Raw genomic sequence first — 115,343 nt, forward strand, 5'->3', positions numbered from 1 at the left:
TTGAGCTAGAAACCCTTTGGCAGGCATAATAATGCTGAATGCACGGATATATCTAGTTTACCATTTATGCAATTGAAATGTGGAACAGCTTATCATTGCCAGCACCACCTAATAATCTGTCATTTCCTTGTTCACCAAATAAACGGTCATTTCCGCCATCGCCTTGCAGGGTATCGTTACCGAAACCACCAAACAAATCATCATTGTAAGCAGTTCCTATAACGTTGTTATCTACAACTGCACTGTTGAAAATAAAATCACTCGCTTGTAATTGGCTTTTGCTAATGCCATTAAGTTTCAATCGATAATAATAATCGCCATCTAACACTCGATATCTGACGCTAATGATGACGTTACCATCGGTATCATTAGTCGTCAGCAATAACAGATTATTGAAGTCACTGATGCCTAGAGTTCTCAAATCTATTTTGTCTTGTCCTTTTTGAAAATCTGTGACGATATCTTGCTCTTTGGCACCGATAGAATTATTAAAGTACTCGAAGACAAATTCATCATTCCCGGCACCACCATACAAGGTATCATTGCCAGCACCACCTAATAATCTGTCATTTCCTTGTTCACCAAATAAACGGTCATTTCCGCCATCGCCTTGCAGGGTATCGTTACCGAAACCACCAAACAAATCATCATTGTAAGCAGTTCCTATAACGTTGTTATCTACAACTGCACTGTTGAAAATAAAATCACTCGCTTGTAATTGGCTTTTGCTAATGCCATTAAGTTTCAATCGATAATAATAATCGCCATCTAACACTCGATATCTGACGCTAATGATGACGTTACCATCGGTATCATTAGTCGTCAGCAATAACAGATTATTGAAGTCACTGATGCCTAGAGTTCTCAAATCTATTTTGTCTTGTCCTTTTTGAAAATCTGTGACGATATCTTGCTCTTTGGCACCGATAGAATTATTAAAGTACTCGAAGACAAATTCATCATTCCCGGCACCACCATACAAGGTATCATTGCCAGCACCACCTAATAATCTGTCATTTCCTTGTTCACCAAATAAACGGTCATTTCCGCCATCGCCTTGCAGGGTATCGTTACCGAAACCACCAAACAAATCATCATTGTAAGCAGTTCCTATAACGTTGTTATCTACAACTGCACTGTTGAAAATAAAATCACTCGCTTGTAATTGGCTTTTGCTAATGCCATTAAGTTTCAATCGATAATAATAATCGCCATCTAACACTCGATATCTGACGCTAATGATGACGTTACCATCGGTATCATTAGTCGTCAGCAATAACAGATTATTGAAGTCACTGATGCCTAGAGTTCTCAAATCTATTTTGTCTTGTCCTTTTTGAAAATCTGTGACGATATCTTGCTCTTTGGCACCGATAGAATTATTAAAGTACTCGAAGACAAATTCATCATTCCCGGCACCACCATACAAGGTATCATTTCCAGCACCACCTAATAATCTGTCATTTCCACCTTGACCAGAAAGGCTATCATTACCATTTAAGCCTTCAATCGTATCATTTCCAGAAGTGCCGACTAAATTATCGTTATTGTTTGTTCCTTGAATAGCCATCGTTTTACTAGCCTTTTTTGGGTTTAAGACATGCAGATATACTTTAGCATATTATGTAATACGTATTACATGATTTTTTTAGCTCAATATTTAGTATTGAATATTAATTATTATGTTGTTCTCTGGTTTTGAAATTTTGACAAGGACTCTTATAGATTGAATATCGAAATATGGTTTTTTTTGAAAAAGACCACAACAAAAGACGGGATTAAACTTCATTCGTTAAACCCATAAAAATATCAAGCGATCGCTTGCTACTAAATTGATACTGCTACTGAATTGATAGTATAATAATCGTAGTAATTAACTAGATTAAGTATACAGATAATAAAGCGATAAAACTTCATTTAAGTAATTATTTAATACCTGATAGTTTTCGGTAATTGACTAAGGTTTAACCAAATATCATATTACGGATATTAAACTTGTCGTTTTCAAAAGGGAATCGCCCACACTTGTGACTCAGGTGTGGGCGATTCATTCTACAAAGAATTAGCTAAACCACAGCCGATACTTGCTGCTTAAAGAAAGCTTGCAAAACTCTCTCTGCTATTTGATGGCTAGTTAAACCTAGTTCTGTTTTAGATTCATTGGGTTCTGCATGATCTACCAATACATCTGGTACACCAAATCGCTTGACAGGAACCAGAATATCTGCATCTAGTAAAGCTTCAGCGATCGCACTACCAAACCCACCCATCACGCAGCCTTCTTCTAAGGTGACAACCCGGCCGATTTTCTTAGCTAAAGGCAAAATCAACTCGGTATCCAAAGGCTTAACGAAACGGGCATTAATTACAGTTGCTTCAATGCCATGTTCACCGAGAATTTCAGCGGCTTGCATTCCTGGATAGACCATTGTGCCATAAGCAACGATTAACACATCATCACCTGTACGCAGAATTTCACCTTTGCCAATTTCCAAAGGTTCCCAACCTTCCTCCATCAGGGGAACACCATAGCCATTACCACGAGGATAGCGCATTGCAATTGGGCCACTGGTATGGTTAACGCCAGTTACTACCATGCTTTGCAGTTCTGCTTCGTCTTTGGGGGCCATGATTACGATGTTGGGAATGCAACGTAGATAGGCAATGTCATACATACCTTGGTGGGTGGGACCATCCGATCCTACGATTCCTGCCCGATCCAAGCAGAAGAATACTGGCAGGTTTTGGATGCAGACATCATGAATTATCTGGTCGTAGGCGCGTTGCAGGAAGGTGGAATAAATAGCTGCAACGGGGCGCATACCTTCGGTTGCAAGTCCTGCTGCTAGAGTAATCGCGTGTTGTTCCGCAATACCGACATCAATATATTGATTCGGCAGTTTTGCCTGAAGTTTATCTAAGCCTGTCCCCGTTGCCATTGCCGCAGTAATGCCGACGATTTTCGGGTTTTGTTCGGCAAGTTTCACCAAAGTGTGAGAAAAGACTTTGGCATAAGCCGGGGGTTTGGGTTTACTAGAAGGAATGGCTTTGCCAGTTGCTACGTTGAAGGGGCTTTGGGCGTGGTAGCCAACTTGATCTAGTTCGGCAATTTCATAGCCTTTGCCTTTTACTGTTGCGACATGTACCAAAACTGGCCCTGGTATCTGATGTGCCTGTTGGAAGGTGGTAATCAATTCTTCGAGATTATGTCCATCCACTGGCCCAATGTAGGTAAAGCCGAGTTCTTCAAAAACTGCACCTACCTTGGGAACAGCCAAACGTTTCATACCTTCTTTGATGCGTCCGAGTTCGGGAGACAGGGATTCACCCACAAATGGAATTTGCTTAAACTGTTCTTCAAGATTATCTTTAATAAATTGCACCGGTTGGCTAAGGCGCATTTTGTTGAGATAGCGGGGAATCGCGCCGACGTTGCGAGATATGGACATGTCGTTATCGTTGAGAACAACTAACAGGTTAGTTTTCGGCATGTGTCCGGCATGGTTGATGGCTTCTAAAGCCATACCGCCAGTTAGTGCCCCATCGCCAATCACCGCAACAGCTTTAAATTTTTCCCCTTTCAAGTCTCGCGCTAAAGCCATGCCCAATGCTGCGGAAATACTTGTAGAAGCATGTCCAGCCCCAAAGTGGTCAAACTTGTTTTCACCGCGTTTGAGATAACCTGCAACTCCGTCCTTTTGTCTAAGGGTGTGGAAGCGATCGTAACGTCCGGTAAGCAGTTTGTGGGGATAAGCTTGGTGTCCTACATCCCAAATCACTTTATCCCGATCTAAGTCTAGTGTCTGATAAAGTCCTAGTGTCAATTCGACAACACCCAACCCTGGCCCCAAGTGTCCACCATTAACTGCTACTGTTTGGAGATGCTTATCTCGAATCTGACGGGCAATCTGTTGTAGTTGGCGAACAGATAAACCGTGCAACTGATTAGGATGGGTGATTTCGCTCAGATGCATATTATAAGGTTTTCCTCTCTAAACTTCGAGTTTCGGTATTTTGATTTTCCCACGGTCGGGTTATCCACAGAATCAAACTCTTACATTGTTACTAAGTTGTAGTGGAAAGTATAACTTCGTAATTAATAATGGTGAAAAATTTGTTAACCATTAACAATTCGTCAAATTAGATTGCAATCAGTTAAAGTTATAACACATTTGTCAATGAGTAATGCTACTTAAGATTCGTTTGTAAACCGTATAGAAAAACAAGTTTTTCAGAAGTAATTTGCGGAAGTTCCCTACGAGGATTACTCAATTTCACCTTTTTAAGTTAGTAAAAAAGAAAGTTAAATATTTTATTTCTAACTATATATCTAGCATATTTGCTGGTAAATATTTAACTATTGTTTCTTCTGTTCTGCGTTGACAGGATGCTAATTTTATCAGCGATCGCTAGTTTAGCTAGGCGCAATAAATGTGTATATAAAAGCACTTAATTGGTTTAGGAAAATCCAGTATTACCAGTAACCTAATATTTTTCTGAATCATTCGTGAAAAACAAGATCCCCGACTTCTTCAAGAAATCGGGGATCTACGAGTTGCTGCTATATCTATTCTTTATTTACCAAAAGCATCTTTAATGTTTTCGACGGTGCGTTCAACAGCATTTTTTGTTTTATCTACTGCTTCTTTAGTCCGAGATGCATCTTCATTTGCTCTTCTTTGAATTGTAGCTGCATCTTGCTTGGCTTTGCGTTCAGCAAAACTACCATTATCTGTTGCTTGGTCAACTTTACTGGCATTGCTCTTGGCAGCTTGCTTAACTTTGTCTGCCGTATCATCAATGAAATTTTTGGTTCGTCCAGCATCTCTACTGGCTTTTTCTTGAGCGCGATCGCTTGCGTCTGAGGATGCAATCAAGGTTGCAGCAGGATCGGCCATTGCTGAGGTGTTCGAGAAAAATGCACCTTGCCAAACAAAAGCGATCGCTAACATCCCAAGCAATGTTGTAGCCATCCAGCGTTTTACTGTGGAAAGCTGTTTTGTAACATAATTTAGTTTCATACAAGACAATCTCATGTGATTTAGTATAGTAAATTTACTTTATTTAGCTTATTTGCCATATCGATCCCTAGATAGAAATTCTGGCGTCAATAGTTATGAAACGAATTCACTATTTTGATAGATTGAATTTTGAGTAAAAATTATTTCTTGGTAATCAAGGGTCGAAGTAAACAGGTTACAAATTTTGGATATGGGCGATCGCCCTTGAGTTAATTAACTTGCGATCGCTTCCAGTGGGTTGTTACGCTATCGCAACTGACTTTTTACGGTTGGGACGCTTGCGTTCTGATTTTTTCTTCAGTCCGACTGCTTGGGCTTGATCGCTATCTGAGCCATATTGGCCGCGAATCACTTCTTTCATGGCTAATACAGCATTGTGAAATTCCCATTCTGCTAATCGCGCCGCGTCAGCAGCAGCACGGTATAAAGTTAGTTTTTCAGTTTCGGCTTGTTGCTGCACCAGCATCGTCTGATAAGCTTGCTGTAAGTTTGCTACAGAGGCATCAGTACGGTTGGTGTTGTATGTGCTAATGGTTTGTAAGCCGTGCAATGAGTTTATATCTTGACTAATCGATTGAGAAGGCAGACGGCGGGTTTGATCTTGGGCGGGCATATAGGCATACTGATATAGGTCATACATTTAATGTGCCCATTAGAACAAAAAAACTAACGATAAAGTGAGATTTTTAGATTGAACAAGGTTAAAAAAAGTGTGAATTAATTTTTGCATGTCAAAACAATGGCATTGTCAGCCGAAACAATGGCATTGTCAGCCGAAACAATGGCATTGTCAGTCGAAACAATGGCATTGTCAGCCGAAACAATGGCATTGTCAGCCGAAACAATGGCATTGCAGAACGTTGCATTAGATAGCGTGGCGATCGCAATTACGTCTAAGAGGTTTGCAGTAAGTTTTGAGAATCATTAAAACAACCTGAGTTCGACTGCTCATTGCATGTCCACCCAAAAGACCTCTCCCTGGTTTTACTACGCAAAACCTGTCCCTCTCCGACTCAGAGAGGGACAGACTTGAACTTTAGTTCAAGGCAAGGAGAGGTCTGTCAAACTCACGTCACGTTAATTCATAGCGAATTAACTTTGGCAAAACTCTGCGTACCTACCCTGCGGGAACGCGAAGCGCCTATGCGTTTACCTCTGTGTTCCTCTGCGTTTAAAAAAGTTACGAACTTATGCAAAGTTGTACTCAAAAAGCATCACGCTGACATCAATTGCTGGATGCGCTGTGGTTCCTCTCCCAGCCAATCTGGATTTTGGGCAGTGCTGTCAAAGATTGATGAGGTTTTGAACGGCTCAAACTCGCCGCGTGATGCCGCTTCTGCCGTTTTTGCTAAGAGCGATCGCACTTGCTCGTCATTCATAGGCTGGAATGTCCGCACTGCTTCAAAAGCTTGCTCTAGAATTTCCATACTGTCAATTCCGGTAATCACAACCGATGTCGGCAGATTCAAAGCATAGTGTAAACACTCAATTGGCGTTACAGTCTTTGACCGTAAAAGAATACCGTTTGCCAAGCTTTTCATCCCCAAAACGCCGATGTTTTGTTTCACAAGTTCTGGTACGACTAGCTTTGCAAAGCTTCGGTAGTGGGCATCCATCACATTTAGCGGCATCTGCACTGTATCAAATTTAAACCCGTGAGCAGCTGCAACTTCTAGCGTATGTAGATGAATATGGGGATCTTTGTGCCCAGTGAAGCCGATGTATCGGAGTTTTCCAGCTTTTCGCGCCTCAATGAAGGCAGCATTCGCCCCTTCTTCGTCAAAAATTCGATGGGGATCTTCGTATCGAATCATTTCGTGATGCTGAACCAGATCGATGCAATCAACTTGCAAGCGTTTCAGTGATTCGTCTAGCTGTTTTGCAGCTTCTTTTTTAGAACGACCATCGATTTTCGTCATCAGAAACACTTTATCTCGGTAGCGATCGCGCAGCGCTTTTCCCATACGAATTTCGCTGACTCCACCGTTGTAATCCCAACTGTTATCCATAAAGGTAATGCCGCGATCGATGGCTGTTCTCACAATACGGATAGCCAATTGCTCATCAACGTGCTTCAAAGCGATGTGCCAACCGCCCAATCCGATCGCGGAAACTTTCTCTCCTGTGCTGCCGAGTACTCGATATTGCATTTCTGAATTTGACGTAGTTCCTGACATGTGTTCTCCAAGTCTTTCAGCTATTACTCAAGTACATATAGCCACCTGCTAATTCAAACACAAGGCAAAGTTGACAATATCTTGCTGTAGATACACTTTTCAACGCGATCAGGAAAAGACTCAAGAAGCCAAAATACCGATGGCAATTTAAGATATGTGAGGTAAAGAATTGAGATAATTGTAGAGACGGCGATTCATCGCGTCTTTTGCCTGCGATTCATCGCGTCTCTTGTCTTAAGCGAACAGTATTAAGGGCACAGCAATGCTGTGCCCCTACAACATATTTGGTTCAAATAAATGAAAACTGTTGTCAAACATCAACAATTATTTACCGCTATAGAAAAAGGCAATTTCTTTTTCTTTTAGGGGTGCGAAATCAGCATCTACAAGTAATTGGTCGAGTTCTGCTTGGGGAATGTGCTTTGCACCAATTCGCACAATGCGCGATCGCATCGTATTAGATACACCACTGCGCTGTCTATTGCCTTCTAGCGCCATAACTTTACCATAAAGTTCTAACTTGGCAGGCGGAATGGGAGAACCATCAAAATCAATTCCCTGTGCGATCGCTTCATCAATCGCATCAGCCCCAGTAGTAGTTTGATTCCCTGAGTTAGTTTCGGTAGGCATGGTGATTTTCTCTTCTTAGCTATGGGTAGATTTTACCAGCCTTGCTGACACCAAAGCCGCCAAAGGTTAACTAATCACGAGCTTGTCGCGTCACCACACCACCAACAAACGCCCCTAAGATAGTGCCTGTCCAAAGTCCTGTTGTGCTACCTTGCCACATTGCCCCTGGCGTCATCCAAGCATTGCACATCTCCTTTAAACCCCAAGGTTGGTTTTGGCACTTTTGGCTATGCAGCATCATAGTAATTTGCCCACTGGTGTAAGCACCAAAAAAACCTGATGACAAAGCTAAAAAAGTGCAAATTAAAATTCTATTTTTAGTCATTAGTCATTAGTCATTAGTCATTAGTCATTAGTCATTAACTGGTTCCCACCCTCCAGGCTGGGAACCCATTCTGAGAGGCTCCGCCTCCTCTTTCTTGACCAGAGGCTCTGCCTCTGGGAATACATTCCCAGCCTGGAGGCTGGGAACGAGGCTAATGCCCAATGCCCAATTCCCAATCAACCCGTATTTCTCATCCCAGCAGCAATGCCATTAATAGTTAACAATGCTCCTCGCAGTAACTCGCCTTTGCTATAACGAGAATGAATTACTCCAGAAGTAGCAGTTGTATTTAGTGACTGCCGTAGACGCTTGAGTAGTGAAACTTGGATAAATCCCAAAGGTACAATTGTGCCATTGCGTAACTGTACAGATCGTTGCAGTACAGGATCGCCATCTAACAGGCGATTGTGATCGGTGATTTTTAACACCAAATCCCTTGTTAGATAGAACTCACTGGCAATTTGGTCAAAAACCTTGGCAAAACGAAGTTTATCTTCTGGCTTGGACAATTCCTGGACGTAGTGATGTGCCATTTGCATATCTACTTTTGCCAAAGTCATCTCAGCTTTAGAAATCACCATCTTGAAAAAAGGCCACTTAACGTAAAAGTAGCGCAGTAATTTCAAGTGTTCTTCTGGTTCTTCGTTCAAGAATTCTTGTAAAGCTGTGCCAACGCCATACCAGGAAGGCAGTAAAAAGCGGGTTTGTGTCCAGCTAAATACCCAAGGAATCGCTCGCAGACTGCTTAAATCTTTCTTACCAGATGGACGACGTGCGGGACGAGAGCTAATTTGCAGCTGGCTAATTTCTTCAATTGGGGTTACTTGGTGGAAGAAGTCAACAAAATCAGGTTGTTCGTAGATTAGGGCACGATAATGTTGACGCGATCGCGCTGCTAATTCTTCCATAATCTCATTCCAGGGTTCAATATCATCAAACCCTGTCCGCAGCAGGCTAGCTTGAATCACCGCAGTGGTGATGGTTTCCATGTGGTATAGTGCCAAATCCAACAAGGAGTATTTGGAAGCCAAAACTTCTCCTTGTTCGGTAATCTTGATTCGCCCATTGATACTATGACCTGGTTGAGCCAAAATCGCTTCGTAAGCAGGGCCACCACCACGTCCCACAGAACCGCCGCGTCCGTGGAAAATCCGCAAATTTATATCGTAGTTTTCTGCTATTTGTTGCAGTGATTTTTGAGCTTTATGAATTTCCCAGTTGCTACTTAAAAAACCAGAGTCTTTGTTGCTGTCAGAATACCCCAGCATTACTTCTTGTAAATTAGGGGTGAGGGGGGAGGAAAGGGCAGGGGAAGTAGGGGAAGCAGGGGGGGATAAGTTTTCATCCACAACATTCTCTGCTTTTGTTTGTTCGTAGCCGCCGGCTAACAAAGCACGATATAAGGGGAGTTCAAACAGGTTTCGCATGACGCTTCGGGAGCGTTGTAAGTCTTCTACTGTCTCAAATAGAGGAACTACTTGAATGGTTCCCACAGCTATGGCGGGGTCAAAAAGTCTGGCTTCTTTGGCTAAAAGCAATACTTCCAGCACATCGCTTACGTCGCGGCACATGCTGATAATGTAAGTTTGGCAGATATTTAGACCAAATTCTTGTTGGAGCGATCGCACGACGCGAAAGGTTTCAATGACATCGTTGGTTTTCTCAGAAAATGGCAATTCTGCCGGAATTAATGGCCGACGGGTTTGCAATTCTCCTGTCAGCCAAGCGACTCTCTGCTCCTCAGATAGGTCGTTGTAAGGTTGGGGTAATAGTTGTAAATATTCCAGTATCTCATTGAGCGCATCGGCGTGGCGCGATGATTCTTGACGAATATCTAGCTGTGTCAAGTTAAAGCCAAAAATTTCTACCTGACAGATGAGATTTTCTAATTCTCGACAACTTAAACCTGTTTCTGTCAAGTTGCGCTGAATCATCCGCAGTTCTGCTAAAAAATCGTTTCCCGAACGATACAAGGGACTATCTTGATTTGTTGGCGTTTCCCGATTGTACAAAGCTAGATTGCGATCGCGAGTATTTTCTAGTCGCTTCAGTACATAAGCCAGTTTCAGCCGATAAGGTTCTTGTCGATAACGTAGCGCCAGTGCGTCGTAGACTTCACTCAACTGGGATTGATCCGCTTCTAAAGATTCCAGCAAGTCTGGTAAGACATCACTCCAGTGCATCGACACACTCAACAACTCAATCAGATTTTTCACTGACTGAATATATCTCCCTAGCACCATTTTGCGCTGATAGCAAGCTGTCTGCCAGGTAATTTCGGGTGTAACTGATGGGTTCCCATCTCTATCTGAGCCTACCCAGGAACCGAAAGAGCAAAAGTTTTTACTCGGTGGTTCTAGCCAAGGAAAGGTATTAGATAGGGTGTGTTTGAAACGTTTATAAAGTTGGGGAATGCCATCAAATAAAACTTCTTGGAAGTAGTGTAGGGCATAATCTACTTCATCTAGCACCGTGGGTTTAAACTGGTGAAGTTCGTCTGTGCGCCACCAGAGGCGAATTTCTTCGAGCAATTGTTCCCGAACATCTGCTGCTTCCCAAGGATATGCTCCTGGTGTAGTCCCAGAATGGTTTTCTAAGGCATCCAATTTTTGCAAAAGTTGTACCACTTGTCGCTGCTTATCCCGGATGGTATGACGAACAATTTCCGTCGGGTGCGCTGTGAAAACTAAGCGGACATCCAGATGGGCAATTAGACGTTGAATTTGCTGGGGTGGTACATTCAGTTTGAATAAATAGGGAAATAAGGCAGCAAAAGTACCTTTGGGTTTGACTTGCGCCTTTTCTAGATAACTCTTTCTCAGTAACTCTGCTGCTAGTCCCTTGCTAACAGGCGCATCATCTTCTCTTTGATTAGAGGAATAGTTGACATTGGCTGCTGTTTCCGGCTCTGTTTCCTCGCTTTCTGCCTCATAGCGACTCAATTGCTGCCGTTGTTCGTATTCCTGCTCTATGATGTTAATCAGCTGAAAATATAGAGCGAAAGCACGAGCCGCGCGAATTGCTTCGTTGATATTTAGTTGTTCAATTAATTTGACGGCTGAGGATGCTTGGTCATTTGTTGCTTGTCCTTCTGGGGAACATAAATCGCGCAACTGCCGCAACAAATCTACCATATTTTGACCACATTCTTGCCGGAGAACTGACTCCCACAATTCTTCCACTACCTGGAGACGATGGCGCAAAAATAATTCCGACACCGGGTATATATCCGCAGTTTGAGACGAAGAGTATAAAAGGGAACCCATATTCTCTATTCTTGTAAAGCTAATTAGTGTTTACGGTTCTAGGTTTTGCACTTAATGCTCAATGGGTTGTTCCTGAGCAAATAATTATTTGGTGTATATCTTCTCATCTTGATTGATTTCGTGTTCATCTGGGAAATCTAGGTTGGGTAGGCGATCGCCTCGAAATAATTCTTCACTGGCTTCCCCTATGGCTTCTAGTGCTTTTACTGTAGTTTTGCCGGTAATCAGCAGCAGTAATATAGACGCTGTACCAATTTGTAAAAGGAACGACGGGGGAATGGCAAATAAATCCAGATTGGATGCGGGTTTAGGTGAAGACTGTTGGTTGGCAGGAGGCATTGCTAATTCTGGGTTATGGGAATTATTGTAGAGACGCGATTAATCGCGTCTGTCAGGAGTCTGTACAAGGAGTTAAGGTAATTCCAACGATCAAGCGATGGAGTTGAAATGGGATAAGCTTGTTGTCTGTTTCGCCCATCAAGGGTTTACGCAAATCCGGCTTTAAAGGACAAGTCATCAGCCAGTCATATAAAATTATTCTGACCTCTAACTGCTAACTTTTGAATTTTGACTCCCTATTAGTAAAATAAACGCAAAACTCAACATTAGTCAGACTTACAACCCGTACAAGACTATCTTGGCCGATTTTATGAGTTACGAAGGTAACAAAATTGTTAAAAAAAAACGTCAGAGTGTGATAAACCTATGGTTCTAGTTTACAAGTGCAGGCACTATCCCCCAACAATCGCTGACTGTAAAGTTAACTGAGCATGAAAACAGTATTACCAGATCGCCAGCAGTCCTTAGCGCAATGGGTAAGCCAGGCAACAGGAATCAACACTTTCGGGGTGAAAGTCCGGTTGCGGGGAAATGACCTTCATATTCTTTGTGAAGGTACTGAATGTCCTCAGCGTTGGCGTACTTTGTCTGACTTGCTGCAAGCATTACAGCAAACAAATTTAGATATCCTCACAAGTAGCGAACAAACCTCAATATATCAAGTATTTGTCTATGGCCGCAGAAAAGGGGAACAGCGCCCCTCGTGGTGCCATCGAGTTCACTTGAATCAGATAGATAAGCATTTGGATGAGGTGCAGCAAGCGCTACTAGCAGACTCAGAAAAATCCAAACAATCGGGCGGGGCGCTAATTGTCTCTAACGAAAGTTTGGCACGCCAAGGCAACCCAGAGGCGATCGCTCGATATCTTAGCGAAACTCTGAGTACGTTAGGTGTATCAGTACAGGCAAAGATTAAGCCATATCAGCCCAAGAATTCTCAGCCAGCAGAAAATCGCCTGTGGATCTTTTGCCAGTCGAGCTATAGCCCTGATGCATCGTTGCTTGCTGAACCAATAGCACAAAAGCTGCGTTATCTCAAGCTTTCCGGCTACCAAGATGCCATAATTGTTTCTCAGGTGAGCGGCGAAACTGCCCCTGATTGGCTGCTGCGGATAGATTTGACCCCACCAGAGGTAATGCTCAAAGAGTGGGCGCGTTGGGGAGATGTCCAAGCGATCGCTCGATTATTAACTGAGGTACTATCAGGGTTAAAAGTTGCTGTCCAAGTTTCTTTAAAAGAATCAACGCTACATATCTTTTGTATCCCAGCTTTTGATCTCTTAGGAACTGCCCCTATTCCAGACAAGGCAGTGTGTTTAGAGGCAATTTTACCGCAACTAGAAGCGATCGCACCTCAAGGCATTCTCGCCGCCACAGTCTACGGACAAAAAGCAGGCGACATGCAGCCGACTTGGATTGATTGGCTAACTTTACCCGCAGCAAATAATCCCATCTTTGCCACATCACCACTAGATTTAGCCAATACTGGCGATGAACCTGCGATCGTATTTTTACTGGAGCGTTTACTTAATCCTGATTTGGATTGGCGGCTATTAACAGGTGGAACTCGCGTACTTCTACTGAACAAAAATGATTTATTACACATCATGTGTGATGCTCCTGTTTGTCCAGTGCGACAACAAGTAGCAAGTAAAATTACGCAGTTTATCCGCCAGTTAAAAATTCCCGGTATCATGGGAGTACGTGTCTACGGTCGCCGGGCTGGAAATAAAGAACCTTTTTGGCATTATGGCGTCGATCTTGAACATCGCCAACGTTTAGTACCAGAGGCAACCCCAGAATTTGCTGCTACTTCTCAATACATTAATGATTTAGTAACCTCTGAGACTAGTGAGCCAATTTTGCGCCCCGAATTAACCACAGAAGAAGTTCAAAGTTTAGTAACCGAAGTAGCGCGAGATTGGCTGACAACGGCGAGGGCAACAGCAAAAAAATTCCTGTTGAACAGCCAGCTATTTACCGAAAGTAACCAATCAGCAGAACATAACCCTGATGTTCAAGGAATTAAGATTGCTCTAGTTTGGGGAACACTGGGATTATTGCTCACCCTCCAAACTGATTGGGTACTGGGTCAAATTATTGCACGTACTATACCAAGTTCGTCAAAAGTCGCTAGCGTCTCCCTCCCATCATCTTCTGAACGCCAAGCATCTTTGACATCTGGGAAAAATCAGAGTGAGAAAACAACATTTTTTACCAGCACTTCCAAAACGAAATCTCCTCCAAATCAGAGTTCTGTATTTAACGCTTCGGAATTTACCCAAAGCGATGATACTCCGAAAAATAATTTGGCAGCCGCACCACTGAAGGAAAAAGCTACCGCAACAGCTATTCTTTTAGCAGCGCGATCGCAACTGCCAAGTTTCAACGTCAGACAATTAGACGAGCAACTAGCACTGTATAAACAGCGTCTAGCTAGAACTGGTACTCCGCCAGACGTGTTGATTATTGGCTCCTCCCGCGCCCTCAGAGGAGTAGATCCCGCAGCACTTTCTAAAGCTTTAGCAACTCAAGGCTATCCAAATCTTGATGTATTTAACTTTGGAATCAACGGTGCTACTGCACAAGTTGTAGACTTTGTGATTCGCCACGTACTGGAACCATCAGAACTACCCAAAATAATTATTTGGGCAGATGGCGCTCGTGCTTTCAACGGCGGACGCGAGGATATTACCTTTAAATCGCTTGCTGCATCAGCTGGTTATAAACAAGCATTCCAAAAAACAGCAAACCCTGTAAATAGCAATGATTTGCCAGAAAATATAGTAAATTCAGGAGAAAAAAAGACAACCGAAGAAAAACCGGAGATCAGTACTTATGAAGCTGTCAATCAGTCCTTAAATCAGGCTCTAGCGTCTGTTTCTGCTAGTTATAAAAATCGTGACCAAATAAAAGGTTTACTGCAAAAACAATTCCTCGTATTTGGTCATAATCAGACAGTTACATCAGAAAAACAGCTAACAGACGGGACTTCAGATGAAAGCATTTCTCAGCAAGCAGTTGACTTTGATGGCTTTCTACCCTTGTCTATTCGCTTTAATCCCGCGAGATACTATCAAAAACATTCTAGAGTTCCTGGAAATTATGACAACGACTATAAATCTTTCCAGGTAGAAGGACAGCAAGATACTGCTTTTCAAGAAGTGCTTCAGTTTACCCAGGCTCAGAAAATTTCCTTAGTGTTTGTTAATATGCCTCTGACGGCAGATTATTTAGATCCAGTGCGTAGACAATATGAGCAACAATTTCAACAATATATGTTGCGTTTGGCTACTAATCCCAACTTTATTTATCGTGATTTGAGCCAACAGTGGCCAAAAGCAAATGACTACTTTTCTGATCCTAGTCACCTCAACCGCTTTGGCGCATACGAAGTCTCGAAAAAGTTGGCTAACGATCCGATGATTCCTTGGCCAGTGAAGTAGGGGATTGGGGATTGGGGATTGGGGACTGGGGACTGGGGAGAATAATCTACAATACCCAATGACTAATGACTAATGACTAATGACTAATGACTAAAAAATGAACTTTATATCAATTTTCTATGGGCTGTTCTTGTTGAGTGTATTAGGAATTTACTGGTCTTTAGCACAACAGAAATTTCGATTATGGACGTTGCTAATTGCCAGTTTAGTTTTCTATGCATCTTTGCACATCCAATACATACCATTGCTCTTAGCTTTGACCTTTATTAATTTCCGTGTGGGACTGGAAATTGGTAAAAACACATCACCAGGAAAACATTCTCTTGACTGGCAAATCTCTAACGAAGAGTGGCAATTTGCTCAAGTTGATTGGAATCGTCGCCGTCTAAAAGTTTTGTGGGTGGGTATAACTCTAAATGTTTTACTGTTATTAGCTTTTAAGTATTTAACCCCCTTATTCAAGTTTGTCTTTAATATACAAACCAACTCACCAGATAGCTCTTTTAAATTGATTGCACCCTTGGGAATTTCATTTTTCACCTTTGAATGCATTGCCTATTTAATAGATGTCTATCGCGGTGCGCCTGCCACTGATAATTTTCTCAAATTTGCTACATACAAATTATTCTTCGCTAAACTGATTTCAGGCCCAATTACGCGTTACCACAACTTAGCAAATCAATTCAATACACTAGATTTACCCAGTGCTGATAGAGTAGCTGAGGCGTTATGGTTGATTGCTAGGGGCGCAGTCAAAAAGGGAATTTTTGCAGACCATTTGGGAATTTTCGTCGATTTATGTTTTGGTAATTTGCAACGGGCGGGTAGTACCGATCTTTGGTTAGCGACATTCGCCTACGGCTTGCAATTATATCTAGATTTCAACGGTTACGTAGATATTGCCCGTGGGAGTGCTTTGCTTTTCGGCTTGGTTCTACCAGAAAATTTCGATTTTCCCTATTTCAGCACCAATATCTCAGAATTTTGGCGGCGCTGGCATATCACTTTAGGAGATTGGCTGCGTAACTATGTCTACTTTCCTTTAGGTGGTTCCCGTAAAGGTTTAGTCCGTACCTGCTGGAATTTATTTCTTGTAATGCTAATTGCTGGTATCTGGCACGGTGCTGCTTTGGGTTATGTTGTTTGGGGCATATTCCACGGATTAGCCTTGGTGGTTCATCGACTTACAGATTCTATAAGCGATCGCCTTGAAAATCTAGAACAATTCTGGCAAAATCCTCTGGGTATCTTTGTCGCTTGGTTATTAACCCAACTGATGGTTTTTACCTCTTGGATTTGGTTCCGTCTACCTAATCTCCAAGACTCTTCTTTAGTAATTCGGCATCTTTGGGGTTATCCGGCTGACGCCCAATTTGCGGAAAAGGTCTATGTGGAAGCCCTAAATATGAGCCAATCCCAACTCACTTGGGTACTTCTAGCTTTAGCTGCCCTGATGGCTGTAGTCTATACCTTCAACCGAATGCTGAAGTTAGAGTTTAACTGGCCCCTTAAACTTGTATTCGTTCCTCTATGTTTCTACGCTGTTTGGTTATTAGCTCCTGAAGGCAGTTTGCCCTACATCTACTTTGATTTTTAACTGAAACATCAGAGAATATAGAGCTTATTATTTCGTTACAAATCGACAAGACTTAAAATGTTTCTCATCAGCTAATTGTAAAGAAGTGTAAAGGTAAATAAATAGGCGATCGCATCCTCGAAAGTGATAGCTAGTTAGGTGTTGAAATGCCTTAAAAAGCCTCAATCCATTACTTATTTAATAGTAGAAAAACTTTACAGTTCGACTAGCTTGTTAAAGAATATTAAGTCACAGATTGCATCCAAGTAAATTCATGTAGACTATATTTCAACAGGCGAAATTTATTTCGTTTGTTCCATATTTAACTAACCCATAGCACTTATAAAACAATGACCACAACCTTACAACGGCGCTCTGGCGCTAGCGTATGGGATCGCTTCTGCGAGTGGATCACCAGCACCGAAAACCGTATATACATCGGTTGGTTCGGTGTTTTGATGATTCCTACCCTGCTAGCTGCAACCACCTGCTTCGTAATTGCTTTCATCGCTGCTCCTCCTGTGGACATTGATGGTATCCGCGAACCAGTTGCAGGTTCTTTGATCTACGGAAACAACATCATCTCTGGTGCAGTTGTTCCTTCTTCAAACGCTATCGGCTTGCACTTCTACCCAATCTGGGAAGCAGCTTCCTTAGATGAGTGGTTGTACAACGGCGGCCCTTACCAATTGGTAGTTTTCCACTTCTTGATCGGTTGCGCTGCCTACCTTGGTCGCCAGTGGGAACTTTCTTACCGCTTGGGTATGCGTCCTTGGATTTGCGTAGCTTACAGCGCACCTTTGGCTTCCGCTACCGCAGTATTCTTGATCTACCCAATTGGTCAAGGTTCTTTCTCTGATGGTATGCCTTTGGGTATCTCTGGAACCTTCAACTTCATGATTGTGTTCCAAGCAGAACATAACATCTTGATGCACCCCTTCCACATGTTAGGTGTGGCTGGTGTATTCGGCGGTTCATTGTTCTCTGCGATGCACGGTTCTCTAGTAACTTCTTCCTTGGTGCGTGAAACCACCGAAACCGAATCACTAAACTACGGTTACAAGTTCGGTCAAGAAGAAGAAACCTACAACATCGTTGCGGCACACGGCTACTTCGGTCGTTTGATCTTCCAATACGCTTCCTTCAATAACAGCCGTCAATTGCACTTCTTCCTCGCAGCTTGGCCTGTAGTCGGTATCTGGTTCACCGCTTTGGGTATCAGCACGATGGCGTTCAACCTGAACGGTTTCAACTTCAACCAATCAATCATTGACTCCCAAGGTCGCGTCATTAGTACCTGGGCAGATGTAATCAACCGCGCTAACTTGGGTATGGAAGTAATGCACGAGCGTAACGCTCACAACTTCCCCCTAGACTTAGCTGCTGGTGAAGTTACTCCTGTAGCAATGACTGCTCCTGCTATCAACGGTTAATACTGAAGTTTAGCTAAATAAGAAGCGCCCCCCATTTCTGGAGGGCGCTTTTTAATTGAAGAAGCATTCAGCTAAAACTCTTTTAACCTCGTTTCCAGTATCAGACTGGAAATGCAACTCAAAAGCGGCTCTGCCGCCAGCAAGGGAGGCGGAGCCTCTAAGATGGCATTCCCAGTCTCCGACTGGGAACGAGATAACGAGATAATATCTAACACCAATGGCAAGATGCCCACCCCACAATAAATAGTTGGATATTTTTTGATTTAGAAGTCCCTTACTTCCCGTATGTATCGCTCTGCGTCAACAAAATAACTTTTAAAATAAAATATCCAGACAATATCAAAACAAGTTATAACTATAAAAAACGAGATAATCTTATTACTCTTGCAAGAAGAACCAATAACGCCACCAAAAGAAATAATTTTTAATCCCTCTTATACCCAGCAGAATGGAGCCGCATATTTAGGTGATAGCCTTAAACTTATTAAATTCATTGACGATAATAGTATCAATTTAATTATTACATCACCGCCATTTGCTCTTACACGAAAAAAAGAATACGGTAACGAAAGTGCGGAAAAATATATTGAGTGGTTCTTACCTTTTGCATCGGAATTTAAAAGAGTGCTGGCAGATAATGGCTCATTCGTACTAGATTTAGGTGGTGCTTACTTACCTGGTAATCCAGTTCGGAGTATTTACCAATACGAACTTTTGGTTAGATTATGTAAGGAAGTAGGTTTCTTTCTTGCTCAAGAATTTTACCACTATAATCCGTCGCGACTGCCAACCCCTGCTGAGTGGGTGACAATCAGACGGATTCGTGTGAAAGATTCTGTAAATACAGTTTGGTGGTTGTCTAAAACACCAAATCCTAAAGCAGATAATAGAAAAGTTTTAAAGCCTTATAGCCAAAGTATGAAACAGTTACTCAAAAATGGCTATAAAGCAAAAATACGTCCTAGTGGACATGATATTTCTGATAAATTTCAAAAGGATAACCAGGGTGCAATTCCACCAAATTTACTAGAAATTGCTAATACTGAATCTAATAGTGCCTATTTACGACGCTGCAAAACAGCAGAAATTAGACCCCATCCAGCACGTTTTCCTCAAGGGTTCGCCGAGTTTTTCATCAAATTCTTAACTGATGAAGGTGATATAGTATTAGATCCATTTGCAGGTTCTAATACAACTGGCTTTGTTTCTGAGAATCTACAACGCCGCTGGATATCTTTTGAAATTAATGAAAATTACGTAATGGGAAGTCGTTATCGATTTGGCCAATAACTAAATTAAGTGAAGAGTCAAGAGTCAGAAGTTAAAATTTATAAATTATAACTTGTAACTTATAACTCATAACTACTTACTTAAATTTCTCCATTTACCTGCATTTGATGAACTTGATCTGCTAACTCTTGACGACCTTGATCATCTAGTTTGTCAATAGCTAACATCCCCATGAGAATAACTTCTTTCAGGGTCAAACGTGTAGAATGTGCCTGTTTTTGCACAATCTCTTTAATAATGGGACTAACACCAATCGCTGTACTAGCTCTAGCCACGTAAAAAAAGGGAGACACTAATGATTCAGCCTAAATCTTAGCACTTCTAATGAGGTTATTCTCTAGAGTTAAAACTTAATTTAAATGTGTTTCAACTCATACTTCAATGAGTAAACATAAATTTCAAATGAAGTATATAGGAATCCGATTTGATTACGGAATTTATTTGTGTAGGGAGGGAACGGGTAACAGAGAGGAAGGGAATAGACGTGTACTGAGTTTTTTCAAAAATCAAATATGAGTCTTATAGTAAGTTATCAAAATCTCAGTATGGCAAACTTAATACTTGCCCATTGACGACACACCATCGTATGATATAAATATTATCGATGGTTACACTTACACCTATTACTCTTTAGATAACTGATGCATTTGAACTGCTCAATTTCACATAACAAAGTGAAAAGTATGGTAATTTAATTAAAAGCAAAAACCTCTCTCCTGAGATGCTCACAAGTCAATCACTAATCGCCGAGTTTGGCAACACTTAATTTGTGACAACTGAGTGTAAAAAGTGTAGACTAACTAAATCAGTGCTTTCAGTAGAAATATCTCACAAATAATACTTCTATACTACTGATAAAACCCTACTTTAAAGAGATCGTAAATTGTCAAATATAATCTCGTGAATACGCTTTACAGAACTATACAGTGTAAATAAGAATAGTAGATTAACCGAAGTAAAATTTTCCTGAATACAGACAACGAATGCTGTGATATGGAAAAGCAGTGAGTAGAGGAGAGAGAAAGCGATGAGGGACCCTTATCTGTTGGCAGCAGGCTTGTTAACAGGATTAGCAATACCAGCATCGGCTCTTCCACATCTGTCCATTGTTCTGCCAGAAAATTCTAGATTCCTGTGGGATTTAAAACAGGGCTGGCAGGCAATAGTCAGTACAAAAATTATCAAGAATGTTGATCTCTCCTTACCAGAACTGAGCGGCCAAGCGTTCCAACCCTTAAAAAGTTCGCAGCTATCAGAAGGTGAGAAAAGCATCCCTAGCGTACCAGAATTCGGCAGTCCGGGATTACCAACCCCAACAGAGTCATCACTTAACCCCAGCACCCAAGCAACTACCCTCTTATTGACATCTGGGAATCAACTTTACTACCAAAGATTGGCGGCTCTGAAAACAGGTCAGATTTATACACGCGTAGATAGTGATAATTTACAATCATTGTGGGAGTCGATCAAGAAACGTCAACTAACTTATGACGACTGGAAAAGTTTACTAGCTTTAGAAGCGAGAGCGATCGCTCAAGGTCAAGGTGCAAATCATCTAAGTATCTTAGTTGGTGATTCTTTGAGCATGTGGTTTCCGAGAGAAAAACTACCTGCTGGTAAATTGTGGCTGAATCAAGGCATATCTGGAGATACCTCTAGTGGCGTTTTAAAAAGATTGGGGGCATTTTCGGCAACACGACCCGATGTGATTTACATCATGGCTGGGATTAACGACTTACGAAAAGGTGCTAGTGATGAAACAATTTTGCGTAATTACCGCCGGATTGTCAGGCGTTTACGACAGACTCACCCCCAAGCTCAAATTATTGTCCAATCAATTTTACCTACTCGTCTACCAAAAATTCCCAATAGCCGCATTCGTCACATCAACATCCAATTAACCGTGATTGCCAAACAAGAAGGCGCTAATTATCTAAATATTTATAGCTGGTTTACAGATATGGAAGGCAATTTGCGCCCAGAGTTGACCACAGATGGGTTGCACTTGTCTCAAGAGGGATATGACGTGTGGCGAACAGCACTAAAGCAGATAGAATACAAGCTGACTCAGCGTGAGAATTGAGCGATCGCTTTGCCGACATTGGAGCGATATCTACGACGGGCTGCGCCTACGCAATTTTTAAATTTATGGAAGTTACTGATACCGATACCATCAAAATACGTTCTGTAATTGAATACCAATTGGCAGCTTTTAAAAAAGATGACGCTCAAGGCGCTTTTACCTTCGCTAGTCCGGCAATTCAGGCGCAATTCGGAACCGCAGAACATTTTATGCTTATGGTAAAAACAAGCTATCCAGCAGTATACCGTCCTCGTTCTGTCTTTTTTGAGAAAATAACAACCATCCAGGGAAACATAACTCAACCAGTGCTGCTACTTGCTCCTGATGGAGTTCCCTTAAGGGCTTTATATTTTATGGAAAAACAGCCCAATAATATCTGGAGGATTAGCGGTTGCTTTCTAGTTTCTCTAGAAGGTAAATAAACTCTATCTGTATACAACCAAAATATTATTTAACGCCCAAGGCTTCCCGATTTAAAACCTGATTCAACTTACCGCTACGATAACCTTCTAAATCTAAGGTTACATAGGTAAACCCAAAATCTTGAAATGCTGAAACTAATGTTTGTAAATCGTTAGTTGACACAAACTCTTTAATTTGTTCTGGTGGTAATTCAATACGTGCTGTATCTCCTTCCGATCGCACGCGCAAATTCTGCCAACCTAGTTTTCGTAGATAAATTTCTCCTCTACCGACTCGTTGCAACTTAGCCACAGTAATCTCTTCACCGTAAGGAAAGCGGGAACTCAGACAAGGTTGAGCAGGTTTATCCCACCAAGGTAAACCGAGTTGTTGCGAAAGTTGGCGGACTTCTATTTTAGTGACACCCACTTCTGCTAAAGGCGATCGCGCCCCTCTTTCCTTAGCCGCCTGAATTCCTGGACGATAATCATGCAAATCATCGGCATTTACCCCATCCACGACATAAGGATAACCCAACTCTAAAGCTAAAGGTTTGAGTGTGTCGTGCAACTCACTTTTGCAAAAATAACAGCGATTAACTGGGTTAGAAGTGTAATTGGGATTTTCCATCTCGTGAGTCTGGACGATTTTATGAGGAATCCCAATCGTTGCAGCTTGAATTTTCGCGTCTTCCAACTCTTCTGGTAATAGTGAAGGAGAAACAGCCGTGACAGCCAAAGCGCGATCGCCCAAGACATCATAGGCAATTTTGGCAACCAAAGTGCTATCAACGCCCCCAGAGTAGGCAATCAACGCCTGCTCCATTTCTGTAAATAAGGCTCTTAATTGCTCAAATTTTTCTGTTAGCATCATTTCCCAATCCTGCCAAAACCCTATAGCACCTAACAATTTCTATTGTAGTCATTAGTTATGGGGCATTGAAAAGAAACAGAGGGGCGGGGTGCGGGGGGCGGAGGGGAAAATTCTTCTACCTGCTCCCTGCTCCCTCGCTGCTCCCTCACTCCCCATCAAGCGAAGTTGGTGCTTTACTGTACTTGGCTACCAGACTGGCTAAAAGTGGTAAATCAATCGGTTTAGAAATATAGTCATTTACTCCAGCAGCTAGACAAGTTTCGCGATCGCCTTTCATGGCCATTGCTGTTTGAACAATTACCGGAATCGTCCGATATTGCTCATGTTCTCGCAATTGTTGTACTAAGCTCAGACCATTTCCATCTGTTAGACAAACATCCATTAAAATCACTGCTGGTTCTAACACAGTTAGAGTTTTCCACATCTCGCCAGCATTCTTAACCCAAGTCACTTGATATCCCAATTTACGTAGGTAAATTTGCATTAAATCAGCATTTGGTAAATCATTTTCTACCAGCAAAATCTCTACAGAGGAACTAGGTGTGAAATGCAGAGGAAATGAAGAAAATTTTGCTCCCTCATCCACTTCATCTCCCTCATCTCCCCCCACTCCTATTTCTTGTTTAAAGGGAAGTACCAGGGTAAAACGGGAGCCGCGATTTACTTCAGATTCCACTTTCACAGAACCACCGTGAATTTGGGCAAGTTTCTGAGTCACTGCTAAACCCAAACCAGTACCTTCAACACCACCTGCTACAACCTTAGCAATTTGGAAATAGGGTTCAAATAGTTGAACTTGGTCTTCTTGGGAAATGCCACTGCCTGTATCCCAAACTGTAAAATGCACAAATACACCTTTGGCAGTAACCCGTAAGCCAACACTTCCTTCACTGGTAAACTTTAGAGCGTTGAAGATTAAATTCAACAGCATTTGCTTGAGTCGTAATGGATCGGCTACTAAGGTTTTAATATCGGGTTCAAGTTCTAAGCACAGTTTCAAACCCTTATTAGCGGCTTTCTCTTTCACTAGTGCCAAAACATTGCTACACAGCAGTGGCACATCTATTATTTCCCACTGTACTTCTAGCTGATTTGCTTCAATTTTAGAGAGATCCAAAATATCATTAATCAGAGCTAGCAAGTGCTTGCCGCTAGACTGAATGATATTTAAATACTCTTGCTGGCGTTCTCTAGTTGGTTCGTACCCTGGTGCTAAAAGCAGGTGGGTAAACCCAATAATAGAACTAAGCGGTGTGCGAATTTCGTGGCTGGTATTGGCCAAAAACTGATTTTTGAGTTGATTAGTACGCTCCAATTCTTGATTAGAGTTACTTAACTGTTGATACCGTTGCGACCAAGACAGGATATGTCTCAACTGTACCAACGCTGTAGTACAATACCTAGCACACCTTGCCATCAATTGCGATCTGAGTTGAGCTTGTGATTTGATCAGCGATTCACGATCAGAGCTTAGGGAAGCTGTGGCGATAATCAGCCAGCCTATGACGTTACCAGAATCATCAGCTAACCGCCAAGCGCTCTGTGGTTGTTGATGCTCAAGCTGTTGCAAATCTTCAAGTTTTATGACTTCTTGCAATCTCAACAGCAGCTTTTTTTCTGCTGTCAGCACTTCTACAAATAAAGGTTGTGAGTTTGGGGATGGAGAATGAGAAGCATAGCAAACTGTGGCAACGGTTTCTTGTGGTTGAAACAACGCGATGCCTACGGCACAATCTGTAAGTGCCAAATTACTGCTGTGAACAGCACTGTTAATTTCGTTAACCACAGCTTGGAAAATTTCTGCTTGTGCGGCTCCTGCCTGTGGGACAGTGTTACAAGCAGAAAGTAGGCAATCATTAAGGCGACTTTGCAACTGGTTTAAGCTGCTCTCCAGCCACAGCTGTGCGCGAAGTTGCTCAATTGTTGTCAAAAGTTTTGGCGTTGCATCTATCAGTGAGTTCTGGTCTGGTAAGCTTGAGTACTGCTGCATGGTCAACTAGACCGCTGAACAAATTTAGCTTTGCATAAAAATCCGAATAGGATTTTATGCATATTAGCCGAGAATTCTTTTTTATTTATAAACCATAACTTATGTTGTTATAAACCATAGCTTATGATGCCGAATTTAGCAGCTAGACAAAAAAATTATTTTATGAACCATTAACCTAAAATTTTTTAAAAGCAACTTGAGACTTATGGATACACAATTCGCCCAACTAATGGTTAATGGGATTGCGGTGGGGAGCATTATTGCGCTAGCCGCAGTCGGACTGACTCTTACTTATGGAATTTTACGACTATCAAATTTTGCTCACGGTGACTTTCTCACTTTAGGAGCCTATCTCACCTGGCTGATAAACTCCATTGGAGTCAATATTTGGCTGTCGATGATTTTGGCAGCAGTGGGAACAGTCGCAGCAATGCTGTTATCAGAAAAGTTACTGTGGTCAAGGATGCGCGCTATCCGTGCTACTTCCACGACGCTTATTATTATTTCTATCGGACTTGCCTTATTTCTTCGCAATGGGATTATTTTGATTTGGGGTGGCAAGAACCAAAATTATGATTTACCTGTGACGCCAGCTTTAGATATTTTGGGTTTAAAGGTACCGCAAAATCAATTATTGGTATTGGGGTTGGCGGTGCTAGCAATCTTGGCGCTACATTACCTGCTGCAAAATACCAAAATTGGTAAAGCGATGCGAGCAGTTGCCGACGATCTGGACTTAGCCAGGGTTTCAGGTATTAATGTTGACCGAGTAATTTTTTGGACTTGGGTAATTGCTGGCACTCTAACGTCATTGGGTGGAAGTATGTATGGGTTAATTACAGCCGTGCGTCCAAATATGGGATGGTTCTTGATATTACCATTGTTTGCCTCAGTAATACTTGGCGGCATTGGCAATCCCTACGGTGCGATCGCAGCAGCTTTTATCATTGGCATCGTCCAGGAAATCAGCACTCCTTGGCTGGGTTCACAGTACAAACAGGGCGTAGCCCTGTTGATCATGATTTTGGTGCTACTCATTCGCCCCAAAGGTTTATTCAAAGGAACGATCTGAGCAGCACCATTCCACTTCTAATTACTCAATAATGTGGAAATAGTAGGCTGCTACCAGGAAATTGATAGCTAATAAGAACAGCGCCCAGCCTGTGCGAAAGGCATAGGGAGGTTTAGCTCCACTGTCGGCAACTGGGGAAATCTTAGTTTTAGCAGTCATAATTCAATTCTCCTAATGTCAGGACTTTTTAAGAAATACCAAACTGGCGTACCAAATACTCAAATTCTTTAAGAATATTTGTGTGAAGTTGGGAATTGGGCACAACAGTTCCGAGTTCTGAGTAAAGAAGTGAGATTTCCCACTCAGCACTCAGCACTACTACTTCCCCACTCCCTCCTCTCCAGCATGATAGGAACTGCGAACCAGAGGCCCAGAACGAACATGGTTGAATCCCATTTCCCATGCTAATCTGCCAAGCTGATCGAATTCCTCTGGAGTCCAATATTTTTGCACTGGCAAATGTTCTAGGGAAGGACGCATATACTGACCGATAGTCAAGCGATCGCACCCGACAGCCCTTAAATCAGCCATTGCTTCAACGACTTCATCAAGTGTTTCTCCGTGTCCCAGCATTAAACCTGATTTGGTGGGAATGGTCGAATCGATTTCTTTGACCATAGCTAGTACTGAGAGCGAGCGATCGTATTTGGCTCCCCGGCGCACTGGCCCTGTTAACCGCCGCACTGTTTCAATATTGTGATTGAAACAAGCTGGTTTGGCTTTCACAATCATCTCTATCCGCTGGCGTTGACCTGATTCCCCAACACCAGCACCACCCCAAAAATCTGGGGTCAGCACTTCAATTTGAGTCTCTGGGTTGAATTGGCGGATAGTCGCGATCGTCTTCACAAAATGCCCTGCACCCTGATCGGGCAAGTCATCACGGGCTACAGAAGTCAGCACCACATAACGCAATCCCAAAAGCTGCACCGCCTGGGCTACCTTTTCGGGTTCCTCTAAATCAAGAGGCATTGGTGCATGACCTTTATCTACTTGACAGAAAGCACAAGAGCGTGTGCAAGTAGGCCCCATTAGCAAGAAAGTTGCAGTTTTTTGGGCGTAGCACTCTCCACGGTTAGGGCAGCGTCCTTCTTCACAAATCGTGTGAATTTGGCGCTGCTTAATAATGCGTTGTACGGTAGAGATTTCACTGGCTTTGCCAATCGAGCGACGTAACCAGCTAGGCATTGCCGTAATTTCAGACTTTAGTTCGGCTTGTTGTGACGAAATCATAGACATCCAAGCAAGATGCGGATATAGATGTAGTGGTCTATCGGTTAAATATCACCATGACACAAATTGAAAAGAGCGCGAGCAAAAGTTTTGCAAAATACCTCTCACAATGTCATTTATACCGAAATATACTATCCCCCAATTGCTAGAAATTTTGTATATAGTGGGAGGATTCTCAAGGACAATCGGCAAAACCGCTATTTACACTTATAGTTTCTGTTAGAGCAAACAGTCGTGGCAAGCAACAAGATTTTAGTTATCGATGACACTACAGTTGTCAGGGTGAAAGTACGAGAAATGTTGCCTCCGGGCAATTTTGAGGTACTGGAAGCAAAAGACGGTGTGGAAGGACTAAATTTCATCCTTCAGGAAAAACTCAGCCTAATTATGTTGGATTTCCTGTTACCTAAAATGAGTGGCTGGGAGGTTTTTCAGAAAGTTCAAGCCGATCCGGAGTTAAGGAAAATTCCTTTGGTGATCATGTCTGGTCGCAAGGAAGAGGTGACTGAAAAAATCACAGAACCCTTTGAATACTTTGAATTTCTGGGTAAGCCTTTTGATCAGAAGCAACTAATTAGCGCAATTAAGTTAGCTATGACCAAGGCGAAACAGCCACGCCCAGAACTAGTCGCAGTGGGAGCAGTAGCGGCCGTTAAAAATAGCACAGTTGCAACCTCTAATGTTGCAACTGCTACAGTAGCAGCCCCTACTGTCGCCAATGTTGCAGTCGCAACTCCTAGCGTCGCCAATACTGTGATGCCTACGGCGGCAAGCAACGCAACCCCTAGTGCTGGAGGAGTCTCCGACGTAGAAATTAATGCGTTGAACGAGAAAATTGTCAAAATGCAGGCAGAAATTGATGGTTTGAAAAAACAGCTAACTCAGGTTGTGACTTTTATTAAACAAAAAATCAAGTAGTATTTGCGCTCGTTATTATTATCGCAGCCAAAAATACACCGTCTCTAATAACGAGTGTCCGATTCAAAGCGGGTAAAAATAGTTAGTTCAAAAATACTTATGTTGATAAGTCATAATTATCCAGTGAGATACAGTTTAACCTCACCCCGATAAAGCTATGCTTTATCTCCCCTTTGCTCACAGAGAGGGATTAGGGTGAGATTTTTATATGTATTTAACTAGATGAGGAAAGGCTATAGTTCAAGATTCAAATATTTAGTAAAAAATTATATTTCCTAATATAAATTAAACAAAAAAATCCTATTTCATGATGAGGATAGTCTTGGCACGGGAATAATAAGCCATAGACACAATAATTATGAGCATAGTCTGCAATGTTAGTACTATTAGATACATTATATTCCTTCCCTGGCTATCGGATTACCGAGCAAATCTACTCAGGCAGTAAAACCCTAGTTTATCGGGGCATCAGAGAAGAAGATAAAAAATCAGTCGTTCTCAAATTGATGCGGAATGAATATCCTACCTTTGCAGAAATCGCTCAGTTCCGAAATCAATATATCATCACCAAAAATCTTGATATTCCTGGCATAGTCAAAACCTATAGCTTAGAAAACTACCGTAACAGCTATGTCTTAGTGATGGAAGATTTTGGTGGCATTCCCCTCCAAGACTGGCGACTGGAGGACAAGGGGAAGAAGGAAAACTGGCTTTCTCTCAACGAGTTTTTTCCCATTGCGATTAAAATTACTTCTACCCTTGAAAGACTGCATCGCGATCGCATTATTCACAAAGACATCAAGCCTGCCAACATCCTCATCAACCCTACCACAGATGAAATAAAACTCATCGACTTTAGTATTGCCACCCTCCTACCAAGAGAAGTTCAATTTCTCACCAATACCAATATCTTAGAAGGTACTCTGGCTTACATTTCTCCAGAACAAACCGGCAGGATGAACCGAGGTATCGACTACCGTACTGATTTTTATTCCCTTGGTATCACCTTCTTTCAACTCCTCACCGGACAGTTACCCTTTACCAGCAAAGATCCGACGGAGTTAGTTTACTCTCACATTGCCAAACAACCACTAAAAGCTAGTCGGATTAACTCTAATATTCCGTCAATTTTGTCTGACATCATCAGCAAGCTGATGGCAAAAAATGCCGAAGACCGCTATCAGAGTGCTTTGGGGTTAAAGCATGACTTAGAGGTGTGCCAAAGCCAGTGGCAAGAAACCGGAAATATTGCACCCTTTGAACTAGGCGTGAGAGATATCTCAGACCGTTTCGTAATCCCCGAAAAACTCTACGGTCGCCAAAGTGAAGTTGAAACCCTACTCACAGCTTTTAAGCGCGTAACAGCTGGGGCAACAGAAATGATATTAGTCGCAGGTTTCTCTGGCATTGGCAAAACTGCTGTGGTCAATGAAGTCCATAAACCTATTGTGCGGCAGCGTAGTTACTTCATCAAAGGAAAATTTGACCAGTTTCAACGCGATATTCCCTTATCAGGATTGGTGCAAGCTTTTCGGGACTTAATCGGGCAACTGCTCTCAGAAAGTGATGCCCAAATTCAACAATGGAAAGCCAAAATTCTGCGGGAATTGGGTACACAAACTCAGGTGATTATTGATGTAATTCCTGAACTTGAACAGATTATTGGCAAGCAGCCTCCAGTTAGAGAACTCTCTAGCAGTGCTACCCAAAATCGATTCAATTTATTGTTTCAAAAATTCATCCAAATCTTCACAATGAAAGAACGCCCTCTAGTTATCTTTCTCGATGACTTGCAATGGGCAGATACAGCCTCTCTAAAATTAATCCAGTTATTAATGTGTGAAAGTACGTTATCTTCTCTATCAGAAGAGACAGAACAATTGGATGAAAATCAGGGTGATTTATTGTTAATTGGTTCCTATCGAGATAACGAAGTTTCCAAGGTACATCCACTTTATTTAACACTACAGGAGATTGAAAAAGCAACAGTAAATATTAATACGATCACCCTAGCACCTTTAAATCAGGGTGATTTAAATCATCTCATTGCTGATACCCTTCATTGTCCTGAAGTCGCTGCGGTTCCTCTCACCCAGATGGTGTTTGCCAAAACGAAAGGCAACCCCTTCTTTTCCGTCCAATTTCTCAAAGCTTTACACGATGATGGGCTAATTTTCTTAAATCTTGATGTTAGTCATTGGCAGTATGATATTTTAAAAGTCAAAGAATTAGCTCTCACAGATGATGTCGTAGAATTTATCGCTCTGCAAATAGAAAAATTGCCAATACATACCCAAAAAGTTCTAAAACTGGCTGCCTGTATTGGGAATCAATTTGACTTAAAAACTCTAGCGATCGTCAATGAAAAATCTGTAGTAGATACAGCATCAGACTTGTGGCAAGCGTTACTTGATGGGCTAGTTTTACCGCAGACTGAAAATTACAACATATTTTCAAAAGATAATGCTAATGAATTTATTACTCATGGAATAGAATCTACGCAATTTTCAACTTCTAATTTACAGCTACCTAAATATAAATTCGTACATGACCGAGTGCAGCAAGCTGCTTATTCTTTAATTCCCGAAGAACAAAAAAAGCCAATTCACTTAAAAATTGGGCTACTGTTATTGAACAATATTCCAGTTGCCGAAAAGGAAGAAAAGATTTTTGAGCTTGTCAATCAGTTTAATATTGCAGTGGAATTCATCTCCCCTCAAGCTAAACGAGATGAACTGGCCCAGATGAATCTGATTGCTGGACGTAAAGCGTTAGCATCAACAGCTTATCCCGCTGCCGTTAAGTATTTAACTACTGGCATCCAACTGCTAGCAGATAATAGTTGGGAGATGAAATATCAGCTAATCCTAGCTTTGTATGAGACAGCGGCAGAGGCAGCCTACTTGGACGGCGACTTTGAGCAAACTGAGCAATTAGCAGAGATAGTATTGGTAAGAGGGAAAACTCTTATAGATAAAGTTAAAGTTTACGAAGTAAAAATTAAAGCATCTGGGGCACAGAACCAAGCACTCAAAGGAATTAATACTGCACTAGCCTTTTTGAAGCTTTTGGGAGTAGAGTTTCCTGAACATCCAAGCCAATCTGATGTTCAGCTAGTAATGGCAGAAATAGCCTCAAATCTGGCTGGTAGGCAGATTGAAGATTTAATTGACCTACCAGAAATGACAGAAGCTAAAACACTAGCAGTTATGAATATTTTGTCGAATATTCATGGTTTGACCTATCAAGCTATTCCTGAATTATTCCCACTAATTATTGTTAAACAAATCAACTTATCTCTACAATATGGCAACGCACCATTGTCTGCATTTGCCTATGTTAATTATGGACTAATACTGTCTGCTCTGGTGGGAGATATTGAGTCAGGGTATAAATTTGGTAAACTAGCTGTAAATCTTTTATCTAGGTTACAAATTAAAGAAATTAGCGCGAAAGTTCTTGGAGCTTTTCTTTCACTTATTAGACCTTGTAAGGAACACGCCAAGGAAATATTAAAACCTTTGTTGCAAGCTTATTCTATCGGTATTGAAACAGGAGATTTAGAGTATGCAGCTTATTCTCTACACATTTATTCTTACTGCTCCTATTTTATCGGTAGAGAACTTTCAGAGCTAGAACAAGAAATGGCAAATTATAATAATGCCATCAAACAACTCAAGCAAAAAACAGTATTCCAATGGAGTAATATTTATCGACAGAGCGTATTGAATCTACTAGGGTGTGCAGAAAATTCCTGTTCTTTAATTGGTGAAGTTTATAACGAAGATAAAATGCTGCCGCTCCATTTGGAAACTAAAGATGGACTTGGACTTCTATATCTCTATGTCAGCAAACTTCATCTCTGTTATCTATTTCAAGAATTTCATCAGGCAGTTGAAAATGCCACACTAGCGAAAAAGTATTTAGATACTGCAATAGGACATCTAGTTGTTCCAGTTTTCCATTTTTATGATTCTTTGGCAGGTCTAGCTGTGTATTTTGAGGTATCCGAATCTGAGCAAAAATGTATTCTCGATCGGGTTCAAGCCAATCAAGAAAAAATGGAGCATTGGGCACATCATGCCCCAATGAATTATTTACACAAATATGATCTTGTAGAGGCTGAACGCTATCGGATTGGTGGTCAATATCTTGAAGCAATGGAATTCTACGATCGCGCCATCTTACTTGCCAAAGAAAATGAGTATCTTAATGAAGAAGCCCTGGCTCAAGAACTTACCGCCAAATTCTATTTAGAATGGGGTAAACATAAGATTGCCCAAACTTACTTAATAGATGCTTACTATAGCTATGTTCGCTGGGGAGCATTAGCCAAAGTTGACGATTTGGCAAAACGCTATCCCCAATTACTGGCTTCTATATTTCAGCAAGAAAAACTGAGTATCCATTCCAGCGAGGAAAGCACTTCTTTATATAACACATCTATATCATCTTTATCTACCCTGAGTAATCAACAAACTGTTATTGGCTCGAAGACAAGTATTTCTGATTCTCTGGATTTAGCCGCATTCATTAAAGCATCTCAAGCACTCTCTGGCGAAATCGAGCTTGAGCGATTACTTTCTACTTTGATGGAAGTTGTGATGGAGAATGCAGGAGCTTCTAAATGCGCTTTAATTTTGAGCGAAGGTGATAACTTAGCATCAACTGTTACAGCCATTTGCTCAAGTTCAAATTTTGACCATACCTACACAGAGTTTCCATCAATTTCTTTGGAGTCCAGCTACGATGTTCCGATTACTTTGATTAACTACGTTAAACGCTCCAGAGAAATTTTGGTTATTGATGATGCAACGACTGTTTCTTTTTTAGCAGGTGATAGCTATATTCTGAGTGAAGAACCTAAGAGCTTATTGTCTATACCTCTTCTAAATCAAGGTAAATTGATTGGGATTATTTATCTAGAAAATCATTTGACGACAGGAGCATTTACACGCGATCGCGTAGAAATTCTCAAGCTCCTCACCACTCAAGCAGCAATATCCCTAGAGAATGCTATCCTCTACAAAAATTTGGCACAAGCTAAAGAAAGCTTGGAGGAATACAACCATACTCTAGAAGAGAAAGTCCAGAAGAGAACGCAGGAACTCAACCACAAAAATTACTCTTTACAACAAACTCTACAAGAATTACAACGTACCCAAATCCAATTGATTCAAAGTGAAAAAATGTCTTCTTTGGGACAAATGGTAGCAGGAGTTGCCCATGAAATCAATAACCCTATTAACTTTATTCATGGCAATATTAATCATGCTAGTGAGTATGTCAAAGACTTGCTGGATTTGGTAGTTCTTTATCAGCAAGAATATCCTCATCCTTCGCCTTTAGTTGAGGAAAAATCTGAAGAAATTGACATAGATTTTCTCACAGAAGACTTACCAAAGATTCTAGATTCAATGAAAATTGGGAGTTCGCGTATCCGCAATATTGTTTTGGGCTTACGCAACTTTTCTCGTCTAGATGAATCTGAGATGAAGCCTGTAGATATTCATGAGGGAATAGACAGTACCTTAATGATTTTACAACACCGAATTCAAGAAAAGAACAATTTTCCTGAAATTGAAGTCATCAAAGAATACGGCAAATTACCAGAGGTTATGTGTTACCCTGGTCAACTAAATCAGGTGTTTATGAATATCCTGAGTAATGCGATTGATGCTTTAGAAGAGTCATTTGTCATTGTCGATCCATCACTGGTAAATAATAAAGAACAAATCACAAAGGACATAGAAGCATCAGCAGTTTTTGATATGGTAGGACAAATTCACATCTTTACTGAACTAACAGATTCTAATACAGCAATAATTCGGATCGCTGATAACGGTTCTGGTATGACCAAAGCAGTGCAGCAAAAAATCTTTGACCCATTTTTTACCACCAAATCAATAGGAAGTGGCACAGGTTTGGGGTTGTCGATTAGCTATCAGATTATTGTGGACAAACACAAGGGTAGTTTAACCTGTGATTCCACATTAGGAAAAGGGACTGAGTTCGTGATTGAAATACCGATGCAACAATCAGATATCTAGACTATGGCAATCTTAGTTTGATTTGCTCTCCAGCGAGAGGCTCAGATCCCCGACTTCTTCAAGAAGTCGGGGATCTTTTTGTTCGTAATTCCTACACTTCTGTTAAGATACAAAGTTCGGTTAAGTAAGGTGCGTTCTACCCAATCTACAATTGTAAAAACCCAGTTTGTCACACAAACTGGGTGATTTCTAAGATTCATCAAAACAACTCTGACAAGCTACTAGGATATAGATGTAATTGTCATAAGCTAAAATACATCTAATTTGCATATTAAATTCTCAATATCTTGTGGGTGGACATCTTGCCCGCCCTGATTATGTAACTTAAATGCCGATGAGTTTATTCACTAAAGGCTCTTGAGCCTCACGTCGTCGTCCTGTAATTACCATCTTGACTCCACTTGCAGATGCCAGGGTAAAACCTCGACGCTGAGGCCGCTCAGGTTGCTGATTAACTACCGCTAACTGATAGCGTGATAAGATGGTTGCCAATACTAATTTCATTTGAAACAAACCCAAAGCCTCACCAATACAACGACGGACACCACCACCAAAAGGCAGAAATTCATAAGGAGAAAATTGGCGTTCTAGAAAACGTTCTGGTCGAAACTGCTTAGGTTGGGGATATAAATCTTCACGTTGATGAGTAAGATAAATACTAGGAAGCAATACTGTTCCAGGCTCTAAAGAATGTCCCAAGAGTTTAACGGGTTCTTGTACTACCCTTGGGAAACAGAACGGTAAAACAGGGCTAACTCGCAAGATTTCATTACAGACAGCCGTAAGATATGGTAGTCGATAAATGCTCATAGGGTCTGGGGAATCACCGAGAGTGTCCACTTCTTGGAGCAGTTTTTCACGGACTAGAGGCTTTTGGTGAATCCAATACAATCCCGAAGCTATTACAGATGCCGTAGTTTCATAAGCGCCAATTATTAGGGTCATTAACTGATCGCGCAATTCATGATCTGTCATAAATTGACCAGTTTCATCTTGAGCTAAGATCAGCAAGGAAAGGATATCGACACATTCTGAATTAGGTTGTCGCCGGCGTTCAGCAATTTCGGCGTAGAATAATTGATCGGTTGTCTCCCGATCGCGCAGAAATTTTCCCCAAGGACTCCAAGCTCCTAAATCCTGTTGCAAGAATGGGAGCAAGAAAAAACTAGAAGTGATAGGTGAATGAGAGAGATTTAACAGCAATGGTAGTGAATGCTTAAGTTTTTGAAATCTTTCTCCCCCATACAACCCTAAGACAATCTGTAACATAACTTGTAGAGATATTTCTTGTGTTATGTTACGAGCCAAAAAGGGCTGATTTAGTAGTAAGTGACTAAAGGCATTTTCGGTAATATTACGGATTTGTTGGCCATAGCTTTGCATTCGCTCTCCATGAAAAGAAGGCATTATCAATTGTCGTTGTTGTTTATGACGACTGCCATCAAGTATGAGAACTGAATTTTTTCCTAGCCAGGGTTCAGTAATTTTATTGAGTTCACCGGCAGCGACAAATTTCTTTCTATCATTCGTTAAAATTTCTTGGATTCCCTGAGGATGATTTACAAATACTACAGTATCGCCAAAGGCAATTATCCTACCAGTAAAAATGTCGGGATATTGTTGAGCTGCGTTTTCCATGTAGCTCACAGGGTCAGTAATCCACTGAAGCTTTTGTAGCAAAGAAGGGGTTTTGAGAGGATTAGGCAGTTGCATATGAATTTTAAGTCCAAACCAAAGTCGAAAAATTGTATTAGCGAGGATAAACCCTTAACAAAATAATATGGGTTCATCTATGATGAGCTTTCAGCAAAATAGGATACCTGTTAGGTATCCTATTCCCTTATAAAAAGAGAGTGAGAATTTATTGATTTAACTCCAAGCTGTCTATAGTTTGATAGCGACCAGAGTGAAAATACCAATTCAGATTGGCAGATATCCAGCTATGTAGTCCTGATATATATTTGGCAAGTTCTGCATCTAATTCCTCTCCAAAAGATGGAAGAGATGATTCAAACTCTTTCAAGCGATGTACTTCTTGATCGTGCATTTCGCTAACTATGAGAATTGCTTGTTCTAAAGAAACCTTTTGTTGATAATAAATTAACAATGCTAAATTATGAACATCGCCACTTGACATTTCTCTATGTACGGAGAAAATATCATTACACCAAGCAAGAATATTAATTGTCATCGCTTTTAATTCTTTCATCACCTCATGATTTCGGAGAGAATCAGGAATTATTAAATAATTGCAAAATTCCATCAATGCAAGGAAAACATATCCACCTAAAGTTAATCTACGTATAAGCATATAACTGTCAACATCGGGTGTAATTTCCTGTGCGCGGTTAACAGCTTCTTGAACACAGCCATCGAAATAGCCTTCATAGCGAGCAACAAAGTAATGAAACCATTCTTGACTACCTCTTTGAAGTATCCGTTGTCGTAAATCACTTAATGCATAAGCAAGTGGTATATCCTTACTCGTGAGTTCTGCACCGTTCAATATTTCCAAAAATCTCTTATGAAAATCTTTGAGAACATCAGGTTGTCTTCCTAAATTTGATAAATCACACTGGTCATCCCAAATAAACGCCCAACTCAACCAATCATTTGCAATTTTCAATTCTTCAAGCTGGCAGTTGGGATAGGCACTTGCCGCTAGGAAGAAAAATTTTGATTTGCAAAAACGCTGATAAGATGATTCATTTGCCAGGAGATTGAAGCGAAGTACCCATTCAAGAGCGTGCCTTTCTAGAACATCAATATGTTTATTGATGTGGGATGGAAATGGGCAGTATAAATCAGGGTAAGCTAATTGATTCATAAAAAATGAATTAGTTTAAAGTACCAAAAAAATCATCACAGTAGAACAAAGATAATGGCTCAATATACTGTTAGAAATCTTTGAGAAAACTTTTGCAAAAATTCACACCGATCCCATATTTCTAAAGTGTGTAAGTCATCTTTACACCACCATCAGTACTATGTAAGCCTATATGAACTTTTAAAAGCTATCTCAATATTGTTAAATATTTCTTATTAAAAAATAACCGTAATTATCTGGAATTATATTTTTTTAATAAAAATAGCTATCTCTGTGTATATTCGTTCATGAGAAATGCTGTTGACTAACTGAAAAAGTTAACTTATGACATCAAAAATATTGTTCCAATTAGCGCTCCTTTTATAAAAAGACAAGGGTAATAATGACTAATTTCAGAGCGATCGCTTTCATGAAAGAGGATCTTAAACTCCGGCGAAAATGAAGATTAGCGGTCAATGTCCATGCTGTAGCGATCGCCCCAGCTATAAGCTATGGGCAATTTAGTGTGAGAATGTTGCTGTTGTAATAATTTTTGGGAACTATAGGGTTGTCAGACTAGAAAATTGTTAGTCAGTCCGCCAATAAAATAGAGGTGACTTAGCTGCGATCGCCAGATGAATAGTGAATAACTAACAAGGAGTTCAATCAATTTAAATACATGAATGAAACGCTAGATATGAAAATACTTGATGAACCAGAAGATAGTTTAATTTTAGTAGTTGATGATACTACTACAAATTTAGAAATTGTCTTTGACATATTAACTAATGTTGGCTTCAAAGTAATTACAGAAAATGATGCTAAGAGGGCAATTAAAATTGTTGAAGACACAGTACCAGATTTGATTTTATTAGATGTAATGATGCCAGGAATAGATGGATTTGAAACCTGCAAAATGCTAAAACAAAATCCAGCTACTTGTGATATACCCGTAATTTTCATGACAGCTAATTCTGATACTGATAGTAAAGTAAAGGGTCTAAATATCGGAGCAGTTGATTACATTACTAAACCTTTTCATGAAGAAGAATTATTAGCTAGAATTAAAACCCATCTTCAATTACGAAATCTCACAAAAACTTTAGAAAAACGAGTTTTAGAAAGAACAGCAGCTTTATCCAGAGCATTAAAAGACCTACAAGAGTCTCAACTCCAGCTTGTACAGACAGAAAAAATGTCTGCTCTTGGTCAATTAGTAGCAGGAGTTGCACATGAAATTAATAATCCAGTTGGTTTTATTCATGGCAATCTGGGACATGCTTCAGTATATTTTCAAGACATGGTTAACCTGATTGATCTCTATCAAAAGCACTATCCTAATCCAGTTCTAGAAATTCAAGAGGAAATTATAGCAATAGATTTGAAGTATATGCTTGCCGATCTACCGAATTTAATTTCCTCAATGAAAGAGGGTGTTCAGCGCATTCGTAACATTAGTACTAGTCTGAGAACCTTTTCTCGAGCAGATAGCGATCGCAAAGTTTCTTGTAATATTCATGATGGCATAGACAGCACTATCATGATTCTCAAACACCGCTTAAAAGCATCCGAGGATCGTCCTGATATTCAAGTAATTAAAGATTACGATAAATTGCCAGATATAGAATGCTTTATCGGACAACTAAATCAGGTATTTATGAATTTGTTAGCTAATGCTATTGATGCTTTAGAGGAGTCTAATATCGGACGTACTTATCTTGAAATTGAAGCAGATCCCAATCAAGTTTTGATTCAGACTCTACTCACTGAAGATAAAAATCATATCTTGATTCGGATTAAAGATAATGGCGTAGGAATGTCAGCTGATATTCAGCAAAAAATCTTTGACCATTTATTTACCACCAAGCCTGTGGGTCAAGGTACAGGATTAGGACTGTCAATTGCCCGTCAAATTGTTGTCGAAAAACATGGCGGAACTCTAGAGGTAAATTCAGTACTAGGAAAAGGTTCAGAGTTTATCATCAGGCTTGCCATTTAAAAATCAGAGCAAATCGCATTCATCAATATAATAAGTAAATCTATGTTCAAGGTAGTAGTAGGTCACAGTAACGATCCAGATTCTCTATCAGCAGTTGAAGAAGTTCTTCAGCAATGTGCTAGTTCTCTTGCAGGAGATATACCAAAAGCTGGAATTATTTTTGCTGCAATTGACTTTGAACATGCTCTGATTTTGCAGCAAATTCATCAAGCTTTTCCCGGTATTGAGTTGATTGGTGGAACAACAGATGGAGAAATTTCTTCAGTCTTAGAGTTTCAGCAGGACTCAATCACCTTGATGTTGTTTTGCTCAGACGAAGTTGAAATACATGCAGGAATTGGACGCAAAGTTTCAAGCGATCCAATTACTGCAACTAAACAAGCTGTGAAGCAAGCCAAAGCAAAAAGTACCGCACCCCCAAAGCTATGTTTAACTCATCCAGAGAGCCTCACAACTAGTGGTGTCTCTATATTAAATGGCTTAAAGCTAGCTCTTGGTCAATATGTGCCAATATTTGGTGGTTTGGCTGGCGATCAGTCAAGATACCAAAGTACATATCAATTTTTTCAAACAGAAGTATTAACTGATTCTGTACCAATTCTACTTTTTTCCGGCACAATATTGTTTTCCCATGCTGTTGCAAGTGGTTGGCATCCTATTGGTCAAACAAGCAAAGCTACTAAGGTAGATAAGAACATAGTCTATGAAATAGATGGCAAGCCAGCTTTAGATTTTTATCATCATTATCTAGGTTCGCTTCCTCCTTCAATAGAATATCCACTAGCAGTGTTTGATCAAAATGGAGACAATTTTTATATAAGAGCGCCTATTGCTTATAATCATGAATCTGGTAGCATCACCTTTTTTGGCGATATTCCCGATCAAGCAGTTATTCAAATTTCAGAAGCAGATCATGAGGATATTTTGGCAGCATCCAAGGCATCATTCATGAATGCTTTAGATAATTATCCAGGTACGAAACCAAGTGCTGTTTTGTTTTTTTCATGCGTAGCTCGTCGGCAAATACTTGGCACGAGGGCACAAGAAGAGTATCGAAACACAAAACTTTGTCTGACTGAGTATTTACCTGCCTGTGGATTTTATTCTTATGGAGAGATTGCTCCTATAGATCGAATTAGTCAGACGCAATTCCATAATGAAACTTTTGTAACTTTAATTTTAGGAACTCGGTAAAAAGTGATGGAAATATTGGATTATCAACAAGAAATTAGGGAACTAAAAAAAGCGAATAGAATTATCCAAAAAAAACTGGAGCGCTCCGAATCAGACCGGATAAAACTTGAAGATACAAATAAAAAAAAAGAATTTTTGCTCAAAAAAGTAATTGATGATTTAAATGAATATCAATACAAACTAGAAGAGAGAGGACATGAGCTAGAAACAATGCTTCTTAATATTCAAATAATGCAAAATAAGATGTCTACTTTGGGAAGTCTTGTCGCAGATGTAGCTCATGAGATTAATAATCCAGTTGGGTTTATAGCAGGTAATCTGACTCCAGCTAAAGAGTATATTCAGAATTTGTTACATCTCATTAACCTCTATCAGCAAACATATCCTAAAGCATCTCAGGAAATTGAAGAAACAATTCAATTAATTGATCTGGAGTATGTGCGCGACGATCTACCTAAACTCATTTCCTCAATGAGAGAAGGCACGGATCGTATTTCCAACATTAGCAATAGTCTCCGAACTTTCTCTAGAGCAGATATAGAACAAAAAGTTCTGTTTAATATTCATGAAGGTATTAATGGCACTCTGATCATTCTCAAGCACCGTTTGAAAGCTAATAAAATTCGCCCTGCTATTGAATTAGTTCAAGATTATGGAGAATTACCCCTAGTTGAATGCTTTCCAGGACAACTAAATCAGGTATTTATGAATCTATTAGCAAATGCTATTGATGCTTTAGAAGAGTCTAATTATGGACTTAGCTTTGATGATATTAAGCTAAATCCTAATCAAATTACTATTCATACTGCCCTAACTGAAGATAAGAATCATATTTCGATTCGGATTCAAGATAACGGAGTGGGAATATCAGCTGATGTTCAACAAAAAATGTTTGACCATTTATTCACAACTAAATCTGTGGGAAAAGGAACAGGATTAGGATTATCAATTGCTCATCAAATAATTGTCCAAAAACATAAAGGAACTCTAGAAGTAAATTCTGTGTTAGGAGCAGGCTCGGAATTTATAATCACTATTCCTATTTTTTAAATTAGCAACTATATTAATTATTAAAATTAATTGTAGAAGACAAATAAATGTTAAGTTTGATCTTAGATCATCACAATATAATAATTTTTAACGTAGACGCAAAGCGGTGAAGCAACGCGGTCTTCTCCCAAAGGGAGAGGCTAGCGCCAAGGAGGTTTCCCCCATGAGCGACTGCTGTCAGCGCAGCGTAAAACCTTCTCTATGAGAGGCTCCGCCAACGGCATGGCAACGTATGAGCGACGTTAGGAGCGTCACCCGGAGGGCTTGCCGTAGGCTACCCCATTCGCATTAGCATCTCCCCTTCTGGTGTACACACAAGTCCTTTTCACCCCCTTTAACTCCCCTTGGTAAGCAGGGCTGATTCATTCCCCAAATAGCTTTAAAAATCAAGGGTTCTAGCGATTAAAAATTAGTTATTTTGTTACCAACGTGCCGATGAAACCAACTATTTTAGTGATATTTCAGTGCTTAAATGTTCATCTCTTCGTCACGCTTACTTACAATTTTCTTGCTAACCATCTTGACAAATCCTGTTTGAAATGGGATGAATTAGCCCTGGCTTGGTAAGGGGGAGAACCCGGATATTCCCCCCTTAACAAGGGGAGATTAAGGATGGTAAATCCAGGGTTTGGGCTTCATTACCAAGATGTTTGTACACCCTAGCTGCCAAAGAGAGAGGCTAACGCCAAGGGAGAAGCATGCAAAGAAAGAGAAGGAAGAGAAGTTTAACTGAACTGTATTGTCTTATGAACAAAAGCGAGCATCAAATTCTCTGAATAAAGAGATTAAGCAGTTACTTTAGATGTATTTTTGGGAACTCTATAACTGTAGTTACAAGATTATTTCCTCAAAACTTATGAGTAATGCACTTGACCACTCGATAGCTACCCTTAATCTTTCTTTAGAACGCGATATATTTTTACGTACATTAATTAGAGAATTATCTGGCACTTTACAGGATGTAGTTGGCTTAAAAGAAGCTTCTGGATTTATTAGCGTAGTTGGTGAAAGAATGGGTAGGCAGATTGACCAAGATTATAAATCTGCCCTGGAAGTTTCCAGCCTTTCTCGTAAGCAAGTAGCTGATGTCTTGATTGATTTAAAAAAACGAATCCAGGGCGATTTTTATGTCATTGAGCAGAATGATGAAAAAATTGTCTTTGGTAACCGCGTCTGCCCATTTGCCGAAAAAGTACTTAATCGTCCTGCTATGTGTATGATGACTTCAAACGTCTTTGGAACGATCGCAGCTAATAACCTGGGATATGCGAAAGTAGAATTGCAAGACACCATAGCCGAGGGTGCTTCTGGATGTAGAGTTATTGTTTACTTAAAACCGACAGAAGAAGCAGAAGATGCAGAAGGTCGAGAATACTTTCGGGGACTGGAATCTGTTTAAACCTTTAAATACTAAACCAACCCCAGGATATAAACTTGAGTGCAGATATCTAAAGTAGACTTCAACCCTGAAATTGGAAGCCTCATGACTCCTGAACAATTTCTTGAACTTGCCAGAGTTTTACCAGAACCTTTACTCCTGGTAAGTGGAGAGGGTCAGTTGTTAGCTACCAATCAACCAGTCGCAGATATGTTGGGGTTACGTCGTCAAGAGCTGCGGGGAAGGATGCTTTTTGAACTTGTAACTGAGTCTAACAACGATGTTGTAAAGTATCTGCAAGCCTGTTCAAGTAGCAGGGCAATGGTGATTGGCTCCTTGACTTTACGAAAAAATGATGGACAAACCTTAATATGTCGTAGTCAAGGAGCAGTGATTCAGCCTTGGTCTGCGGAATCTTCAGCTTTAATTCTCTTACGCTTGGAAAATAGAGTTGTAGCTAGCAGTAATTTTGTTCTTTTGAACGAAAAAATTGATGAGTTAGCAAAGGAAGTGCAAAAACGCAAACAAGCGGAGGAAGCACTTAAGAAAGCGAATCAAGAGCTAGAAGTTCGGGTTGAGGAACGCACAACTGATTTACAAGAAACACTAAACGAACTACAAATTACCCAAATTCAGCTTATCCAAGCTGAGAAAATGTCTAGTTTAGGTCAGATGGTTGCTGGTATTGCCCATGAAATTAATAACCCCGTGAGTTTTATTTATGGGAACCTTCACCACGCCCATAAATATACTCAGGATTTACTAACATTGGTACAAATTTATCAACACCTTTGTCCAAATATTCCTCCAGAAATCGAAGCAAAAGTAGAAGAGATAGACTTAGATTTTCTGATTCAAGATATAACTAAACTCTTCGAGTCAATGAAAGTGGGAACAGAACGCATTCAGGAAATTGTTAAATCGCTACGTAATTTTTCCAGACTTGATGAAGCAGAATTTAAGCAAGTTAATATTCACGATGGAATTGATAGTACTTTAATGATTTTAGAGCATCGTCTGCAAGCTAGGCATGAATACCCAGAAATCAAAGTTATCAAAAAATACAGTCAATTACCCAATGTAACTTGCTACCCTGGTCAACTCAACCAAGTGTTTATGAATATTCTTACTAATGCAATCGATGCCCTAGAGTTATTGGCTAATAATGGTCATTGGTCAGCCGTAAATCCCCAAAATACTGACAATCAACAACTTGCAGATAATAATCCTAAAATTCAAATAAAAACTGAGTTAATCAATCAAAACTGGATAAAGGTTACTATTGCTGATAATGGTTTAGGGATAAATGAACAAGTTCGTTCAAAGCTATTTGATCCTTTTTTCACCACTAAATCTGTGGGTAAAGGTACTGGACTAGGGCTATATATAAGCTATCAGATTATAGTTGAAAAACATAACGGACAACTTAACTGTTTTTCTGTTCCCGGAAAAGGTGCAGAATTTGTAATTAAGATACCTGTTAGCTCTGTCTCATAAAAACGTAAAAATTCAGCACCCAAAAATCAAAAATTATCAGTAATTTAGAATAATTTGTATATTTATTCATCAATACTGAATTCTAACTATTTTAAGTTGATATGAAAAACACCTGTCTGCTAATTAGCAAACAGGCGTGTCTTTGAGTACGAAGTTTCGTTGAAACTAGGTTAAATCTTAGCAGTAGAATCAACTGAGGGTTGAGACTGACTAACCGAATCTAACTTTGGCAAAAGCACTAGATTTTGTGCTTTTATATTACTGTTGATTGTTGCTTGCAAAAATGGGGTATGGGAGATGGAATTGTTAGCCAATGTAAACAGTGGATTTGACAAAATCCCTGCTACAGTAGTGGCAATTAATGTTACCACCAAACCGACCTGCAAAGGTCTTAACCCAGGCAAATCCCAACGCACTTGGGGATAATTCTTCACTGCGTCGGACATTTCATGGGGTTCTTTGACTACCATCATTTTAACTACGCGAATGTAGTAGTAGATGGAGACGACGCTGGTAACTAGGCCCAACAAGACTAACCAATAAAGTCCGGCTTGCCAACCTGCCCAGAATAAGTAAATCTTGCCGAAAAACCCAGCTAATGGTGGGATACCACCCAATGAAAGCAGGGAAATACTCAAGGCGAGTGTTAAGAGTGGGTCTTTTTGATATAAGCCAGAGTATTCGGCAATCTGGTCGGTTCCCGTGCGTAGTGAGAACAGAATGATGCAGGTAAAGCCGCACAGGTTCATGAATAAGTAGACAAGTAGGTAAAATACCATACTGGCATAACCCGCCTGTGTACCAGCAATCAAGCCAATCATCACAAACCCGGCTTGGGCAATGGATGAATAAGCTAGCATCCGTTTCATGCTGGTTTGGGCTAAGGCGACTACGTTACCCAAGATCATGCTGAGAACGGCTAAAGCGGTGAAGACAAACCTCCACTCATCAGCAACGAGAGGGAAGGCTGTTGTTAGCAAGCGGATGGCTAGGGCAAACCCAGCCGCTTTGGAACCGACAGATAGAAAGGCGATGACTGGGGTGGGTGCGCCTTCGTAAACGTCTGGTGTCCACTGGTGAAAGGGTGCGGCGGAGATTTTGAAGCCAATACCTGCGATCGCAAAAACCAAGGCAATCACTAAACCTAAAGATTGTCCCACTTTCGCTGTGGCAATGCCATTAGCGATCGCACTTAGTTCAGTTTGTCCTCCAGATAGTCCATACAGTAGGGATACACCGTACAAAAATATTGCTGTACTGGAAGCTCCAATTAACAAGTATTTCAGCGCCGCTTCATTGGAGCGGGGGTCACGCTTAGTATAACCTGTTAACAAATAAGAGGAGATACTCAGGGTTTCTAGCGAGATGAAAATCATCACCAACTCACTAGCCCCGGATAAAAACATCCCTCCCAAAGTAGCACTGAGCAAAATAGCGATGAATTCGGCTAAAGCAGTGCCACTCTGCTCAACGTAGCGAATTGACATCAGTATAGTGGCGATCGCAGACAAGGCAATAATACCGCGAAAGACAATACTCAGGTCATCACTGTTAAAGCTACCGGTAAAACCGATGGGATTAGGAGAGTCCCATTGAAAGTATAGGGCGATAATCGAAGCAAATAAACCTGCGATCGCTAGATATCCAATCCAGCGCGCGGATGTACGCCCCAAAATCAAATCAACAATCAAAACCCCCAAGAGGGTGAGAATAACAATCCCCTCTGGCAAAATCGTTCCAGCGTTTAGCTGGGATGCAATATTAGCAAAATCCATGAGATGTATAGGTTTTGGGGATTAGACATTAAGGCTAACTCTGTTCACTCTAGCAAGTTTTCTAATCCCCGGACTAGCTCTTTTAACAAGAGCTTAACAGCTTGGGTGCAGATGGCGATTGCACTAACTTCACTGGCTTACCAGCAGGTTTCTCAGTATTTAGGGATTCACCTAAAAACTTTCATACTTGTTTTTTACCTTAAGAAGATAAAGCCCAAATTTGTTGGGTGTAAGCGTCAGTACTTCTCTTAAGCCGGGAATTTGGCGATACACTAAACTCACAACGATGCCTACGGCGGTTCGCAAAGCGACCGTCGCCATCATCATCGGTCTGACTTTTCACGGTATCTGGAAAACCTCTCTCTAAATATCTCTCCTACAAGGTAGTCCTGATCAAACAAGTTTCACAGCCTTGAATGAAAGAATGACTGGGGACTGGGGACTGGGAACTGGGAACTAGTATTTTTACTCAGCACTCAGCACTCAGCACTTTCAAGCTAGGGGGTTAGGTCAATCGTTAGCTTTTCCACATGACGTGAAAAGTCAGCATCATCGGTAAGGTTAATATTATTCTGTATCATAATTTTTTCTTCTGTTTGTCTTCATACAATCTCAGGCGTTTAAAACTCACTGGAGATAGCAATGAAAAGGTTTCTTTCTCGATTTCCTCTATCGGCGGTGCTGGCACATGTTTTTGCTGCCGCAGGTCTGGGTTTCCAATTCTGGCTGGACGTTTTGTAGCCATGATGTAATCTAAGAACATCAATCAGAATGTTCTTAGATTAAGTAGGTAGACACAAATAAACCTAACTATGTAACGAAAAGTAAAAACGGTGAAAGCCTTGCGATTGCTTGATTCCACTTCGTTCCATTCGCAATGACATAGTTATAAATTTTCTCATCCACCTACTTACATCTTATGTTGACTTTTTGCTTAAGTTGACACCAATCCACTGTTGTAACGCACTGCCTGATTCATCACGTCTCTACAATAGAACAGCAGTGGTTTGCAGTCGGGGGCTAAATATGCTGGAACATGATGTGATTATTGTCGGGGGTGGATTAGCAGGATGTCGCGCTGCTGTAGAAATTGCCCGCACCGACCCTAGTTTAAATATTGCTGTGGTTGCGAAAACCCACCCAATTCGTTCCCACTCGGTTGCGGCTCAAGGTGGTATGGCTGCATCGCTGAAAAATGTTGATTCGGAGGATAGTTGGGAAGCACATGCTTTTGATACTGTCAAGGGTTCTGATTATTTGGCAGACCAAGATGCTGTAGCAATTCTCGCCCAAGAAGCACCAGATGTGGTGATTGATTTGGAACATCTTGGCGTTTTGTTTTCTCGCTTACCCGATGGGCGCATTGCTCAACGGGCTTTTGGGGGACACTCCCACAACCGGACTTGTTACGCTGCTGACAAAACTGGTCACGCGATTTTGCACGAATTGGTTAACAATTTGCGGCGTTATGGGGTGCAAGTTTATGAAGAGTGGTACGTGATGCGTCTCATTTTGGAAGAAAATGAGGCAAAGGGTGTGGTGATGTTCCACCTTTTGGATGGACATATAGAGGTGGTGCGGGCTAAGGCGGTGATGTTTGCCACAGGGGGCTATGGTCGCGTTTATAACACTACCTCTAATGATTACGCGTCTTCAGGTGATGGTTTGGCAATGACTGCGATCGCCGGTCTACCCCTAGAAGATATGGAATTTGTGCAGTTTCATCCCACTGGTTTATATCCGGTAGGGGTGCTGATTTCAGAAGCAGTACGGGGAGAAGGGGCGTATCTGATTAATAGTGAAGGCGATCGCTTTATGGCAAATTATGCCCCCAGTCGGATGGAACTAGCTCCTCGTGATATTACCTCACGAGCGATCGCTTACGAAATTCGCGCTGGTCGTGGTGTCCATCTTGATGGCAGTGCTGGTGGTCCCTTTGTCTATCTGGATCTACGCCATCTAGGCAAAGAAAAGATTATGAGTCGCGTTCCCTTCTGTTGGGAAGAAGCACACCGCTTAGTAGGCGTTGACGCGGTAACTCAACCGATGCCAGTCCGCCCGACAATTCACTATTGTATGGGTGGTATACCAGTTAACACCGATGGTCAAGTTCGTAGTAGTGGCGATGGTTTCGTTGATGCTTTCTTTGCTGCGGGTGAAACATCTTGTGTTTCCGTACATGGTGCAAATCGTTTGGGGAGTAATTCACTTCTGGAGTGTGTAGTTTATGGTAAACGGACTGGGGCTGCGATCGCCAAATTTGTCCAAAAACGTAAGCTACCTTCTGTAGATGAGCAACGGTATGTAACAGAAGCCCAGCAACAAATTCAAGCTTTGCTAGAACAACCAGGACAGTACCGCATTAACCAAGTCCGTGAAGCTTTTCAGGATTGTATGACTGAGTACTGCGGTGTTTTCCGTACTGAGGCGTTAATGACTGAAGGTTTGCACAAACTAGAAGAAATACAACAGCAATACCCTCAAATTTATTTAGATGACAAAGGTAGTTGCTGGAATACAGAACTCGTAGAAGCCTTAGAATTGCGAAGTTTGATGGTAGTAGGGCAGACTATTTTAGCATCAGCTCTAAATCGCCAAGAAAGTCGTGGCGCTCATTTCCGCGAAGATTATTCCCAGCGAGATGATACTAACTTTCTTAAACACACAATAGCTTACTATTCACCAGCCGGCATTGAGATTCAATATCGACCAGTGGCGATTACTATGTTTGAGCCAAAAGAGCGGAAGTATTAGTTAAAGGTAAATTTAACGTGAGTTCGATGAACCTCTCCCTCCCAACCTCCCTCTCCGAAACGGAAAGGGAGGAGCAACGAAAAATTAAGCTTTTTGCTCCCCTCTCCGTGTCGGAGAGGGGCTGGGGGAGAGGTCAAATAAGACTTGTCGAACTCACGTGAACTCAGGTTGTATCAGCCTATCCAGGTTTTCCGCTATGACCAAAAGCTGAAAACGCTTTATATTCAAGCTGGTTTGAACGATGAGATTGCAGTCATAATTGATCAAGATGGGAATTGGAAATTTGTTCTATGATGCAAAACCTCAACCAGATGACCAATACTGAAATAAAACGATATATTTCAAAACATAGAAATGACGAAGAAGCGTTTCGGGCTGCATTACAAGTTTTGATAAGTCGTTCTGACTTCTCTACACAACACCCTTACCCTTTCGATATTGACAATCCTGAGAGCGAGGTAGAAGCTCTTCTCTTAGAGAAACTCAATCGGACTGAGTGATTGCCTATCCGCCCATAGTTTAAATTCAGGCTTAGTAAAGCTTTGCGTAAGCTCGTAGGGAATTGATTTTTGAGGATAGGGTAAGCAACAGGAACTATCCTCAAGCATCCAAGATTATGATTGCTTGGCAAAAAAGCTACAGAGTTATACGATCGCACCTAAAGAATGTAGGATTTAGCAGTAAGTACGAAGATATTTTCTGTATGCAGTAAAATTCTGACTATAAAAACAAGATTTTTATTTAAAATATGAATAAATCACAAACTTGGTATATTGTCAAGCGCTCTGGTGGAAACTGTGAAATTATCCCCAGTGACCAAATTGCAGACGATAACCCAGAAATTATAGAACAATGGGGGCCTTTTAGTTCGCCAGAAGAAGCGATCGCTCGGCGTGTCGGACTTATTAGGGCTGGAAAATGCCAACCAGTTTAAGTTAGGAGTTAGGAGTTAGGAGTTAGAAGTTAACAATGATAGTTTTTATTCCTAACTCCTCACTATTTATTCACTCCTAACTTTATTTTTCTGCTGTGGGTGTGCCCTTATCAGCAATTTTTTTACCTATAACTTCCACTGCTTTAGCGAATTGAGGGTCTGCGAGGGTAGCGAGTTTGTCGCGTCCATGCAGCCACAAATCTTCCATCTGCTTTTTGGTCAAATCCACCTTCACATCTGGCTCAATGCCTTTATGATTGATGTCTGTACCATTGGGGGTATAGTAATGAGCAATTGTTACCGCCAATCCTGAACCATCTTCCAGAGGACGTACTGATTGCACTAATCCCTTACCAAAGGTTTGAGTACCTACCAAAGTCGCGCGCTTATTATCTTTCAAAGCCCCTGAGAGGATTTCACTGGCACTAGCTGAACCTTTATCTACCAGTACTACTAAAGGTTTATTTGTTAAGGCTCGTCCGTTTGCCTCTTCTTTTTCTGCCTCTCCTTGGCGTTCAACGGTGGAGACAATCTTACCTTTATCTATCCACATCCGGGCAATATCCACACTGGAGAAGAGTAAGCCACCTGGATTACCACGCAAATCCAGAATATATCCAGCTACCTTTTTGCTTTCTAAATTTTTGATAGCGCTTTGCATTTCTTTACCAGCATTGGCACTGAACTGGTTCAAGCGGATGTAACCAAGATTCCCCGCTGGGGTTTGCTTTTGGGAAAATTTAACTGGATGGATTTCAATTCGTGCCCGTTTGATGTCAAATTGTTTTGTCTGCCCGTCGCGCTGAATAATAAGACTGACTTGCGTCCCTGCTTCACCCCTAATTAAAGATACTGCCTGATTGGTATCCATACCCTTAGTATCTTTGCCGTCGATTTTGAGGATGATATCTTTTGCCAAAACACCAGCTTTAAAGGCTGGTGTATCTTCGATTGGCGCAATTACAACCAACTGCTTGGTTTTTTCATCCTGGCTAATGGTGATCCCAATACCTGTCAATTCTCCAGAGGTATCAACCTGCATATTCTTGAATTCCTCTGGGTCCATAAATCGGGTGTAGGGGTCTTGTAGCTTTTTCAGCATTTCCCGAATGGACTTATACGCATCCTGTGGATTACTGTAAGACTTGCTCAAGTATTCCTTACGAACAGCCTGCCAATCAACCTGATTAAAAGTACCGTCTACATATTGGCGTTGAACAATTTGCCAAACTTCATCTACTAATTCTTTAGGACTTGCTTTAAATAAAGCCTGACCTCGCGAATGAATGCCAAGGCTAGTAACAGCGATCGTGGAGAGTGTCACTGCCGTAGCACCCAAAACAAGTCTACTTTTTGTAATCACCATAATGACAGCTGCATCAGAGGGAAAATTTATAGTCAGTATGCTCAATCTAACACAGGCTACCACTGTACAGACGGAGTATGTATTCCTAATTTACACAAAATACTTGACAATCTGGCAAATTGGGGGGTTGGGGACTGGGGACTGGGGAAGAAGCAAGGGAGCAGGGAGCAGGGAGCAAGGGAGAAGAGTTTTCCCCTCCGCCCCCCGCACCCCGCCCCTCTGCCTCTTTAAGGTTCTACCCAGCGTTCATCTGCCTTAATGAGGTTAATTAATTCCTCTACACCTTTATCTTCTGGGACTTTTTTAATTTCTTCTCGACCACGATACAAAGAAATGTAACCGGGTGTTTTGCCGACATAACCATAGTCGGCATCGGCCATTTCTCCCGGGCCATTGACAATGCAACCCATAACTGCAATGTCTAAACCAGTAAGGTGTTTAGTGGCTTCCCGAACTTTGTGCAGCACTTCTTCTAAGTTAAACAACGTGCGTCCACAGGAAGGACAAGCGACATATTCCACCATCGTTTTTCGCAATCCCAAAGCTTGGAGAATGCTGTAGCAGACGGGGATTTCTTTTTCTGGTGCTTCTGTAAGTGAGACGCGGATTGTATCGCCAATGCCATCAGCAAGTAACGTGGCAATACCAGCCGTAGATTTAATTCGCCCGTATTCGCCATCACCGGCTTCTGTAACGCCTAAATGTAATGGATAATCCATACCAAGTTCATCCATGCGCTTGGCAATGAGGCGATAGGCGGCTACCATCACTGGGACTCGTGAGGCTTTCATGGAAATTACCAAGTTGCGGAAATCCAAAGATTCACAAATGCGGATGAATTCTATAGCAGATTCCACCATTCCTTCGGGGGTGTCACCGTAAGTAAATAGCATTCTCTCCGCGAGGGAACCATGATTTACCCCAATTCGCATCGATTTTCCTTGATCGCGCAAAGAAACTACCAGAGGTTCTAAGGTTTCGCGGATTTTATCGCCAATTTCGTCAAATTCGCTTTTAGTATATTCAGTTCGATTGATATTTGGCTTTTCAAACACATACAAACCCGGATTAATCCGTACTTTCTCTATGTGCTTGGCAACTTCCACGGCGATTTTTAGCCCGTTGTGATGGACATCAGCCACAATTGGCACGTCTTGGTAAGTTTTAATTAATTTTTGTTTAATTTCTGCTAAAGCTTTCGCATGAGCCATACTTGGCACTGTGACACGGACGATTTCGCAGCCAATTTCGTGCAGACGACGAATACCAGCCACAGAACCATCTATATCAAGAGTGTCTTCGTTAATCATGGACTGCACCACAACGGGGTAGCCGCCGCCAATGGTGACATTTCCTACCTTTACAGGGCGGGTTTTACGCCGCTTGATAGTTGTATCAAAGGTGGCTTGAGTTGATGTGATGCTTGAAGTGTTTACTGTGGGCAGAGTTTGCATAACCTGATTAGGTAAATTTGCTGTAGCTCAAATATCAGATTTAATAAATCTCTGTTTCCCAGATTGCCACAGGTGGTGGCTCTTTGGGTGATTAGATAGAAAAAAATCAGACAAGAACACAGCACAACAGATCAAGAGCGATCGCTTTTGTGACTAAGCATAGTGCGATCGCTTTCCCATTCTCATACACAATCAACTGCGTCAGCTTTTCTCACTACCCACAGTACGATGTCCTGCATGATGAAGTGCGCTGGCGCAGCCCGCCACAGTCATCGCAATTTCTTACTTGAGTTAACAAGACTTCAATAACCATCATTTTATAATAGAGTCAACCAGCATAAAGCGGAATTTATGAATGCCAAACAGAAAATAATTGAAGAGATAGAAAATGTACCAGAAGAAATTGTATACGAGGTTCTGGACTTTTTACTTTTTTTGAAAGCCAAAGAAGATAAAGAAGATTTAGAAGATGCAAAAGCTGCATTAAAAGAAGCACAAGAGGTTGGTACGATTTCCTTGGGTGAACTCAAAAGGGAATTAGGTTTGTGAGTTACGAAGTAGAAATTGCTCCGGCTGCAAAAAGACAGATAAAAAAATTACCCTATGATGTTCAACAAAAAATAGTTGCTAAATTGGAAGAACTTGCTTTTGAGCCTCGTCCTGATGGTGTGAAAAAATTAAAAGGTTCTGATAATTTATTATAGAGTCAGATTGGGAAAATATCGAATTATTTACGAAATACAAGATGGTTTATTATTAGTCACGGTGGTCAAAGTAAAGCATCGTAGTGATGTTTATAGATTGTGAACAACTAAAAATCGGGAGCATCCCAAATGTGCAAAATCGCCTTACCGCTTTCGCATTCTCATACAGAATCCAAGTGCGATCGCTAAATTTATGTTTTTATAATACAAATATACTATTGAATAAACAGATTACACATCCCACCAGCTAAATTAGACTTATCACCAAATGCTTTAACGCCCATGCTAGAAAAAACATCTACATTCCAGAAAGCCATAGAAGCAGTAGAAGCATTAGATCCAGAAGCTCAGGCTATTCTTGTAGATATTATCCAAAAGCGCCTCAAGCAACAACGACGGGATGACTTATTAAAAGAAATCGCGCAAGCAGAGAGTGATTATGCTCAAGGTAATGTCCGGCGTGGTTCAGTTGCAGATTTGATGGCGGAGTTAGACGAGTGAAAAATTTGGTTTGGAGTCCGACTTTTGTTCGTGCTTTTAAGCGTGTAGTCAAGAAAAATCCTGAGTTACGTTCTCAAATTGAGCAAGTATTACAACAAATCGCTGAAGATCCATTTCAACTCAGTTTACGTAGTCACAAGCTAAAAGGTGATTCATTGGGTAGATACTCATGCTCATGTTCAATTGATTATCGGAATCGGATTTTATTTAAATTTGTTACAAATCCTGAATCAGGAGAGGAAGAAATTTTGTTGCTAACTTTAGGTTCCCACGATGACGTTTACTAAATTCAGCATTATTTTTGACTAAGGCAAGCCTATTAACAATTCAAAATTCAAAATTCAAAATTCAAAATTCAAAATTAAAGACATTTCAGACGGGGATTTAAACCCCGACTGAAATGGGTGCTACATATAGATGTAGGGGTCTTAAACCCTTTAATTTACGATAATTAGAAAATAAGTACAGATTTTAGATGAACACCCAAATAACACCCCAACTATCCATTCCTCCACATTTTAACTCAGAGAAAGTCGGCGAAGTCTGGCGCGTACCTTACCAAAAACGTGCCGCCGAAGCTGAAATTTGGGCTAAACAACACGATATCAAACCAGCATCTTTAGATAAAACTCGTATTTGCTTACTATTAATTGATGTCCAAAACACCTTCTGCATACCTGGATTTGAATTATTTGTAGGTGGAAAATCCGGTAATGCAGCGGTAGATGATAACGTCAGATTATCTGAGTTTATCTATCGCAACTTGGGAGTAATTACAAAAATTGTACCTACTCTAGATACCCACACCGCAACCCAAATCTTCCATCCGATCTTTTGGGTGAACGCCGCCGGAGAACATCCCACTCCAGCAGCGACTAGCATCACACCAGCAGATATTGAACAAGGTATCTGGAAAGTCAACCCAGCAGTTGCTGACAGTGTTACTAATGGGGATTATGAGTTATTAGAAAAACACGCCTACCATTACCTTAAAAAACTTAGTCAAGATGGGAAATATCCTCTCACTGTTTGGCCTTATCATTCTATGTTGGGCGGTATCGGTCATGCTCTAGTTTCATCGGTAGAAGAAGCGATATTTTTCCACGGCATTGCGCGTCAGAGCCAGACACAATTTGAAATTAAAGGTGAAAATCCCTTAACAGAAAACTATTCGATATTACGCCCAGAAGTGTTAGAAGATTTTGAACAACGTCCACTTGCTCAAAAGAACACGCGCCTGATTAAACAACTTTTAGAATATGATGCAGTAATTATTGGTGGTCAAGCTAAAAGTCATTGCGTCGCTTGGACAATTGACGATTTATTAACAGAAATTAAACAGGTAGATGCTACCCTGGCGAAAAAAATCTATCTGCTAGAAGATAGCACTTCTCCTGTTGTTGTCCCTGGTGTTGTGGACTACACAGAACAAGCAGATGCAGCATTTACAAGGTTTGCAGAGGCAGGAATGCACATCGTAAAATCTAGCGAATCCATAGCATTTTTTTAACGCAAAGGATCGCAAAGGTTTCGCAGAGGAACACAGAGATTTCCTCTGCGTTTCGTTTTGCGCCCCTGTGCGTTTTAAAACAAGTCTCATTTCTTCAAATAACCCTTGGGATCTTCTGCTACCCAACCCAGAGATGAGCTAGAACGCACTTCAAAATGGAGATGGGGTTGAGTGGAACTTGGTTTTCCACTAGTGCCTACTGTTCCTAGTAAGTCTCCTTTTTTCACTTGCTGACCGACAGTAACTTTAATACTGTAAAGCTGGGCATAGCGGCTTTGGAGTCCGCCACTGTGGTTAATAATGACCAACTTGCCATAAGAACCTTGATCACTGGCAAAGGCTACGGTTCCAGGGGCGATCGCTTGCACATTCGTACCAACTGGTGCTAATAAGTCAACGCCACTATGGAAGAAAACTTCACCTGTCGCAGGATTAATTTGCCAGCCGTAAGCTAATCCCACTGTCGCCACTTGTGCTAAGGGATATCCAGATAGCGATGCCCGATTTGGTGTACCTGCATCACTGGGTAAAGGGGATTTAGTTACAACACCATTGGGCGACCAATTTACCCCCGGAACAAATACGATTCTGGGGTCTGGTTGGCAGCCATTCACCTCAAAAAGGCTATCAGCACGAACTTTGTATTGTGCCGCTACTTGTCGCCAAGTTTCACCGCGAGGTACTTCGACTACAATCCCATTGTAGGGAGGAATTTGAAGCACACTTCCAACGGCTGCAATCCCACCATTCTGCAAAGCTGGATTCATGCCAATAATAGTTGTAGGAATGAGATTGTAGCGCTGCGCTATGCTCTCCAAAGTTTCACCACGAACAACTTTATGGCGTTGGAAGCGAGATAAGGCTGGAATTGGGCAACCACCTACAGCAGCGTTAGCACTATTCGAGTATGGCAGTATGCTTACTAGGCCCAAGGCGCTAACTAAGCTACAGAGAAACAGTTGACGAAAGAGTAAAGTCATGTATAAAGGTCAATAGCGCATTAACTTTAGATTTTAGATGGGAAGAGTGGGGATTGGGGAGTGGGGACTAGGGACTGGGGGAGAAATCAATTCACAATTCACAATTCAAAATTAAAGAACTTCTGTCTTCTGCCTCCTGCTTCCTCTTTCCCAATACCCAATACCCAATCCCCAGTCTCCAATTTCTCGTAAATTGATCTGTCCACTTGCCATTAGCTTGACTACACTTAGAAATTAGCAACTGCATTGCTGTCCTTGAGTAAAAAAATTATGAAGTTATCCTTAAAGCAACTGGCGATTTATGTATTTTTACTAGTGATTGGCGGTGGTGCAGGCTTGTTTGGCAGTCACTATCTCCTGCCACAAAACCGATCGTTCCAACAGTTAAAAAATGTAACGATGTCTTCGTCTCCAGAATCCGTAGTTCCAAATTCTCCAAATGGAGCAACTGGTGCTACTGGAGGCGATAATGTGAATTTTATTGCGACGGCAGTGCAAAAAGTTGGCCCGGCTGTGGTGCGAATTAATGCCACTCGCAAAGTAGCTAATCCTATCTCTGACGCGTTGAAAAATCCCCTCTTGCGACGATTTTTTGGAGAAGATGACCAACCAATTCCTCAAGAACGCATTGAGCGCGGTACCGGATCGGGATTCATTTTGAGCGAAGATGGCGAATTACTCACTAACGCTCATGTGGTAGCAGATACAGATACAGTACAAGTAACTCTCAAGGATGGTCGGAGTTTAGAGGGAAAGGTGATCGGAGTTGATTCTGTGACAGATGTGGCGGTGGTGAAAATACAAGCGAATGATTTGCCGACGGTGAAACTGGGGAATTCGCAAAATCTGGTGCCAGGACAATGGGCGATCGCTATTGGCAATCCTCTGGGTTTAGATAATACTGTCACTATGGGCATTATCAGTGCTACCGATCGCACCAGCACTCAAGTTGGTGTCCCAGATAAGCGAGTTAGCTTTATCCAAACTGATGCCGCGATTAACCCTGGTAATTCTGGTGGTCCCTTGTTAAACGCCCAAGGTGAAGTCATTGGTATTAACACTGCCATCCGGGCTGATGCTCAAGGACTCGGTTTCGCCATCCCCATTGAAACCGCCGCCCGTGTTGCCAATGAACTTTTTACCAAAGGGCATGTAGAACATCCCTTTTTGGGTATTGAAATGGCAGACCTTTCTCCCATCAGAAGACAGCAGATTAATCAAGACAATCAACTGAACATTCAGCAGGATGCGGGGATTGTCATTAAAGGCGTAACAGATGATTCTCCAGCCAAGCGTGGAGCATTGCTTCCTGGAGACGTGATTCAAAAAGTTAACGGTAAACCAGTCAAAACCTCAGCCCAAGTTCAGAGGCTAGTAGAGTCCAGCAAAGTTGGGGACATAATAGCGCTCGAAGTCAACCGCAGCGGTAAAATTCAAACCCTGAAAGTAAAATTAGGAGCTTATCCTGAAAGGAAATAATCAATAGTCAATAGTCCCAGAATGTTTGACTATTGACTATTAATTATTGACCATTAGACAAATGCTCTAACTGCATTCTTTGTTCCATCTGGCGCAGGAAATACCCTGTCATCATTGCCGACGCTAGAAGTCCAGCTAAGTTCTCCCGATCTGTTGTGATTTGCACGTTAAAATTTTCTGCCGGGAGCATTCCCACTAGCCCTTGAACATTTTGCGAGATGATTTGTTTAATTTCGGGGCTGGCAGACTGAGCAACCCTAGCTAAAACATCAGGAGACTGATGCTGTAGATATTTGAGTAACTGATTGGGGTATTCCTCAGAGTGGTCGGAAAGAAGTTGATTAGGGTGTTCCTCGGAGTTGTCATTCAAAAAGTCAGGATTAAACACCATTGGCAGTTTTATTTAGCTTAATTGCTAACTCTACTCTAAACCATAGTACAAGAGTAGCGCATTCACCACGGGTATAAGTCAATAGGAATGGGGAATTGGGCTTTGAAAAGATGCAGAGGGGCAGGGTGCGGGGGGCGGAGGGGAAAATTCTTCTCCCTGCTCCCTTGCTTCTTCCCCACTCAGCACTCAGCATTCCTGAAGGGCATTGCTATTCTCCTCATCAAGATGCTGGAAAAAATAACCGCAGGTAGCTAGACAAAATGGCTTCGCCAACAAACAGAGTAATTACAGATCCTAAAGCCAGAAAAGGCCCAAAAGGCATCTTTTGTCCTAACCTTTGTCGCGATCGCATCATAGCACCGCTACCAATTAACGCTCCCAGCGCACAGGCAATAAAACTAGCCAAGAGCAAATATTTCCAGCCTAGCCAGGCTCCCATCATGGCTGCTAACTTGGCGTCACCTGCCCCCATTGCAGTTTTACCAAAGGCAATTGAACCCAATAAGGCGATCGCATCAAATAGCCATAAGCCCAATACTGCACCAACTATCGCCATCATTAGGTGATTTACCAATGCCACAAAACTAGCCTCTGGTAAAAAACCAACCACCATTTGAAACAAAATCCCCACCACCAAACCCGACTGAGTAAGTGCATTAGGTAGGGTCATTGTATCTAGGTCGATGAGCGATAGCGCCAATAACCAACTGCAAAAAGCCCAATAGCCTATTGTTAAAGTCGATACTTTAAATACCAAAAAAATCAGTAAAAAAATTATGCCCGTTACCCCTTCTACCACGGGATAACGGACAGAAATTTTGCTTTTGCAATATCGACACCGCCCTTTTAAGTATATCCAGCCGAAAACTGGTACATTTTCGTAAGCTTTTAGCTGGTTTAAGCACTTAGGACAACGAGAAGGCGGCCAAAGAATTGACAACCCAGCAGGTAGCCGATAAACAATAACATTGAGAAAACTACCAATAGATGCACCTAAAGCAAAGACCATTACACTCGCCGGAATGGCGAACAAAATGTCCATACAGTCATTTGTCCTTTGTCATTTGTCCTGTGTCATTTGTCCTGTGTCATTTGTCGTTTATCTTTCGTCCTTTGTCCAGAACTAATGATTAATGACTAATGATTAATGACCAATGACCAATGACTAATACATGTGCGATTCAATTTGACTCAAGGGCACAAAACATTCTTGAGGTAATAGAACTGGTTGGTTAGTAAAAATAACCTTACCTCGATGAGTCATACGATTAATTGCTACACCGGAAGGTTGCCCAGCTATTTCGGGATGTACTTCACAGTGAGTGTAGTAAATCTGCCCAGCGGCTCTGATTACGGCGGGATCAATCAAAGGTGACTGGTTCTTTGGGGCGGTAAAAGTTGTTTGTCCTTGTCGTAATGCGTACACTATCGACTGTTATTTGATTGCTAGATTTCCCTCTAGTCTACCCGAAACTTTTAGCAAAGGTTGCCAAATTGCCCAGGTTGCACTTTAAAATTCGCAATTTGTAATTCGTAATTCCCTGAGAAGGGGTATTTAGCCCAAAATTCGGAGTCTAGGAAACCTCTGTAGACGTTTTGCGTTGAGTCAGTCGCAGCCTTGGCAAAAGTGAACAACTTTTGCCTACTGCCTGGTAAACTGTTGCGCCTGCAAATTGCATCACAAGCATGATTAGGCAAAACCTATAAATCCTCTCCCTTGATCCCTGCACCCTGCTCCCCTGCCGCCTCAATGTGCAAACTATAATCACAACAGCTTATCCATCTTCACCCAATAACTTTAAGGTTGGTCGAGTACTTTTATCAAGGCATCGCCCATAGCGCGGCAACCTAAAAGATTTTTTCCTGGGGAAATTATATCTCCCGTGCGATCGCCTTGTTCTAAAACTTGCAATACGGCTTGTTCGATGCTATCTGCTGCTTTTGGTTGGTCTAAACCGTAGCGTAACATCATCGCCGCACTCAACACTTGTGCTAGAGGATTTGCCTTATCAAGTCCGGCAATATCTGGGGCGGAACCATGAACTGGTTCAAATACACCAGGCCCAGAAGCGCCTAAACTAGCTGACGGTAACATCCCAATACTACCTGTGAGCATGGCAGCAGCATCAGAGAGAATATCGCCAAACAAATTGCCTGTGACGATGGTATCGAACTGCTTGGGAGCGCGTACCAACTGCATGGCAGCATTATCTACATATAAATGAGAGAGTTCGATATCTGGATATTCCTGAGAAAGTTGAGTGATGCGATCGCGCCACAACTGAGATACTTCTAATACGTTCGCCTTATCCACCGAACAAAGTTTTCCGCCGCGTTTTTTAGCCGCCTCAAAAGCCACCCGTCCAATGCGTTCAATTTCCGATTCGGTGTAAACCATTGTATTTACACCACGTTTTTCACCAGTTTCCGTAGCAAAAATCCCTTTAGGTTTACCAAAGTAAATCCCACCAGTGAGTTCACGCACCACCATAATATCCACGCCTTCGACAATTTCGCGTTTCAAAGTCGAGGCATCGATTAGCTGGGGCAAAATTTTCGCTGGGCGTAAATTGGCAAATAATCCCAAACCTGCACGTAGTCCTAACAAACCTGCTTCTGGGCGTAAATTAGATGGCAGTGAATCCCACTTATAACCACCAATGGCGGCAAGTAACACAGCATCACTATTACGGCAAGTTTCTAGAGTGGCAGATGGTAGGGGTTCTCCTGTGGTATCAATTGCTGCACCACCAATAAGCGCTTCTTGGAATTCAAACTGAATATCAAATTGCTTCCCTACAACTTTTAGCACATCTACCGCCACTGCCATAATTTCAGGGCCAATGCCATCGCCGGGAAGTAGAGTAATGCGGTAGTTATGTGTCATAGCTGGTTATTACTAGGTAAATGCTTGCAGATCAAATATCATACCGAGCAAGATGTACCGATGGAGTTTTTAATTTATAGCAGTTCTTGTTTGGATGCAACAGACAATAGGGGCACAGCATTGCTCATTGGTGTCAACTTAAGCTAGAAATAGCTTATCTGTTGGCTTCCATGCCCGCCCGGAAATAAATTTTCGGGCTAATAGCTTAAGTCTACTGAAGTAGACTGGAGATTTTTGGCGATATTTAGTCATCTTCAGATGACTTTAGCTATTATACGGGAATTTCAATTCCCGGCGGACAAGCGGTTTCGCGTTCAGTTGATACCAGTACCTCTATGAGTGGTACATATTCCATACAACTAAGAACCGCTTTATTTAACGCAGCTGATAAAAAATCGGTATAAGTAAGTAGATTTGTATCGGATTTTGTATTGGATAAAGCAATCACACTTTGCCGGCCAAGTTCATTAACTGTTTGAAGTTCACAAGATAATTGATGTTGTTGGCACTATCAATCTTTATCCACCCTTTTTCATGTAGTTTCTCCATGATTTTGGTGGTTTCTTCAACACCGATTTCTGTCACCTCTGCTAAATCTTTAAAGGGAATGTTAAAAATTTCTCTTCCTAAGTCTGAGTCTTGACCATAGCTTTCGCCTAAAGTTACTAGGGTATGAGCAAGTTTAACTGCTGGTGGTGAAGACCGCATTTGTAAGCGCAGGTTAATTTGTCGCAATCGCCGCACCATCAGTTGCAACATCCGGTGATGTAGCTGCGGATCTTTAAACAATATTTGAATAAAACGCTCTCTGGAGATACTAAGCAACTTCACGGGTGAAAGGGCAATGACATCGGTTGAGCGTGGAGATTCATCTAAAATTGCCATTTCTCCAAAAAAATCACCACGGCCAAAAATTGCTAGAGCTACTGAATCTTCCCCAAGGGTACGCCGGACTTTGACCCAACCAGAAACTACGAAGTAAACTGCATTACCCCAGGCATCTTCCATCACAACGGCTCGCCCAGATGGGTATTCATGTTCAATTGCAACGTTGAGCAGCCATTCCAAAGTCTGTGGATTGGCTGTACTCATTAAGGGGAAAAGTTCACTAAAAACCTCAGTTAACATGAAATATTTGCAACAAATTAATGTAAGGGCGGGAAACTAACTTTGCTACTATAAGTTTTTTTAAACCGTAATCTTACTCAGAATACGATCGCAAAATTTGTATTTATTGAAGATGAACCTCTAAGCTTTATCAGTCTAGGATTCCATTACAACATAACAATTATGTATGCGATCGAAATCAGCGTTTTCACTTACAGACCGATGATTTACTATTTGTTGGTAAATTGCTATCTAGTGCGAGTATTTTGATCTGTTGGTCTAAATTTTTCACTAACTGATTCAGGGTAACTAAAGCCTCTAATTGCTGAGAATCAAGGACGGGATTCAGTAAAAGCCGTTCTTGTAGTTCGTGCAACTTGAAGCTTAGTTGCTGAGAAATTCCTAAGGCATCGCGGCCCAGACGCGTCAACTGTTGTTGTTGATAGAATTTTAAGGCTGCTCCCCGCAATACTTGGAGTGTTGCCTCTTCGCCGTAGATTCCCGGCATGACTCGCAAGCGTAATAATAAGCGGTTTTTTTGATATACGTATTCTTTTTCTACCTGTTTTGGTTCTGCAACCGTTGTGACAGGTAGAGAAGCAAACCGCTTTAATTCATTCAGTACTCCTTGGAAAACCGAGAGCGGCAGTTGGTCTAATACAGACTGTAAAATTCCATTGTCACTCCACAGTATCCTACCTTCATACGCTTGTCTTTCTAAGTACAGTCGACCAATTCCCCCAGCCAAGATTCGTCCCAGTAATTCTTCTAGTAATTTTTTGGGTGGCAGTGTTGGTAGCAACTCGATTGGACTCAGTAGTTCAGAAGCCTGTGTGGGCAAAATTGGTAAATTGTTTGGTGATGTGGCTTCGGAAGTCTCTCCCTGCTGAGTTCTGGAAACAGGAGTCGAGAACGTCGTAGTTTCAGATGATCGGTCTAGCTCTGGGATAGGAGGTAAGTCTACCCGCTGCCCAGAATGTTGACGCTTTGGTGTCTGAAATATCATCAATACTGGTTGCTGATTTGATTCTGAGTCGTTTAAGGAGGGAACAGGTGTGTCAGGAATGCTCGCTGGGCTATGTATTGGAGAAGAGTCTGCTGTTAGCTGATGCACAAGTTTGGCATCTAGCTGAGATGTGTTCTTATGGTTGAGGTAGGCTGATAATATTCTGCGGTGAGCGTCGGCTGCGATCGCTTCAATCATCATTGTGCAATTGATAGAAGACAAAATGCGACCAACGTAATCTAGTGCCTCGCTATCTTGTGGATAAACCATACCTAGCAAGAGGTTTTTGCCTTCTAATCCAAAGGGTAAAATCTGGTGGTAGAGGCAAGCTTCAAAGGACAAAAGACTATCAATTAGTTGGAATATTTGCTCGCGATCACCTTTTTCTTCCCACTTCATTTGAGTGGCAGTTAGCATTTGCCGTCCATTTGCTGCGGTATCATTTATTTCACCCTCTGAAGACAACATAGATTTGATGCGTTGGTTTGATGCGTTGGTATTTAATTATATTTTGCCTTGAATTTAGTAGGTAGTTAATAAAGATACTTTGTTAGATTGTTAAAATTTAAATTATATATACTTAAGTAAACGTAAGTAGAGTATGAATTTTAGATTATAGAGTAGGGATAATACTGAGGGTTGGGCATTGAAAAGAGGCAGAGGGGTGGAGTGCGGGGGGCGGAGGGGAAAACTCTTCTCCCTTGCTTCTTCCCCAATCCCCAGTCCCCATCTTCGACTACAGCTTACTCTTGAGTTCTTAAACCTTGGGCTGCAAGATAGATTTTTGTCCATTCGCCTAGCACTTGATGGGTTTTGAGTTTTAATTGTTCAGCTATTGCTTCTATTGAATTACCCGCTTTCCGCAAATCTAGAATCTGCCGCCCTAGAGGGGTCAATTTTTCATCAAGTTGCTGCCATTGGTTTTGCGTTAATCCTAAGTTATGTTCTTGTAAGGAAATTGAGAGCCAGCTGTCTACGAGTTCTGGTTTACCTTTGAGGGCAAAAACACGGACAGCGTGGTAACTAATTTTTTCTCGCAGACGGTAAACTTCTTTAGTCTGCTTATTCAGTTTTTGGGCGATCTCTTCTTGGGACTTACCTTGCAGATAGAGTCGCAGCCAACCTACTGCGTCTGTTCCCAGACTTTCTTGTAAATAATTTTCAAATTCTTTTTGTACTGACTGGCGTAGCCCCTGTTGTTCTTCTAGTTGTTGTGCTTCTTGATATTCTGCGATCGCTTGACTATCGACTAAGTTAACTCGATTATCACTGTCGTCTGTAAGAACTTCTTCTGAAACTAGTCTAATCAAGTCACGGCCAGGAACTTGGGTTAAACCACCGCGCTGAGTGCGACGCAAGTAATTCACAAATCGGTAAGCTAATAGGGGTTGATTGCGTACTGGGCGCAGAGAATATTCTTCTAAACTGGCAAATAGCAGAGCATCACCTAATCGTCTATCGGTTGTATATTTGGCAATATCAGCCATTTGCTGTTGCATCTGGCTATCGCTTTGGAGTAATTCTTGGATTACTTCTTGTAACACATCGATTACACTGCGCTGGCGATCGCGGCTGAGGGAAACCCAAGTCTGAATCTTATTCCGTAATGTTACTAAACTTCCCAATCGCACGATCAAGTTGCGATAAGCACGTTCTCGCCCCAGCCCTAAGTAGCGTTGACGTAAAATCCTCCAGCGATATTCCATCGCTTGCTTGGCAATATCGAGTTCTTTAGGGTTAAACAAATCAAACCGTTTTGAGTCAGATCCCAATAACCAAAGAATAATGCTTTGTCTAGCAGCTTCATTTTGGTCTGGACATTCCACAGCCAAACGCTTTTGCCAATCTATAGCCAGTTTTTCCACATCCGTTGTCATAGTGAGATTGCATTCCTCGAAACTCAATTTTGAAGTTTGCATCACAACCCCCATTCGTCCCACTTAATTATTTAACTGGCAGCTGCCCCTGATTTCATGAGTTTCATGAAAATAGCTCAGTGATTCTACTTTTATTACGTCTCAGTTCACTGAAATTATGCAGAAATTTCTACATTGATGTTTTATTTTCAACTCACAACATCTAAGACTCTTGTATATCAAGCATTTGGGTTGATTTTGCCAATTTAAACTTTTTGTAAAGTTATGTTTTCTCACTGAGAACAGAAATCTGCCTAGAGTGTTGAAGATACAACCTTTGCACGAGATGAGTCAGGTAAATCTGACATTTTGTAACAGATACAAGGAACGAATCTAATCTAACTCAATGTCAGACGTTATTTCACCCGTATAAGTTTCAACCTTCTCTAATTCATTACGTAGTCAAATACTTAGTTAAATCTCAGTATAGTTGGTGTTAATTGAGGTATGGACTCAGTAAATCTCCCAACCCGTCTGAGAAGTTGGTTTATCGTAAATTAAAGAGTTTAAGAACCTGCAATCTATATGTAGCACCCATTTCAGTCGGGGTTTGTCTTGAGAAATCGCTCCACTTGGGCAAAGCCCAAGACCGCGTTTCTCGCTAAATCCCCGTCTGAAATTTCTTTAATTTTGAATCGCCAAACCAAGGTTTTAGGGGTGAGGGGTCAAACCCACCGTGAATTGAACAACAGTCTCATTCCATTCGCCAGGTCTTAAGTTGACATCGATAGGCATTGCTGTACCCCTATCGCGTGGTCTATTTACCTAAAAATAGCTGTAAACTATATTCATTTACAACTATGCCTCTAATCATTGGCAAGTTATTCTTAAAACTTTTATATTCCTAATAATGAATAGTCAACAGTCAATATTGATTTTGACTATTGACTCTAACTGTTGCTCTCCCTCTGCTTCAAAATTCAACTTATGCAAAATCTAAAAACATAAAAGTTTGCAACGCTCTAAAGTTTTGATGGTCAGAAGCCTTACAATAAACTTCTCTTTAAATTTATTTATGGGCATTCTTCGTTTTTAATTTACCCACAGGTGATTAAATCTATCGATTGTTTGATCTAACAATGGGATTTTCTACAGATTCTCGATACTGTTGGACTTGTTCTGTGTAACCAATTGGCAAAACAGCTTCAACGTTTTCATGGGGACGAGGAATAATCACCCAGGATTCTAGAGTACCGCCATAAACATTTTCTGCGGCTTCAACACCAGCAGCCATCGCGGCTTTTACTTCAGAAACATCGCCACGAATATTAACTGTAAAGCGAGCGCTACCTACTCTGATATAACCAACAAGGGTGACTCGACCAGCTTTTACCATAGCATCTGCTGCTGCTAGCACCGCCGGAAAACCTTTCGTTTCAAGTGCTCCAACTGCCTGTAATGACATTATTAATCTCCTGTATAAACAAACGATATGGTGGCTACAAGTTAATTGTACGAAGCTTCGCTACAGATTTTGATAGCAAAATTGCTTAGAACATACGGAAAGGTTCTGATTCCTCGGTAAAATGGATTGGTAATATGGTTTCCACATTTTCCGGGGGATTAGGAACAATGTAGTAGGTAATTACTGTACCAGCTTTGACTTGCTCTCCCGCTAAGATTCCGGCTTCAACAGCTCTATTTACTTCAGAAACGTGTCCCCGAACGGCGACTAACAAACGAGCGCTTTCTGCTTGACCATAATACACAATTGTGACTGCGGCAGCTTTGACCATTGCATCTGCTGCTGCTAAGACACTAGGAAAACCTAAAGTTTCAATTACGCCAACCGCCATTGGCATGGCATTAGCTCCTGAATTAAGGGATAAGCGATTTTAATTGTACGTGGCTTTTGTCCCAATTTTGACATTTTGGAAAACTTTCTTGGATCTATAAATTTTGGGGGAGTGGGTAGAGACACGATTAATCGCCTCTGTACAGGAGTTGGGAGTTAAAATATTTTGATCCCGGCTGGTTTATATTTTTAGATATTACAAATAATAATTATGCATATTAGTTTTTGTGATTTTGTTAAACAACAAAATCACCTATGTGTGGAAGTAAGCTAATACGATAAACTGAAATTTATGTTTCCGAATTTTCTGCCTACAGCAGTCAAGCAACTAACAGAACCTACTTCGATCGCACTAGCTCGGAGTATTCAAACCACTGCGATCGCTACTCCTTTAACTAATCAACCAGTTACTACAGCATTTGTCAAACAAGGGTGCGGTGGAACTCCGATTTTATTAATTCACGGTTTTGACAGTTCTGTATTGGAATTTCGGCGGCTTTTGCCACTACTTTCTGAAGATAATGAAACTTGGGCAGTGGATTTGTTGGGTTTTGGGTTTACAGATAGACTCTCAGGAATTGCCTACAGCCCAACTACAATTAAAACCCATCTTTATTATTTCTGGAAAAGCTTAATTAACCAACCTGTAATTTTAGTGGGCGCTTCGATGGGGGGTGCGACAGCGATTGATTTTACGCTGACATACCCGGAAGTAGTAAAAAAGCTAGTGTTAATTGATAGTGCCGGGTTAGCGGGTGGTTCACCATTGAGTAAATTAATGTTTCCCCCGTTGGATTATTTGGCAACTCAGTTTTTGAGTAATCTGAAGGTTCGCGATCGCGTTTCCCGCATTGGATATAAAAATCAAAGTCTCGCCTCCTTCGATGCGCTGTGTTGTGGTGCATTGCACCTACAAAGTCCGAGTTGGAATCAAGCTTTGATTGCTTTCACTAAAAGTGGTGGTTATAGTGCTTTTAGATTTGATATATTATCACAAATTGTGCAACAAACGCTAATTTTGTGGGGCGATTCTGATAAAATTGTGGGTACTAAGGATGCCACAACTTTTCAAAAGGCAATTCCACACAGTATTCTCACCTGGATTCAAGATTGCGGTCATCTCCCACACTTGGAACAACCACAAATCACTGCACAGCACATTTTAAACTTTTGTGGTTCGGTTTGAATTGTGGCTTATATTTGGGTCAGTGCAGCGTTAAGATCATCTCGATCGCATTCTGTAATGCAATATTGTAAAGCGTTTCAGCTTCCTTAGTGCGATCGCCCAAGGTTTGCCACAATGCTAATTGTTGATTGTAAGTTGCGTAACGCACGAGTAATAGCCAATAGAACTTACACCTTGTACATAAGCACTACAGCAATTTGGATATTTCAGCCATCTTTAGCAGCTAGCGATTTCTACGACGGGCTACGCCTACGCTTTATGTGTGAGTCAATCAGGGTTATAGTAAGCGTCTGAAACGACTAAATACCATAACTCACATTATGCTTAATTTGTACAGTGCGTAAGTCATAGTGAAATTTTTGGACAAGAATTCCTCTTTTCTCTGTGTTCTCTGCACCTCGGTGGTTAGATAAATTACTTTTAAACCGCAGAGGTACGAGAGAAGAAAAGAGATTTTACGAGTCACCTTGAAAGGGCGAGTCCTAAGTTATTAAATGAGCAAAGGTAACTTTGATATGTCGTATAAAGTTAGCATCATTATCGAAAAAGACGAACATGGATATTATGCCTATTGCCCTGAACTACCTGGTTGTCAATCTCAAGGTGATTCCCTAGAAGAAGTACAGGCGAATATTAAAGAAGCAGTTGAACTTTATATAGAAACCTTGTCAAATTCAGAAAAACAGGCACTTCATAACAAGGAAGTATTCACAATAACCTTGGAGGTGAAAGTTGCCTAAACTCCCACGTATAACGGCAACGGAAGCTGAAAAACTCTTATTAGATGCAGGCTTTATTCAAATTAGAAGCAAAGGAAGTCACAGGATTTATTTTCGAGAACAAGTGAGAGTGGTTATTCCTTTTCATTCAGGAAAAATATTGCACCCAAAAATAGTAAAACAGGTTCTACAAGCCATTGATATTTATGAGGATGAAACTACAGCAGAATAACTAGTAACTAAGGTAGATGAATAAGAATCCCACCCTGCCAAGAGGCAGTTAGTTTTGTGTCTTCCCACCAACATATACTAATATGGCATATAGTGATTTTACTTTAGAAAAAGTCAAACAAAGCTTTCAAATAAATACTATTGAGAGAACTGATATTTTTGCTAATACACCTGCTATAGAATGTAGTGAGTTATTAAAAGAAATTCTTCAATATAATTTACCTATAGCTATTGCTAGTAATAGTGAAAAAGCTCGATCTGAGATGATTATTTCTCCTATATTACTAGATTTGAGACGACAATTAAATGACCAAATAAATTTGTTCTCTGGTGTTGAATTCAATGTTGACACTGCACAAGGTTTAAATGGAATCTGTGATTTTCTAATTACTCGTTCTCCAGAAAGACTAATTATCACAGCACCAGTCATTATTATTGTGGAAGCTAAAAAAGAAAACATTCCTGCTGGTTTGGGACAATGTGTAGCCGAAATGCTAGCAGCAAGAATATTTAACGAACGAGCAGGTAATGAAAATTTGATAATTTATGGAACTGTCACCACTGGAAGTATTTGGCAATTTTTAAAATTAGAAGGGCAATCTATCCAGATAGACTTAAGTGAATATTATCTTAAAGATGTCAATAAAATTTTAGGAATCTTAGCTAGTGGTGTACGCTGAAAACATTATAGTTAAGTAGCGATCGCATCCCTAAAATACCCGTTTAAAAGGCTTTTGACATCCAAAAATCTCACGCCCAAACAGCAAAACACAACTCTGCGTCTTTGCGCCTCTGCATGAGATTTTCCAATAAATTAGTAGTCAATATGCATAGCCTACTTTAACCATCGCGCCGCATCTTTGGCATGATAAGTCAAAATTAAGTCTGCACCAGCCCGTTTAAACCCAGTTAAAGTTTCCATAACCACCCGCTCTTCATCAATCCAACCATTGAGCGCCGCAGCTTTTACCATCGCATACTCACCAGAAACATTGTAAGCCGCAACTGGTAAATTACTCGCTTCCTTCACCCGCCAAATAATATCCATGTATGCCAAAGCTGGCTTAACCATCAGCATATCAGCACCTTCGGCGATATCCAATTCAATCTCTTTAATTGCTTCGCGGGAGTTACCTGGGTCCATTTGGTAAGTTCTTCTGTCCCCAAATTGCGGCGTTGAGTCTGCTGCATCCCGAAATGGCCCATAATAACCCGAAGCATACTTAGCAGCATAAGACAAAATCGGCGTATCTTGAAATCCTGCTTCATCTAAACCCTGACGAATTGCTTGCACAAACCCATCCATCATCCCAGAAGGCGCGATGATATCGGCACCAGCTTTGGCTTGAGAAACTGCTGTTTTCTTTAATAAGTCCAGAGTTGGGTCATTTAAAACTCGTCCTGTTAAATCACCAACTTGTAAATAACCACAATGACCGTGGCTAGTATACTCACATAAACAAGTATCAGCAATTACAATCAAATCTGGCACTGCTGCTTTTACTGCCGTCGCCGCTTTCTGGACGATACCGCAAGCATGCCAAGCACCAGTAGCATCTACATCTTTATCAGCCGGAATCCCAAATAAAATAATCGAAGGAATTCCTAAGTCATAAACTTCTTTTGCTTCTTCAACAATTTTATCTACCGAAAGTTGGTAGACACCGGGCATGGATTTCACCTCATTAGCGATTCCTTCACCTGGTACGGCAAATAATGGGTAGATTAAATCGTTTGTTGTTAAAACAGTTTCACGAACCATCCGGCGCAGTTGGGGATGAGTACGCAGACGACGGGGGCGATGTGTAGGAAACATAAAATTTTATGAAGAAAAACAACGCAGATGGACACAAAACAAAGCGTCACAAAAGCAGGCTAAAATTTTCCTGCCGTCAGACAGACTACAAACAGTGCTTAACTGTCCTTTGCCCTACTCTTAATCAAGTTGTGGGGCAATTTTGTATTCTACAGCTTGGTTGCACCTATCCGACGGACTGGAAAAAAAACAACATAGTAAGCAATTCAAAATTCAAAATGATAAGACTGTCTGTTGGCAAAATCTTGGCGAATTGAGGGTTGAAATTTAAACGCAAAGTGGCGCAGAGGGAAACGCAGAGGCACGCAGAGAATTCGCTACGAATTAATTAAATTTTGTATTTGGTAGCAAATAACTGACAATTATCAATGTCCCATGCCCCATGCCCAATGATAATTTGTGTTAAAAAACCCGGAAAATATAAGGATAACGGAAGGGTATATCAGGATTGCTGAAAACTCCGATGAGCGCCCAAATTGTTAATCCCCAGTGTAATATATATCCCAGACCAGCTAGTGGCCCCAACAATAATAGTGGTAACACTAACCAACCGAATAGAAAAAATAACGCTCCTAGAATTCCTCCATAAAGCCAGACATTGAAGTGGAAATTGATGGATTCTCTGGCGTTTTCTTTAACAACAGGATCGTCAGATACGAGCAATATGGCAATAGGTATACTTACTGATACCAAAGTTGTGCTGAAAAAAATCGCTCCATGAGACAAGGCAGATAGAAGCTTTCGCTTGTCTGTGTCGTACATTCTTTTCTCCTATTTAGTCAGATTGTTGATTCCACTACGACCCTATCACGAGCATCGTTGTCTTAAGATTAAAAGACTTACTAGAGTCAAAAAAAATTAAGCAAGCTTTCAAACAAATACATTTATGTCTACTGAACTTCAGTCTGAACTTATTCAAGCAGTTGAACTTCGCCGCAACTTTGCGATTATATCTCACCCCGATGCAGGTAAGACTACACTAACTGAAAAACTACTCCTGTACGGAGGGGCAATTCATGAAGCTGGGGCGGTTAAGGCGAGACGGGCACAGCGCAAAGCTACATCTGACTGGATGGCGATGGAACAACAACGGGGTATTTCCATTACCTCCACGGTGTTGCAATTTGAATACCGGAATTGTCAAATCAATTTATTAGACACACCAGGACACCAAGACTTCAGTGAAGATACTTATCGCACCCTCGCCGCCGCCGATAATGCCGTGATGCTGATTGATGCGGCAAAAGGTTTGGAACCCCAAACCCGTAAGTTGTTTGAAGTGTGTAAGTTGCGGGGTATCCCGATTTTTACATTTATCAACAAGCTCGATCGCCCAGGCAGAGAACCTCTGGAACTGTTAGATGAAATTGAGCAAGAATTGGGATTGCAAACCTATGCGGTAAATTGGCCGATTGGTATGGGCGATCGCTTTAAAGGTGTTTTTGACCGACACAAGCAACAAATTCACCTGTTTGAACGCAGCGCCCACGGCAGCCGAGAAGCCCGTGATACCATAGTGGAATTAGGCGATCCGAGAATAGAAGAACAGCTAGAACAAAGCCTGTATCACCAACTGAAAAATGATCTGGAACTGTTAGAAGGAGTTGGGCCAGAGCTAGATTTACAGTTGGTACATGAAGGCAAAATGACGCCTGTGTTCTTTGGTAGCGCCATGACTAACTTTGGGGTAGAGTTATTCCTTAAGTATTTCCTCGACTATGCCCTCAAACCCGGCTCTCATGTCAGCAGTGTTGGCGAAGTTCCCCCTACATACCCGGAGTTTTCGGGGTTTGTCTTTAAACTGCAAGCGAATATGGACCCGAAACACCGCGATCGCGTCGCATTTATCCGGGTTTGCACTGGTAAGTTTGAAAAAGATATGATGGTGAATCACGCCCGCATTGGTAAACTCATCCGTCTATCTCGCCCGCAAAAACTCTTTGCTCAAGAGCGAGAATCTATTGATGTGGCTTATCCTGGCGATGTGATCGGTTTGAACAATCCCGGTGTTTTTGCGATCGGGGATACAATTTACACGGGACAAAAGCTCGAATATGAGGGAATTCCGTATTTTTCGCCGGAACTGTTCGCTTCTCTGAGGAATCCCAACCCCTCGAAATCTAAACAATTCCAAAAAGGCGTTGCGGAATTGCGCGAAGAAGGTGCTGTGCAAATTATGTATTCAACTGATGAAGCCAAGCGCGATCCAATTTTGGCGGCGGTGGGTCAGTTGCAATTCGAGGTGGTACAGTTTCGCTTACAAAATGAGTATGGTGTAGAAACCATCTTAGAGGTATTACCCTATAGTGTCGCCCGTTGGGTTGAGGGTGGTTGGGAAGCATTAGAAAAAGTGGGACGGATTTTCAATACCACTACAGTTAAAGATAGTATGGGACGCCCAGTGTTGCTATTCCGCAATGAATGGAATTGTCAACAGTTATTAGGCGACCATCCAGAGTTAAAATTAAGCGCGATCGCTCCAGTATTTTCTAGTCAACAACCAGTGGAGGAATAATTCACTACGAATTTTAGATTTTAGATTTTAAATTTTAGATTTTTTTGTTCATGCCTTGCTCCTAGTGGGTAGAACAAATCTAAAATCCTTAATTTAAAATCCTTGAGCCAAGTAACCTTGTGGTCAGGGTCAATCCAAAATCCAAAATCCAAAATCCAAAATTGGTTGACAAGCAAAACTTGAGCGCGGTTGATTTCCACGGCATCCGAGGTTCGCGCTTTTGCACAAACGTGGATCACTTAGAAGAGATTGGAGTGCCAGAATTTGTATGCCTTCACATGCCAAACCGTCTTTGGAGGCTGGTTTAGTTGCCCTCAAGCAGGGAAATTACCAAACAGCGATCGCTCAACTAGAACCTATTGCTAGCAGCCAGAGTAATGGTACTGCTAGTTTACAAGCCCAGGTTGGTTTAGTGATGGCTTTTGCTCGCACTGGCGAAGTTCCCAAAGCGATCGCTATTTCCCAAAACCTCATTGAGAGTAACAACCCACAAGTTCAAGAGTGGGCAACACGCGCTCTCGAACACCTGACAAAACGTAAAAAAACTGAGCAAGAATCAACAAATGTCGAAACTGGATTTGTTGCCTTTGAGAATTCAAATCCAGATTCAACCCCAGATTCAACCCCTGTTACTCCCCCAGAAACTCCTACATTAGAGGAAAAGCCAGACGATCGAGTAATCGAAACCAAGAGCAACGAAACCCCACCGATGGTGCCACTACCTAAACTCAAAGCTACAGTGGCGACACCACCACCCCCACCTCCACCGGCTACACCCCTAAACGGCTTCATGGGTTCTGTAACCCGCACTCAAGCCAAACTATTCGGCGTTATTTATTGGCGACAAGCACAACGCGCCAGAGCATGGCAACCACTACGTAAACCGAAATTAATTCCCTTGCGGTTACTTTCAGCAGGAACGTTCATTGCCCTGTTTTGGGTGATGCGGGAAATGCTCAAGTTAGTAATGGGATTCATCAACCAGACTTTAGTCAAACTTCCTTATCTGGAGCCTTTGCAGCTTTTATATCGCGACCCTACTAAGTTGTTGCTAATAGTATTGGTGATTTTACTTGCAGTATCACCTTGGTTACTGGATCTGCTATTGGCGAACTTATATGGTCAGCGAGAATTTTCTAAAGATGTATTAAATGCTCATAGCCGCGAAGCCGTTCGGGTGCTACAACGTTGTTGCCAGCAGCGCCACTGGCCGTTACCCAAACTGCGGATTTTACCAACGGCTGCACCAATTATTCTGACTTATGGTAGTTTACCACGTAATGCCAGGATTGTTGTGAGTCAAGGGCTGTTAGAACAACTGGCAGATGATGAAATCGCCATTATTTACGCCACACAGCTAGGGCATATTGCTCACTGGGATTTTGCTGTAATGTCTTTGTTGTTGCTGGTGACACTACCAATTCATCGCCTATATCAGCAAGTGTCGGAGTTGGGTGACAGAATATCAGCAAAAATTTGGCGCTGGCCGGTGACAATTCTGGCAACTTTAATTTATGGAGTTTGGTGTTTGCTGACTGGGACTGCATTGTGGTTGTCGCGGTTGCGGCTTTATTATAGCGATCGCGTTGCCGCTGAAATTACTGGTAATCCCAATGCCCTAATTCGCGCTTTACTTAAAATTGCCATTGGCGTTGCCGCTGACATCCAAAAAGAAGAAGAGACAAGTTGGCAACTAGAAAGCTTAAATCTCCTGACACCAGTTAGCCACCAGCAGAGTTTATCTTTGGGCACTATTGCCAGCAATTTATCTTTTGAATCATTTTTGAAGTGGGATACTGCCAATCCCTATCGCCAATGGTTTACGATTAATAATAGCCACCCTTTAATGGGCGATCGCATCGAACGCCTCTGTCAAATAGCCCGTCACTGGCATCTAGACACCGAACTACATTTTGCAAGTGAACCATCAAAGGTTAAGCGTCAGTCTTTCTTATTACAAATCGCTCCCTGGTTGGGAATTCCTCTAGGGGTTTTGTTTGCAGCTTTAGTCTGGCTAACTTGGCAACTAGCATTCGCACTCAAGTTTTTAAATCTAAAGTGGATCTATGAAGATTGGTCTTTCATTACAGGCTGCCTTTTGATTGGCTTTAGCATCGGTACAGTAGTGCGGATGAATTCTTTCTTCCCGGATATTAAACCTGCCACTGTACAAACTGATGACAGCTTACCCAACCTGTTATCTGACCCTTCTGCCTTACCCATTGACAGCATCAGCGTGCGTCTGGTGGGCAAATTATTAGGTCGTCAAGGCACTAGCAACTCCCTAGCGCAAGATTTAATCTTCCAATCCAGCGCGGGTTTGGTGAAATTACACCACATTTCTTGGCTAGGACAGTCAATCAATCACCAGGATCTAATTGGTAGGCAAATTATCGTCACAGGTTGGTTCCGGCGAGGAGCAACACCTTGGATTGATATCCAAACCCTACAAACTCAAAGTGGTAAAACCATTCATAGCCCTCATCCCATTTGGTCTACTTTTTTAGCAGTTGCAGCACAAGCTTGGGGCGCATACGTTTTTCTTACTGGTTAAAGATAGTGCTGAGTGCTGAGTGAGGAGTTAAGAGTTATTTAACTCCAAAGGACAAAGGAAAAATCAGAATGTAAACAAAAGTTGCAGGTTTTCTTTACAAGTGTTACATTTATTCACACAAACAATAGCAGCCAATATAACTCAGCACTACTGCTTAGTTGTTAATTCGGATGCTTTTTCCCCTGCTTCATACCTTTTATCCTCCCAACACAGCAGAAAATTAACCAGCCATTGGCTGGTTTTTGTCTCAAAATATGCTCTCTTGAATAAAAAAATGTGTTTCATGTTACGATGCAGTAATACTAATGCCAGAAATATATGCGCTAAACTAGCTACGTAGAAAATACCGTGGTAATGTAGGGAATGGTATTTGATTCTGCGAAAAAGAGCATGGAAGAAAGCGTGTACTTTAGCAGGCACTAGGCTATTAAATTTACAATTCTTAGAATTAAGGTGTTATTAGCTCACCATAGTGTGAGCCTTTTGATTAAACAAGCTTGATCCCGACGAAAAACTGTATTGTTGTATAGGTTGACAGTTTCGAGCAAAAAAATTGGTTGATGGCAGTCTTGGTCAATAGCATCTATTTAAAAGTTAAAAGCCTAAGCCAAGTGATTGTTTTCTCGCCTTGCCATGTTCATTTAACTCTGGAGGTATAGTTCATGTCCGTTCGCCTATATATAGGTAATCTGCCTAAAGATGAAATAGATCGTCAAGATCTGCAAGCAGTTTTTGCAGCAGAAGGTGATGCTGTAACTACTAAATTAATTAAAGACCGTAAAACTGGCAAATGCCGTGGTTTCGGTTTTCTGACAGTCAACAACGACGAACAAGCTGACGAAATCATTGAAAAATATAATGGTCAGCTGTTCAAAGACACTCCCATTAAGCTAGAGAAGGCATTACCTCGGACAAAGGGTGAAGAGGGCGAGGAGCAAGCTCCTAAACCAGTTACTCTTGCTAGTAGTAGTACCCCGACTCCTAGCCCCAGCAGAGAAGGTAGCCGCCGCGAGAAAAGTTCTAAAAAGCCTCGTCGTGGCGGCGGTGGCGGCGGTTCTCGCGAAAGCAGTACCACAACTACCGATTCAGATGCTATTCGTCCAGATCCTCGTTGGGCTTCGGAATTAGAAAAGCTGAAGCAGATGCTAGCTGCACAAACTACGAATTAATCTGTCAGGGAGAGAAGTTAAAAATTAAAAATCAGAATTTTTTTGATTTTTAATTTTTAATTGTCGATTATTATCTAGCTGCTTAGTTAAATCTACTTGCAGCTAATTTTGTAATCGCTTACTGATAGGAGCTAGTAGCGTTAAAAATCTCAATCAAATCAAACGACATATAAATTTCACCCATTAATCATACTTACGTAAGAGAAAAAGTATATATTGATGCAACTATAGTTTTTGTAAGCTTGCTTATAAAAAAATTAAGTTTTTGTCATTAGATGCATTAAAAAATCTGAACGATGTGAATGCAAATCGCAGTAATTGTCTGAATTTGACAAGTTATAATCAATAATATTTGTTATAGCTAGCTGATATGGCGACGTGAACCGGAGCGCGTAAGCGCAGCCCGCCGTAGGAATCGTTCTAAAGATAATTTAAACTCAAAGTGGTACCGATCGTTTGCTGCTTTTGTTATGTCCTCAACTCTAGATTCTTTGCCACCTGCGCTAGCTAAAATTGTCCAGCGCTTTCAACGCGCTTCTGAACCGAAGCGGCGCTACGAACAGCTAATCTGGTATGCTCAGAAGCTCAATGAGTTCCCAGAAGCCGATAAATTACCCGAAAATAAAGTTCCTGGTTGCGTGTCTCAAGTTTATATCACCGCAGCCTTGGATGACGGTAAGGTTATCTTTCAGGGCGATTCCGATTCCCAGTTAACTAAAGGATTAGTAGGGCTTCTGGTTGAAGGATTGCAGGGACTAACGCCAACTGAGATTGTCCAACTTACCCCAGATTTTATTCAAGAAACAGGTTTAAACGTTAGCCTGACACCTTCCCGTGCTAATGGGTTTTACAACATTTTTAAAACCATGCAAAAAAAAGCATTGGAATGTAAGTTAGATTTGCCTAACTAAACTTGGTCAACAAGAGGACAAGGAGCAGGGAGCGGGGGGCAGGGGGAGAACCCCATACATAAATGTATTTGCTCTGAACTAAGTAAGGACGCATTATTTCTCTCTACGAGACGCCAAGGGCGAACGCGCTGCGCCACTCGAAATAAATATTTTTACTTTTGGGCATAAATAAATTTATTGGCTCTGAAACCCGGATGGCAGGGGAAATGAGCGAATTTTTCTCCCCTGCTCCCTGCTCCCCTGCCTCTTTGGTCATTGGTCATTTGCAAAGGACAAAAGGACAACTGATCAAATAACGTACAACTACCAAAATTTAGTCTTATGTCAACCAATGTATTATCTACCTTTGCTGCTATTGGCTTTGGCGGAGTAGTTCAGGAGTATCTCTGGAACTGGGAAAATCAGCAATTACGCGTTGTTTATGAAACCCTTGGTAAAGGTTCTCCGCTATTGCTACTACCAGCTTTCAGCAGTGTTTCGACGCGTTTGGAAATGGGCGAACTTGCCAAATTACTAGCTCCCCATTTTCAAGTTGTAGCCATAGACTGGCCTGGATTTGGTGAATCTTCTCGCCCCAGCTTGAATTATCGACCGGAAATATATCAGCAATTTCTGGAAGATTTTGTCAAAGCTGTTTTTATTACTCCGATTACCGTGGTGGCGGCTGGTCATGCTGCTAGTTACGTTTTACAATTAGCTGTGAAATCAGCTGCTTTCTCAAAGATTGTATTGTTAGCTCCTACTTGGCGTGGGCCTTTGCCGACAATGGGGGCAAGTCAGCAAATAGCTGGCATTGTGAGAGGATTGGTGCGATCGCCTATACTTGGTCAAGCTCTCTACAAACTCAATACTGCCCCATCTTTATTAAGTTTTATGTACCGTCGTCATGTCTTTACTGACGTGGCTAAAATTACACCCAATTTCATTGAGAAGAAATGGCAAACAACTCAACAACCAGGAGCGCGATTTGCATCTGCTGCCTTTGTAACTGGTAATCTTGATGCTATACACGCACAATCTGATTTTCTCAAACTTGTGCAGTCTTTAACCGTACCGCTCATGGTAGTAATTGGGGAATCTAGCCCTCCCAAATCGCGAGAAGAAATGAACGCTTTGATAGCCTTACCAGGAGTGAAAAGTGTTGTCATACCTGGTTCTTTGGGACTACATGAAGAATACCCAGAAGTTGTTTTAGAAGCAGTTCAAGATTTTTTGTTCTCTTCAGAAAATTAAATCCTCGCACCAAAGTGCAAAATCATTTTGCACCTTGGTGCGATCATCAGTATAAAACCCTGTGACAGGTCATACAGTGTTTTCTTCAAACCACCACATTGCATCAAAGGATAATTTTATGATTAAGCAGGTACTTATTTAAAAACCTCAATTGGTATTGAATTGTTTTTCCAAGGTGTTAAAGGCTGATTTAAGACATCGTTAGATTTGACTATTAGTATTTCAAATAAAATATTTCTTGATTAAATTATGTGATTATTTTGCTGAAACCTAAAATAACAGCAAGTTCGCACAAAAAAATAAAAACAATTATCATAGGCGATAATGATTATCCATAAGGTGAGAAAAGAGGAATTTAGAGTATGGTGGCTGACGTAATCAACAATTCAGTTCCCGTTACTGTTCTTACAGGCTATTTGGGAGCAGGTAAAACGACTCTACTCAATCACATCCTCACCTACGAACATGGCAAAAAAGTTGCTGTGATTGTTAATGAATTTGGGGAAGTGGGTATTGATAATCAATTGATTATCGATGCAGATGAAGAAATTTTTGAAATGAACAATGGCTGTATCTGTTGTACAGTGCGGGGCGATTTAATTCGCATCATTGGCAATTTGATGAAGCGGCGCGATAAATTTGACCATTTAGTAATTGAAACAACTGGATTAGCCGATCCAGCACCAGTAATTCAGACATTTTTTGTTGATGAAGATTTGCAAAGCCAACTGTCTCTAGATGCAGTGGTGACAGTTGTAGATGCCAAACATATTTGGCAGCACTGGGATGCCGACGAAGCTCAAGAACAGATTGCCTTTGCCGATGTAATTTTACTTAATAAAACAGATTTGGTAGCGCCAGAAGAGTTGGATGAATTAGAAAAACGGATTCGGGCGATGAATGCGATCGCAAAAATCTACCGCACCCAAAATTCTGAACTAGGAATGGATGCTTTATTAGGTGTCAAAGCCTTTGATTTAGACCGTGCATTAGAAATTGATCCAGATTTCTTAGGCGAAGATGCCCACGTACACGATGAAACTGTCTTTTCAGTGGCTTTAGTAGAAGCGGGTGCAGTTGATGGAGAAAAGTTAAACACTTGGCTTTCGGAGTTACTGCGTACCCAAGGGCCAGATATCTTTCGGATGAAAGGCATTTTAAATATTGCGGGAGAAGACAATCGATTTGTATTCCAAGGAGTACACATGATCTTTGATGGCAAACCCGATCGCCCCTGGAAACCCAGCGAAACCCCCAAAAACGAACTAGTCTTCATCGGCCGCAACCTTGATGCAGCCCAACTCAAGCAAAATTTTCTCGCTTGTCTAGCTTAAAAGGGGATTGGGGACTGGGGATTGGGAAGAATTTAGTCCTTAGTTCCCAGTCCCTAGTCCCCAGTCCCCAATACCCAATAACTATGAACTCCACAACCAAATCTAAGGAATTTGAACAACACTATTCAGGGATACTTTCAGATTATGTAACTGCGATCGCTTGGTCGCCACAAGGTCAAACTTTAGCAGCTACTTCCGCGGCCGGGGAAGTAGTTTTGTGGAATGATGGCGCACTCACAACCTTACAAACTGGTAATGGTAAATCGGTAGACTGTCTCGCCTTTTCCCCAGATGGCAAATTTTTAGCCGTTGGCGGACAAGATGGACAGGTGAAAATTTGGCGCGACACTGAATTAATCGCCACGTTAGAAAATGCCCCTGCATGGGTTGACAAGCTAGCTTGGAATTATACCAGTAACCAACTGGCTTTTAGTTTGGGGCGTTACGTCCAAGTCTGGGATGCAGATACTCGTGAAGTTATCGTGACCCTGAATTTCGATAACTCTTCAGTATTGGGTATAGATTGGCGCATTGACGGAGAATATTTAGCCATTAGTGGTTATAAGGGAGTCAAAATTTGGGATAGTCAAAATTGGGATGAAGAACCATATAGCTTAGATATGACTACCGTCAGTGTAGCGATGGCTTGGTCGCCCGATGGCAAATACCTTGCTTCTGGCAACATGGATCGCAGTGTCACACTTTTGGAATGGAACAACCCCGATCCTTGGGTAATGCGTGGTTTCCCTGGTAAAGTTCGTCAATTGGCATGGTCAGAAGCTACGACTAAAGTGGGTGCGCCAATACTGGCGTCTTCTAGCGTTGAAGGTATTATAGTGTGGGAAAAGCTAGAGGATGATACTTTAGGTTGGGAAGCACGAGTGTTAACTAATCATGTAGGCGTGATTAATGCGATCGCCTTTGCACCCAAAAGCTTCCTTCTCGCTTCTGCGGCGGCTGACGGCTGGTTATGTTTGTGGAACAAAGCCAAGGAAGTATCCCAAATTATTACAGGCGTATCAGGAGGCTTTTCTAGCCTAGCTTGGCATCCCCAAGGTAAGTTATTGGCCGCAGGTGGTGAACAGGGCGAATTAGTTATTTGGTCAAAGATTTTACGGGGTCAAGGATTCGGGCGTAGTTAAGCAATACTTGGTAATTAAAATTGAAGCTGGGCAATTTATTAGCTATGCTGTATCAGCAAAGCTATCTTTGTGTAAATTATGAACATAGTCAAACTGATTTTACTTGCCTGTCCCGCATTTCTGGTATCCATGCTGCTGATCGTCAATCCAGCAAACGCATCCAGCCTGAAATCTTTATACGCTACCCAATTTATGACGGTAGTATCTACACAACAAATTCCCGATCTAGCAACACCAAACTTGATTCAAACATCTCATCCGATTATTGATCAACTTGGTTGTAATTGTGCCAACTGTGTTCAGTCTAAATTTCAGTCCCTACAAGGCAAGTTGCCATCTGTCGGTTTTTGATAAAGTTAGGAGTTATGAATATTGTAGGGGTACAGCAATGCTCATTGGTGTCAACTTAAGCAAAAAGTCAACATAAGATGTAATCTAAGAACATTCTGATTGATGTTCTTAGTTATACATCATGGCTACAAAACGTCCAGCCAAAATTGGAAACCCAGACCTGCGGCAGCAAAAACATGTGCTAGCACCGCGGTCTTCTCCCAAAGGTAGAGGCTAGCGCCAAGGCCAAGGGGGTTTCCCCCCCATGAGCGACTGCTGTTAGTGCATCGTTAGCGACGTTAGGAGCGTCACCTGAAGGGCTTGCCGCAGGCTACCACAGAGACGCAGAGGGCACTGAGAGAAGAAACAAATGCTTAACTGAACTGTATTGGCTTATAGATAGGGATGTTATAAAAAATTTTTAAATTAGGAGTGAAAAGTTAAAAATGAAGAGTTATGGGACAGATAGAGTGACTCATAACTCCTGTAGAGAGGCGATTAATCGCCTCTCTACTCCTAACTCCTAATTCTTTAGCTCGTTGCTTGTACAGGTTGTTGCTGAGACACATTACCTGGTATGGGTTCCAATTTGGTTCCTGGCCCTACAGGAGCGACTTCAATATGATTTAACAAGGTAGTGACAAAGGCAAACAACAAGAAAGGTAGCGATAGCAGAACGACAAGACCCGCTGTTGCTAAAGCATATACGGGTCGCTTGGCACCCATCAATGCCAAAGCTGATGCCAAACTGAGAGTAATTGTAATTAACCAAACAATTATTTGACCGTAGATATCACCGAAAGTCAGGGTACAGACAAACCGATACTTTTGAATATTATTTTCGCTCATCACATTTGCCTCAAGTCTCTCCTAATAGGTTCTACGTTAGAACTATGTTTGTCTTCTAGACAATTTCTAAATATTTTTGCAAGCTTCGTAATATCACTTCACAATCAAGCCACCTTTGGCAGAAGGCAGCTATTCTGGAAGCAAACTTTTTCTCTTCGTGGGAGAGGTAGCAATTTTCATAACCTCCTAAACAAATAATCTCTTTGCTTAATGTCATCTATCAAATTCAGGATATTTCAGAATATCTAGCAATTGTATTTGATTGTAAAAATCGCAACTCACAGATCGCTGACTTCTTTAAGAAGTCAGCGATCTTGTTTGTCACAAACGATTCAGATTAGTATAGTATTTAATTTTTTGCGAGTAAATATTAACTAGAGAAATCAAGTAAAGTCAGGATGTAAAAACAGATTTTTTGATGTTAAATTTTGAGTATTGCCCGAATTTATTGACTTATGATCAACAAAAATCTTTATTTTTCGTGGCAACATTGTTTTAGGAGTGAACGTGAATACTATTTTTCTTCGTAAAGGTGTTTTTTTGTTGCCAAGTGTAGCTGCTCTTACATTCCTGAGTAGCAGCTTCTCTGCAAGTGCCCAGACTGTGGACAAGGTGAGCATTCAGCCATTAACCGAGTCTTCTGCAACCGTAGCGTCTCCCAACGAGTTTAGTCCAGAACTAGACACTGAAAGCCAAAATCTTTCTACAGAAACAACTGAAACATTTACAGCGACAAATTTAGTTAAGGTAGAGCAGTTGCCCAACACTGCGATGGAACAAAACACCAGCACAACAGCTACACCTGTTCCAGGTACAGTGTCAACCTCATCTGCGACGCTCACCTCTGAGGTTGTACAATCGATTTCTCAAACAACTGCTCAACCATCTGCTACCAAAGTAGCACAATCTGATATTGATTTAGGTAGAACTACCCGTGGTGGCAGCAGCTATCTTGGCGTCGCTGCTAACATCGGTTTGAGTGGTGATGGTGACACGTCTTTGGGCGATGGTAATTTTGCGGTAATCAGCAAAATCGGACTGACAAATTCTATATCGGTGCGACCCTCAGCCGTATTCGGGGACAGCACGACAATTTTGCTTCCGATCACCTATGATTTTACCTTCAAATCAGCAGATGCTTTTAGCGAACCATTAGCGATCGCACCTTACGTCGGAGTCGGTGCAGCTTACAAAACAGGTGATAACTCTAAATTCGCTTTTTTGGTATCTGGTGGCATTGATGTACCTCTAACTCCTCAATTTACAGCAACCGCTGCTATAAATGCAGGATTTTTCGATAAAACTGATGTGGGCTTGTTGTTAGGAATTGGTTACAACTTCAATGGGCTTTAGAAGTTAGGAGTTAGGAGTTAGGAGTTATGAATTTAATCTTAATAACTCGTAACTCCTAACTTTCTATTTAGGTGTAACTTTATCAATTACCTTGATTTTGCCATCGTCTCCTACCGTCCAAACATCGTAAACACCAACGACATCACCGTTAGCATCAATATCTACGTTGCCACTGGCTCCTTGGTAGTTAATCTTTTTACCATCTTTAAGTAACTTCAGTCCCTCGCAGACATCAGTAACTTCTGTGCCAGGCCCATCAGCAACTTCACGGATTTTGCTGGCTATGCCAACGCCTGAATTTTCCTTGGCAGCTTGTGCTGCCAATGTCAATAAAGCAGCCGCATCCCAAGCTTGAGGAGCGTATTCCCCTGGCTCATTACCCTTTTTATCCTTCCACAGCTTATTGAAAGCTTCTAGCGCTTTACCATCAGAACCGGGTACTGTACCGATCGCTCCAGTTAAAATATATTTACCATCACTGCCTTTACCAACTTGCTCGGGAAAAGTCGGTGATTTTACCCCATCTGTCAGCAGAATTTGCACTCCCTTCGCCACACCTTGCTGATAGGCGGCTTTTAGGAACAGACTACCAGTTTCCGCGTAGAGTACTGCCAGTACTGCATCTGGCTTACCTGCAAATGCAGCAGCCGCCTCTGTATCAAATGTCTGAGCTTTTGGGTCGTAGCGGACAGGCTTATCTTTATTAACGATGGTTCCACCCAATTTTTCAAAGGTTTGCACGAATGCTTTTTCAAAACCAACGCCATAATCGTTATTAATCACGACTGTAGAAACTCGCTTGAAACCTTTTTTTCTGGCAAGTTGGGCTAAAGCTAATGCTTGGTAGGTATCGGGGGGAGCAGTACGCGCCCAAAAGCCTTTATAGTCACCTTTTTGGGCTTTTTCGGTAAACACAGGACTGGTACTACCAGGGGAAACCAGCATGACTTTATTCGGTGTGGCAATGGAAACTGCTGCACTTGAGACGCTACTGGCGAAGGAACCAACTACACCTGCTACCTTATCTAAAGTTGCCAGTTTGGTCATACCAGCAGCTCCAGCTTTGGGGTCGGTTTGGTCGTCTACTTGCACCAAGGTAACAGGTTCGCCATTCACTCCACCGCAAGCGTTGACTGTATCGACTAGTAAAGGAACTGAACCTAGCATCTGCTGTCCCACAGAAGCCAAGTCGCCTGTTGTCGGTAGCAGGGAACCAATTTTTAACCCTTTAGCACTACTTGTAGTAGTTGAGTTTGCCGCTGGGGTAGCGGTGCTGCCGTTGGTAGCTGTGCTGTTGGGGGTACTGTTATCACCACAAGCCCCAATTAGAAACCCAGTTGTTAGGGTAGCTAGACTTAAGGCTAAGGCGGCGCTAATTTTTTTCATAAATTTCTTTCACTCCTCAGATATTTAGGAGCCTAAAAATAAGATTCAACCTAGATTTGTAAATTAGTTGGATCTTAGTCAAGGTTCCAAAGGATAAATCATATCATCCATCTTTGGGAGTAGAAGTATTTACCCAGACATTAATATTTATTTTTGTACACAGAATATACTCCGTGTATCAATTGCTGAAAAACGGAGAGGGAGGGATTCGAACCCTCGGTACGGAGTTGCCTGCCGTACAACAGATTAGCAATCTGCCGCTTTCGACCACTCAGCCACCTCTCCTGACTCACGAATATCAATGTTACCAGACTTGCCAGTAAGAGTCAATAGTCATTTGTCATTTGTCATTGGTTATTCACAAAATACTAAGGACTAGGGACTGATGACTAATGACTAATTTAAAGGACTTGCGATCGCATCCAAGCTACGGGCAAAGTGCGTAACTTTTTCCACTGGGGAACGAAAGCCCGCTGACTGAATACATCGTAATCGTTGCGTTCAATCGCCTCTAAAATTTGACCGTAAAGCATTGATGCTGCCCACACAGGCCAACGGGCATCGGATGCTAAATAAGTAATTCCCTGGTCGGATGTGGTATAAAATTGGCGGGCGCGGTCAATTTGAAAGCGCATCAATGCCCGCCAACGCTCATCTACCACACCTTTGAAGAAGTCTTGCTCGGTATAGTTGAATTTTGCCAAGTCTTCAAGGGGAATGTAGATCCGTCCCCGTTTGGCATCTTCTCCCACATCCCGCAGGATGTTGGTGAGTTGATTGGCAATTCCGAGAGCGATCGCTTCTTCTGTGGGAACATAAGGTTGTTTATTTTGCCGCCACGGTGCTGCATATATGGTGTTATCCACACCCATAACTGATGTTGACATTAAGCCAACAGTACCAGCAACGCGGTAACAGTAGAGGTATAAATCCTCAAAGGTTTCATAACGACTGCGATATAAGTCCATGCGCTGACCGGCAATCATATCCCGAAAGGGCTGAATGTCCATCGGAAAGCGCTGAAGGGTATCAACTAAAGCTACATCGTAATTTTCTAATGGGCGTCCCGCAAAAATCGATTCCAGCTGCTGTTCCCATAGGTCTAGGGTTTCTGGCGTGGTAATAGCAGATGCGGGGCCATCCACCAATTCATCTGTACGGCGACACCAAGCGTAAATTGACCAAATAGATTGACGTTTTACCGGACTCATAAGCAAAGTACCCAGGTAAAAAGTCTTGGCATACTTTGCTGTGAGATGCCGACAAAGTTTGTATGACTCGTCTACAGAGACCAGCGTTTTCATGCGCGGCGGGGAATCAGGCAGTTGCAGCATTCGTTGCGGGCGGTCGGGTGAGCGTTTGCAGGTTTGAGGAATTTGCTACCGGGAGGGCCTCAGAAATCGCCTGCGCTGTCAGCTTACCAGAAAGTACGGCACCTTCCATACTGGCTAAGTAGCGTTGCATGGTGTAATCCCCTGAGAGATAGAAGTTACTAATGGGGGTTGTTTGCGAGGGACGGTACTGTTGACGACCAGGGGTCGCTTTGTAAACTGAACGGGGCGTTTTCACCACATGAGATTTCAGCAATGTTGCTGGATTGTCTCCCCCAAAGTGGTCGGGGAAGAGTTTTTCTAACTCGGCAATAGTGGCAGCCACAATCTCCTCATCGGATTTGGCAATCCAATCTTTTGCCGGGGCTAGAACTAATTCCAGCATCGAGCGTTCGGGGTTGGCGTATTCACGGCAGGTATTGCTCATATCAGCATAAACGCTTAGGAGGGGCGATCGCGAGAATAGCAAGTGATCAATTTGCGTAAGTTTACGATCAAACCACAAATGCACGTTAATCACAGGTACGCCTTCTAGGCCTTCTAGCTTTTGGAAAAACTCCATTTCTTTCCAAGATGCTGGCAAAATCACCTTCAGAGGGTCAACTGGCATGGCAGATACATACAAATCCGCTGTGAAAACTTCATCTTTGTCCCCATTCAACCCCCGAATCAAGTATCCTTTGACGCTACCATCGGCGTTTAGCAAAATCTCTTTTAAAGGGGCATTCAAGCGGACTTCTCCACCGCGTTCGGTGATGTAATCCACTAGCGGCTGACACAATCGTTCTGTTGGCGAACCATCCAGAAAGGCCATTTTCGAGCCGTTTTTTTCCTGGAGGAAACGATTGAGGGCAGTTAAAAGAATGGTTGCCGAAATTTCATCTGGGTCGATGAAGTTCAGCGACTTGGCCATGGCAATAAAAACTTCTTTATTGACCCGTTCTGGTATGTTGTGTTTACGCAGCCAATCTGTCCAGGAATATTTGTCCATTTCTTCAACGTACTTTTGCCCCTGAATCATGACCGGCAATAATCCGATGCCAAAGCGGATTTTTTCTGGCCATGTCAGCATGTCGTTGTTTCGCAGAATTGCCACTATACCATTAATCGGTGCTGGCAAATCGGGGAAATCAAAGCGACTGTAAGTACCTGGTGCATCTGGCTGGTTGAAGATCATTGTGTGTTCTTTCCACTGCAATCGATCTTCAATATCCAGTTCTTTGAATAACTGCAACATATTGGGATATGCGCCAAAAAAGATGTGCAGACCTGTTTCGTACCAGTCTCCATCAGCATCTTTCCATGCGGCCACTTTACCGCCTAGAACGTCTCGACGTTCCAAGACAATGGGTGTGTGACCTGCGTCTATAAGATATTTCGCGCAGGAAAGTCCTGCTAGTCCCGCTCCCGCGATCGCTACTCGCATGTAACCCTACTGCTCTTCAATATTTCTTAACCGTTTTATCGTTCTCATTATACGTTGCAATCCGTTACATTTGGCAGTTATTGTGCGATCGCTCCCCCAAAAAACTTTTGTCAAAGGGAATTTTACCTACGCGCACCTACCCGAACAAATTGTTAATACCATTGTTGGCAATAGGTTTGAGCGAGCATTTCATCTATCTTTACATAGAAGAAATTTAGGCAAACAAAAGTATTTCCTTTGACTGAAAATAGGGTGATCTCAAATGTGGTCCGAAAGTAGTTGATTTATTTGCTAATTTGTGTATTTGCTCTGAGTAAATATCTGGAGTATTGCTTAAAACTACTTGCAAAACTTTCCGCTTCCCATAAAGGTGTAGGATAAAACTTTATGTCCTCTATGTCCTCTAGGTTGAACAACCCAGTTGTTTACCGCACAACTTATAGGTAAAAGATTATGAGTGTATCGCAGGAGCTAAAGCGCTTTGGAAATCACCTGATTTTAGGTATTTCCGGCACGACATTAAGCGATGACGATAAACGCGCACTCAATGAATTAAAACCGATTGGGGCGATCTTTTTTGCTAAGAACTTTTTGGATGGCACTCCATATCAGGTTTGGTTGGAAAGCTTCAAGGATTTGAACAGGCAGATACGAGAATACACTGAGCGTGATTCCATATTCATCACTCTCGATCATGAAGGAGGTCGTGTAATTCGTACACCACTGCCAATTACCCGCTTTCCTCATGCCTTATTGCTGCGATCGCACGCTTATGAAGTAGCAAAAGCCACAGCTGTAGAGCTAAAATCATTGGGCATCAACTTATCGTGGGCACCTGTAGCAGATATTTTTTCCCATCCCGACAACCCGGTGATTGGGTCTCGCGCGTTTGGTAACACTCCCGAAACTGCTACTCAAGGTGCCCGTGACTATTACCTTGGACTTCGAGATTCAGGAATTTTGGGATGCGCCAAACACTTCCCTGGACATGGAGACACCAGCAAAGACTCTCACATTGAGCTACCAATACTGAATTTAACTTTAGAAGACCTGCGACTTCGAGAACTTATACCCTTCAAAGCCTTAATCGAAGTCCAGATTCCTTTGATTATGACTGTCCATATTTTATTTCCCAGGATAGATGCTGATGTACCAGCAACCCTTTCCCAGGCTATCCTCAAAACCATACTTAGAGAAGAACTTGGCTTTGAAGGAGTGGTTGTATCTGATGATTTAGATATGAAAGCTATCTCAGATATGTTTATGAAAGCTGGTACTGTGGCGCAGTCACTTAATGCAGGCTGTGACCTGTTTATTGTTTCGCGCAATATCAACTCATCATCTTTAGAAAGAACTTATCGGATTGCTGAAGATTTTGCTGATTCGCTCAGTAACGGTAGCTTAGATGAAGCAGTGGTAGAAGCAGCCAGAGAAAGAATTGAGAAACTACTGGCAGTAACACCGCAATATCCCATACATGCTTTGGATAAAGATGTATTATTGCAACATACTCAACTAGCGATCGCTAGTTGCTACTCATAACCCAACGTGCATTCAAGTTGTATATTAGCTAATTCTTAATTTTGAATTTTGAATTTTGAATTTTGAATTGTTTAATGGGTGGTATAGGGGTCGAACCTATTTCTGCGGGTTAAAAGCCCGCTGCACAGCCGGTATGCCAACCACCCTAGTTAATTTGAAAAAAAATGAGCAAGTGCGATCGTATTACATGGCAAGCCTTGTAACACCAACACTAGATATAAATCCACCAGGGAGGTACTGCCCCTCCTATTTCTGTGTTATCAGCACAGCGCCTCGCTTTTCGGCTCCAGGTGGAAAAGATTGCTCAATCTATACTGTGGAATTTTTAGATTGATTTTTCTTAGCCCAGTAACCCCTTGGAGGTCTAGAAATACCGTATTTTTTGCACCACTTGGCAATTGCAACATCAGATACTCCAAACTTGTGACTCACCTCAAGAACAGAAGTTTCCCAAATCATCTTTTCTAGGTCTTCCTTAGAGGGACGCTCAACTTTCCTAGATTTAAGGAAAACTCTGTCTTTCTCTATTAAAGTCACACCAGAATCTTTATCAGTTCGCTGCCTATTGGGTAACACTTTCGTTGATGTATCCTCAACCGAATTACTAGATTCTACGGTTAATTCATTGGCCTCTATTAAGTCCTCAGCTATGTCCTTGTTAGAGTGGCAGATGCGTTGTGGGTTAGCTAACTCCGATATGGAAAGAAGTTTAGATTGATGTACTGTTTTCTCTCTCAAAGCAATATAACTTTTACCAGCAATTTCAGAAGAATGTAGAAAGCACACTTTGTCAAGAGGCTCTATATACACAGCAAGAACATCACAAGACGCAAAATCAAAAGGGACTATGCGATTTCCTGTGCGATTAGAGCGTACACTGGCAATTTTTACTTCCCATGACCCCCACTTGCTTAGTCTCTGGGTAGTTTTTACATTAACTCTGTATAAGTGACCATTCTTGTAGGCTACTAGATCAAAAGGTGCCTTGCCTGTTGTTTGAATAAAAACGTGAAAGCGATGCCTACTTAGCTCTGCTGCCACCTTACTTTCTCCCAAACTACCCAGCCAAGTTTTGTTGTCCATTTGAATTTTCCTTGATTTTTCTTTCACCAGTATGTGATACTGGGTGCTGAGAATCAACAAAGAAGTATAGCCTCCTTATGTTCTATAAACAGAGGAAGATGGAGGAATCGAACCCCTACAGTTGCCTGTACTCCAAGGTTCAAGCTTGGTTGCCGTCCATTCAGCAGCATCTTCCATTCAGGGGTATCTGACGGGACTTGAACCCGCTATGACTGGTTCCACAAACCAGCGCCTCGACCACTTTGGCTTCAGATACCATCAGTGGAATCAATGGGAATTGAACCCATAACCTCCTGCTTGCAAGGCAGGCGCTCTAGCCATTTGAGCTATGACCCCATCAAATAAGTAAAAAGAGCAAAGTAAAAACTAAAAAGAAAGAGAAATATTAAATTCATTCTTTTGACTTTTGACTTTTAACTTTTGACTTGTTTAGGCGGGAGTGGTAGGACTCGAACCCACAACTTTCGAGGTAGAAACTCGAAGCTCTATTCCATTGAGCTACACTCCCAATATTTGGTAGTCCTGGCAGGAATCGAACCCGCAACATTCTTCTTGTAAGGAAGACACTCTACCAATTGAGCTACAGGACTACACAAGCGAGTGGCGAGACTTGAACTCACGCACTGAGTATGGCGTACTCAGATGCTACCGATTACATCACACCCGCAAGTTTTTAAAGCGGATAACGAGACTTGAACTCGTGCCTAGAGTTTGGAAGACTCGAATGCTACCGTTACACCATATCCGCACTATTTAAAATCAAAAATTACTTTTAGAGGTTGCTATTCGTGAGGAAAAAGCTTTATGAATTCGAGGGAAATCGCCTTTGAAATTCTGTGAAAGTCCTGCTTTCTTTGCTCGAATCGAGAACCGAAAATAGAACGCTTTTAAATTTACCCCAAAATTGACCATTCGCTAATAAGAAGTCTGCAAATATCTGAGCAACCATTGATGGATCGTTCCTAAAAACACCGCATCCCCAAGCTCCTAAAATTAAGGCATCGCAACCTTTAGAAGCAGCCAGAGATAATAATTTTTCACCGCGTTTATACAAGATTTCTCTGATTTTTTCTACACTTTCAGGCTCTTTTCTCCAAATTTGACCAGCATTAGGAGCGGAAGTCGTAATAAAATCGACCAAATAAGCTTCTTCGAGCAGAGTGCCATCATCTTTTCGGAATACTGGACAACCAGGAGAGTAAATGATGCGATCTGAGTAGAGCAAGGATTTATGAGCGCGATGAAAATCGTAGTATTCGCGACATTTCAACAAGCTTTTGTACAGTGCAGAACTACGTGTTAAGCTTTCTTCTTGAGCATGAGCGCCTTTGATAAATCCACCACCAGGATTTTTAGCAGAAGCAAAATTGAGAACTCCAATTCTTTCAAATTTCTGCGTAGGCGTAGCCCGTCCTAGACATCGCGCTGTGCGTTCGGCTCCCATAAGCGTTGTCTCATTTCTCACTGTAAATTCAGTCTTTGCAAATTGAGAATTACCTGAGAGAATATTTCGAGCGATCGCTGAAAGAGTTTCCGGCTCGTAGTATTCCGTCCCAGCAATACAGGATACTAATTCTCGGCCAATATTAATTTGCTTACCTTCAGGAGAGAAGTAGTGACCGGCTTCGAGAATTTTTAGGGTGTCTTGAGCGATCGCAATTCGTTTCATACTTTTTCATAGGATTTCCTAGTTACAAATTGTCTCACTAATTTCTAGTCAAGCTGGTGACAGGAATTGAACCTGCAACCTACTGATTACAAGTCAGTTGCTCTGCCAATTGAGCTACACCAGCATTTGGTAGCGGAGCCGGGATTTGAACCCGGTACGTGAAGGCTTATGAGACCCCAGAGCGCACCATAGCTCCATCTCCGCGAGTACCCCTGACAGGAGTCGAACCTGCATCCTCTTTACCCTAAATAAAGCGCCTCGTACCAATTGGGCTACAGGGGCAAAAATCAAAGAATATCAATCACATCTGAAGCTTGGAATATTCTTTTTTCGCCCAATAACCTCTAGGCGGTTTTTCAATACCGTAAGCCTTACACCATTTTTCTACCGCCTTGTCGCTCACACCAAAATCTTTTGCTATTTGAGAAGTTGGTTTACTCCAAATCATTTTTTCTAGTTCTTCTTTAGAAGGTCTTACAGTTCGTCTGCCGGCTAATTTAGAGCATTGCTGAGAACAGTAAGTATCTTGATCTGGCTTAGTTAGTAGCTTGCCACAGTACAAGCAAGTTCCATGTGCAAATTGACAACTATAAATGCCATCTCCATTGTTAATAAGTTGTCTTAGTAATAGTGGTATTTTGTGCCAGCGATTGCGACTTTCTGAACTATCAAACACTAAGACGCTGATGAAACGTTCGTTAGCCTCAATCTCATTTATTGATTCTGCCAATTTTAACTTTCGCTCTAAATCTTTGTGAGCCTTGCCTGCATGGTTATCGGTCAAAGCGTGACAGTTAGGACATAATAGTAGGAGATTTTCCAATCTATTGTCATGTCGATCTCCATTGATATGATGAAGCTCTAAAGGAATAGTACCATCAAGCCAAGTATCAGTGTGACACGACTCACACTTTGGAACTTTAATACCATCCCTAATGAGCTTGAGTTTCAAACTATGCGTCTGAATAGTTGACCCTTTGTAACAGTAATCACTTGCTGGCTTTAGCCTATTTGATTTGCGTCCTCTTCCACCTTGATTTCCTTTATAGACAATGTTCAATTTAGCTAGATAAAAATCTAAAGTAAGAGGTTTGCAATTTAATTGACGACAAATAAAAGCTTTAGAACGATGATCGTCAATCCATTGCCTAATTTGTGCTTCTTTTTTTAGGATGTCATTTCTTCTCATACCTCCATATTATGTCATACGCTATTTTATTGTTTTTAATACGTCTGCCTTTTAATTTATGTTGGATGCAGGAGTTGGGCTTGAACCAACCTCTCCTTGATTCAGAGTCAAGGCGACTTGCCAATTGTCCATCCTGCAATGAATGGCTGCCTCAGTAGGACTCGAACCTACAACCGCGCGGTTAACAGCCGCTTGCTCTACCATTGAGCTATAAGGCAACGAAGCCCCCCAGGTCGGAATCGAACCGACGACCTCCTGTTTTTCAAACAGGCGCTAACTACCAACTGAGCTACCGGGGGATAGGAGAAGAGATCATGTAACGAGAGCGGAGGGAATCGAACCCTCAAATCTACCCTTCGGGAAGCAAGCTACAGTTTCGTAGACTGAGATGTTATCCAGTTACACCACACTCTCAAAACGGAGAGAACAGGATTTGAACCTGCGACGGGTATTAGCTACCCGCTTCCTCTTAGCAGGAGGACGCTTTTAGCCACTCAGCCACCTCTCCATAGTGGGTCGAGCAGGATTTGAACCTGCGCGCAAAAAAGAACAGTTTTACAGACTGTCGCCTTCAGCCAGACTCGGCCACCGACCCATAAATCATTCCCTCGACGAGAATTGAACTCGCATCTGTGCTTTGAAAGAACACTGACTTAACCATTAGTCCACAAGGGCATAATTGAGCGAATTTTGGATTTTAGATTTTGGATTAAATTTTTTAATCTAAAGTCGGCAATCCAAAACCCAAAATTGTCTGACGCAGGGACTAGGATTTGAACCTAGAACATCGGATTTGGAGTCACGAGGTGTTACCGTTACACCACCCCTGCATTTGGTGGCAGCGGCGGGATTTGCACCCGCATCGACCTGGTTATGAGCCAGGGGCTTTGCTGGTTAAGCTACGCTGCGACAGAGGTCAAGGCGGGATTTGAACCCGCGCTAATCGGTTTTGCAGACCAACGCCTTACCAACTTGGCTACCTGACCATTTGGGAGTCCCGACGAGATTTGCACTCGCAATCTTCAGCTTGAGAGGCTGACGGCTTAAACTATTCGCCTACAGGACTGCAACCAGGGTGACGGGACTTGAACCCGCAACATTTCCGCAGACAACGGAACGCTCTAGCCAATTGAGCTACACCCCGATTTTTTGGAATCTGTACCTAAATTTTGAGGTTTTTAGGCACAGATTTTGTTGGTGAACTTGCCCATTTCTTATTTAGTTTTCAAGGTTCAGAAAATTTACTTTTAACTGTTAGGAAAACAACCGAAACTCTAGGTAGCAAGCCTGTTGCATATTACGGATGTATTCAGTGCTTTTGATGAGTGCAAAATTAGAACTTTTTTCGTTTATTGCCTCTACTGCCGATGGTTTGCAAGTAAAAGCAGCTTTGTTGACTAAGGACTCTGGTTTGTTTCAACGCCTTTCCTTTAGTTGTATGTAGAACGTAATTTTGACTCTTGGGAAGCTTGTCTCTCGCCTCATTACAAATATACTACAAAATACTACAAGAGGTGTCAAGGGGTTTTAGAAAGTTTTTTTGAAATTGTCTAGAAAAGCTTCTGCACTTAGATTTGAACTTGCTAAACCCTCTGAAAAGTCAAACTACAGCTTATGATTGGGTGAGTCTTTAAAAGCCTGACGTGACAGACAACTACCTCAAGCGACAAAAGATAATTAGTATTGTCGCGATCGCCTCTAGTATTACAGCTTGTAGTATTGCTCCAGGCACCTCCCCACAATCGGGGTTGAACCAGCCAGTAAGCAAAATCCGTACTGCACAAGTTCAAGATCCAGCAAAGGGCCAAATTAATGCCCAGCTACCGCCATCAGCCCAAGTAGAAAACCCTACTTTTACAGTCCCAGCTAAATTTCAGGGAAAAACAGTTTATAAGGTTCAACCCAGCAACAACGAAAAGGTTATTGCTTTAAGCATTGATGATGGTCCCTGGCCAAAGACAACCCTAGAAATGCTGGACATCCTAAGGCAAAATGATGTTAAAGCAACATTCTTTTGGGTAGGACAAGCTTTACAAGCAAATCCCGACCTAGCCAAGCGTGAAGTAGCCCAGGGACACGCCATTGGCAACCATACTTGGCATCATTGGTATCGGCGAATGGATGAAGCTACAGCCAAGAGTGAAATCGATCGCACAGCCGATTTGATATACAAAACTACAGGAGTCAAAACGGCTCTGTTTCGTCCTCCTGGAGGCTTTTTAAATAACGGACTAGCCGCTTACGCCAAAAGCCAGAAGGACGCTGTAATTATGTGGTCGCTAACTTCAGCTGATACCGATCCTCACGCCAAACCGCAGGCATTTGTAAATAATGTCCTGAAAGGCGCGAAACCTGGTTTTATTGTTTTAATGCATGATGGTGGTGGCGATCGCCGCAGAACTGTAGAAGCTTTGCCACAAATCATTAGTGGACTAAAACAACAAGGCTATCGATTTGTGACAATTCCTGAACTGTTGCAAATGAAGGAATGACTCACCTGATTTTAGATTTTAAATTTTGGATTTTGGATTATTTAATCCAAAATCCAAAAAGGTCTGTTCGCGCAGGCGAGAACAAATCTAAAATCCAAAATTGAGTCACCCAACTATTTCGTTTATTCGCTCAGGACAGAAGCACAAGATTGAGCTTCCTGCCAAAGTTTGTGCAAAAAGAACTCAGCGCGATCGCTCATAGCGGTGAAAAACACACCTACAGAACCCTTAGAGCTATCTGATAGCCAAGAACCACGCAGGGTGACTTCCAGATATTCGGCATCGCAGGCACAGAGGGCAATGATTTCTCTGTCATCTCTTTTTACCTCAGCCCTGAGTACTTCTACTCCTGGCAAATCAACAGGAAGCAAAAAGGAAGCGGTACTGGGTTCAATGCATAAACTTTGCCCAACTCGCAGGGCTAAAATCACTCGCTGCGCTACCCATTCTTCTAGCGACAGAGTGACACATTCCAAATCAAAACTGCTTTCAGTGTAAGTTAATTTCAGCATTCCTTATGCTCTCCTGTTATTCCAGGTTTGCTTGCATATCTATCCAAAACTGTTCAGCAAAAGAAATCGCGGGGTGAATTGGCGCTTTTGGTTTGGTACGCAGTTGCATACCAGCTTCAAATAGGGTGCGATCGCCTTTACGGGAGTTACATCTTTCACAAGCTGCGACTACGTTATCCCAAGTGTGAGAACCGCCTTTAGAACGTGGCATCACATGATCTAGCGTTAGATGTTTGCCGCTACCGCAATATTGGCAACTGTGATGGTCTCGTCGCAACACTTCCCGCCGATTCACTGGCGGAACTTTCCACATCCGCTCATTGGAAGTGATTGTCAAGCGAATGTGTTTTGGCACATCAATTACCAAATTGGGTGAGTGAACTTGCCAACCGCCTTCTGTGGTAAAACCCAGCGGTTGCGCCTTGTTGGTTACTAACAGCACAATCGCCCGCTTAATATTGACCCGACATAGTGGCAAGTAATTTTGGGAAAACACCACCACAGATTGCTCCAACACTTGCATTGCGTTCGCGCCGCGCATGGAAGATATCGTCACAGCTTAACTCCTTATAAAAAAACCCCCGCTTCTTGTTTTGGTGAAGCGGGGGTTAGAATTGACCGGAAAATTTTCTGGTCTTATATCGGTACAGGATTCCTTTGTCTGTACCCCCCGCTTTGTTCATCTAGTTGTGGTTTTGCAATTAGTGCAATAATGCTGAGATATTTATGATCATCATTACCTTCTGTGATTTGCCCATGATTCCGGCTACCATCGCCCATAAATAAATACTCCACTTCCATAGCGGCTGATTCCCAACTGGCTCGGCAATTGGTAGCGCACAAAATTGAAGTAGAGATGGGGTAAATGGATTTCACAGAAAATTTCACCTATTGAACATTCCTTTAAACATACTACACTTGTATTACTATCCTGTCTATACCTTTAAGGAGAAAAACTGATGCATACGATCGCCCGCACCCCAACCACCGATATGGAAGTTACCAGCATCCGCCTAGAGCGGGAACTCAAAGATAAGCTCAAAGAAATCGCTGGGAATCAGGGATATCAAGCTCTAATTCGAGATATCCTTTGGAATTATGTCCAGCAAAAATCAGGTGAGTGGAAGCCTCGATTTTCGCGATCCGACATTCGAGCTAGCATAGCTGCCACAGCCCAGCAAGAAGAACGCTGTGTACTAACAGGCCAACTAATTCAACCCCAACAACCGATGTTGTTAGGACTGACAAGAAACGGCGATATGGTTCCTCTGAGTGTCGAAAGCTTGGCTGGATAGTTTTTTATATTCAAACGAATGCAGCCCAGTTATTTTTACTAATAACTGGGCTGCATTCAAAATTTAGCTATCAAGGAAGGCAGTCCCGATGAAACAAGTTTCAAAAGCCTTGAATGAAAGAGTAACTGGGGACTGGGGACTGGGGACTGGGGACTGGGGAGTAGGTACTGGGGAGACAATAGTAACTACTCACTCATCACTCAGCACTCATCACTCAGCACTCAATATTTTACTGAGAGTTACGGAGATCAATGAGTAGCTTGTTAAACCTACTAGGTTTTTAAAGAAATGTAATAAAAATTTATAAAGTGACTTACGTAATTTTACGTGATGTAAAGGGTAATTTTGCTGGAATTCCAGAGAAATTACGGTTTGTGTATACTTACGGACAGGATAAGGTTATTAAATTATTTCAAGATAGAGCAGTTAAAAATAAGCTCACTGAAGCATTTATAGGATATCTTAAATATTCTATTACTTATCTAACACTGTAGCAATTTGCTTGATACAGGGGAAATTTGACCATCTGAGATAGAAAAGGGCTATAACAGGTGAGAGAAAGTATTCACACAAAATTTGTCAATTATCAAGGTGTAGCAACACAACTAAAGGTGAAGAATATGCCAATAGGTTGGGTGCAAGAACAATGGAGTTATTATCCAAGGGCGTGCCAAGAATGAAGAAGCCTTTATCATCGCCGCCACATTACGTAGATGACATAGATCGACTACAACCTTACCAAGTCAAGTTGATGCAGCATCAGGAAGAACGTGCCCGCCAGTTGGTACAAAAAATTAACCAAATCATTGCTAATAGCTCCGCTACGGCATTGATGCTGCAAGAAATTGCCCAATTACTAGGAGTTGCTTTTCAAGTAGATTGCTGCTGCTTGGTTTCAGTGGCGGATGAAACATCAGACGAAGCAACTACTACTAATTGGTGTGCTGATGAGTATCTAGGGTTGCCACACCCAGAAGAAATGTTTTCGATGGAACAGTTACTTATGCACTCGCCAGTGTTGCAATGTGCTGCCCAACCATTGACTATTGAAGACATTTCCATCATTCAGAACAGTCTGGTAATTGGTTGTCAATATTTACCACTACCGATAAAAGCAGTTTTGGCAATCCCCACTCGGTTTGGTGGCAATAATAATGGAGTGATTAATCTGATTAAATTCCAACCTTATGAATGGAGTGAATCAGAAAAAGAATTGCTCAAAGAAGTGGAGTCAGCTTGTGCGATCGCTTTTTCTAGAGTGGCACAAGCTCAACTAATTGCTCATCAAGAGCAGTACGTGCAAAAGAGCAAGCAGCATCAAAGCTTGATCAAGCAACTGACCGTATTAAGTCGTAGCAACTTGGAGCTTAATCAAATGCTCCAGTTAGTTATCGCCTCTACTGCCGAATCTCTACAGGCAGATCGGGGTTTGCTCATATTACTGAAATATACAGATCCATTATTTAGGACTCAAGCTAAAAAACAAATTCCCAAAGCGAGAGCTACTGTGATTGGTGAATGGGCTAGCGAAGCACAAAATTCCCGCACTAGTAAACTAGACACCTTAGCTCAGTCTTTCTTGATTTCAGAGTGTGGTTTATGCCAGCGTGCCTTCATGGATTCTGGAAAACCAGTAATCTTCGATGACTATACAGACCAAAATGAAACCTTGACAGCGGCCCCATTATTTGCGATAGAGGAATTACCTGCGGTACTTTTAGTGCCATTAGAAAGTCAAGGTAAAATCTTAGGATTTTTGGTGCTACAGCAATCTGTGATTCGCAATTGGCAACCAGCAGAATTAAATCTTGTGGAAATGGTTTGCGCTCAAGTGAGTAACGCCATAATTCAGTCACAGACATTGCGCCAAGTGCAAACTTTGGTAGATGAACGGACGGCGAAACTCCAGAGTAGTCTGGAACTCCAAGCGAAACTGCATGAAAGAACAAGGCAGTATGTTGAGCAGCTACGTAAACTTAATGAACTCAAAGATGAATTTTTGAGTAACATGAGCGATCGCCTACGCTACCCCCTGACAAATATGCTGATGTCAATTCGCAACTTGCGTTTGCCAGGAATAGCACCAGAGCGTCAAGCTAGATATCTGGATATCCTTGAGCAAGAATGTTCCAAGGAAATCAACTTGATTAATGACTTGTTGACACTCCAGAAACTAGAGTCGCCTCACGAAGCCCCGCTATTACAATCTATAGATTTAAATACTAGAATCCAGGATATAGCAGCATCTTTTGAGAAAAAACTTGGCGAAAAGGGATTAAGGATTTCTGTAGATTTACCAGAAGATTCGCTAAAACTGCAAACAGAACTGGAGAGTTTTGACCGAATCTTGCAAGAATTATTAACGAATGCTTGTAAATACTCAGAGCATGATACAATGGTCCGCCTAGAAGCGGCTCACCGAGTCGATCAACAAATCGATCAAGTTATCATAAAGGTGACGAATATAGGACGTGCGATCTCTGAAGAAGAAGCAACCTATATTTTTGATAAGTTCCGTCGCGGAAAAGGGCGTTGGACTCCAGGGACAGGCTTGGGACTTGCTCTAGTCAAGTCTTTAGTGCAGCACTTGAATGGAGCGATCGCAGTTGAAAGTCTCCCCATCTCGGATTCTGAACAAAGCGAAATTTGCTTCACCCTGACTCTGCCCCAATTTTCTAATGAAAGCAAACCATAATTCTGAAAGTGACTAAAAAACAGAACACAACAGAGAACCCTGATTTGCAGTCTCCCAGTGATGACACCGACCTAGAAAGGGATTTGCTTGCTCAGGTAGAAATTCAAATTGAGAAAATAGCAGAGCGACAGCGGCAAATTAGTGCTAAAGTCCAAATTCCCCATCCAGTGGAGCAAATCTGGAAGGTTCTGACAAATTATGAAGCTTTACCAGACTTCCTCCCCAACCTCGCCAAGAGTTGCCTGATCGAGCATCCCAATGGTGGGATTCGACTGGAGCAAGTAGGCTCCCAGCGCTTACTGAATTTCAATTTTTCTGCGCGGGTAGTTCTGGATTTGGAAGAATGCTTCCCCAAAGCAATTAATTTCCGCATGGTAGAGGGAGATTTTAAAGGCTTTTCTGGTAGCTGGTGCTTAGAGCCTTATTCCTTCGGTGAGTATATAGGAACAAATCTGTCCTACACAATTCAAGTTTGGCCTAAACTCACTATGCCAGTGGGAATTATTGAAAATCGCCTGAGTAAAGATTTGCGGTTAAATCTTCTAGCTATTCACCAACGTGTAGAAAAACTAGCCAGCAAAGAACCGTATGTATAACAGTTAAACCATCATTCAGGAGTATTACTGGATGATGGTTTTCTTCCTTGAACTTTAAACAAAAAGCTTTTGCTTTTTATTGTTTTTAAGTACCCCCAGGGGAATTCGAATCCCCGTTACCTCCGTGAAAGGGAGGTGTCCTAGGCCTCTAGACGATGGGGGCATCTGACTCAGACCTTTTATAAGTTAACCAATTTCCTCGCAGTTGTCAACAGGTTTTGCCAAAAAAAGTTTGTGGCGGCTAAACTGGGTGGAGGCGAAAGCTTGAAAGAGGATACAAGGATATGGAGATACAAAAAGAAGTCCGTAGAAGCTGCTGCGGTCAGCCGCAGAGTTTGTCAGTTAACGACGCTGGCGATTTAGGAGGATATACAGATCGAAAAAACGCTAAAGACAGCAAGGAACAAAGGGTATGATGTTGTACCCTGTAGAGTTAATATCTACGGTTTTTTACAAAAGATTTTGAAATAAATCGCTCAAAATCTACAACATGGAAGCATCTTTTGAAATTACCATACAGATGGCGATCGCTGTCTTTGCAGGCATTAGCGCCCAAGTGCTAGCCGCATACCTTCGTGTACCCAGCATCGTCTTGTTATTGCTGTTGGGCATCTTGTTTGGCTCTGATGGCATCGGGCTATTGCATCCCCATTCGCTAGGCACTGGGCTAGAAGTTATTGTCGCTCTCGCAACGGCAATAATTTTGTTTGAAGGCGGACTTAACTTAGATCTACGAGAATTAGGCAGAGTTTCAGTCAGCCTGCAATTGCTGGTAACACTCGGAACGCTGATCACATTGCTTGGTGGGAGTATGGCAGCCCACTGGCTAGGGGAATTTCCCTGGAACATAGCTTTTCTCTACGCTTCCATAGTTGTGGTGACAGGCCCCACCGTCGTTGGCCCTTTACTTAAACAAATTAATGTCGATCGGCAAGTAGCAACACTTTTAGAAGGGGAAGGGGTTTTAATTGACCCTGTAGGGGCTATCCTTGCCTTCGTTGTCCTCGATACGATTTTGAACGGCGATGCTGACCCCATTAACGCGATCGTTGGTTTATTGATGCGTTTGGGTGTTGGTGCAGCAATAGGTGGTGCTGGCGGTTATCTGATGAGTTTGATTTTCAAACGCGCCAGTTTTCTGTCATTTGAGCTAAAAAACTTAGTGGTGTTGGCAATACTTTGGAGCTTGTTTACCTTATCGCAAATGATCCGCAGTGAATCGGGAGTAATGACAACAGTAGTTGCAGGAGCAGTATTTGCGAACTCCTCAGTCCCAGAAGAACGTCTTTTAAGGAGTTTTAAGGGTCAGCTAACAATTCTCAGCGTCTCGGTGCTATTTATCTTATTAGCTGCTGACCTATCCATTGCTAGTGTGTTTGCTTTGGGTTGGGGCAGTTTATTTACTGTTTTGGTACTAATGTTTGTCGTTCGCCCGATTAATATTCTCTTGTGTACCTGGAATAGCGATCTAAACTGGCGACAAAAATTATTTTTAAGCTGGGTTGCGCCAAGAGGAATTGTTGCTGCTTCCGTAGCTTCTTTTTTTGCCATTTCGCTGACACAGCGCGGCATTAACGGCGGTGATTCCATTAAAGCTCTAGTATTTCTCACAATTATCATGACTGTTGTCTGCCAAGGGCTAACAGCTGGTTGGGTTGCTAAATGGCTGCAAATCACCTCTAAAGATGCAATTGGGGCAGTAATTGTGGGTTGTAATCCCTTGAGTCTTTTGATTGCCAGGTTCTTTCAAGAACGGGGAGAAAACGTGGTCATGATTGATACTGACCCCGAATGTCTTGTGCAAGCTGAGGCGCAAAATCTCCGGGTGATTGCCAGCAGTGCCCTAGATGCTGCTGTTTTGGAAGAGGCCGGACTTGCCTCTATGGGTACTTTTTTGGCGATGACGAGTAATGGTGAGGTGAACTTTGTTTTGGCTCAACGAGCCGCAGAGGAGTTTAATCCGCCTCGTGTCTTAGCTGTTTTCCCCCGCGATCCGCAGGCGAGTACTTCGGTTAGTAATAAAGTTAATCAAGCTTTTATCCCAGACTTAGCAATTAAAACTTGGAATGAATATCTGAATGATGGGCGAGTTAAATTGGGGACAACCACGCTAAATGAGTCGGAATTTTCTACTCAATCCGATCGCATCCAAGAAAAGATTCGGACTGGGGTGTTGATACCGCTATTGATAGAACGAGAAGAACGCTTACAGGTAATGCCAGCTAACCAAAATTGGGAAATTGGCGATCGCATTATTTATCTGTTATACGACCCCAGACCTAGCCTTTTAAAACGTTTATCTGGTGCCACCCAATCCACTCCCCTCTCTTTAGAAAAGTTACCGGAGGTTGAAGACCTATCCCTCAGCCAATTTTAGATTTTAGATTTTAGATTTTTCCTTCAATCTAAAATCCAAAATTCAAAATCTAAAATTAAATGGCTTCTAACTCAACTTCCGATTCCTGCCAGAGTAAAGCAGAGAAATGGACTATGGCCAGAATTAGGGTTGCCACCGAAATTAGATAACTGTGTATTGTGTAAAGGTGTTCGACGGTAACTGTGTTAATGGCTCCACCGCCGGTTAGGATGTCGCGCAGTTGCCCACCAATGAAAGGAATAGCTTCGATGGTTCCTAATTCAATGCTAAAACGCCAGTATCCTTCCTGAGTCCAATCTAAAATCATTGCTGTCCAATCCAGACCGATCGCACTTAGGGTCAACAGAATCCCACTAATCCAAGCTGTTAGCCAACTCTGGCGAAATTGCCTACCTAAAAACATCACCACAATTTGAATTAGGGCGATCGCAATTACTGCGTTACCAGCAATGTTATGCGCTCTCCAAAACAACCAGCCGTATGGTAATTGTGTATTAATCATCTTTAAGGAGTTATAAGCCCCGCCTGCTGTCGGTTCATAGTAAAAAGACAGCAGAACTCCGCTAGAAACATAAATTAAACATAGAGTCAAAATCACGACCGATAATATCGTCGCTATTCGTCGCAAAATCTGATCGAACTGGGTGCTTTGCATAGTTCACCCCTCCTGTTCTTAACTAAGTATTTATTCTTGTTACAATTTTAGCTAAGAAATATTAATAAATGTTGCATTTATCAGAAAAAGATAAAGTTTTTTAAATCTGATATCTTGCGCCATTCTCGATGAACCAACTAGCCCGCCTCGCACTCGAAGTGCAAGGCTAATAGCCTAAGTCCACTTTAAGTGGACTAAAACCGTTAGCTATAAGCAAGAGTAATTCATTACTATGCGATTGCTGGAACTAGTGCAAGATATCAGTTAAATCAAATATTGCACCCAAGCTTTTAAGGGTTCTGCTGAACCGTACCAAATTCCAGGACTTCTCGGAGAATGCCTGACACCTTCAATCACCAGATTTTCTGCCCCTTCTAAATGAGCAGCTGCAATGGGCGTGATTCCATCTCCCCAAGTGTTACCCTGACCACAGGTTAATTGATAACTGCTGTAAGCTAACCAACTACCAGGCTGCCTTTGGCCAAAGATAGTTTTGCCAGCCACACAAATGTAACGAACGTTTTTGTGAAAGGCTCCTGGGTAGTTATTGGTGACAAAATCTAAATTGAAGCGCGTCCAACGTTCTTGGCTAATGTGAGGTGTACCCAGGGTGATGAGATTAGCAACCAGGGGATGTGCTTCCCAGAGAAATGGTTTGACAGCACCGCGTCCCAAATAGGGTTTTTCTCCCATATAAATGCGGGATATCCAACCTCCGGCTGAGTGACCAATTAAGTTAACTTGAGTAGCATTATATTGCTGCAATGTATCCTTGATTGTGCGATCAAGTTGTTGCAAAATTGGTGTTACGGGTCTTCCTCCCAGGGTGGGGAGCCAGTCACGCCGTCGCAGTGGTACTGTAACGGTGGGGAAGTTTAATTCTTGTAAAGATTGTTCTAGTTGGCGATAAGCGATCGCACTTTCTAGATATCCAGGTAAAATAACTGTTGGTAACGGCATTTTAAATTTTGGATGCAGTGATTGAGGGTTTGAACTTTTTTGCCGAAGAAGTAGTCATGATTCAAGAGCTAGAATTGCGATCGCTTGACTCACTCCTTTAATAGAAACCCAAATAGCTCTGCTGGGGTTTAGAGCGAGAATGCTCATAAAATTGTACAATCTGCAACAGTTTTAGGGGCTGCCGATGTGGTAGTATTTTCACATAGGGACTAGTCTTGGATCAGCAAGTGTGCCATCTGTTACAGGAGCGTAGTTGACTGGAAACCAGTAGAAATAACAAGGCAACATCTGCTGAAGTTGTAATTTACCCAGACTTGTGCATTTACTTAAACTTTATAAATATCCCAGATATTAATTTTAATTAGGTTTAATTGGGTGCGTCATAACAATAAGAAATCAAAAGTAGTAATTTTTCAAATATCTCTTTAGCAAGTTCAAATTTTGAAGATTATGATATAGCGTCATTGATTAATTAGAAACTTGAATAAATGGCAATTTTGGCGTTTTGATTGCCAGCAGAGGAAGTTACTATTTCCTTAGAGGAACGCATCTCTTACAAGACATTAAAATATAGTCGGAAAGAGAAAATCGCTAGTCAACTGCAACTGAGTCGAGTGAACGATAACAGCCATGTCTTACGTCTCCCTGCTGAAAAATATACCAGAAATCTTAAGCCAACCAATTGGGATAGCAGCTATAGCTTCCCTTGGCATCCACGGTGCGATCGCCATGATTGTGCCATTGATGCCTATGGAGTCTAACAAGCCCAAAGAAACAGCATCATCCAAAACAGTCGGACTTTTAGAATTGAGCCAAGCCGATCAAAATCGGTTGCCCCAAACCACGCCCCAAGTTGGTTTACAACAATTTCCTCCAGTAGCACCACTTTCGGCTCCGAACTTTAGCCCCCAAACTGGATTAACCCCATTAGCACCACCGCCATCCAGCCAATTCGTACTGCCTCCGCTACCCGCATCATCGAATAACTATTCAGTCTCATCCTTGCCTACAAGGCAATCTTTGCGGATGATTCCTAGTGATAATTTGCGATTTGACGCCTCTAAATTTGACAGTTCTAGATACAATACCGGCGCCAAATTTTCTCCATCAGTTCCTCGTGTCAATAATATTACTAGTAATAATATTGCCAGCAACAATATTGCTAGCAATTATGAGCCATCTAAGCCGCTAGCTCTAAATAGATTGCCAGAATTACAGTCACAGAAAATATCGGATGATATTCTGCGGAATCCCCAATCTCCAACATTCTCTAACACTACCCCTATTGCACCAGCACAGGGAAACATAACTTCGCCAATGACGCAACCAGTTAATAATGCGTCTAGAATTGCTCAAAACCCCCTGATAAATTCTCTAAAACAAGCTCCAAGAAATGGGGATGCTTTAATTGGGAGTAGGGGAATCACACCCCAGACACCTGATTTATCGGTGAAAGGAACTCAACAGGCGATCGCACAGCTAGAATCCTACGCAAACCTGAGAAAAGAAGTCCAGCAACAATACCCCAACGCTGAACAAAAACCAGTCATTCGCCAAACATTACCTACAGATCAGCCGAATCTTCAAGGTGCCGTTTTGGGTGTATTGGTTGTAGATCCTGATGGTAAGGTCTTAGATATCAAGTTTCAAGACAAGCTAATTTCCCCGGAATTGCAACTAAAGGCAAGAGAATACTTCAACAAGCAATCCCCCAAGGGAGATAAACAGATTAGTTCTTATCCCTTTAACCTACGTTTCCAAAACAGCACTAACAATACTACTGGCACTACTCAAGAGCAAAAACCCTCGTCATTATCTACACCAGGAATAAATAACAATCAACTTACGCCTTTACCAGCCGCTACTTCTAAACCGTTACCTGATTTGCGAATCAAAAATAACCAGCCTACGTCCTTACCGACAGGTATTCTGAAACCATTAGCTACGCCAGGAGTCAATGGCAATCAACCTGAGTTCTCACCGGCAGCTACTCCCAAACCATTATCTGAACTGAAAATCAAAAATAACCAGTCCATACCTTCATCGGCAGCTACTAATTCCGAAGCCTTATTGCTGCCAAGAATCAATAATGGTCTAGCTACACCCTCGGTTGAATCCGAGCAAAAATTAGTAGAAGTATTGCGTCAAGTCAAGGAAAACAGAGAAAAGTCTAATCCAGAGAAATAATCATCCGCTCGTGATTTTGGATTAAGAAGAAGCTAAAAGAGATGAATGATAAGAATTCTAAATTTATCATTCATCTTTAAAATATAGTTTTTAGCAATTGATGAACTAGCGATCGCTAGTTCATCATACATTCATAAATATAGTTAATTTTGGAGTTCGTTAGCTTAAACTTACTCCCATTAGTAGGGCGGGCTTTCGGACCCACCCTACAAGAACTAGACGGTATAGCTGCATTTACCAGCCTTGTTCTGCATTTTGAAAAACGTAAGCAGCTACCTCCAGAATATCCTCAGCACTTAACTTATCTTTAAAAGCAGGCATGGCATTTTTACCATTTTGTACTTGGTGGATAATCGCCTGGATTGAGTCACTATCATAATTTTCTAAGTATTTTGATAATGCTTCCTTTTTCAAAGTTTTCTGGATAATCAGGATATTACCGCCACCGATATGGCAAGAAGCGCAGTTAGCCTCAAAAATTTTAGCACCGTTGGGTGTTTCGGCAGCTAGTGCTGGACTAATGAATGTCAATTTGAATATGGCGATCGCCGACATTAAAATTAATAAAAGTATTCTCAACAGAATTTCCTCGCAACAAGCCTCCAGCAAGAGTATAAACGCGATTAATCCCCGATTAAGTCAAATTTGATCAAAATTGGCGGTAACGAGTTCATTCCTACGTCGCTACAGGTTACTTAGCGTCTTCGAGAAGGATAGAACTTGTTACCGCCATTGATGTCTTTTGTGCGTCACTCTAGGAGTGTGGCATATTGCGATGAACTAATTTCAGTGAGTAATCATCTTGTGTCAAACGCTAGTGTTCCTAGCCCTCGACAGTGATTGTACCAACCATACCAGCACCACGGTGGGGATTGCAGTAGAAAGTGTAGTCACCAGCAGGTGCATCTGCGGGGAAAGTAGTTGTTTTGGTTTGACCAGGATTCAACAGCAACTTGGTATGAGATAGAGATTTTGCCAATTCAGCGTTTTTAGTGGGGTTTTTGGCAGCATCAAACACAACATTATGGGGGGGAACTTTGTTGTTCACCCATTCAATTGTGTCGCCTGGTTTGATGGTCAACTTTTTCGGTTCAAATGCTAGCAGTCCTTTATCGCTACCCAATTTCACCTTGTAGGTTTCAGCCGAAGCACTGGGAGTAAAAACAGCAAAGCTGCTAACAACTAAAAGGATTGTCAACACAGCTAAACTAAGGCGTCGCCAGCTTACCGAAATTAATTTCATAGCTCTCTCCTAACAAACAATTTTTTTCCCTTTCTCATTTTAAATAAAATCAACGCCAAATATGACAATCTGTCATAGATAATTTTTTTTTTAATATATGGAGAGCAATTTATTGCAAAAACCTGTGTGATCAGAGGGGAATGGGGAATGGGGAATGGGGAGTGGGGAATGGGGAATGAATTCTTCCCTATGCCCTATTCCCAATGCCCAATGCCCTATTCCCAATGACTCAGTTCCAGGATTTAGTAATAAATTTTTCCGCCTCCCCACTTAGTACCAACGATTTTGGGTTGTAAAAGAATATGACCGGCGATCGCCTCCAAGTCCTCATCTGTCAGATTTCGCACTGCGGTGAAAATATCTGCGCTTTTGAGACTGGGGTGTATTTCGGAAATCTCTTCTTCCCCGTCGTAAGTAGTGGGATTTTTCAGGTAATCTACTAAGCCTTCAATGTTATTACGGTTGGGTGTTGCCAGTGCCAGGTCTTCTGGAGTGAGTCCCACGTTTTGATTTGTCTTGGTAACTCCACCAGCATGACATTGGGCGCAAGCGTAATTAAATAAGCGTTTGCCTTCTTTGACTTGTTTAAGGCTAAGTACGACGGTATCACCTTGAGTATTTAATGGCACTGTTCGGGTAGCTTTGTCCAGTTCCACTGCTGTCGCGCTACCGACAAGCAACTGAAACGAGAGTAAAACAGTAGCCACAACAACGCCAATTAGTCTTCTAAACATGTTTCCCCTTAAAAATTTTGACGCTCAACACAGCTAACTAAGAACGCGATTCTCAATCTCCAAGCTGCTAATTGCTAATGACTCATTGTTTTTTGTCATTAGCTATCAGTGATTAGCCAAAGCCGAGATAACCCTTTAGGTGACTTAGTTATCGCCCACCGAGTCGCTAGTACCTTTTGGGCGTATTTCAGACGATATTTGGGAAATAATTGCCTTTGCATCTTCTAACGCCAAACGGGTCTTTTGGTGTTTGTAGGCGATTCCCAGTTGGTTGCACAGAGAAAACACTTGTTCTACAGGAATGCTGTAGTCGGCTGCTATCTCTGCGATCGATAGGTCTGCAAAACCCATAATGCTTATTAACTGATAGATAGAGATTGAGTCTCTGTAATACCAATATCACGTTAGGAGTCCAATTTGTTGCCCAAAATACTGTTTGGGGAATGGGGCATTGGGCATTGGGCATGGGGCATGGGAAGCAGGGGAAGCAGGGGAAGCAGGGGAAGCAGGGGAAGTAGGGGAAGAATTAATGACTAATGACTATTAGCCTTTTCCCCCGGTAAAGGTGACGCTTTGAATAAAGTAACGATTAAAAAAGGCGTAAATACCTAAAGCTGGCAGGGTGAAGACCATAGAAGCCGCCATAATGTAGTTCCAATAGCTGATGTATTGACCTTTGAAGGTGTTCAGTCCCAAAGGGAGGGTAAACATTTCTGGGTCAAATAGGATAACTATAGGCAGCAAAAAATTATTCCAACTTCCCATGAACACAAATACTGCTTGTGCTGCTAGTGCTGGCTTTGCCAAAGGTAAGACAATATGTCGAAATATCCCAAAGGTATTTAAGCCATCGAGTTGAGCGGCTTCTTCTAGTTCTTTAGGAAAATTAACAAAAAACTGCCGCATCATAAAGATAAAAGTGGCATTCACCATGCTAGGCGCTATCATGCCTTGATAAGAATTTAGCCAGCCGATCGCTTTTAAAATTAAAAATGTGGGAATTAGGGTGATTTGTGCTGGTACTGCCAGCACCGCCAAGATTAGGAAGAACCAAAAACGCTTGCCTACAAAGCGCAGTCTTGCCAAGGCATAACCAGCCATTGAATTTAACAACAAGTTTAAAAGGGTGACGCTGATGGCGATCGCTACACTGTTAAACAACCAGCGCCAAAACAGCGGTTCTTGGAGAAAGATTTGCTTGTAGTTATCGAGAGTAAAATTTTTGGGGAGAAAGTTGGGTTCACCACTGACAATCTCTGATAGCGGCTTAAATGATGCTGAAAGTGCCCAGAGAAAGGGTATTAGGGTAATTATGGCATAGAGTGTCAGCAGAACGTATAACAGGGCTTTGAGCCAGGATAAGCCAGAGGTGTTAGTCAAATCGTTCGCCTCCGAAAAGTCGTCGCTGAATCAAAGTGATGAGAATGATCGCTGCTGCTAACAAAAATGCGATCGCCGCTGCATATCCCATTTGTAAATTCCGAAACACAGCTTGATAAATTAGTAGCACCACAGTTAAGGTAGCGTTGTTCGGCCCGCCAGTACCGCCAGAGAAGATATAAGACTGGTCAAAAAGTTGAAAAGTCCCAATCACCCCCACTGCTACCACAAAGAAGGTTACAGGCTTAAGCAGGGGAAGAGTAATGTAGATAAATTGCTGCCACCCATTTGCGCCATCGAGTTCCGCCGCCTCGTAAAGTGTTTGGGGTATATCCTGCAACGCCGCCAGATAAATCACCATGAAAAACGGCGCAGTTGACCAAATGTTCATAATCATAATGCCTTTGAGCGCAACTGCTGGATCGCCCAACCAGTTATAAGTCGGTAGCCCCACAAATGCGAGAAAATCGTTTAGTAGCCCATCAGTGTTATAAATCCACATAAAGATGAGTGTCAGCACTGCTGAAGAAGTAACTGTAGGCAAAAAATAGAGGATACGCCACCAGTTTTTACCACGAATCCCAGAATTTAGTGTTACCGCCAGAATTAAAGCTAGTACGGTTTGAGTTGGCACAACAATTGCTACATAAGCTGCTGTGTTTCTCAAAGCAATCCAAACCCGTTCATCTTCAGCCAATCGCGTGAAGTTCCGAAAACCGATGAACTCGTACTCAATACCGCCGAGAAGTTGGACTTTTTGCAGGGAAAGAAAAACGGCGTAGAGAATGGGTAAGACTACAAAAGTTCCCAAAACTAGAATTGTGGGCATCATGAACATATACCCAGCCAAGTCTTCGGTGATGTTCCACCTGAGGTTACTCCGCCGCCTGTTGATTTCAAACACTACTGAACCTCCATCTAATCTCGCACTAACCCGACTGTAGCGATGGATTGTGCATGATTATTTATCGTACTCCCAGACAAAAATAAAGACATTGCTTGTGTGCGTTAGCTCGATATGTCAGTTAGGGAACTATATATTTAGTTTCTTTGGGATGCTCACAAAATGTCATATACAGCTTATTTACGTTCAATTAAAAGTAAACTTCAGAGAACTGGTAAAACTCAAAAAAGTCTACGGATCAAAACTATCATAGAACAGTTTGGCTACCAGCGTAGAAGTCAATCATTCATAGATGATTTTAATACTGCCCTTGAGGAATTGGGGCTTTGTGCAAATCCTCGGTTGGATTTACATGTTCCCTTAGATACAAAAATAGCTATTTCTATTAAAGGTGTAGAACCAACAAATGAAGTGGCTGAACCTCAATCAATTTCAGCCAAACTAAAAGAGGCAGTTTCAGTCAAACATGATTTTTTCTACTACTTGTTTGATTTTGGTTCTGAACAAGAATATGAACGATTTCAAGCGTGTTTAGATTCTCAACAGCCAGTAGGTATTTTTTTGATTCCACAAGTAGAAGATTTCTTCTGTGATATTGTTGTCAAAATATTTAATTATGAATTAATTAGAAAATCTCAATATGGAGGCTATCATAGTATACCAAAAGTTGCCACTAGGAAAATTTCTACAAGTATTCTATCAGAAGAAGATAAAGATTGTGCAGATGAGCAAGAAAATCCTATCTCCGATGCTAGTATTTTCCAGTTTAATCGCTCAACTATGACCAGTATTATCCTTGGTAATACTGGCTTAGAGTTGCTTGATTCTGAAAAATTCGATCAGCAGTTTGAACAGATATCTCTTTATGCCAATAAATATAATTCCGAACAGTTCTTTATTCTATTTCATTGTCCATCGGCATTAGAAATCCAAGCCCATCAGCAAGAAGATGCTTTAGGATACTTGGTAGATAGAGTTGCTAGTAAAATTCCTTTTACTTTTACTCTCAGGTGTAAATATCCAAATGAAGCATCTATTGAATATAAAGAGGAAGTGTACGCCCATTTCCGTCTACTGCTGGAACTTCCATATTATGAATTAGATGAAGATGATGCATCTTTGCAAGATTACTTTGTCGAATTGCAAAAAGCTCAAATACAGGCTGAGTCTCAGTTATTTCTAAAAATGAAATCTGAACATTTTTACACTCTGAAATGGCAGCAAGAAAGTAAAGAATATATCTACCTTAAGTATTTTGCTATTAAAACATTGGAAAGTTTAGGATATGGATTGTCTAATATCGGCTGTGAAGTTGAATTGACTTCTAGGGATGAAGAAACAATCGATAAAGATACATCAGATGATGATGAAGAGTACCAAAGTGAAATCATAGAAGTCTATGTAAAAAATCAGGTAGTGGTTGAGATAGAAACTCTCAAATACCAAGAATTTCAAGATAATAATCTCTTTTTAGATTCAATTAAAAGAGTTTTGCGGAAATCAAAAGTATGGCCAAATCAACTAGAAAGTCTTTGGTTGGTAATTCCTGGTTTTGAGATAGCACGCAACTATTACCAACTGAAAAAAGCTAAGGAAATATTAGAATATAAGTTTTCTGAATATTATGGCGATCGCTTCCAAGTTATAATCATGGCTCCTGATTATGAAAAACACCAATTACTCCCAGTATCATTTGATTCTATCGAATATCCATCTTTTAAGTATGGAGCCAAAAAAACTAGTTTAGTCCAAGCATATCCAATTACTAACCGCATCAAAGAATTTAAGCTTGACTTTAGCCAAGTACAAGGGTTAAACGAAGAAAAAGAAAAACTAACTAGACTTCTGAAGCTGCAATCTAAAGGACATAAGAGTTCAATTGGTGGAATTCTTTTCTATGGTTTACCAGGATGTGGTAAAACTCTCCTAGCAAATGCCTTTGCTAATGAGTCTGGAAGATACTTCTTTAAGTTCTCTCCTGCCGATATTGTCAGTGTTTGGATAGGGCAAAGTCAAAAGAATATTCGAGATATCTTTGCTCAAGCTAAAAAGAAATCTCCTTCACTTTTATTCATTGATGAGTTAGACAGTATTGGGTTTAATCGTAACGAAGACAACGCACACACAGACCAAAAGGCAACTATCAACCAATTACTCATAGAACTAAATAATCTACAAAATAGTGATGTAATTGTCATTGCTGCTACTAATTATTTGAGTGGTATTGATAGCGCTTTGAAGCGTTCTGGTCGATTGGATTGGAAGATTCCTGTTTTCCCACCTGATCAAGTAGAAAGAATGGATTTGTTCAAACACTACCTATCCAAAATTGATATGAATCAGCTAGTTAACTTTGAAATTCTGGCGGATAAAAGTGGGAGATTTACTTCATCAGATATTGAGTTGGTTTGTCGGGAAGTTAGAAATGCTATTCTTCTAGAAGAAATCAGTTCGGCTTTAACAACTTCAGACGTGATTACTTACATCAATAATCTACAAGATGGCGGCTTAAGTCTTAATGAAGGGCAAGTCAAAGAATTTTTGGAAGAGTGTAAGAGAATGAGTGTAAAAAATCCTAAGTTAGAAAGTTTGAAATTAGAATGGGGATTGTATTAGCAATAGCTCAATAAAAATAGCGTAGGTCGTAGCCCGTCGTAGACATCGCACCTTTTGGCAGTGTTTGGAGAATAACTTTAGGAATATGCGATATTTTCATCCTATAAAAAACCTGCTAAGAAGTATAGAAGTGGTAGCGATCGCCTACGCTTCAACTTTTCTATTACTCTTTTTTCGGCAGCATTACTTTATCTTTCAACCGCCATTTCTCGCTAATTGACCCAGACGCTTTAACACACTCAAAACTGTATACAATTCATTACCTGGATTGAAAATGTAGAACAAGCGAGATAATATATATTTTGGTGTTTCTTGTTTAATTAATTTAACAAAAAGAAAACTACTGCCATTAGAGATTAGTCCATATACTGGTTTATCCGAGTTAGAAATTGCCAGCATATAAGCTAGCAGTTGTGGTTTGCCCATCTCCACGGAAAAAGCTGCTTGTTTGGACTCTATAACTACTACTACTAGCTGTTCAAACAAAACTAAGATATCAATCTGCCCTTTGATTTTTACGCCTTCATCAACAGCCGAAACTTCTACAGATTTTTCAGATTTAACATGAAACGGAGATAGATAAAAGTCTGCTAAATCCAACAAGGGAGACAACACTACCATCTTGACAGTGTTTTCCAGCAGGGGAGGGTACTTGAGCAAATTAGCATAACTTGCCTTAACTCGGTCAAGCTGTTGTTTTTGGGAGTTGGTAATTTCTGGTAAGTTATCTTGCCACTCTCTAAAAAATTGCTCATCCTCAACCAATTGGAGTCCAAAGGTAGTCTCTAAGTCAAGCAGGGTAATTTCTTTAGCCTGTATTGTTTGAACCATAATCCCAAAATATTTTTTGTAAATGATACTGAAAGTAAATGATTAATGCCAAACTGCTATCGACAACACGTACAAATTCTGAACCTAATCCAGAACTACGTTGCTCGTACCATTCAAAACCATCTTGGATATCAAGCTCTGCTTCTCGGCTAATAATTAACTGATAAATCATTGAGAAAAACCCAGTCTTTGCTTAACCTGTTCCCAGCTTGAACCCTGGTTTGGGTTTTGACGATGTGTTTCTAAACGTCTATCCAATTCTTGTTTTTGCTCTTCGCTCAGAGTTACTGC

At 41.7% G+C, this 115,343-nt stretch carries 105 protein-coding genes, 25 tRNA genes and 3 pseudogenes (1 of these 133 running past the window's edge); 52 read left to right on the forward strand and 81 right to left on the reverse strand.

The annotated features are described in order from the left end of the window. Positions 1-64: 64 nt before the first annotated feature. From V7L07_RS04925 to V7L07_RS04940, 4 genes are all read right to left on the reverse strand, one after another. On the reverse strand, positions 65-1,570 hold the full coding sequence (locus tag V7L07_RS04925) for a calcium-binding protein (RefSeq protein WP_335055614.1): 1,506 nt from the start codon (positions 1,568-1,570) through the stop codon (positions 65-67). Between the two features lie 496 nt (positions 1,571-2,066). Further along, positions 2,067-3,974, reverse strand: coding sequence for a 1-deoxy-D-xylulose-5-phosphate synthase (gene dxs, locus V7L07_RS04930; RefSeq protein WP_335055615.1), 1,908 nt, complete (start codon positions 3,972-3,974; stop codon positions 2,067-2,069). Between the two features lie 600 nt (positions 3,975-4,574). Then, entirely contained in the window at positions 4,575-5,021 is a 447-nt protein-coding gene (locus V7L07_RS04935) for a hypothetical protein (protein WP_335055617.1), read from the reverse strand. A gap of 241 nt (positions 5,022-5,262) precedes the next feature. Further along, positions 5,263-5,634, reverse strand: a complete 372-nt coding sequence (locus V7L07_RS04940) for a hypothetical protein (RefSeq protein WP_335055928.1) — start codon at positions 5,632-5,634, stop codon at positions 5,263-5,265. A gap of 111 nt (positions 5,635-5,745) precedes the next feature. Here V7L07_RS04940 and V7L07_RS04945 point away from each other — a divergent pair, with 111 nt between their 5' ends. Then, a complete protein-coding gene (locus tag V7L07_RS04945) occupies positions 5,746-5,949 on the forward strand; it encodes a hypothetical protein (protein WP_335055619.1) in 204 nt (67 codons plus the stop codon). Between the two features lie 286 nt (positions 5,950-6,235). On the opposite strand, the gene V7L07_RS04950 is transcribed toward V7L07_RS04945, so the two are convergent. The 5 genes from V7L07_RS04950 to V7L07_RS04970 all read right to left on the reverse strand — a co-directional run bounded on the left by V7L07_RS04950 (position 6,236) and on the right by V7L07_RS04970 (position 11,758). Continuing rightward, positions 6,236-7,198: an aldo/keto reductase gene (locus tag V7L07_RS04950; protein WP_335055621.1), complete on the reverse strand. Its 963-nt coding sequence runs from the start codon at positions 7,196-7,198 to the stop codon at positions 6,236-6,238. Positions 7,199-7,522: 324 nt separating this feature from the next. Then, positions 7,523-7,828, reverse strand: a complete 306-nt coding sequence (locus V7L07_RS04955) for a small RNA NsiR4-regulated ssr1528 family protein (RefSeq protein WP_179065827.1) — start codon at positions 7,826-7,828, stop codon at positions 7,523-7,525. A 70-nt stretch (positions 7,829-7,898) separates the two neighbouring features. Then, a complete protein-coding gene (locus V7L07_RS04960; RefSeq protein ID WP_292853389.1) occupies positions 7,899-8,153 on the reverse strand; it encodes a hypothetical protein in 255 nt (84 codons plus the stop codon). Between the two features lie 176 nt (positions 8,154-8,329). Further along, positions 8,330-11,419, reverse strand: coding sequence for a phosphoenolpyruvate carboxylase (ppc, locus tag V7L07_RS04965; protein WP_335055623.1), 3,090 nt, complete (start codon positions 11,417-11,419; stop codon positions 8,330-8,332). Between the two features lie 84 nt (positions 11,420-11,503). After that, positions 11,504-11,758, reverse strand: coding sequence for a hypothetical protein (locus V7L07_RS04970; protein WP_335055625.1), 255 nt, complete (start codon positions 11,756-11,758; stop codon positions 11,504-11,506). A 431-nt stretch (positions 11,759-12,189) separates the two neighbouring features. Here V7L07_RS04970 and V7L07_RS04975 point away from each other — a divergent pair, with 431 nt between their 5' ends. The 5 genes from V7L07_RS04975 (at position 12,190) to V7L07_RS04995 (ending at position 19,503) form a co-directional block, all read left to right on the forward strand. Then, complete coding sequence (locus V7L07_RS04975; RefSeq protein ID WP_335055627.1) at positions 12,190-15,204, forward strand: DUF1574 family protein; 3,015 nt, start codon at positions 12,190-12,192, stop codon at positions 15,202-15,204. Positions 15,205-15,301: 97 nt separating this feature from the next. Next, positions 15,302-16,801 carry an MBOAT family O-acyltransferase gene (locus tag V7L07_RS04980; RefSeq protein WP_335055629.1) on the forward strand — a complete coding sequence of 500 codons (1,500 nt, stop codon included), beginning with the start codon at positions 15,302-15,304 and terminating at the stop codon, positions 16,799-16,801. A 329-nt stretch (positions 16,802-17,130) separates the two neighbouring features. Then, a complete protein-coding gene (gene psbA / locus V7L07_RS04985; protein WP_334775066.1) occupies positions 17,131-18,213 on the forward strand; it encodes a photosystem II q(b) protein in 1,083 nt (360 codons plus the stop codon). 111 nt (positions 18,214-18,324) lie between these two features. After that, complete coding sequence (locus V7L07_RS04990; RefSeq protein WP_335055631.1) at positions 18,325-18,456, forward strand: hypothetical protein; 132 nt, start codon at positions 18,325-18,327, stop codon at positions 18,454-18,456. A 141-nt stretch (positions 18,457-18,597) separates the two neighbouring features. Further along, a complete protein-coding gene (locus V7L07_RS04995; protein ID WP_335055633.1) occupies positions 18,598-19,503 on the forward strand; it encodes a DNA-methyltransferase in 906 nt (301 codons plus the stop codon). 80 nt (positions 19,504-19,583) lie between these two features. Here the strand turns inward: V7L07_RS04995 and V7L07_RS05000 are convergent, their stop codons facing one another. Further along, positions 19,584-19,778 (reverse strand): hypothetical protein, encoded by a 195-nt coding sequence (locus tag V7L07_RS05000; protein WP_073640193.1) that lies wholly within the window; start codon positions 19,776-19,778, stop codon positions 19,584-19,586. A gap of 752 nt (positions 19,779-20,530) precedes the next feature. Between V7L07_RS05000 and V7L07_RS05005 the strand changes: the two genes are divergently transcribed. Together V7L07_RS05005 and V7L07_RS05010 are read left to right on the forward strand one after the other, a co-directional pair. After that, the gene (locus V7L07_RS05005; RefSeq protein WP_335055636.1) at positions 20,531-21,586 is read left to right on the forward strand and encodes an SGNH/GDSL hydrolase family protein; all 1,056 of its coding nucleotides are present in this window, start codon (positions 20,531-20,533) and stop codon (positions 21,584-21,586) included. Between the two features lie 65 nt (positions 21,587-21,651). Then, positions 21,652-22,008: a DUF4864 domain-containing protein gene (locus tag V7L07_RS05010; protein WP_335055638.1), complete on the forward strand. Its 357-nt coding sequence runs from the start codon at positions 21,652-21,654 to the stop codon at positions 22,006-22,008. A gap of 25 nt (positions 22,009-22,033) precedes the next feature. Here the strand turns inward: V7L07_RS05010 and larE are convergent, their stop codons facing one another. Both larE and hrmK read right to left on the reverse strand, forming a co-directional pair. Beyond that, complete coding sequence (gene larE / locus V7L07_RS05015) at positions 22,034-22,858, reverse strand: ATP-dependent sacrificial sulfur transferase LarE (RefSeq protein WP_335055930.1); 825 nt, start codon at positions 22,856-22,858, stop codon at positions 22,034-22,036. A 148-nt stretch (positions 22,859-23,006) separates the two neighbouring features. Next, a complete protein-coding gene (hrmK, locus tag V7L07_RS05020; protein ID WP_335055639.1) occupies positions 23,007-24,851 on the reverse strand; it encodes a hybrid histidine kinase/response regulator HrmK in 1,845 nt (614 codons plus the stop codon). 205 nt (positions 24,852-25,056) lie between these two features. Between hrmK and V7L07_RS05025 the strand changes: the two genes are divergently transcribed. Beyond that, positions 25,057-25,923, forward strand: coding sequence for a branched-chain amino acid ABC transporter permease (locus V7L07_RS05025; protein ID WP_335055640.1), 867 nt, complete (start codon positions 25,057-25,059; stop codon positions 25,921-25,923). Positions 25,924-25,944: 21 nt separating this feature from the next. On the opposite strand, the gene V7L07_RS05030 is transcribed toward V7L07_RS05025, so the two are convergent. Next, complete coding sequence (locus V7L07_RS05030) at positions 25,945-26,082, reverse strand: photosystem I protein PsaX (protein ID WP_334768257.1); 138 nt, start codon at positions 26,080-26,082, stop codon at positions 25,945-25,947. 159 nt (positions 26,083-26,241) lie between these two features. Further along, positions 26,242-27,156 (reverse strand): lipoyl synthase, encoded by a 915-nt coding sequence (gene lipA / locus V7L07_RS05035; RefSeq protein WP_335055641.1) that lies wholly within the window; start codon positions 27,154-27,156, stop codon positions 26,242-26,244. A gap of 234 nt (positions 27,157-27,390) precedes the next feature. Here lipA and V7L07_RS05040 point away from each other — a divergent pair, with 234 nt between their 5' ends. Beyond that, positions 27,391-28,074, forward strand: a complete 684-nt coding sequence (locus tag V7L07_RS05040; protein ID WP_335055643.1) for a response regulator — start codon at positions 27,391-27,393, stop codon at positions 28,072-28,074. A gap of 374 nt (positions 28,075-28,448) precedes the next feature. Continuing rightward, positions 28,449-34,124 (forward strand): ATP-binding sensor histidine kinase, encoded by a 5,676-nt coding sequence (locus V7L07_RS05045; RefSeq protein WP_335055645.1) that lies wholly within the window; start codon positions 28,449-28,451, stop codon positions 34,122-34,124. Positions 34,125-34,448: 324 nt separating this feature from the next. Here V7L07_RS05045 and V7L07_RS05050 read toward each other — a convergent pair whose 3' ends face one another. Both V7L07_RS05050 and V7L07_RS05055 read right to left on the reverse strand, forming a co-directional pair. Next, entirely contained in the window at positions 34,449-35,837 is a 1,389-nt protein-coding gene (locus V7L07_RS05050) for a cytochrome P450 (protein ID WP_335055647.1), read from the reverse strand. A gap of 148 nt (positions 35,838-35,985) precedes the next feature. After that, positions 35,986-36,951 carry a terpene synthase family protein gene (locus V7L07_RS05055; protein ID WP_335055649.1) on the reverse strand — a complete coding sequence of 322 codons (966 nt, stop codon included), beginning with the start codon at positions 36,949-36,951 and terminating at the stop codon, positions 35,986-35,988. Between the two features lie 658 nt (positions 36,952-37,609). Here V7L07_RS05055 and V7L07_RS05060 point away from each other — a divergent pair. The 5 genes from V7L07_RS05060 (at position 37,610) to V7L07_RS05080 (ending at position 44,048) form a co-directional block, all read left to right on the forward strand. Continuing rightward, positions 37,610-38,929 (forward strand): hybrid sensor histidine kinase/response regulator, encoded by a 1,320-nt coding sequence (locus V7L07_RS05060; protein WP_335055652.1) that lies wholly within the window; start codon positions 37,610-37,612, stop codon positions 38,927-38,929. Between the two features lie 42 nt (positions 38,930-38,971). After that, complete coding sequence (locus tag V7L07_RS05065) at positions 38,972-40,123, forward strand: FIST signal transduction protein (RefSeq protein ID WP_335055654.1); 1,152 nt, start codon at positions 38,972-38,974, stop codon at positions 40,121-40,123. A 6-nt stretch (positions 40,124-40,129) separates the two neighbouring features. After that, positions 40,130-41,173, forward strand: coding sequence for a sensor histidine kinase (locus V7L07_RS05070; protein ID WP_335055656.1), 1,044 nt, complete (start codon positions 40,130-40,132; stop codon positions 41,171-41,173). A gap of 856 nt (positions 41,174-42,029) precedes the next feature. Beyond that, entirely contained in the window at positions 42,030-42,572 is a 543-nt protein-coding gene (locus V7L07_RS05075) for a methanogen output domain 1-containing protein (RefSeq protein WP_292853349.1), read from the forward strand. A gap of 39 nt (positions 42,573-42,611) precedes the next feature. Then, positions 42,612-44,048, forward strand: a complete 1,437-nt coding sequence (locus V7L07_RS05080) for an ATP-binding protein (protein ID WP_335055659.1) — start codon at positions 42,612-42,614, stop codon at positions 44,046-44,048. 170 nt (positions 44,049-44,218) lie between these two features. Here the strand turns inward: V7L07_RS05080 and V7L07_RS05085 are convergent, their stop codons facing one another. Next, entirely contained in the window at positions 44,219-45,823 is a 1,605-nt protein-coding gene (locus V7L07_RS05085; protein ID WP_335055661.1) for an NAD(P)H-quinone oxidoreductase subunit N, read from the reverse strand. A gap of 223 nt (positions 45,824-46,046) precedes the next feature. Between V7L07_RS05085 and V7L07_RS05090 the strand changes: the two genes are divergently transcribed. Then, positions 46,047-46,190, forward strand: coding sequence for a hypothetical protein (locus V7L07_RS05090; protein WP_335055663.1), 144 nt, complete (start codon positions 46,047-46,049; stop codon positions 46,188-46,190). A gap of 219 nt (positions 46,191-46,409) precedes the next feature. Here V7L07_RS05090 and V7L07_RS05095 read toward each other — a convergent pair. Next, a pseudogene (locus V7L07_RS05095) lies at positions 46,410-46,568 on the reverse strand (IS4 family transposase); the annotation flags it as partial. A gap of 281 nt (positions 46,569-46,849) precedes the next feature. On the opposite strand from V7L07_RS05095, the gene V7L07_RS05100 reads away from it, so the two are divergent. The 4 genes from V7L07_RS05100 (at position 46,850) to V7L07_RS05110 (ending at position 49,511) form a co-directional block, all read left to right on the forward strand. Further along, positions 46,850-48,577, forward strand: coding sequence for a succinate dehydrogenase/fumarate reductase flavoprotein subunit (locus V7L07_RS05100; RefSeq protein WP_335055667.1), 1,728 nt, complete (start codon positions 46,850-46,852; stop codon positions 48,575-48,577). 168 nt (positions 48,578-48,745) lie between these two features. Further along, on the forward strand, positions 48,746-48,871 hold the full coding sequence (locus V7L07_RS33420) for a DUF6888 family protein (RefSeq protein WP_442936010.1): 126 nt from the start codon (positions 48,746-48,748) through the stop codon (positions 48,869-48,871). After that, on the forward strand, positions 48,868-49,077 hold the full coding sequence (locus V7L07_RS05105; protein WP_335055669.1) for a DUF6887 family protein: 210 nt from the start codon (positions 48,868-48,870) through the stop codon (positions 49,075-49,077). Before V7L07_RS33420 ends, V7L07_RS05105 begins: the two co-directional genes overlap by 4 nt. Before the next feature lie 248 nt (positions 49,078-49,325). Further along, a complete protein-coding gene (locus V7L07_RS05110; RefSeq protein WP_335055671.1) occupies positions 49,326-49,511 on the forward strand; it encodes a DDE transposase family protein in 186 nt (61 codons plus the stop codon). 82 nt (positions 49,512-49,593) lie between these two features. Here the strand turns inward: V7L07_RS05110 and ctpC are convergent, their stop codons facing one another. Together ctpC and ispG are read right to left on the reverse strand one after the other, a co-directional pair. Beyond that, positions 49,594-50,877 (reverse strand): carboxyl-terminal processing protease CtpC, encoded by a 1,284-nt coding sequence (ctpC, locus tag V7L07_RS05115; protein ID WP_335055672.1) that lies wholly within the window; start codon positions 50,875-50,877, stop codon positions 49,594-49,596. Between the two features lie 227 nt (positions 50,878-51,104). After that, positions 51,105-52,331 (reverse strand): (E)-4-hydroxy-3-methylbut-2-enyl-diphosphate synthase, encoded by a 1,227-nt coding sequence (gene ispG / locus V7L07_RS05120; RefSeq protein ID WP_335055674.1) that lies wholly within the window; start codon positions 52,329-52,331, stop codon positions 51,105-51,107. 149 nt (positions 52,332-52,480) lie between these two features. Here ispG and V7L07_RS05125 point away from each other — a divergent pair, with 149 nt between their 5' ends. The 7 genes from V7L07_RS05125 (at position 52,481) to V7L07_RS05155 (ending at position 55,046) form a co-directional block, all read left to right on the forward strand. Continuing rightward, a complete protein-coding gene (locus tag V7L07_RS05125) occupies positions 52,481-52,621 on the forward strand; it encodes a hypothetical protein (protein ID WP_335055676.1) in 141 nt (46 codons plus the stop codon). Between the two features lie 61 nt (positions 52,622-52,682). Further along, positions 52,683-52,880, forward strand: a complete 198-nt coding sequence (locus V7L07_RS05130) for a DUF2281 domain-containing protein (protein WP_335055678.1) — start codon at positions 52,683-52,685, stop codon at positions 52,878-52,880. Next, positions 52,877-53,035, forward strand: coding sequence for a type II toxin-antitoxin system RelE family toxin (locus tag V7L07_RS05135; RefSeq protein ID WP_335055680.1), 159 nt, complete (start codon positions 52,877-52,879; stop codon positions 53,033-53,035). The genes V7L07_RS05130 and V7L07_RS05135 overlap by 4 nt, the downstream gene beginning before the upstream one ends. Positions 53,036-53,042: 7 nt before the next feature. Next, complete coding sequence (locus V7L07_RS05140) at positions 53,043-53,138, forward strand: type II toxin-antitoxin system RelE family toxin (protein ID WP_335055682.1); 96 nt, start codon at positions 53,043-53,045, stop codon at positions 53,136-53,138. A gap of 179 nt (positions 53,139-53,317) precedes the next feature. Further along, positions 53,318-53,536 carry a hypothetical protein gene (locus V7L07_RS05145; RefSeq protein ID WP_118163017.1) on the forward strand — a complete coding sequence of 73 codons (219 nt, stop codon included), beginning with the start codon at positions 53,318-53,320 and terminating at the stop codon, positions 53,534-53,536. Further along, positions 53,533-53,823, forward strand: a complete 291-nt coding sequence (locus tag V7L07_RS05150) for a type II toxin-antitoxin system RelE/ParE family toxin (protein ID WP_335055684.1) — start codon at positions 53,533-53,535, stop codon at positions 53,821-53,823. Before V7L07_RS05145 ends, V7L07_RS05150 begins: the two co-directional genes overlap by 4 nt. Positions 53,824-54,011: 188 nt before the next feature. After that, positions 54,012-55,046, forward strand: coding sequence for an isochorismatase (locus V7L07_RS05155; protein ID WP_335055686.1), 1,035 nt, complete (start codon positions 54,012-54,014; stop codon positions 55,044-55,046). Positions 55,047-55,132: 86 nt separating this feature from the next. On the opposite strand, the gene V7L07_RS05160 is transcribed toward V7L07_RS05155, so the two are convergent. Beyond that, positions 55,133-56,026 (reverse strand): LysM peptidoglycan-binding domain-containing M23 family metallopeptidase, encoded by an 894-nt coding sequence (locus tag V7L07_RS05160; RefSeq protein ID WP_335055688.1) that lies wholly within the window; start codon positions 56,024-56,026, stop codon positions 55,133-55,135. A gap of 270 nt (positions 56,027-56,296) precedes the next feature. On the opposite strand from V7L07_RS05160, the gene V7L07_RS05165 reads away from it, so the two are divergent. Next, positions 56,297-57,505 (forward strand): HhoA/HhoB/HtrA family serine endopeptidase, encoded by a 1,209-nt coding sequence (locus V7L07_RS05165; RefSeq protein ID WP_335055689.1) that lies wholly within the window; start codon positions 56,297-56,299, stop codon positions 57,503-57,505. A 43-nt stretch (positions 57,506-57,548) separates the two neighbouring features. Here the strand turns inward: V7L07_RS05165 and V7L07_RS05170 are convergent, their stop codons facing one another. The 10 genes and pseudogenes from V7L07_RS05170 to V7L07_RS05210 form a co-directional block, all read right to left on the reverse strand. After that, on the reverse strand, positions 57,549-57,896 hold the full coding sequence (locus tag V7L07_RS05170) for a DUF760 domain-containing protein (protein ID WP_094347414.1): 348 nt from the start codon (positions 57,894-57,896) through the stop codon (positions 57,549-57,551). A 220-nt stretch (positions 57,897-58,116) separates the two neighbouring features. Next, a complete protein-coding gene (locus V7L07_RS05175) occupies positions 58,117-58,938 on the reverse strand; it encodes a prepilin peptidase (RefSeq protein ID WP_335055691.1) in 822 nt (273 codons plus the stop codon). Positions 58,939-59,061: 123 nt separating this feature from the next. Continuing rightward, entirely contained in the window at positions 59,062-59,322 is a 261-nt protein-coding gene (locus V7L07_RS05180) for a hypothetical protein (protein WP_334775101.1), read from the reverse strand. Between the two features lie 372 nt (positions 59,323-59,694). Next, the gene (leuB, locus tag V7L07_RS05185) at positions 59,695-60,783 is read right to left on the reverse strand and encodes a 3-isopropylmalate dehydrogenase (protein WP_335055693.1); all 1,089 of its coding nucleotides are present in this window, start codon (positions 60,781-60,783) and stop codon (positions 59,695-59,697) included. A gap of 444 nt (positions 60,784-61,227) precedes the next feature. Continuing rightward, complete coding sequence (locus tag V7L07_RS05190; RefSeq protein WP_335055695.1) at positions 61,228-61,911, reverse strand: Crp/Fnr family transcriptional regulator; 684 nt, start codon at positions 61,909-61,911, stop codon at positions 61,228-61,230. Positions 61,912-62,098: 187 nt separating this feature from the next. Next, positions 62,099-62,659, reverse strand: a pseudogene (locus V7L07_RS33425) (pilus assembly protein PilB); the annotation flags it as partial. Positions 62,660-63,169: 510 nt separating this feature from the next. Further along, positions 63,170-63,364: pseudogene (locus tag V7L07_RS33430) on the reverse strand (pilus assembly protein PilB); the annotation flags it as partial. A 275-nt stretch (positions 63,365-63,639) separates the two neighbouring features. Continuing rightward, positions 63,640-64,827, reverse strand: coding sequence for a HetZ-related protein 2 (locus V7L07_RS05200; protein ID WP_335055699.1), 1,188 nt, complete (start codon positions 64,825-64,827; stop codon positions 63,640-63,642). A 1,042-nt stretch (positions 64,828-65,869) separates the two neighbouring features. Next, complete coding sequence (locus V7L07_RS05205; protein ID WP_179065944.1) at positions 65,870-66,217, reverse strand: carbon dioxide-concentrating mechanism protein CcmK; 348 nt, start codon at positions 66,215-66,217, stop codon at positions 65,870-65,872. Positions 66,218-66,302: 85 nt separating this feature from the next. Further along, complete coding sequence (locus tag V7L07_RS05210) at positions 66,303-66,614, reverse strand: BMC domain-containing protein (RefSeq protein WP_335055701.1); 312 nt, start codon at positions 66,612-66,614, stop codon at positions 66,303-66,305. A 285-nt stretch (positions 66,615-66,899) separates the two neighbouring features. Between V7L07_RS05210 and V7L07_RS05215 the strand changes: the two genes are divergently transcribed. Continuing rightward, a complete protein-coding gene (locus V7L07_RS05215) occupies positions 66,900-67,793 on the forward strand; it encodes an alpha/beta fold hydrolase (RefSeq protein WP_335055705.1) in 894 nt (297 codons plus the stop codon). 19 nt (positions 67,794-67,812) lie between these two features. Here V7L07_RS05215 and V7L07_RS05220 read toward each other — a convergent pair whose 3' ends face one another. Further along, on the reverse strand, positions 67,813-67,941 hold the full coding sequence (locus tag V7L07_RS05220; RefSeq protein WP_335055707.1) for a hypothetical protein: 129 nt from the start codon (positions 67,939-67,941) through the stop codon (positions 67,813-67,815). A gap of 346 nt (positions 67,942-68,287) precedes the next feature. Here V7L07_RS05220 and V7L07_RS05225 point away from each other — a divergent pair, with 346 nt between their 5' ends. From V7L07_RS05225 to V7L07_RS05235, 3 genes are all read left to right on the forward strand, one after another. Then, positions 68,288-68,533, forward strand: coding sequence for a type II toxin-antitoxin system HicB family antitoxin (locus V7L07_RS05225; protein ID WP_335055709.1), 246 nt, complete (start codon positions 68,288-68,290; stop codon positions 68,531-68,533). Continuing rightward, on the forward strand, positions 68,526-68,744 hold the full coding sequence (locus V7L07_RS05230; protein WP_335055711.1) for a type II toxin-antitoxin system HicA family toxin: 219 nt from the start codon (positions 68,526-68,528) through the stop codon (positions 68,742-68,744). The genes V7L07_RS05225 and V7L07_RS05230 overlap by 8 nt, the downstream gene beginning before the upstream one ends. A gap of 82 nt (positions 68,745-68,826) precedes the next feature. Further along, a complete protein-coding gene (locus V7L07_RS05235) occupies positions 68,827-69,423 on the forward strand; it encodes a hypothetical protein (RefSeq protein WP_335055713.1) in 597 nt (198 codons plus the stop codon). A gap of 155 nt (positions 69,424-69,578) precedes the next feature. Here V7L07_RS05235 and hemB read toward each other — a convergent pair whose 3' ends face one another. Both hemB and V7L07_RS05245 read right to left on the reverse strand, forming a co-directional pair. Next, positions 69,579-70,559, reverse strand: coding sequence for a porphobilinogen synthase (gene hemB, locus V7L07_RS05240; protein ID WP_335055715.1), 981 nt, complete (start codon positions 70,557-70,559; stop codon positions 69,579-69,581). A 402-nt stretch (positions 70,560-70,961) separates the two neighbouring features. Further along, positions 70,962-71,321, reverse strand: coding sequence for a DUF4870 domain-containing protein (locus V7L07_RS05245; RefSeq protein ID WP_335055717.1), 360 nt, complete (start codon positions 71,319-71,321; stop codon positions 70,962-70,964). A 124-nt stretch (positions 71,322-71,445) separates the two neighbouring features. Here V7L07_RS05245 and prfC point away from each other — a divergent pair, with 124 nt between their 5' ends. The 4 genes from prfC (at position 71,446) to V7L07_RS05265 (ending at position 77,708) form a co-directional block, all read left to right on the forward strand. Next, positions 71,446-73,074, forward strand: coding sequence for a peptide chain release factor 3 (gene prfC, locus V7L07_RS05250; RefSeq protein ID WP_335055719.1), 1,629 nt, complete (start codon positions 71,446-71,448; stop codon positions 73,072-73,074). 268 nt (positions 73,075-73,342) lie between these two features. Beyond that, entirely contained in the window at positions 73,343-75,628 is a 2,286-nt protein-coding gene (locus V7L07_RS05255) for a M48 family metalloprotease (protein ID WP_335055721.1), read from the forward strand. A 662-nt stretch (positions 75,629-76,290) separates the two neighbouring features. After that, positions 76,291-76,797, forward strand: coding sequence for an RNA recognition motif domain-containing protein (locus V7L07_RS05260; RefSeq protein ID WP_179065953.1), 507 nt, complete (start codon positions 76,291-76,293; stop codon positions 76,795-76,797). 470 nt (positions 76,798-77,267) lie between these two features. Next, positions 77,268-77,708 (forward strand): SufE family protein, encoded by a 441-nt coding sequence (locus V7L07_RS05265; RefSeq protein ID WP_179065954.1) that lies wholly within the window; start codon positions 77,268-77,270, stop codon positions 77,706-77,708. A 103-nt stretch (positions 77,709-77,811) separates the two neighbouring features. Here the strand turns inward: V7L07_RS05265 and V7L07_RS05270 are convergent, their stop codons facing one another. Beyond that, positions 77,812-77,964, reverse strand: coding sequence for a hypothetical protein (locus tag V7L07_RS05270; protein ID WP_335055723.1), 153 nt, complete (start codon positions 77,962-77,964; stop codon positions 77,812-77,814). Positions 77,965-78,029: 65 nt separating this feature from the next. On the opposite strand from V7L07_RS05270, the gene V7L07_RS05275 reads away from it, so the two are divergent. From V7L07_RS05275 to V7L07_RS05290, 4 genes are all read left to right on the forward strand, one after another. Further along, positions 78,030-78,941, forward strand: coding sequence for an alpha/beta fold hydrolase (locus tag V7L07_RS05275; protein WP_335055725.1), 912 nt, complete (start codon positions 78,030-78,032; stop codon positions 78,939-78,941). 362 nt (positions 78,942-79,303) lie between these two features. Beyond that, positions 79,304-80,275: a CobW family GTP-binding protein gene (locus V7L07_RS05280; protein WP_335055727.1), complete on the forward strand. Its 972-nt coding sequence runs from the start codon at positions 79,304-79,306 to the stop codon at positions 80,273-80,275. Between the two features lie 83 nt (positions 80,276-80,358). Next, positions 80,359-81,417, forward strand: coding sequence for a WD40 repeat domain-containing protein (locus tag V7L07_RS05285; protein WP_335055729.1), 1,059 nt, complete (start codon positions 80,359-80,361; stop codon positions 81,415-81,417). A gap of 78 nt (positions 81,418-81,495) precedes the next feature. Next, positions 81,496-81,768 (forward strand): hypothetical protein, encoded by a 273-nt coding sequence (locus tag V7L07_RS05290; RefSeq protein WP_335055731.1) that lies wholly within the window; start codon positions 81,496-81,498, stop codon positions 81,766-81,768. 510 nt (positions 81,769-82,278) lie between these two features. Here V7L07_RS05290 and V7L07_RS05295 read toward each other — a convergent pair. Next, entirely contained in the window at positions 82,279-82,596 is a 318-nt protein-coding gene (locus V7L07_RS05295) for a hypothetical protein (protein ID WP_334766293.1), read from the reverse strand. Positions 82,597-83,103: 507 nt separating this feature from the next. On the opposite strand from V7L07_RS05295, the gene V7L07_RS05300 reads away from it, so the two are divergent. Next, positions 83,104-83,949, forward strand: a complete 846-nt coding sequence (locus tag V7L07_RS05300; RefSeq protein ID WP_335055733.1) for a hypothetical protein — start codon at positions 83,104-83,106, stop codon at positions 83,947-83,949. A 63-nt stretch (positions 83,950-84,012) separates the two neighbouring features. On the opposite strand, the gene V7L07_RS05305 is transcribed toward V7L07_RS05300, so the two are convergent. The 4 genes from V7L07_RS05305 to pds form a co-directional block, all read right to left on the reverse strand. After that, positions 84,013-85,335 (reverse strand): ABC transporter substrate-binding protein, encoded by a 1,323-nt coding sequence (locus V7L07_RS05305; protein ID WP_335055735.1) that lies wholly within the window; start codon positions 85,333-85,335, stop codon positions 84,013-84,015. Positions 85,336-85,528: 193 nt separating this feature from the next. Then, positions 85,529-85,620, reverse strand: a tRNA-Ser gene (locus tag V7L07_RS05310). A gap of 116 nt (positions 85,621-85,736) precedes the next feature. After that, positions 85,737-86,669, reverse strand: coding sequence for a 15-cis-phytoene synthase CrtB (gene crtB, locus V7L07_RS05315; RefSeq protein ID WP_335055737.1), 933 nt, complete (start codon positions 86,667-86,669; stop codon positions 85,737-85,739). Then, positions 86,653-88,092 (reverse strand): 15-cis-phytoene desaturase, encoded by a 1,440-nt coding sequence (gene pds / locus V7L07_RS05320; protein ID WP_335055739.1) that lies wholly within the window; start codon positions 88,090-88,092, stop codon positions 86,653-86,655. The genes crtB and pds overlap by 17 nt, the downstream gene beginning before the upstream one ends. A 453-nt stretch (positions 88,093-88,545) precedes the next feature. Here pds and nagZ point away from each other — a divergent pair, with 453 nt between their 5' ends. Then, entirely contained in the window at positions 88,546-89,634 is a 1,089-nt protein-coding gene (gene nagZ / locus V7L07_RS05325) for a beta-N-acetylhexosaminidase (protein ID WP_335055741.1), read from the forward strand. 75 nt (positions 89,635-89,709) lie between these two features. On the opposite strand, the gene V7L07_RS05330 is transcribed toward nagZ, so the two are convergent. The 26 genes from V7L07_RS05330 to V7L07_RS05455 all read right to left on the reverse strand — a co-directional run bounded on the left by V7L07_RS05330 (position 89,710) and on the right by V7L07_RS05455 (position 94,719). Next, positions 89,710-89,780 (reverse strand) — tRNA-Lys (locus V7L07_RS05330). 163 nt (positions 89,781-89,943) lie between these two features. Further along, complete coding sequence (locus V7L07_RS05335) at positions 89,944-90,744, reverse strand: group I intron-associated PD-(D/E)XK endonuclease (RefSeq protein ID WP_335055743.1); 801 nt, start codon at positions 90,742-90,744, stop codon at positions 89,944-89,946. A 65-nt stretch (positions 90,745-90,809) separates the two neighbouring features. Beyond that, a tRNA-Ser gene (locus V7L07_RS05340) sits at positions 90,810-90,892 on the reverse strand. Between the two features lie 7 nt (positions 90,893-90,899). Further along, positions 90,900-90,973: transfer RNA gene (locus tag V7L07_RS05345), tRNA-His, on the reverse strand. A 6-nt stretch (positions 90,974-90,979) separates the two neighbouring features. After that, positions 90,980-91,053, reverse strand: a tRNA-Ala gene (locus V7L07_RS05350). Between the two features lie 98 nt (positions 91,054-91,151). Then, positions 91,152-91,225, reverse strand: a tRNA-Arg gene (locus V7L07_RS05355). A gap of 6 nt (positions 91,226-91,231) precedes the next feature. After that, positions 91,232-91,307: transfer RNA gene (locus V7L07_RS05360), tRNA-Val, on the reverse strand. A gap of 5 nt (positions 91,308-91,312) precedes the next feature. Beyond that, positions 91,313-91,384, reverse strand: a tRNA-Gly gene (locus V7L07_RS05365). Between the two features lie 10 nt (positions 91,385-91,394). Next, positions 91,395-91,465 (reverse strand) — tRNA-Gly (locus V7L07_RS05370). Positions 91,466-91,519: 54 nt separating this feature from the next. Then, entirely contained in the window at positions 91,520-92,386 is an 867-nt protein-coding gene (locus V7L07_RS05375) for a TIGR02452 family protein (protein ID WP_335055745.1), read from the reverse strand. A 51-nt stretch (positions 92,387-92,437) separates the two neighbouring features. Then, positions 92,438-92,510, reverse strand: a tRNA-Thr gene (locus tag V7L07_RS05380). Between the two features lie 3 nt (positions 92,511-92,513). Beyond that, a tRNA-Met gene (locus V7L07_RS05385) sits at positions 92,514-92,591 on the reverse strand. A 2-nt stretch (positions 92,592-92,593) separates the two neighbouring features. After that, positions 92,594-92,668, reverse strand: a tRNA-Leu gene (locus tag V7L07_RS05390). Between the two features lie 19 nt (positions 92,669-92,687). Further along, entirely contained in the window at positions 92,688-93,575 is an 888-nt protein-coding gene (locus V7L07_RS05395; RefSeq protein WP_335055747.1) for an HNH endonuclease signature motif containing protein, read from the reverse strand. Between the two features lie 62 nt (positions 93,576-93,637). Then, positions 93,638-93,713: transfer RNA gene (locus V7L07_RS05400), tRNA-Gln, on the reverse strand. 5 nt (positions 93,714-93,718) lie between these two features. After that, a tRNA-Asn gene (locus tag V7L07_RS05405) sits at positions 93,719-93,793 on the reverse strand. A 6-nt stretch (positions 93,794-93,799) separates the two neighbouring features. Next, positions 93,800-93,874, reverse strand: a tRNA-Phe gene (locus V7L07_RS05410). Between the two features lie 21 nt (positions 93,875-93,895). Then, positions 93,896-93,989: transfer RNA gene (locus V7L07_RS05415), tRNA-Arg, on the reverse strand. A gap of 4 nt (positions 93,990-93,993) precedes the next feature. Continuing rightward, positions 93,994-94,083, reverse strand: a tRNA-Ser gene (locus V7L07_RS05420). A gap of 4 nt (positions 94,084-94,087) precedes the next feature. Next, a tRNA-Tyr gene (locus tag V7L07_RS05425) sits at positions 94,088-94,170 on the reverse strand. Positions 94,171-94,178: 8 nt separating this feature from the next. Then, positions 94,179-94,249 (reverse strand) — tRNA-Glu (locus V7L07_RS05430). A gap of 84 nt (positions 94,250-94,333) precedes the next feature. Further along, positions 94,334-94,405 (reverse strand) — tRNA-Trp (locus V7L07_RS05435). Between the two features lie 3 nt (positions 94,406-94,408). Then, positions 94,409-94,484, reverse strand: a tRNA-Ile gene (locus V7L07_RS05440). Between the two features lie 4 nt (positions 94,485-94,488). After that, positions 94,489-94,561 (reverse strand) — tRNA-Cys (locus V7L07_RS05445). A gap of 3 nt (positions 94,562-94,564) precedes the next feature. Then, positions 94,565-94,641 (reverse strand) — tRNA-Glu (locus V7L07_RS05450). 4 nt (positions 94,642-94,645) lie between these two features. After that, positions 94,646-94,719: transfer RNA gene (locus V7L07_RS05455), tRNA-Asp, on the reverse strand. 177 nt (positions 94,720-94,896) lie between these two features. On the opposite strand from V7L07_RS05455, the gene V7L07_RS05460 reads away from it, so the two are divergent. Next, complete coding sequence (locus V7L07_RS05460) at positions 94,897-95,019, forward strand: hypothetical protein (protein ID WP_262984296.1); 123 nt, start codon at positions 94,897-94,899, stop codon at positions 95,017-95,019. A 199-nt stretch (positions 95,020-95,218) separates the two neighbouring features. After that, positions 95,219-96,067, forward strand: a complete 849-nt coding sequence (locus V7L07_RS05465; RefSeq protein WP_335055750.1) for a polysaccharide deacetylase family protein — start codon at positions 95,219-95,221, stop codon at positions 96,065-96,067. A gap of 122 nt (positions 96,068-96,189) precedes the next feature. On the opposite strand, the gene V7L07_RS05470 is transcribed toward V7L07_RS05465, so the two are convergent. The 3 genes from V7L07_RS05470 to V7L07_RS05480 form a co-directional block, all read right to left on the reverse strand. Then, entirely contained in the window at positions 96,190-96,579 is a 390-nt protein-coding gene (locus V7L07_RS05470) for an alr0857 family protein (protein WP_335055751.1), read from the reverse strand. A 16-nt stretch (positions 96,580-96,595) separates the two neighbouring features. Beyond that, complete coding sequence (locus V7L07_RS05475) at positions 96,596-97,102, reverse strand: HNH endonuclease (RefSeq protein WP_292851445.1); 507 nt, start codon at positions 97,100-97,102, stop codon at positions 96,596-96,598. A 113-nt stretch (positions 97,103-97,215) separates the two neighbouring features. Then, positions 97,216-97,467 (reverse strand): hypothetical protein, encoded by a 252-nt coding sequence (locus V7L07_RS05480; protein ID WP_335055753.1) that lies wholly within the window; start codon positions 97,465-97,467, stop codon positions 97,216-97,218. Positions 97,468-97,538: 71 nt separating this feature from the next. On the opposite strand from V7L07_RS05480, the gene V7L07_RS05485 reads away from it, so the two are divergent. From V7L07_RS05485 to V7L07_RS05500, 4 genes are all read left to right on the forward strand, one after another. After that, positions 97,539-97,874: a hypothetical protein gene (locus tag V7L07_RS05485; protein ID WP_096535028.1), complete on the forward strand. Its 336-nt coding sequence runs from the start codon at positions 97,539-97,541 to the stop codon at positions 97,872-97,874. Positions 97,875-97,962: 88 nt separating this feature from the next. Continuing rightward, positions 97,963-98,133 carry a hypothetical protein gene (locus tag V7L07_RS05490; protein WP_335055755.1) on the forward strand — a complete coding sequence of 57 codons (171 nt, stop codon included), beginning with the start codon at positions 97,963-97,965 and terminating at the stop codon, positions 98,131-98,133. A gap of 417 nt (positions 98,134-98,550) precedes the next feature. Beyond that, complete coding sequence (locus tag V7L07_RS05495) at positions 98,551-100,569, forward strand: GAF domain-containing sensor histidine kinase (protein ID WP_335055757.1); 2,019 nt, start codon at positions 98,551-98,553, stop codon at positions 100,567-100,569. A gap of 8 nt (positions 100,570-100,577) precedes the next feature. Next, positions 100,578-101,165, forward strand: a complete 588-nt coding sequence (locus V7L07_RS05500; protein WP_335055760.1) for an SRPBCC family protein — start codon at positions 100,578-100,580, stop codon at positions 101,163-101,165. Positions 101,166-101,255: 90 nt separating this feature from the next. Here V7L07_RS05500 and V7L07_RS05505 read toward each other — a convergent pair. Further along, positions 101,256-101,328 (reverse strand) — tRNA-Glu (locus tag V7L07_RS05505). Between the two features lie 327 nt (positions 101,329-101,655). Between V7L07_RS05505 and V7L07_RS05510 the strand changes: the two genes are divergently transcribed. Continuing rightward, on the forward strand, positions 101,656-103,542 hold the full coding sequence (locus V7L07_RS05510; protein WP_335055762.1) for a cation:proton antiporter: 1,887 nt from the start codon (positions 101,656-101,658) through the stop codon (positions 103,540-103,542). Between the two features lie 55 nt (positions 103,543-103,597). On the opposite strand, the gene V7L07_RS05515 is transcribed toward V7L07_RS05510, so the two are convergent. Continuing rightward, positions 103,598-104,197: a cytochrome b N-terminal domain-containing protein gene (locus V7L07_RS05515; RefSeq protein WP_335055764.1), complete on the reverse strand. Its 600-nt coding sequence runs from the start codon at positions 104,195-104,197 to the stop codon at positions 103,598-103,600. A gap of 264 nt (positions 104,198-104,461) precedes the next feature. Next, positions 104,462-105,157: an esterase/lipase family protein gene (locus V7L07_RS05520; protein WP_335055766.1), complete on the reverse strand. Its 696-nt coding sequence runs from the start codon at positions 105,155-105,157 to the stop codon at positions 104,462-104,464. 630 nt (positions 105,158-105,787) lie between these two features. Between V7L07_RS05520 and V7L07_RS05525 the strand changes: the two genes are divergently transcribed. Continuing rightward, positions 105,788-107,344, forward strand: coding sequence for a hypothetical protein (locus V7L07_RS05525; protein ID WP_335055768.1), 1,557 nt, complete (start codon positions 105,788-105,790; stop codon positions 107,342-107,344). Positions 107,345-107,578: 234 nt separating this feature from the next. On the opposite strand, the gene petJ is transcribed toward V7L07_RS05525, so the two are convergent. The 6 genes from petJ to V7L07_RS05555 all read right to left on the reverse strand — a co-directional run bounded on the left by petJ (position 107,579) and on the right by V7L07_RS05555 (position 111,605). Beyond that, positions 107,579-107,923 (reverse strand): cytochrome c6 PetJ, encoded by a 345-nt coding sequence (gene petJ, locus V7L07_RS05530; protein ID WP_334766280.1) that lies wholly within the window; start codon positions 107,921-107,923, stop codon positions 107,579-107,581. Between the two features lie 244 nt (positions 107,924-108,167). Then, complete coding sequence (gene petE / locus V7L07_RS05535) at positions 108,168-108,587, reverse strand: plastocyanin (protein ID WP_335055770.1); 420 nt, start codon at positions 108,585-108,587, stop codon at positions 108,168-108,170. A 242-nt stretch (positions 108,588-108,829) separates the two neighbouring features. Next, positions 108,830-109,321: a photosystem II cytochrome c-550 gene (psbV, locus tag V7L07_RS05540; protein ID WP_179065906.1), complete on the reverse strand. Its 492-nt coding sequence runs from the start codon at positions 109,319-109,321 to the stop codon at positions 108,830-108,832. Between the two features lie 144 nt (positions 109,322-109,465). Further along, positions 109,466-109,672: a hypothetical protein gene (locus V7L07_RS05545; RefSeq protein ID WP_335055772.1), complete on the reverse strand. Its 207-nt coding sequence runs from the start codon at positions 109,670-109,672 to the stop codon at positions 109,466-109,468. A 192-nt stretch (positions 109,673-109,864) separates the two neighbouring features. After that, positions 109,865-110,701, reverse strand: coding sequence for a carbohydrate ABC transporter permease (locus V7L07_RS05550; protein ID WP_335055774.1), 837 nt, complete (start codon positions 110,699-110,701; stop codon positions 109,865-109,867). Continuing rightward, complete coding sequence (locus V7L07_RS05555; RefSeq protein WP_335055776.1) at positions 110,694-111,605, reverse strand: carbohydrate ABC transporter permease; 912 nt, start codon at positions 111,603-111,605, stop codon at positions 110,694-110,696. Before V7L07_RS05555 ends, V7L07_RS05550 begins: the two co-directional genes overlap by 8 nt. 162 nt (positions 111,606-111,767) lie before the next feature. On the opposite strand from V7L07_RS05555, the gene V7L07_RS05560 reads away from it, so the two are divergent. Further along, entirely contained in the window at positions 111,768-114,221 is a 2,454-nt protein-coding gene (locus V7L07_RS05560) for an ATP-binding protein (RefSeq protein WP_335055778.1), read from the forward strand. Between the two features lie 195 nt (positions 114,222-114,416). Here the strand turns inward: V7L07_RS05560 and V7L07_RS05565 are convergent, their stop codons facing one another. The 3 genes in view from V7L07_RS05565 to V7L07_RS05575 are tightly spaced (each overlapping or abutting the next) and all read right to left on the reverse strand, a layout consistent with a single transcriptional unit that may run on beyond the window. Then, positions 114,417-115,052: a restriction endonuclease subunit R gene (locus V7L07_RS05565; RefSeq protein WP_335055780.1), complete on the reverse strand. Its 636-nt coding sequence runs from the start codon at positions 115,050-115,052 to the stop codon at positions 114,417-114,419. Beyond that, positions 115,030-115,224 (reverse strand): hypothetical protein, encoded by a 195-nt coding sequence (locus tag V7L07_RS05570; RefSeq protein ID WP_335055782.1) that lies wholly within the window; start codon positions 115,222-115,224, stop codon positions 115,030-115,032. The genes V7L07_RS05565 and V7L07_RS05570 overlap by 23 nt, the downstream gene beginning before the upstream one ends. After that, positions 115,221-115,343, reverse strand: the 3' portion of a protein-coding gene (locus V7L07_RS05575; protein WP_335055784.1) for an addiction module protein. The gene runs 99 nt beyond the window's last position; only the last 123 of its 222 coding nucleotides appear in the window; its start codon lies beyond the right edge, outside the window — the gene reads right to left on this strand; the stop codon is at positions 115,221-115,223. Before V7L07_RS05575 ends, V7L07_RS05570 begins: the two co-directional genes overlap by 4 nt.

The organism is Nostoc sp. (assembly GCF_036916985.1).
GTDB lineage: Bacteria > Cyanobacteriota > Cyanobacteriia > Cyanobacteriales > Nostocaceae > Nostoc.

Excerpts from the sequence above, each read along its gene's own strand:
- hemB (WP_335055715.1), bottom strand. The coding sequence starts at position 70,559 with ATGTTTCCTACACATCGCCCCCGTCGTCTGCGTACTCATCCCCAACTG.
- larE (WP_335055930.1), bottom strand. The coding sequence starts at position 22,858 with ATGCTAACAGAAAAATTTGAGCAATTAAGAGCCTTATTTACAGAAATG.
- V7L07_RS04990 (WP_335055631.1), top strand. The coding sequence starts at position 18,325 with ATGCAACTCAAAAGCGGCTCTGCCGCCAGCAAGGGAGGCGGAGCCTCT.
- V7L07_RS05245 (WP_335055717.1), bottom strand. The coding sequence starts at position 71,321 with ATGTACGACACAGACAAGCGAAAGCTTCTATCTGCCTTGTCTCATGGA.
- V7L07_RS05565 (WP_335055780.1), bottom strand. The coding sequence starts at position 115,052 with ATGGTTCAAACAATACAGGCTAAAGAAATTACCCTGCTTGACTTAGAG.
- nagZ (WP_335055741.1), top strand. The coding sequence starts at position 88,546 with ATGAGTGTATCGCAGGAGCTAAAGCGCTTTGGAAATCACCTGATTTTA.
- V7L07_RS05130 (WP_335055678.1), top strand. The coding sequence starts at position 52,683 with ATGAATGCCAAACAGAAAATAATTGAAGAGATAGAAAATGTACCAGAA.
- V7L07_RS04935 (WP_335055617.1), bottom strand. The coding sequence starts at position 5,021 with ATGAAACTAAATTATGTTACAAAACAGCTTTCCACAGTAAAACGCTGG.
- V7L07_RS05260 (WP_179065953.1), top strand. The coding sequence starts at position 76,291 with ATGTCCGTTCGCCTATATATAGGTAATCTGCCTAAAGATGAAATAGAT.
- V7L07_RS05010 (WP_335055638.1), top strand. The coding sequence starts at position 21,652 with ATGGAAGTTACTGATACCGATACCATCAAAATACGTTCTGTAATTGAA.
- V7L07_RS05210 (WP_335055701.1), bottom strand. The coding sequence starts at position 66,614 with ATGCCAATGGCGGTTGGCGTAATTGAAACTTTAGGTTTTCCTAGTGTC.
- V7L07_RS04975 (WP_335055627.1), top strand. The coding sequence starts at position 12,190 with ATGAAAACAGTATTACCAGATCGCCAGCAGTCCTTAGCGCAATGGGTA.
- V7L07_RS05160 (WP_335055688.1), bottom strand. The coding sequence starts at position 56,026 with ATGACTTTACTCTTTCGTCAACTGTTTCTCTGTAGCTTAGTTAGCGCC.
- V7L07_RS05105 (WP_335055669.1), top strand. The coding sequence starts at position 48,868 with ATGATGCAAAACCTCAACCAGATGACCAATACTGAAATAAAACGATAT.
- psbV (WP_179065906.1), bottom strand. The coding sequence starts at position 109,321 with ATGTTTAGAAGACTAATTGGCGTTGTTGTGGCTACTGTTTTACTCTCG.
- V7L07_RS05110 (WP_335055671.1), top strand. The coding sequence starts at position 49,326 with ATGAATAAATCACAAACTTGGTATATTGTCAAGCGCTCTGGTGGAAAC.
- V7L07_RS05270 (WP_335055723.1), bottom strand. The coding sequence starts at position 77,964 with ATGACCAAAGAGGCAGGGGAGCAGGGAGCAGGGGAGAAAAATTCGCTC.
- petE (WP_335055770.1), bottom strand. The coding sequence starts at position 108,587 with ATGAAATTAATTTCGGTAAGCTGGCGACGCCTTAGTTTAGCTGTGTTG.
- ctpC (WP_335055672.1), bottom strand. The coding sequence starts at position 50,877 with ATGGTGATTACAAAAAGTAGACTTGTTTTGGGTGCTACGGCAGTGACA.
- leuB (WP_335055693.1), bottom strand. The coding sequence starts at position 60,783 with ATGACACATAACTACCGCATTACTCTACTTCCCGGCGATGGCATTGGC.
- V7L07_RS05085 (WP_335055661.1), bottom strand. The coding sequence starts at position 45,823 with ATGGATTTTGCTAATATTGCATCCCAGCTAAACGCTGGAACGATTTTG.
- ispG (WP_335055674.1), bottom strand. The coding sequence starts at position 52,331 with ATGCAAACTCTGCCCACAGTAAACACTTCAAGCATCACATCAACTCAA.
- V7L07_RS05005 (WP_335055636.1), top strand. The coding sequence starts at position 20,531 with ATGAGGGACCCTTATCTGTTGGCAGCAGGCTTGTTAACAGGATTAGCA.
- V7L07_RS04940 (WP_335055928.1), bottom strand. The coding sequence starts at position 5,634 with ATGCCCGCCCAAGATCAAACCCGCCGTCTGCCTTCTCAATCGATTAGT.
- V7L07_RS05025 (WP_335055640.1), top strand. The coding sequence starts at position 25,057 with ATGGATACACAATTCGCCCAACTAATGGTTAATGGGATTGCGGTGGGG.
- V7L07_RS05070 (WP_335055656.1), top strand. The coding sequence starts at position 40,130 with ATGGAAATATTGGATTATCAACAAGAAATTAGGGAACTAAAAAAAGCG.
- V7L07_RS05510 (WP_335055762.1), top strand. The coding sequence starts at position 101,656 with ATGGAAGCATCTTTTGAAATTACCATACAGATGGCGATCGCTGTCTTT.
- V7L07_RS05295 (WP_334766293.1), bottom strand. The coding sequence starts at position 82,596 with ATGAGCGAAAATAATATTCAAAAGTATCGGTTTGTCTGTACCCTGACT.
- V7L07_RS05520 (WP_335055766.1), bottom strand. The coding sequence starts at position 105,157 with ATGCCGTTACCAACAGTTATTTTACCTGGATATCTAGAAAGTGCGATC.
- V7L07_RS05100 (WP_335055667.1), top strand. The coding sequence starts at position 46,850 with ATGCTGGAACATGATGTGATTATTGTCGGGGGTGGATTAGCAGGATGT.
- V7L07_RS05460 (WP_262984296.1), top strand. The coding sequence starts at position 94,897 with ATGAGTGCAAAATTAGAACTTTTTTCGTTTATTGCCTCTACTGCCGAT.
- ppc (WP_335055623.1), bottom strand. The coding sequence starts at position 11,419 with ATGGGTTCCCTTTTATACTCTTCGTCTCAAACTGCGGATATATACCCG.
- V7L07_RS04925 (WP_335055614.1), bottom strand. The coding sequence starts at position 1,570 with ATGGCTATTCAAGGAACAAACAATAACGATAATTTAGTCGGCACTTCT.
- V7L07_RS04960 (WP_292853389.1), bottom strand. The coding sequence starts at position 8,153 with ATGACTAAAAATAGAATTTTAATTTGCACTTTTTTAGCTTTGTCATCA.
- V7L07_RS05560 (WP_335055778.1), top strand. The coding sequence starts at position 111,768 with ATGTCATATACAGCTTATTTACGTTCAATTAAAAGTAAACTTCAGAGA.
- hrmK (WP_335055639.1), bottom strand. The coding sequence starts at position 24,851 with ATGCAGCAGTACTCAAGCTTACCAGACCAGAACTCACTGATAGATGCA.
- V7L07_RS05515 (WP_335055764.1), bottom strand. The coding sequence starts at position 104,197 with ATGCAAAGCACCCAGTTCGATCAGATTTTGCGACGAATAGCGACGATA.
- V7L07_RS05175 (WP_335055691.1), bottom strand. The coding sequence starts at position 58,938 with ATGGACATTTTGTTCGCCATTCCGGCGAGTGTAATGGTCTTTGCTTTA.
- V7L07_RS04955 (WP_179065827.1), bottom strand. The coding sequence starts at position 7,828 with ATGCCTACCGAAACTAACTCAGGGAATCAAACTACTACTGGGGCTGAT.
- V7L07_RS05205 (WP_179065944.1), bottom strand. The coding sequence starts at position 66,217 with ATGTCATTACAGGCAGTTGGAGCACTTGAAACGAAAGGTTTTCCGGCG.
- psbA (WP_334775066.1), top strand. The coding sequence starts at position 17,131 with ATGACCACAACCTTACAACGGCGCTCTGGCGCTAGCGTATGGGATCGC.
- V7L07_RS05030 (WP_334768257.1), bottom strand. The coding sequence starts at position 26,082 with ATGACTGCTAAAACTAAGATTTCCCCAGTTGCCGACAGTGGAGCTAAA.
- V7L07_RS05155 (WP_335055686.1), top strand. The coding sequence starts at position 54,012 with ATGAACACCCAAATAACACCCCAACTATCCATTCCTCCACATTTTAAC.
- V7L07_RS05475 (WP_292851445.1), bottom strand. The coding sequence starts at position 97,102 with ATGCAAGTGTTGGAGCAATCTGTGGTGGTGTTTTCCCAAAATTACTTG.
- V7L07_RS05375 (WP_335055745.1), bottom strand. The coding sequence starts at position 92,386 with ATGAAACGAATTGCGATCGCTCAAGACACCCTAAAAATTCTCGAAGCC.
- V7L07_RS05570 (WP_335055782.1), bottom strand. The coding sequence starts at position 115,224 with ATGATTTATCAGTTAATTATTAGCCGAGAAGCAGAGCTTGATATCCAA.
- V7L07_RS05075 (WP_292853349.1), top strand. The coding sequence starts at position 42,030 with ATGAGTAATGCACTTGACCACTCGATAGCTACCCTTAATCTTTCTTTA.
- V7L07_RS05470 (WP_335055751.1), bottom strand. The coding sequence starts at position 96,579 with ATGCTGAAATTAACTTACACTGAAAGCAGTTTTGATTTGGAATGTGTC.
- V7L07_RS04950 (WP_335055621.1), bottom strand. The coding sequence starts at position 7,198 with ATGTCAGGAACTACGTCAAATTCAGAAATGCAATATCGAGTACTCGGC.
- V7L07_RS05275 (WP_335055725.1), top strand. The coding sequence starts at position 78,030 with ATGTCAACCAATGTATTATCTACCTTTGCTGCTATTGGCTTTGGCGGA.
- V7L07_RS05395 (WP_335055747.1), bottom strand. The coding sequence starts at position 93,575 with ATGAGAAGAAATGACATCCTAAAAAAAGAAGCACAAATTAGGCAATGG.
- V7L07_RS05545 (WP_335055772.1), bottom strand. The coding sequence starts at position 109,672 with ATGGGTTTTGCAGACCTATCGATCGCAGAGATAGCAGCCGACTACAGC.
- V7L07_RS05200 (WP_335055699.1), bottom strand. The coding sequence starts at position 64,827 with ATGGGGGTTGTGATGCAAACTTCAAAATTGAGTTTCGAGGAATGCAAT.
- V7L07_RS05050 (WP_335055647.1), bottom strand. The coding sequence starts at position 35,837 with ATGCAACTGCCTAATCCTCTCAAAACCCCTTCTTTGCTACAAAAGCTT.
- V7L07_RS05255 (WP_335055721.1), top strand. The coding sequence starts at position 73,343 with ATGCCTTCACATGCCAAACCGTCTTTGGAGGCTGGTTTAGTTGCCCTC.
- V7L07_RS05165 (WP_335055689.1), top strand. The coding sequence starts at position 56,297 with ATGAAGTTATCCTTAAAGCAACTGGCGATTTATGTATTTTTACTAGTG.
- V7L07_RS05280 (WP_335055727.1), top strand. The coding sequence starts at position 79,304 with ATGGTGGCTGACGTAATCAACAATTCAGTTCCCGTTACTGTTCTTACA.
- V7L07_RS05495 (WP_335055757.1), top strand. The coding sequence starts at position 98,551 with ATGAAGAAGCCTTTATCATCGCCGCCACATTACGTAGATGACATAGAT.
- V7L07_RS05525 (WP_335055768.1), top strand. The coding sequence starts at position 105,788 with ATGTCTTACGTCTCCCTGCTGAAAAATATACCAGAAATCTTAAGCCAA.
- V7L07_RS05060 (WP_335055652.1), top strand. The coding sequence starts at position 37,610 with ATGAATGAAACGCTAGATATGAAAATACTTGATGAACCAGAAGATAGT.
- V7L07_RS04980 (WP_335055629.1), top strand. The coding sequence starts at position 15,302 with ATGAACTTTATATCAATTTTCTATGGGCTGTTCTTGTTGAGTGTATTA.
- V7L07_RS05045 (WP_335055645.1), top strand. The coding sequence starts at position 28,449 with ATGTTAGTACTATTAGATACATTATATTCCTTCCCTGGCTATCGGATT.
- V7L07_RS05170 (WP_094347414.1), bottom strand. The coding sequence starts at position 57,896 with ATGGTGTTTAATCCTGACTTTTTGAATGACAACTCCGAGGAACACCCT.
- V7L07_RS04970 (WP_335055625.1), bottom strand. The coding sequence starts at position 11,758 with ATGCCTCCTGCCAACCAACAGTCTTCACCTAAACCCGCATCCAATCTG.
- V7L07_RS05265 (WP_179065954.1), top strand. The coding sequence starts at position 77,268 with ATGTCCTCAACTCTAGATTCTTTGCCACCTGCGCTAGCTAAAATTGTC.
- prfC (WP_335055719.1), top strand. The coding sequence starts at position 71,446 with ATGTCTACTGAACTTCAGTCTGAACTTATTCAAGCAGTTGAACTTCGC.
- V7L07_RS05055 (WP_335055649.1), bottom strand. The coding sequence starts at position 36,951 with ATGAATCAATTAGCTTACCCTGATTTATACTGCCCATTTCCATCCCAC.
- V7L07_RS05290 (WP_335055731.1), top strand. The coding sequence starts at position 81,496 with ATGAACATAGTCAAACTGATTTTACTTGCCTGTCCCGCATTTCTGGTA.
- V7L07_RS05285 (WP_335055729.1), top strand. The coding sequence starts at position 80,359 with ATGAACTCCACAACCAAATCTAAGGAATTTGAACAACACTATTCAGGG.
- lipA (WP_335055641.1), bottom strand. The coding sequence starts at position 27,156 with ATGATTTCGTCACAACAAGCCGAACTAAAGTCTGAAATTACGGCAATG.
- dxs (WP_335055615.1), bottom strand. The coding sequence starts at position 3,974 with ATGCATCTGAGCGAAATCACCCATCCTAATCAGTTGCACGGTTTATCT.
- V7L07_RS05225 (WP_335055709.1), top strand. The coding sequence starts at position 68,288 with ATGAGCAAAGGTAACTTTGATATGTCGTATAAAGTTAGCATCATTATC.
- V7L07_RS05065 (WP_335055654.1), top strand. The coding sequence starts at position 38,972 with ATGTTCAAGGTAGTAGTAGGTCACAGTAACGATCCAGATTCTCTATCA.
- pds (WP_335055739.1), bottom strand. The coding sequence starts at position 88,092 with ATGCGAGTAGCGATCGCGGGAGCGGGACTAGCAGGACTTTCCTGCGCG.
- crtB (WP_335055737.1), bottom strand. The coding sequence starts at position 86,669 with ATGCTGCAACTGCCTGATTCCCCGCCGCGCATGAAAACGCTGGTCTCT.
- V7L07_RS05305 (WP_335055735.1), bottom strand. The coding sequence starts at position 85,335 with ATGAAAAAAATTAGCGCCGCCTTAGCCTTAAGTCTAGCTACCCTAACA.
- V7L07_RS05145 (WP_118163017.1), top strand. The coding sequence starts at position 53,318 with ATGCTAGAAAAAACATCTACATTCCAGAAAGCCATAGAAGCAGTAGAA.
- V7L07_RS05190 (WP_335055695.1), bottom strand. The coding sequence starts at position 61,911 with ATGTTAACTGAGGTTTTTAGTGAACTTTTCCCCTTAATGAGTACAGCC.
- V7L07_RS05490 (WP_335055755.1), top strand. The coding sequence starts at position 97,963 with ATGAAACAAGTTTCAAAAGCCTTGAATGAAAGAGTAACTGGGGACTGG.
- V7L07_RS05235 (WP_335055713.1), top strand. The coding sequence starts at position 68,827 with ATGGCATATAGTGATTTTACTTTAGAAAAAGTCAAACAAAGCTTTCAA.
- V7L07_RS05485 (WP_096535028.1), top strand. The coding sequence starts at position 97,539 with ATGCATACGATCGCCCGCACCCCAACCACCGATATGGAAGTTACCAGC.
- V7L07_RS05215 (WP_335055705.1), top strand. The coding sequence starts at position 66,900 with ATGTTTCCGAATTTTCTGCCTACAGCAGTCAAGCAACTAACAGAACCT.